This is a genomic window from Paenochrobactrum glaciei (genome assembly GCF_039522165.1).
GTDB classification, from domain to species: Bacteria; Pseudomonadota; Alphaproteobacteria; order Rhizobiales; family Rhizobiaceae; genus Paenochrobactrum; species Paenochrobactrum glaciei.
Map to the genome: position 1 here is coordinate 1 of NZ_BAAADE010000006.1, position 115,343 is coordinate 115,343.

A 115,343-nucleotide genomic window follows, 5' to 3' on the forward strand; every position below is an offset into this window, starting at 1 on the left:
TTAAGGACGAAGCTTCCTGCCGCTAGCAGCGCCGCCGCCCTCGTTGTTCGCCTTATAGGGCAACCAATCTAAAACTGTCAACGACAATCTAACAAAAAATGCAAAATTCTTTTCAACAGGGAAAACATAAGAAATTAACTGAATTGTAACCCTGCGCCAGATGTGCAACCTGAATCAGGCATATTCATCCGCTAAATTCTGCTCTCTATATATAAAGTGTGAAAACACCACTTCAAGCCTATCTTATAGCAATATGTTTGCACTGAAACCGCAAATAAAAACCGCCCGTAAATGGTTTACGGGCGGCTTAGCTATCTGATCACTTTTGAAAAAGACTATTTCGTAACGGCGACTCGCTTAGCAAAGGGGCCATGTGGAATCGTTGGCGGGGCAAAACTTTCGGCCGAAGCGCGCTCCCAACGGCTATACCAGTCGGATAATTCTTCGATTTCGTCTTCCAGCAGCAAGAATCCGTCCGGCAAATATGGATAAACTTCATTGCCATCGAGGAATTTATTGTCGTTTTGACGGAACATGAAGTGATAAGGCATGAAATCGCGCGGATCGGTCAGGCCAGCGGCACCGGCAATCTCACCCAAAGCATGCATTGTGTTGCGATGGAAACGCGCGACTCGGTCACTTTTATCACCAACATCAATGGCACGCTGACGCAAAGGATCTTGTGTCGCGATTCCCACCGGACATTTATTGGTGTGACAGGCTTGTGCCTGAATACAGCCAATAGCAAACATGAAGCCACGCGCCGAGTTACACCAATCAGCTCCCAGAGCAAAAGCACGCGCAATATCAAAAGCAGTGATAATCTTACCAGCCGCACCAATTTTGACCTGGTCGCGAATCCCTGCACCGCGCAAAGTATTATGCACGAAGGTCAAACCTTCCAGCATCGGCATACCAACGCGATTGGCAAATTCGACAGGCGCTGCACCGGTTCCGCCCTCTTTACCGTCAACGACGATAAAATCAGGGATAATACCGGTTTTCAGCATAGCCTTAACAATCGACATGAATTCGCGGCGATGACCGATACAAAGCTTAAAGCCCACCGGCTTGCCGTTTGATAATTGACGCAACTGGCCGATGAACTCCATCAGACCGAGAGGTGTTGAGAATGTGCTATGTGCTGGCGGCGAAATACAATCGATACCAATCGGAATACCGCGCGCCTCGGCAATTTCTTCTGTTACCTTAGGCCCTGGCAACATACCGCCATGACCAGGCTTTGCACCCTGACTGAGTTTCAGCTCAATCATTTTGATTTGCGGGTCAGCGGCGGTCTTGGCAAATTTTTCAGGTGAAAAACTTCCATCATCATTGCGGCAGCCAAAATAACCGGATGCAATTTGATAAATCAGATCACCGCCCCCTTGGCGATGATAACGACTGATACCACCCTCGCCGGTGTCATGAGCAAATTTCCCCTTACGCGCACCAATATTAAGTGCGGAAATGGCATTGGCAGACAAAGCGCCAAAACTCATCGCCGAGATATTATAAAGACTGGCATCATAAGGTTGCGTACATTGTGAGCCGCCAATATGCACACGGAAGTCTGTATCGACGTTTTTGACCGGTGCTGTTGAATGTGTCAGCCATGCATAGCCGGAGCTATAAACATTCTCGATTGTACCGAAAGGACGCTTATCTTCTTCACCCTTGGAACGCTGATAAACAAGACCGCGATCCTGACGGCTGAAAGGAACCTCATCCTTATCACTTTCAATCATATATTGACGGATTTCAGGACGAATACTCTCCAGAATATAACGCATATGTCCAAGAATTGGATAATTGCGCAAAACCGCATGTTTTATCTGGATGACGTCATAAATTCCAACGAGTGTTAGACCACCAAAGACAGGAAGTCCGATCCACCACCAATAACTGTGAAACACGCCGGCTATCAACAGCAGGAAAGTGAGTAACGCGACAGCAGCAAATACCGTGTAGCGCAGGTTCAAATACATAGGTTCCACCTTAGTCATTGCCCGTTTGACGGCCATCTATGAGACTGCTCTCATATTGTCAAATAGCATTTTGTTGTGTCCGCAGGTTAACGGTGATGCCATTAATGTGCAAATAGGACAAGGATTGGACAAACAAACCGATTTAAATCGTTTAATGAAAACAATCGGATGCAATTTTGCGCGGTTAAGGCTCTCTCATTAAATAATTGTCACTATAATATTTTTGCTGATGTCTGGTAAATTTTTGCATTTTATGTGATGAAGTCCCTAAAATTCCTGACCAATTATAAAAAGTCGTACCATGTCCAAGAATATTCACCCGCCTTTTCGTTTTCGTGATTTAAGAGCAGCACTTTGCCTGATGGCCGTTGGCGTCATCGCTCTTTTAGGCGCGATGCTCACTCCCACCGGTGTGAATTATCAGTATGGCGTAGTGTTGCCGATGTGGTCTGATCTAGGCGAAACGCTTGCCATGGTTGGGCAGGCAAATGGCGAAATCATCTCTATCAATGATAAAACAGGCATTGCGCTTGTCTATTCTGATGAAGACGATTTTGTCAGCAAGATTTACGAAGCGGGCGCATGGCTTGTTTTCGAGCCATTAGAACTTGGTGGCTGCATTAGTTTTGGCGAAACTTACGGTGCTTAAATGAACGGTGAACTTGATAGATTACGCACAAAGTTCAGCAGATTTCTGGTCTTTTTATTATGGCTGCATCTGCCGGTTATATTGCTCACCGCTTATGCGCTGGATAAAGCCCCCTATGGTGCGCTGATTGCCGCCGCAGTGCTGGCCGCAGTTTATCACATTTCATGGTATAAAAACGGCATCGCCGAGAGCACCCGCTATATTTCGGCAGTTGCCCTTATGGGTGAACCGATCATCTTTCTTTATTTGTTGCGTGGTCATGACTGGCAAATGGATGTACATATGTACTTCTTTGCCATGCTGGCGCTTACTATTGCTTGGTGCGACCGCCGCGTGATTATTCTGGCAGCTGTAACTGTTGTCATTCACCATCTTATGCTCAACTTCATGCTGCCTTATCTGGTGTTTCCAAATGGCGGTAACTTCAATCGCGTTATTTTGCATGGTGTTATTGTTGCATTCCAGTCCACAGTGTTGATCTGGTTCTGCAATATGCTGGTGGAGAGCTTCCATCGAAATGAAGTGATGCGCAATGAAATTGAAGCGCAAAACGATGTATTGGAAGAACGCTCAAAAGCAGCTGAAGCCGCCTATGAAGCCAAAGGCATTTTCCTTGCCAATATGAGCCATGAAATCCGCACGCCGATGAATGCTATTCTCGGCTTTTGTCATCTGATCATGCGCACAGATCTGACCGACAAACAGCGCGATTATATGTCAAAAATCAGTGGCGCGGGCTCATCGCTCTTGCGCCTGATTAACGATATTCTTGATTTTTCCAAAAACGAAGCCGGAAAGTTGACACTTGAGCGCCGCTCTTTCAACATCCGCAATGCTGTCGACAATCAGATTTTTCTGGTTACCAATGAGGCAGATGCAAAGAATGTGCGCTTAAAAACGCTGTTTGCGCCGGATATCCCGCACAAAGTAATCGGCGATGAACTGCGCTTCAATCAGGTTTTGATGAATATTCTCAGCAATGCCATCAAATTCAGCGAAAATGGCAGTGTGACGGTTGAAGTAAAACTCACCCAACCAGCAAATGAAAAAGTAAACATCGCTGTTTCCGTCACCGACACCGGCATCGGCCTTACCGAAGAACAGCAGAAAAACCTCTTCACCTCGTTTACGCAAGCCGATAGTTCAACCACACGCCGTTTTGGCGGCACCGGCCTTGGCCTCATCATCAGCAAGCAGATTGTTGAGCAGATGTCCGGCAAAATTGAAGTGAAAAGTGTAGCCAATGAAGGCAGCACATTTACTTTCAATGTGGTTTTCGACTCAGCCGAAAATGATAAACGCGACGTGACCGATGTGCCGGAACATATTCAGGCCTTGCGTGTGCTTGTGGCAGATGACAATCCGGCTTCGCGTGAAATTCTGCAAAGCATCTTTGCTTCATGGTCGATGAAAATTGATCTGGTTGCCTCCGGTGAAGAAGTCATCGGTGCATTAGTTAACCACCAAAACAGTCACACGCCTTATGATCTTTTGCTGCTCGACTGGAAAATGCCGGGCATGGATGGTCTGAATACGCTGAAAGTCATGCATTCCGATGCGCAAATCAATCAGTTCCCGCATGTCATTTTGATCAGTGCTTACGGACGCGAACAATTTGAGCAAGAAGCAGAGCAATCCGGCGTTACCAATTTCCTGACCAAGCCGATTGAGGAAACTGTACTACTCAGCACAATCATCGATCTGTTCCGTGAACAAAAAACCGATGATGACGACCAGTTGCCGGACACGCCAAGAGTTTCCAATCATGCCCAAGGCAAGCAGGTGCTGTTGGTGGAAGATAATGCCATCAATCAGGAAATTGCCGCGGAATTGCTCATGGATGCCGGTTTAAGTGTTGATACGGCAGATAATGGTCTTATTGCCGTTGAAATGGTTAAAGCCAATCCGGATAAATATCATGCCATTTTGATGGATGTGCAGATGCCGGTGATGGACGGCATTGAAGCCACCAAAACAATCCGCCGCACCATCAGCGCTGACCGCTTGCCGATTATCGCACTGACCGCGCATGCTTATGAAGAAGAGCGCAATAAATGCTTTAAGGCTGGCATGAACGATCATGTATCCAAGCCGATTGACCCGCAATTGCTGGTGCAAACGCTGGATAAGTGGCTGCACGCAGACACAACTCAAGCAACGCCGGCACAAACAGCAACATCAACTCCCGCACAAGTCGATGAAACCTTGCCGGATCATCTTCACCCGTTCGACATTGCAACAGCGCTTGTGCGGGTCAACGGTAAACGTAAATTATTACGCAAGCTCATTATCAACTTTGCTGATAGCTTTGAACATGTCGTCAAAGAACTGAAAGACAAACAACAGGTCAACGACATGGAAGGCGCACGCCGTCAGGCACATACATTAAAAGGTGTTGCCGCCTCATTGGAACTGGCGGATGTTTCCCGCGCTGCGCATCAGCTGGAATTGGCTTATGCTGCGCAGGATCTGAGCAATACTGAAAACCTGCTTGACCAGCTTGCGACATCTATTAAACCCGCCCTTGAGGCAGCAGCAAGTTTGCAACCGGCACAGCCAAAAAATGCAACCTTTAAATCTGCTGGTCTGAATTTCGACGATGTCATCAATGAAACTGCTATTTTACGTGAATTGCTGGTCAAACGCAGTTTGCGGGCTCGCAGCAGTTTTGAAGAACTGGCAGGAAAACTGAACACAACGACCAATGTTATGCCGCTCCTCCCTGTAAAACAGGCGATCGACAAACTAGATTATGAACAGGCCCTTGTGGCGCTGGATCAGTTGTTATCAACGGAGACGGACAAGTCATTATGAACAATCGCGCTGTCATCCTCATCGTTGATGACGAAATCACCAATATCGAAATCATGAATGCAGTGTTGGAAGACACTTACGAGATTTGTTTTGCCACCTCTGGCGAGCAAGCGATTGAGGTTGCGCGTACTGTTCTGCCTGACCTCATTCTCCTTGATGTCATGATGCCGGGTATTGATGGTTATGATGTGTGCGAGCGTATCAAATCCGAACGTCTTTTGGCTGATGTGCCGGTGATTTTTACCACCGGCCTCACTGATCAGGATGCCGAAGTGCGTGGGCTTTCACTGGGCGCGATTGATTATATCACCAAACCTATTCAGCCGGTGGTACTGCGCGCACGCGTTGCCAATCACATTGAATTAAAACGCCTACGCGATCAGCTTGCACAAATGGCTGTCACCGACGCGCTCACAGGCCTGAGCAACCGCCGCCACCTAGAAGAAACGATCAAAACCGAAGTCACCGCTTTGGCAGAAACCAAAGATTGGTTATCAGTCATTTTGCTCGACATTGATTTCTTCAAATCCTTCAATGACACTTATGGCCATCCCGAAGGTGATCGCTGCCTGATTATGGTGGCCTCCGCCCTCACCCGCGCCATGCACCGTTCTGATAATACGGTTGCGCGTTATGGCGGTGAAGAATTTGCTTGTATTTTACCAGGAACCAATTTTGAAGCAGCCATGAAAATGGCGCAGAATATTAAAAACCAAGTGCAGGCACTCAATATCCCGCATTCCGGTTCATCGATCAGCCCGTTCCTTACCATCAGCATGGGGGTTGCCTCGGCCATGGCTGCGCATGGCATGACCTCTTCCGACTGGATCAACCATGCCGATCAACAGCTCTATTTAAGTAAAGCCGGTGGCCGTGATATGATTTCCGGCGCGGTTTTTACACCTGAAAACTAATTATTTTAAACTTTACTCATATATTTCGAAGAAAATAACCGCATCTGATTCATGCGGTTTTTTCTTTTTATCCATGTGTTTTTGCAAAAAAACAGAACAAAAAAGAACTACATCTTTACGCGAGAAAAAGATTTTTTCTTCGCCTAAATTCAACTAAAACTAGAAACGACTCATTCTCCCGCAACAAAATACATTTTTTATAAGAAATTTATGCATTTTGTTACCTGTTTTTCTCGCAAACAATTGCATTTTCGGCAGCATGGCGCTATTCCCACTGTCTGATTAAATAACAAACTGCAATCATGGCGAACGTCTCGGCAGGCCGATGGGAAGTCTTCCAAAACGTATAAGAACAATTGTGCGCAAATGTTCGCCTCATGCTCGACAGGATTAACCACTAAAAGATACGCATTCGTTTGCGTTCTATTGCTGACATACGATTGAAACGGATACCAGAATGGCTCAAGACCTGAATTCCCCTGCGCTAGAAATGAGAACAGAGCACGATATGCTCGGTGAAATGGATATTCCGTTACACTTACGCTATGGGATTCAGACGGTTCGAGCGTTGGAGAATTTTCCGATTTCCGGTGTGAGCATTGGCCAGTTTCCAAGCCTCGTTAAAGCTTTTGGTATTGTCAAAAAAGCAGCCGCGGCCGGTAACTATGCCGAGGGCAGCCTCACCAAGCAGCAATATGATGCAATTTGCCTTGCCTGTGATGATGTAATCAGCGGTGCATTGAACGATGATTTTGTCGTTGATGTTTTTCAGGGCGGTGCCGGCACATCCACCAATATGAACGCCAATGAAGTGATCGCCAACCGCGCACTTGAACATCTTGGCCTGCCGCACGGTTCTTATGACGTCATTCATCCGAATGAAGACATCAACCGTTCGCAATCCACCAATGACATGTATCCGACATCGGTGAAGCTTTCGATGATCCTGAGCAGTCAGGACTTGCTCAATGCGCTTGATATTCTGATTGCCTCTTTTGAGAAAAAAGCGGCCGAATTCAAAAACCACGTCAAGCTTGGCAGAACCCAATTGCAGGATGCTGTTCCAATGACCTTGGGGCAGGAATTCAACGCATTCGCCACAATTTTCAAAGATGACATCCTTCGTCTGAAAGATGCCATGAAACAGCTCACCGAAGTTAATCTCGGCGGCACGGCCATCGGCACCTGCATTAACGCCTCACAAGCCTATATTGATGTGTCCTTTGAACATTTGCGTCAATTCAGCGGCGTTGAAATGACACCGGCCAAAGACATGATTGCAGCCAGCTGGGATATGGGCGCATTCATCAGCTATTCCAGCGTTTTGAAGCGCATTGCATCAAAACTTTCTAAAGTCAGCAATGATCTGCGCCTGATGTCGAGCGGCCCACGCGGCGGCATTGGCGAAATCAAGCTGCCTGCACAGCAGCCTGGCTCATCCATTATGCCAGGTAAAGTTAATCCGGTTATTCCGGAATCCGTCAATCAGGTTTGCTTTCAGGTTATCGGCCTTGATGTGGCGGTTACCATGGCTGCCGAAGCTGGCCAGTATCAGCTGAACGCTTTTGAGCCTTTGATTGCTTACAATATTCTGACGTCGATTCAGCTGCTTTCCAATGCGTCGCGCAATCTGGTTGAAAAATGCGTTGACGGTATCGAAGCCAATGTTGAGGCTTGCCGCACCATGGCTGAAACCTGCACCACCTTGGCCACCGCTCTGGTGCCGGTAATGGGCTATGATGCAGCGATCCGCATTGCAAAATCAGCACTCAATGACGGTGTCAGCGTTAAAGAAGCAGCAATTGCGGAAGGCCTGGATCCGGCATTGGCAGCAGAATTGCTTGAACCAATGCGCATGACCAACGCGCAGTAAGACATAAAAGCTGTTATATGACCATTATTTGCCATTGTCTGTTTAAACCAACAGACAATGGCATTTTTATAAAATTATTACATTTAAAGATAGGATCAAAGCGACAGCTCCATAAATAAGGGCGAAGCGCGGTGCTTTGGGATAATCTTGTTGGAAATAAAAATTATTCGTTTAAGGAATAGAAATCAAATAATTGTGATAGATAGAGCTGTCATACAGCCCATTTTCTGAAGATTGCGACGGAATATGTCAGATAATTATAACATTACGCTCAATTTCCTTGAGACAACTCAAAAGAATAGCAGCAATTTATTCTATTCTGACCGGTCAACACATCTGACTTACGGCGAAATGCACAAGCTTGTTGTCGACTTGGCAAGCTTTATGACAGAGCACAAAAAGCCAAAGAAAGTGGGCATTCTCGGCACCAAAAGCCCTGAAGCCTATATCGGAATTCTGGCAGCCGGTTACGCCGGAGCCACCTATGTTCCACTTAATTTAAAATGGCCGGAACAGCGTATCATCCAATTGCTCGAAGCATTGGATCTGGATGTTCTGATTGTCGACAAGCAAGGTTTAAGCCTGTTAACGCCAGATGTTTTAAAGGCCGCTCCCGATCTAATTGTTTCCGTCAGCACTCAAAATTTAAATGCAGCGCGCGACAGCCAGTTGCTCGTTGCATTTGCCGATGTAAAGGCTGAAAATCTCATCGCGCCTGCGCAAGTTGGCTCAAAAGATTTAGCTTATATTCTCTTCACCTCCGGCACCACAGGCATGCCAAAAGGTGTAATGATTTCAGCCGGTTCGCTCAAAAGCTATTTAGATCAAAGCCGATCATGGACAGCACTCACGCCAGAAGACCACATGGCTGAAACATGTGATGTTACTTTTGATCTCAGTGTGCATAATTTGTTTTTATGTGTCGATGCAGGCGCATCGTTGCATATCTTCTCAGCACTTGAAATGCTGGCACCAAGCCGCTTTATCCGCGAGCGTTCCATTACCGTTTGGATGTCAGTGCCTACCCTTGCAGCCATGATGCGCAAAAGCGGCGCATTGAAGGTAGATAGCCTGCCAACCCTGCGGCTCTCAATCTTCTGCGGTGAACCATTGCCGCTCGCCACGGTTGAAGCTTGGGCGCAAGCCGCTCCCAATGGCATTATTGACAATATTTATGGCCCGACAGAAGGTACGGTTATTTGCCTGCGTCAGCGCGTAGAAGCCACGCCGGTTGTGACTGAGGGGCGTGATATTATCGCCATTGGCACGCCATACAGCACGATGCAGGTTGAGATTTTTGACGAAAACCAGCAAATATTGGGTTCCGGCCAAGCAGGTGAAATTGCACTAAGTGGCCCCCAGCTAGCTGAGGGCTACTTCAACTACGCCAATAGCAGTCAAACCGATCGCTTCCGTGATATTGACGGTCAACGCTGGTATCTGACCGGCGACTTAGGCATGCGTGATGAAAATGGTGTTTTTCATCATCTTGGTCGCACCGACAATCAGATCAAGCTCAAAGGCAATCGCGTCGAACTGGAAGAAGTTGAGGCGCATTTAAGAAAAGCAGCCCAAAGCGAAATGGTCGCCGTGGTTGCATGGCCGATCATTGAAAATTCTGCACAGGGGCTGGTGGCCTTCTGCACAAGCGGCTTGACAGAAGAGACTATCAAAACAGCTCTACTTGACAGTTTACCCCGCTATATGGTGCCGGAAACTGTTCATCTCCGGGACACACTGCCGGTCAATATCAACGGTAAAATTGACCGCAAACAACTGCTTGAACAACTATAATTCACTAATCAATCTTCTAAAAAAATGAGTAAAATATCTATGTCTGCATCAGAATTTCAACAAATCAAAACATACATTCTCGGCGTTCTGGCAACTTATAACATCCATAATGTTACTGATGATCAGGCGCTCTTTTCATCCGGCATGCTCGATTCACTGGCAGCAGTGCAAATTCTGACCCAGTTAGAAACAGATTTTAATATTGATCTGGCTGATGAAGATTTCGACATCAATCATATCGACAGCCTGCAAGCGCTGGAAAATTTTCTGGCCTCCCGCAAGAACTAACACCTGCTTTTTCTATCGTCATAGGTCTGAAATATGAAAATACGCGCAATTGAAATGGACGAGCTGGATCAGGCGACAGAGTTACTACAAGAAGGCTTTGGCAGCATCTCGAAAGAGCATATGAAAAAGCGTTTATTGAAAATGTTCCATTATGCGAACCAATTTGGACATTCCCAAATTGGTTATATCGCCTCCAACAATGATGGCGATATCGGTATTACCTTGGCCCTGCCCTTCACGCGCTCCATTTATGAGCAAGAACCCATTAATACAGTCAATTTTGCTGCTTTTTATATTAAGCCCAAGTTTACATGGATGGCTTCATTATTTTTGCGCAAAGTTATGACGGAAAAAGATATCGACTATGTCGATGTCACTGCGTCCGCCTCAATGCGCAAAATCAATCAGCATTTAGGCTTTGTAAACTCAGCAATCGGTTTACTGGTCATACCATTGGTAGCCAGTGCTATCCGACCATTTAGAATGGCGAAAATTCGTAAGTTCAACCCGAAAAAAACAAGTTCATTTTCTGCTGAGACCACAAAAATACTGGAAGATCATATTGATCTGGGGTGCCATGTTTTAACGATTGAACGCGATGGTGAGATTTTTCCGGTTGTTTTAAGGCCTAAAAAACGCGGACATATGCCGACGGCTCGCGTCATCTTGGCCAAAGACAGAGACTTAATACTTAATTCGCTTGGTTCACTGTCACGCTATTTATTGGCGCACGGTTTCTTTTTTCTTGAAATGGATGTGTTTGAAAAACCGGAATTATGGGAAACTTCATTACGTAAACGCTCAGCACCAATTCAATCTACTAAACCAAAAAACACTATCGCAATAGATCATACATATACCGAACTCGTATATTAAGTTTGATAGTCCAATAAAAAAAGCCCTTGGCAGAGACTGCCAAGGGCTTTTTCATGCTTCAATGAACGACAATCAGAATTTAGATGTCATTCCAACCCAAAGACGACGACCATCAACAGATGTATTGAAATCATCAACACCAACCTTCTTGTCAAACATATTATAAACAGCTGCATTGAGCGTCACATGTTCGCTAAAGTCGTAAGTCGCGCCAATATCAAAAGTCATATAAGCATTATACTTATAAGCATTTGGCTTACCATTTTTCCCATTTGAATATGGCTTACCATTCGTACCTACACGTGCGCCTGCATTAATTTCAGAACCGTGATAATTAGCTGCAGTCCATGCAGAGAGACCTTCTACAGGTGTTGTCCAGTCCGCACGAATATTAGCCATATGCTCTGGTGTACGTGTCAAAGGCAGCCCATCAAAATCGCCACCTTTCTGACGTGAATGGGTATAGGTATAGCTCGCACGCATACGAATATCATCGGTAACTTCCCAGTTTGCAGTCAGTTCAACACCCTGCATAACGGCATTGTCGATATTATAATTTTTCCACAAACGATAATTAGGGTCTTTATCCCAAAAAAGTGGATTACCATTACTGTCAGTTTCCATTCTATTACTGATTTTGTCCTTAAAATCAGTATAGAAATAAGTTGCACCAAGCTGCAGTCCATCCTGATTGTCCCAAAGAGCGCTAAATTCATAGCTCGTGCTCTTTTCAGCCTTCAGGCTTTCATCGCCAATGATGACACCACAAGTTTTGCCCTCATAGCTACAGCCACCGCCACCAGTCGTATAAGCATAGCCTGGTGCAATTGTGCGAATATCAGGAGCTTTAAAACCTGTAGAAATACCGCCTTTCAGGGTTACTTGTTCGGTCGCGTGCCAAACAGCATAGGCTCGTGGAGATAAATGAGAACCGTAGACTTCATGATCATCCATACGCAAACCACCAGTCAGCGAGAAATCAGGAGTGATCCACCATTCATCTTCCGCAAATAATGCCCACTGACGAATGTTAAAAGTCTCATTCACCTCTTTGCCAAGAATATTTTTATACCCTGGATTTTGATCCGTCAGGTGAGCATCAAAATATTGACCACCTGTAACAAGTGTGTGCTGACCATAAAATTCAAAGGGGGTTGTAAACTTTCCGTCTAAAACAGAGTTACGGATTTCTGGAATTCTTGTACTCTCAGTTATGGCTAGCTTCTTATCATCCCAGCCCCAACTTGTACGCTTTGCCCACTCTTGCTGGAAAGAGAACTCAGAGGTTGTTGGCCCCCAACGACCGACATGAGTTACAGACCAATGTTTACGATCATTGTAGTTATAGCTCTTATGTGTGCCTGCTGCTTGGGTATAATCCGGATTGGCTTCACGACGCGCACGCGTTACACCACCTTCAAAAATAATATCATGATCTTCATTTGGTGTAAGGGTCAGTTTACCACTCAAGTCACCGTCACGCTGTTCATGAACCCCGTCAATAAACTTGTCTTCATTACGCTTCATACCACGTCCCCACAATTGAAGACCGGCAACTTCCTTTACCAAAGGACCACTCGCGTAAAATGAAACCTGACCACTATTACCATAGTCTGATTTTTGTAAAGTACCATCAACAGTCACTTCACCATGCCATTCATCGGCAACTTTCTTCGTGATGATATTAATAACACCACCCATCGCATCAGAACCATAAAGCGACGACATTGGTCCACGCACAACTTCAATACGTTCAATCGCTGAAGCTGGCGGAACAAAGCTCTGTTCAAGACCAGAAATATTACTATTCGTGCGAGCATCTCTTGTGCTCTGACGCTTACCGTCCACCAAAATTAGTGTATATGCGCCCGGCAAACCGCGCATCATAATATCTTGGCTATTCGCACCACCAGTAACACTCACCCCCTGCACACTCGCCAGAGCATCGGTCAGGTTACGGAATGAACCTTTTTTAATTTCGTCCTGCGGCACAACCGTGATGCTGGCAGGAGCATCTTTCACATTCTGCTCAAAGCCGGTTGCAGTCACAACGATCTGATCCAGCAGGATACCGCTACCGCTTGACAACGACTGAGCAATTTCTTCTTCCGTCAGTGCAGGCTTCTTTTTAGCTGTCTGCGCTTGTGCGGTAACAGATAGAGACAACAAAGTACCGGCCAAAATTGTCCCGCAGGCAAGCCACGAAAAATGGCGCAACTTCATCGGATTCAATAATTGCGAAGCAGGCGTCGTTGCAGTTTTATGTCCCACTCTGGTCATTTCAATTGCTCTCTGTCATAAATATGAGTTATTAACTCCTCTTAATTGGGAGCGCATGCAGAGGTCAATTGCCATGATTCAAACTTATTTCAACATCAGCTTTTTGCAATTGACTATTCAGTATCCGCGTACATACCTCAAGAATTTGAAAACTGTTTCACTTGCAAAGGATTAGCACTGTGGGTGAAGACAATAACAACAGCACTTTGCCCTCCTCACACCTCGGGCAGCTGAGATTACTGGTTGCACTGGACACATTACTCGTGGAAGGGAGTGTCCAAAAAGCAGCAGCTCAAATGGGTTTAAGCGCACCTGCAATGAGCCGTATGCTTACGCAAATCCGTGAAGCTTTTGATGATCCGATCTTCATTCGTTCAGGCCGCCGCATGCTGCCGACACCGAAAGCCGAAGCTCTGCGCCTGCGTTTACGCGCGCTTTCCGCGGAAGCCGAAAACCTCCTAAAACCGGAGCACAAACAAGACAACACTATTGCTTGTGATGCATGGCGCTCTCAGGCGCTTTTAACAGCGCCGCCATTATCACTCAGGAAACCCCTGCTGGATGGTCAACCATCCCCTCAACAGCTGGCACAGCAACTGGTTGACCTTACACATCATAATGATCCCGTCATCCGGTTTTCACGTTTTCTTGGCATTATCGGCCGTGGCAGCGGCAATAGCCGCCCCTTATCCATTGAAGAGGCGGAGGAGGCATTTTCTCTTATTTTAGAAGAGAAAATTGACCCAATTCAGCTCGGCAGCTTCTTAAGTCTGATCCATTATCGTGGCACGTCTGCACAAGAACTTGCAGGTATGATTTATGCCATCCGTCATCATTACGGTTTAAATGATCCCAATATTCAGCGTGCCGATCTTGATTGGCCAGCCTATCTCTCACCCAATTCACAACGTGCACCATGGTTTATGCAAGCAGCCAAATTGCTTGCACAAGCAGGCTATAAAATCGCTCTGCATGGTAATAACGGAACCGGAGATACAAGTGGTAAAATTGAAAAAGCGGCACGCGCATTGCATATACCAATCGCACTCAATATTCGCCAAGCAAGTGAGCATCTGAGCAGCAGCAACATTGTTTATTTACCGCTTCCCGCCTTTGCGCCGCATTTGGCGGCGCTGAATGCTCTCTATCCGCTTTTTGCCACACGTTCACCGGTTGGTGACTGTGTACATCTGATCAACCCGCTGCAAGCGCATTCCAGCCTGTTGGGTGTCTCTCGCCCCGCCTATCGCGAACTCCATCGTGATACGATCAACCTGATGCTCAACAGACAAAAAAAATCCGCTCTTCATAAAAATCCACTACGTAAATTGAATATTCTAAGCGGCAACAGAGATGTGGCTGAATTTTTCCCGTTTAGAGACACCGTTATATTAAATCTAACAGAAGCAGAAAGTGCGGATATTCACATTCCAGCACTGGAAGAGCCCACCATTCATCCACGCATAGCGATGGACTCTTTTGAATATTGGTATGCTATCTGGCAAGGTACTGCGATCGATGACAGGTTGGAGACAGTCATCACCGCCACTGCGGCATTGGGATTGATGACCTTAAAACCAAGCGAGTCTTTCAACACCTGTCACACAATTGCGAAAAAGCTCTGGCAGAACAGACATAAACAAGCATAAGAAAAGCTACAGGCTTCGTAACTAGAGTTTTGTCACGAAGCCTGAGCCACTATAAACAATCAGCGCGGGAAGCGCTGATTTTCTTCCAGCACGTTTAAGTCCATATGATTGCGCATATAGCGCTCGGATGCTTTTTGCAGCGGCTGATAATCCCAAGGATAATAAGCCCCATTACGCAATGCCGGATAAACTACATGACGGCGTGCCTGACTGGCACGCACTTGTGCGTCATAAAGCTCGAGATTCCAGCGCTCTTCTGCAAGTTTCATCAGACTTGCCAAATCCTCCTGATAATCGGCTTGGCCTGCCAGATTATCCAACTCATCCGGATCATTGTGCAAATTAAACAATTGTGGTGGATCAGCACGGCAAAGGTTCAGTTTCCAATCCCCCTCACGCAATGAAACCATAGGCGCGATTGTACCTTCAGCCGCATATTCCATCGGCACCACGCCACGTTGAGCCTCACCCTTGGCAACAGGCACAAGCGACATGCCATCTGTCCAAGGCATAATGCCGTGAAGATCAATACCCGCCAGATCCGACAGTGTCGGCAGCACGTCCAAGGTAGAGACGGCCTCCTCAACCAATACTGCTTTGAGCTGCGGAGCCGCGATCATCAGTGGCACACGCGCAGAACCTTCAAAAAAGTTCATTTTGAACCACAAACCGCGTTCACCCAGCATATCGCCATGATCTGATGTAAATACAATCAATGTATTTTCGCTCATGTCACAGCGCTCAAGCACATCAAGCAGATTGCCGATTTTCTCATCCACATAGGAAATATTGGCAAAATAAGCCTGTCGAGCTGCTCTGATCTGCTCTGCGCTCAAAGCATAATCTTCGGCCTTGCAAGCGCGATGCAAACGCTCGCTATGCGGATCAATATCTTCCGGTTTTAATGGTTCAATTTTCGGATCAAGCTGCGGAATATCCGTATAAAGATCATAAAACCGTTTGCGCGCCACATAAGGGTCATGCGGATGGGTAAAGCTCACCGTCAAGCACCACGGGCGCTCATCATGTCCGCGTGCCAGATCATAAAGCTTGGCTTCTGCCTGATATGCCACTTCATCATCATATTCGAGCTGGTTGGTAATTTCAGCCGTTCCTGCGCCGGTAATTGAGCCCAGATTATGATACCACCAATCAATGCGCTCACCAGGCTTTCGATAATCCGGTGTCCAGCCAAAATCTGCCGGATAAATATCGGTGGTCAAGCGCTGCTCAAAACCGTGCAGCTGATCAGGACCGACAAAATGCATCTTGCCCGACAAAGCGGTCTGATAACCAGCATTACGCAAATGATGTGCATAGGTCGGAATTTCTGACGAGAACTCCGCGGCATTATCATAAACGCCTGTGCGTGATGGCAATTGCCCCGACATAAATGAAGCGCGTGCCGGCGCACAAAGCGGGCTTGCCGTATAACAATTGGCAAAACGCACAGAGCGTTCAGCAAGCTTGCGCAAATGCGGCGCATACAAGAAATCCGCAGGACCATCCGGAAAGAATGTGCCGTTGAGCTGATCCACCATCAAAACAAGAATATTCGGCTTTTTCATCGAGCTAAAACCATCAGTAACGAGTAAGTATAATGTAAAACGGCGGACATCAGAAATGCCCGCCTGTTACAAAGTTCTATAGCACAGTTTAAAGGCCGAGTTTAGCCTTTACCGCTGCCGCACCTGGCTCACCTTTAAAAGTGGTAACGCCATCAAGCCATTTATCGAGAACATCCGGATGTGCTTTCAGCCATGTTTTAGCGGCCGCTTTGCCTTCCGTGCCGTCATTGAGGATTTTATCCATCAACTCATTTTCCATATCAACTGTGAAAGTCAGCTGTTTGAAAAAATTGGCCGCATTAGGGCATTGTTCTGCCCAACCGGTACGCGACAGCGTATAAACTTCTGCTCCACCATAATTAGGGCCGAAATAATCATCGCCACCGGTAAGATATTCAATATTCAGCTTGTTGTTCATCGGGTGCGGTGCCCACGCCAGAAAAACAACCCACTGCTTGTTTTTATTCTTGCGTTCAACCTGAGCCAGCATCGCCTGTTCACTTGATTCAACAAGCTTCCAGCCGTCCAGCTTCAAATCTTTATTGGCAAGAATTTTTTCGATGTTTTGATTAGCCGGTGCGCCCGGTTCAATGCCGTAAATTTCTTTACTGAATTTATCCGCATGGGCATTTAAGTCAGCAAAATCTTTGATGCCTTCCTGCGCGACATAATCAGGAACGGCTAGCGTAAATTTAGCGCCTTCCAGATTTTTAACCAGAATTTCGGCAGCTTTTGAACTGTCGAGATCATCACGGAATTTCTGCTGTGCAGGCATCCAATTGCCCAAAAATACGTCAATATTGCCGGTTTTCAGGGCTTCATAGCCGATCGGCACAGACATGGTTTTAACATCAGCTTTATAGCCAAGCCCGTCAAGCAAGACACTCGCAACCGAGTTTGTTGAGGTGATGTCTGTCCAGCCCGGATCCGATAAACGGATTGTTTCACATGCCGCAGGTTCTGCTGCAGCGGCCACACCGGTCAAGCCTGTGAACCCTGCCAATGCTAGTGCTGTCAGTTTGAGATAGCGCATTCATATTCCCCTGTCTGGCTTACACTCAAAAGATTACGCAAAATCAAATTTGGTTATGACTTGCTTTCTGCCTTTAAAGAAAACATCTTTAAGGATAAGGGAAAAGACATTGATTTTTTATGATAGAAATAAAGGTTATTTATGGCTTCTCCATCTTGGGATCTTGGCAGTCTGAGTGTTTTTGAAGCTGTCGGACGGTTAGAAAATCTGACCCTTGCTGCGCGCGAACTTGGCATGACGCAGCCTGCTGTCAGCTATCAAATAAAACGGCTTGAAGAGCGTTTAGGCGTTGCACTCTTTGCCAGACGAGCGCGCGGCGTGGAAATTTTGCCGGAAGGCAACATACTTTATAGCGCTGTTCGTCAAGGACTGGACGGCATTGACGAAGCACTTCAGCAGATCAAACGACGGCAGCGCACACCGGGTTTACGTATTGCAACAGATTATGGATTTGCAGCCTTTTGGCTGATGCCGCGCGTGGCAAAATTCCGCCCTCAACATCCAAGCGTGGATGTCCGCATTACGGCCTCCTCCATGTTGCAGGTAAACAATTACAAAGAAGCCGATATTGCAATTTTATTTGGTGGGCGTGAAGATTTCCCGGCCAATGCGGTTCCCTTTATTACCGAGGCTGTCACGCCCGTATGTTCACGCGAATTTCTGCGCCAGCATGGCCCTTTTCCGCATGGCAAAGGCTTAAGCCGCGCACCTCTTCTGCATCTGGATACATTACAGGGGAACCGTTGGTATACATGGGAAAGCTGGCTCGACGAGATCCATCAAGAGATTGACGATGACCATGCCGGTCTGGTCTTCAATACTTATAACCTTGTGCTGGAGGCAGCCGTTGCCAATCAAGGTGTAGCACTTGGTTGGGCAGGCCTGATAGATGGTGCCCTCAAACGTGGGCAGCTTGTGCCAGCTTGCGAAATTACCTTGACCAGCAATAAAGGCTACTGGCTGCTCACTAACCCCGATATTTCAGATATTGCACATCAATTATGCACCGAATTGCTGGCAACAGAACCGGATACGTAAAAAGCGGGGCTTTTGATAAAGCCCCGCTTTCAACTCTGTCTAAATTCGGGTTTTAAAACCTACCACTTCACTCTCACACCAAGTGTACCCTGGTAGTTATAACTGTCGCCGAAGTTCTTGAAGCTGGTATTGACCGATCCTTCGCCATAGATCGAATATTTGTCATCATCCCAATTGTAAGAACCACCAAAGCCAATGCCACCCCAGAAGCGTTCGCTCTTATTGATGAAGTCTTCTGTCGAAACACGAACCTTCGTGCCACTCAGGAATTCATTATAGAGATTAACAATCCCATAGACAGAGCTGCGATCGGTCATACCTTGCGCATTCTGCCACGAGTTTTGATAATCAACACTCAAGCCCAAACGAGCACGCAAACTATCGCCTTTTTTACGCGAAACATCAGCACCAAAAACATCGGTAAAGTCGCTGAAATCAACATTCGAATATTGCAACTGTGCCTGTGGCGTTAATGACCAATGTTGATCGAGTGTAAAGCGTTTGCCAACTTCCGACGACAGAGCATAGCCAAAGCCATTATTTTTGCCGTCTTTTAGCTCTGACTTGCCACCTGCATAGCTCAAATCACTGCGATACCATGTCAATTGTGCCTGATTATCGACATAGAAGCCGTCATCGCCAGCCCATGTCAGCGTAGCACCAAAGCCATAGCCATCGGTTTTAATACGGCCACGACCAAGATCGGCGTCATAAGGTGACCAGATACTGGCAAGGCCATGGGTATAATGAACAGTACCACCAGCAATCAGCTTGCCCTGTTCATTTTCATAAACCATGCCATCAAGGCCAGCCTGCATTTTGTAGGCATTAAAGTCATAATCGGCATCAGTCGTTGAGGTATTCGGTTCCATCTTGGTGTGAGCGCCTTCAATGCGACCCCAGACACCATTGGTCTGCGTCAAGCTTCCCGCCTCTCGGGCTGGCGCATAAGCTTCAACCGCATCCGCGCCCTGTGCAATCACCATATTACCGGCATTTTTCCAGTAGCGATTACCCACACGTTGCTGCATGGTTGGCAGATTATTCAAACCAAGCAAGAATTGCGGATAGGCTTCATAAACCGGAATACCAGCCTGATAACCTTCATCCTCTGTTTCTGAACGCAGATACCAATGACCATTGGTCGGCTCTGAAACACTGCCTTGATGTAATTTATATGTATGGGCACCAGCAACAACAACGCCCACTGATCGACGGGTATAATTGCCGATCAGTTTAAACTCACCATCAGACTGACCATCCACTTGGATGATTTTGATACCTTCTACTGTATCAGCACCTTTTCCGCCAATGTTGCGAACGGCAACAGTAGAGTTGCCTGATGTATTGCCAGTGATAATTAATCGATCAGCTTTGGAAGTGTCATCACCCAACACGGCATCGATCAAAACTCCGCCACCATTGCCGGTATAATTGCCTTTAACAGTCAGCGTACCGATTGAAGCTTCACTATTACCAAATGCTTTACCAGGTGCAATGATGCCCCTATTTTCAACATTCCCAACAGTTCCAACGCCTTCAAGCATACCACCGGTAAGTTTTACATCAGCCCCTGATATATCCTTATTGATCTGTAAAATACCAACATTCTTGATATTTATATTACCGGTAAATTCCAGTTGATCTTCTTCAAAAATCGTACGGCCGCTTATCGCCTCAATCGTACCTTTGCCCTTCAATTGCAAGGTTTGAGCACGTGACGGACCATCCATAAATTTGGCGTCAAATTTATCGAAAACATAGTCTGTATTGGTGTGATTAAAACGTACCAACCCGGTACCTTCGCCAAAGACAATATCTTTGGCCATCAATCGGCCGGCCGTAGTAGCAGCTGCGCCTTCTTTACCGCCGATGTTTAAGGTGCCGGCACCGCCAGCCTCTTTTGCTAATACCAACGAACCATCAGCTTTGTGGTCTTGTAAGGCGTAAGCAAAAACATACTCATCATTCACCCGCGGTTCAGAATAACGGAACGTTGCGGTACCAATTCTGACGACACCATCGTCAGCAATATTGAGTGCACCATGACCGCTTTCGCCAACGTAAAGGTTAGCTGAAAGGGTATCAATATCCTCATAATCATCACTAAGATTACCAGGTTTCCAATCCGGAATTTCCTGACCATTCTCATCAATGTTACGAAACAAATCCTGAAGAGTAATACCTGACTGATACCAAACAGAGCCTTTACCAGAAACGTTTATCTCACCTGTCCCGCCATTTATTCCAAGTTTGGTATAATAATCGCTCCAGTCAGTCGCCGGATCAGTAGGATCCTCCCCCCAAGACAAGACCCTACTATTCACATAGCTGTGAACTTTACCGCCGCCCAACACGTTTACAATGCCTGTTCCCGCATCATTACCTAGTGTTAAACCATTAGCCAGAGTTGCCAATGGTGCATCACCTCTGTTCGCAGAGCCGCTGCCAACGACATTAAAGACACCAGTACCACCACCGGTTCCAACTATCAGCTTCGTACTATCTTCATCTGTCCACACAGTACCATCGGTAAACTTACCACCTGACAGCACATTCACCGTACCATGACTGCCGGCACCCTGGCCGATTGTAATATTGTCGCGATTTTCAAAGCCCAGTATACTGCCCTGCACATTGACAACGCCGGTGCCGCCATTTTTACCAATGGCCATATCATAGATACTCAGTAAAAATGCTGGCTCAACATGGGCACCTTCAGAAATATATACCGGCCCTTCCGGTGGTAATTGGCCTGCATCCTTGCCAGTGCCAATAATATTAAACTCACCATTACTGCCTTGGCCATCACCAACGGTTAATGTTTCAACATCCACACGAGAAAGAGCGATTTCATCAAAAACAATATTTAGCTTACCCTTACCGCCCGCTTTGCCAATAACAGTATTATCGCCAATTCCGACACCAACCTCCCGCCAATTGTCATGCTCGGGTATAAAATGGATTGTAACATCCGCATCTGCACCAGCGACTACGCCAACCTGATCAATCAGCTCGAGATCGTGACCTCCATTATTAGCATCAGACACGCCAACAGGCTTGCCAAAATTAACGACAGAGTTGTTTCCTTGCGGCCCTTGGCCATCACTCCAATTTCTCGGATCAAAAAAATCATTACTAACCGCACCCGTCCACTCATTTGCCTGAACCGATGAAACATGACTGAGTGAAATCAAAGCAAGTCCAGCTGATGCCAGCAAATACCTTCTTCCGCGCCTTATGACGGACAGACCCTTAGTATTAAAAAACTGTTCCCCATTATGCATCGCTAAAGGCTCCCCGCTCCATAGACAAATCAGTGGAAATATAGAATCAAATTACATCTAACTTTTAAAAAAGGAATCCCTCACACCTCATATTTTTTGCCTTCACGATTGTTTACTATCAAAATAAACGCTCATAACTTGATTTCTTCTATTGATTTATTTCAAAAAAATTGAATGATATAAAATGCTTAACAAAAAGAAGTCGATCTAATCTTTCGCCGGAAAATTAACCATATTATTCTTACAATAATAGAATTAAATGAAGGAATAAGAGACGAATGGACCATCATCCTGACCAGTCAATACTGAATTCGTCCATTCCTCTCTGTGCAGAAGCGCATAAACATTATGGTCTTCTGCAAGTAAAAAAACCTGCCGAAATACCTAGTTCTTCCTTTGCGCCAATCGCTTTATTTGAACTCGCTGAGGCTGTCCGCAGTCACCCTGTTTTCTTTCTTGGCAATGAGACAATAACCCCTGTAGTCATTACCGGTATCAGCCCTGCAAATCAGTTGATGTATCAACCGGTTCTTCATCGGCTATATCCATTTTCATTGCAAAAACTATCTGATCAGAATGCAGCTGCACTTGTGTTCGACCCCAATTGTCAACGCATGGTGCCATGCACCACACATACAGATGCGATTGCGCTTTTTAGCGCTGACGGTCAGCCAACAGAGATGTTGCAGCTTATCATCAACACCGCCGTGCAACATTATACCAGCCAGAAACAAGCAGAAATCTTTGCCAATGCTTTGAAGGAAGCCGGCGTTTTGAGTGTCAGCCAGCTTGAATATACGCATTCAGAAAACGGTCAGGACAAGACTCTACGCTTCTATATGTTAAATGAAAAAGCTTACCGCGATTTACCAGCGAACACTGTCCATGCATGGTTTAAAAAAGGTTGGCTCGATGCCGCAAGCCTCATTTTAATGTCGCATGCGCATTGGTATCAACACCTCAACAAATCACAAAATCAAAGGCAGGCATAAAGATGACTGTCGTTAAAACCGCCATCAAACCGATCATTGTTCCGCTACCAAACCTTGATGAGGGGCAAGCTAAACTCAAACCTTCGCACAGCCCCGTTTACATTGAAAGCGGCGATTATATTGTGCGAAGTCTCAAAGACACTGATGCCAGCGAAGAGCTTCTCGGCTGGCTTAACCGTGCAGACATGCTGCGCGGGCTTAATCTTAGCAAAGTTGATTTTAATCTTTCGCAGCTTCGCGCCTTCATTGCCGGCTTTGATAATTACCTGCATTTCATTCTCGGCATCTTCAACCGCAGCGATGACCGTTTAATCGGCTTCTATACGATTGACGTCAACAGAACCCATAAAACCGGAAGCCTTACAACCGGCATCGGCGACACGTCAGAGCGCGGTAAACGCACCTTATGGGCAACCATTGATGCTATTCTTGATTATTTTTACGCCGAGCGTGACATTGAAAAATTCACCGCCCGTATTCTGGCACGCAATTATGCAATGTTGTTCAACTTTAAAAACAATACACGATTTGTGCTGGAAGCCCATTTGAAAGATGAATGCCTCGCCCCCAACGGCAAACGGGTAGACCTGTTGATTTTCGCCTCATTTAAAAATCCGCGCACCCAAGTCCATGCTCTTCCAACCCGTGAGACAAAAACAGATGACTGATAAAACCACCGATTATCTGCAAGCCACCAAAGACATCTTGGCAGGCTGTCTGTTTATTCCGGCAGAAAGCATTGCTGATGATGCCAGCATCAGTTCTTTAAGTGATGTTGATAGTCTGGCTTTTGAATTGATCGTTCTTGAAACTGAAAAATTCATTGGCCATGAGGCAGATCCGATTGCCTTGCTTGATATGCAAACCGTGCAGGATATGGCTGCACTTTTGCAAAAAGAATGTCAATGAGCCTGTCCTCCACCATATGTGAGCAGCTGTATCAGCTTGCACATGATAAAAACGGCGAGAATGTTGTCACCAATTTCAACGGTGTGGATGTGCTTATCATTCAGCGCCACGAAGAAGCTGACCATATTCTGCGTCTCAATGCTGCCAATTATCGTAAAAACATGGCTTGGTTCCGGCTTGTTTTTGGCCCCTCCCGTTTTTCGGAAGACGGCCATCCATGGGCGATCAGGCGTGAACTGACGCAAAGCTATTTCAGCCGTTTTGACCGCGAGCGCACCTTTCAACTTGCGCAGTCCTACGCGCTTGAAGCCGTTGAAACCCTCATTAAACAAAGTGAAAAAAGCACATATATTGACGACGGCACCATGCGCGCCATGACTGCCAAAGTGCTGGTCGAAAATTTCTTCGACATCAAGCTCGATGATACAGATATTGATTTGGGCGTACTCGCCGAATTTATGGAAGCTGGTTCAGATTATTCCTTTGTGCCACAGGGAAAAACCACTGATCTCTACCGTGAGCGGCTCATGCAACTGCCGGAGTTGCGCCGTAAAATTTTGCACCAACTCGGTTTTTTCCGCCGTCCGGACGTGATCCGGTCACCACTCCTAAAAGACCTGCTTGCAGCCGATCAACGTCAAACCGACCGTGTCGTTCTCGAGCATGAAATGATGACTTTTATGGCAGCAGGCGCCGAGACATCTGCCGCCACCATGAGCTGGGCTTGTTATTTACTCGCACTTTATCCGGCCATGCAGGAAGAACTACGAGAAATTGCGCAACAGTTTTGGAAAGCGAACGAACAAAGCTGGAAGGCACTTTCTTCACTTACCCCTTTAGCGCGCTTTATCTCGGAAACATTGCGGCTCTATCCACCCACACCAATTGTTGCCCGTTATGCGATTGCAGATGATCATATCAATGCAACGCCCATTCCGGCCGGACAAAATGTGATGGTTTCCTTCATCGGTATTCAGCATGACAAACGCTTACGCACGGATCCGTGGAAAATTGATTTAACCGGTGATCGCGCACATATTTCTGACGGCAACACCATGGCTTTCAGTATTGGCCCACGCGTTTGCGGTGGCAAGCATTTTGCCCTTCTCGAACTGATTACCTTCTTAAGTGTATTTCTCACCAAAGCACGGTTTGAGCTTACCTCAGATGAGCCACCCGCCTATCTTTGGAAGTCGCAAATGCTGCGCCTTGGTGGCCAGCCGGTTCGGGTGAGTGCGCTTTAACATGACAGCAACAATTGCAAAAACATGGGCAATCACAGGTGCAAGCAGCGGCATAGGCCTCGCCGTTACACAGCAATTGCTGAAGCAAGGCAGCAAAGTTGTGGCGCTTGTCCGAAGCCCGCAAAAGCTTCAATCGCTTAAAAACCAATATGCCGATCAGCTCATTATCATTGAGCTTGATCTGAACCAGACAGAGAAAATTGCGTCTACCATTCAGGCGGCCTTTAACGCAGCGGGCAGAATTGATGTGATTTTAAGCGCTGCGGGCTACGCATTGGTGGGTGCTGCCGAAGAATTGAGCGAGGCAGATATTACCGCTCATATTGAAGCTAATCTGCTCGCACCCATTTTTATTGCCAAAGCAGCATTGCCGTTTTTACGCCACCAAAAACATGGCCACATCATGCATATTTCCAGTGAGGGCGGCCATATTACCTATCCTTCTGCCAGTATTTATCACGCCAGCAAATGGGGCGCAGAAGGCTTTTTTGATGCTTTGGCTAAAGAGGTACAGGCACTTAATATTGCAGTCACCCTGATTGAACCCGGGCGCATCAAAACCGGCTTTGACGAACATGCACATGTCACCGATATTGCGATTGAAGATTATCGTAAGAGTGCAGTCGGCGCTTATTTCCGTCTGCTGGCTATGGGACGTTTTCCAATGATCGGCGACGCAGAAAAAGTTGCCACTCGCATTATTGAAACAAGCACAATGCCCAAGCCCGTTTTACGTTTGGTGCTGGGCAGTGACAGCTATAAAAACATCACACGCGAAACCCAAAAACGACTGGATAGCTTCATCGCGCAAGCAGAAACTGCCGCACAAACAGATGCTGAAGATTGAAATAGACCATGGCCGCGACACCTGAAATTCCATTTTCCAGCACACAACTTGCACAGCGTGTCGGTGATTTCGATACCATTGTGCAAGCCCTAGATTATGCAGCTCAAGGCACAACCGGCCTTTGTTTTTATGATTCAAAAGGCATATTGCAACAGACTGCTTCATATCAGAACTTGCGTGAAAGGGCACGATGTGCAGGCCGAAAACTCAACGGACTTGGCTTAAAACGCGGTGACCGTGTCGCGATCATCGCCGATACATGTGCGGAATTTTTTACCCTTTTTTATGGCTGCCAATATGCAGGGCTGATTGCCTGCCCGCTCCCCCTTACGATCTATTTAGGCGGAAAATCAGCCTATATCACCCGCATTGCAGGCTTGCTCAAAGCAGCCGATGCCAGACTTTTATGCCTGCCTGATGCTTTGGACGCATTAAAAGCAGAATTTGCTACAGTTTCACCTGTGCAAAGCCTATGTTTTTCAGAAATAGAGAGCCTGAAAGAGCACCAAGACGCTGAACCATTAGGCGCTAATGAGCAAGCCTATATCCAGTTTTCATCCGGCTCCACCAGTGAGCCAAAAGGCATCATGATTTCGCAACACGCGATCTCGCATAATGCCCGCGCTATTTTGCGTGAATGTATCCGCATTTCGCCGGAAGATCGCGCCTTTTCATGGTTGCCGCTTTATCATGATATGGGGCTTGTCGGTTTTTCCATCGCGCCGCTTTTTGCGCAAACAACGGTTGATTATATCTCACCGACAAGCTTTGCCCGCAGGCCGCTTTTATGGCTGCAATTAATAGCACAAAACCAATGCAGCATCACTTATGCGCCGGTATTTGGCTACAAGCTTGCCGCATCCCGCTTCAAACAACAAGAAAACCAGTTTGATCTCTCAAAAATTAAAGTCGCCGGTATTGGCGGCGATATGATCCATGCTGATCAATTGGAATTATTCAGCCAGACATTCGCACCAACAGGTTTCAACAGCCAGAGTTTTACGCCCAGTTATGGCATGGCTGAATCCACCCTGCTCGTTGCCTATCGCCATGGCATTAAAACCGACCAGATCAACAAAGATGCCTTGGAAAAAGATCAGATTGCTGTGCCGGATCAAAATCCCGTCACCAGCCTTACTTTGACGATCTGCGGTCATGCCTTACAAAATCACAAGCTCTTTGTTGGTGATGCAAATGGCACACCAAAAGCAGAGCGACATATCGGCCATATTTACATTGCGGGGCCAAGCCTGTTGTCAGGCTATTGTAATAGTGAGGCGGATTCAGGCGATTATCTCGATACTGGCGACATGGGTTATCTGTGCGCGGGAGAGATTGTTATTACCGGTCGATATAAGGATATGATTGCCATTAATGGTCGTAATATCTGGCCGCAAGATATTGAAAATACTGTCAACCGCCTCGAAGGCTTAAGCAATGCCCGTGTTGCATGTTTTTCGGCCAATGAAAATGGTCAGGAAACCGTTATCATTCTGGTTGAAAGTGTCCTTACCGACCAAAACGCAAGCGATGAGTTGATTGCTCGTATTAAAGCAGCGATTAATGCCAGTGAAGGGATTTCAACCAAAATTCAGCTGATACCGCTCAAGACATTGGAATATACATCATCGGGCAAGCTTTCGCGCGCTCGTGCGCGTCAGTTTTATCTCTCGCAAGGGCGGTAAGTGCTTAAAAGTATGGTGCGCCATTTATATGGATTGCTTCCTTAGAGATATTTGTGCTGTATCAGCTTAAATTTATTCTAAGCACTTATATTGGATGACGTTCATGTCCACTAAACTTTCAGCTCTTGAAGCTGCCTCCAAATATCTCTCGCCGGACGACAAGGCAGAATATTTAAAAATCAAACGGACAATGGAAGCCTCCGGTGCCTCACGCTCAAAAATTGAAGAGCGCCTGCACAACTTCATCTGGGAAATCATTGAATCCGATGATGACGACTATGAAGATGATGAAAACATCGACGACGACAAGTAAACACCTTGTTAAGCAAAAGGTTTTACACATAAACGCCATGATCAAAACACTTGTGACCACTTCTGTTTTTTCTGCTCTTATCAGCCTCGCTTCTGCGGCATATGCTGATGAGCAGATCGATTACGGCAAAAAAATCGTTGAAACAAACTGTTCCGGTTGTCACGCAATCGGCACAGATGACAAGAGCACCCATAAGGATGCACCTCCTTTCCGCACGCTTTCCAAGCGTTATCCGATTGACGCCTTGGCAGAAGCATTTGCCGAAGGCATTTATGCCGGCCATCCGGACATGCCGGAATTTGAAGCATCACCAGAACAAATCGATGCTATTCTGGCTTATATGAGCAGCATTCAGCAAAAATAATCAAAACGGGCGCGGCATTAGCTGGCGCCCGTTTTAATTAACTCTGAACGACGGTTTCCGGCTGGATGTAAATCCGACCGCCTTTATGGCTGATATCAGCCTCAATTTTATAAACATTGCGCAAATTCTCCGCTGTCAGCACCACTTGCGGTGTGCCGTCAGCAATAATGCGTCCTTTTTCCAGCATGATCAGCCGCGTGCAGCGATGCGCAGATAATGACAGATCGTGCAAAGAAGCAATGACCGTTTTGCCCGTCTGAGCCAGATCAGCAAAACATTGCATCAGGCTCAACTGATGCGCCGGATCAAGGCCGGAAACCGGTTCATCCGCCAAGATCAGTGGTGATCCTTGCGCCAATAAACGTGCAATCAAGACACGGGCTTTTTCACCGCCAGACAATTCCTGCACCGATTTCTTGGCAAATTTAGCCACATCCATCTGCACCATGGCTTTAGCGATCACATCATGATCAATCTCGCTTAACGAAGCAAAAGCCGAACGCTGCATCTGACGGCCAAGACCAACAATTGTTTCCACCGAAACAGGCCATGCTACATCACGTTCTTGCGGCAGATAAGAAAGCCATTTTGCCCGCTCATGATGTGTCATTTTAACGGTCGGCACATCGTCGATCATCACCTCACCACGATAAGCGATGAAGTTCATGATCGCCCGTAAAAGCGTGGTTTTCCCTGCACCGTTGGGGCCAATCAGACCGATAAATTCACCTGACTGCGCTTCAAAACTGATCTGGTTTAAAATGTTTTCGCCACGCAGAGAAACGGATAAGTCGCGTACGTTCAGGGTCACAGCATTTTCCTTCTGTAGCGCAGAACCAGCCAGAGGAAAAACGGCGCACCCACCAAAGCCGTTAAAACCCCTAATTTCAAATCACGCGATGGCGCAATGATCCGCACCGCAATATCAGCCATTAAAAGCACTGCCGCACCACCCAGCGCACTGACTGGCAACAAGCGAGATGGTTGCGCCCCAACAAGCGGGCGCAAAATATGCGGCACGATCAAACCAACAAAACCAATAGCGCCGGAGATAGCTGTTGCGGCACCAACCGCCGCCGCAGTGCCGGTAATGGCAAAAATTTGCACGCGTTTTAAATTAACGCCCATACTAACGGCTGTTTCTGTGCCAAGGGTCAGGGCATCCAGTGCCCGCCCGAGCGAGAACAACATCACCGCGCCAACCAGAATAAAGGGTGCGGCCAGCATCACATGTAACATAGAACGATCAGCCAACGAACCCAGCAACCAGAAAACAATTTCCATCGCCGCATAAGGATTGGGTGACAGATTAAGTGCCAGCGATGTCATGGCTGCCGCGAGCGAAGACAAAGCAACCCCTGCCAAAATAACGGTTAATGTGCCACCATGGCGGCCAGCCAAAGTTTGCACAATCAATACGGAAGCAAAGGCGCCAGTCAAAGCAAGCAATGGCAGCGCCAGCGGAAAGAGTGTCGAAAGACCGGTATAAATAGCAATCACCGCGCCAAGCGATGCAGACGCACTGACACCAAGTAAGCCCGGCTCTGCCAGTGGATTGCGTAAATAACCTTGCAATACGGCACCCGATAACCCCAGAGCACCACCAACCAGAAGCCCTAAAATAGCACGCGGCAAACGGATTTCCCGCATCACCAGCACAACGGCATCGCCTTGTCCGGTTACCAGCGCATGAAGACTATCATAAGCACCGAGAGCTGCGGGGCCGATCAGCAAAGACAGCATAAAAAGCAAAGCCACCAAGATGGCCAGCCCTGCACATAACCAGTGGTAGCGCCGTGTTTCACTCATGTGCAATATCCGATAAAATTTTCACTGCTTCCACCGTAAATGGCCCGCCGCACACGGTCAGACTATCAGGCAAAGTTACAGAAACTGCCTGTTTTTTAATGGCCTGCAAAGCAGGATGTTCATAATTTTGATAAGCTAAAGCTGCACCCTCATAACGCTCGCCCATCAATAAATAATCAGGCTGATGCATCACCAATAATTCAAGCGGCATCTGACCATATCCGCTTAACGATAACTTGTCGGCCAGATTGGTAAATCCTGCATGACGCACCACCGTATCCATCAAACTGCCACGTCCTGACGTATAATTATTGGCATAGTAAAGCGCGATTGTACGTGCACGCTTTTTCACATCAACCTCAGCCAAGCCTTGATCAATCTCTGCAATCAGAGCCTCAGCTCTTTGTGGCTGTTCCAGCAGATCACCAATGCGCTTAATATTGGCGCGAATATCATCGAAAGTGGATGCAGGGCGAAACTCTTCGACCTGAAAACCCAGTCGGCGCAACAAATCAACCGTCGCACGCGCTGTAAAACTGCCCGCTAAAACCAGATCGGGCTTTTGCAGAAATATTTCTTCCGCACGCCCGTGATTAAGTGGATAAGTGGCAGCTTTTTCAAAAAGATATGAGGTTTTATGATCCAATGACAAATATGAGATCGAGGTTAGCTGTTCTTTATCTGCCAGCAACATTGCCAGCTGATCCGTACACACATTAATGGATGCAACTTTTGGCGCGCTTTGTGCAGGGGCAGTGCTACCAAACAAAGCCAATAAAAACGCACCGACCAGCGATGCGCTTTTGCAAAATTCATGACCGGCACGGGATGCACCGGTCAGTTTGCCAATATATGAAAGTACAGTGCGCAAATTACGATGTCTTTCTGCACTCTTTGATGAAGGTCTGCGATCAATTAAAACGAACGGGTAAAGCCCAGGCTCATGGTTCGGCCTGGCATACGATAGCCTTTTGCTGTTTCATATTGTTTGTCAAAGATATTCTCTACAGAGAACTTGATCTGTGACTGCTGATCAAAAGCATAGAGCGCAACAAAATCCGCCGTAATATAACTATCAAGTTTATTTTTATTCGCTTCATCTGAATAACGTGACGAGCCGTAAAGAACGCGCGCAGTCAGATCAAGTTTCTCATCTGGGCGATAGCTAATCTCACCTGTAGCTTTAAACCGGTCACGGTTGGGCAGATAATTACCGTAATTTGCATCACTTCTGTTGATCGGATCCCGCAGATCTATACTGGCTTTCACAGCCCATTCATCATTAAACTGATGCGCGACAGTTGCTTCTACACCACGAATGCGCGCCTTTTGAATATTAAACGGATGCCATACATTCGTAACCGGATCTGGAGCCCATGCAATCTGATCTTTAACATCATTTTGATAAAGTGCTAAATCAAAGCTTGTTTGCTGACTGGCCTGCCAGTTCAAACCAATTTCAAACGAACCGGATTTTTCTGCCTTGAGATCAGGATTACCGGAATATGGGTAATAGAGATCATTAAAGGTAGGAGCGCGGAAACCCGTCGCATAAGAGCTGCGCAAGATAAGATCCTGCACGACTTCATAACTCGCACCAATATTATAAGTAACCTTATCACCAAATTGCTGATTGTGGTCATAACGCAGACCTGCATCAATCAACAATCCAGCATAATCAATCGAATATTGAGCGAAAAGAGCGCTCAAATTGCGGTGCGCTTCATCATAGGCATCACCACTAACCGAGCTGCCATTAATTTTTTCACGATAGAACTCACCACCAGCAACAATAATTTGCTGGGTTTTATCGGTATTGAATGCCTTTTGCGTGGAAGCAAAAATACCATAACGTTGTGTTTTAAACGTATCGCCATCGACTGAAGCGCGGAATTGTTTTGCTTTATCCAATGAGCTCGTCAGCTCAATGGTCGAGAACCAATCATCGCTATGATCGATACGTGTCCCAAAGCGGCCAGAGAAATTATGCGTGTCGGCAGAGTCGGGCGCTGTTGTATTGTAGCCATCATAATGATTGCGACCACGGGTATAAAGCCCGTCAAGATAAACCCGTCCCCACTCGACATCTTTGGCCAAAGACAGATTGACGCTTCCTTGTAGAAAACCGTCACGATCGTTTTCTGTTGGCGCTGTAGTAAAATCATAGCCTTGCGTACCAAGAATACTGGCACCCAAACCATATTCAATGCCGTTTTCCGCTTTGCCGGAAATATTTCCGGAAGCAAAGCCGCCCCAAGGATGAGTCACGCCCGTTGTCCATGACCCGCAATAGGATTTGCCATTTTCACATGCACCACCCTGTTTGGTGATGATATTAATAATACCGCCCATCGCATCCGCACCATATTGTGCCGAATGCCCGCCTTTGGCGATTTCAATCCGCTCAATTGATGCCAATGGAATACTGGAAAGATTTGGTGTACCGGATGTGGCCGAACTCATACGCACACCATTGACCAGCACAAGGGTCTGGCTGGATGAAAACCCGCGCAAAGACACACCCGAAGTTGCCCCTTGCCCGCCATTGGCGGTCATGGTCACACCAGTATAGGTTTTCAGCAATGATTGCAGATCGGGCGCTGCCGATTGTTCAATGTCTTTTTCGCCAATGACCGTTACGGAGGAAGTAGAGCGCTCCAAAGCACTGGCACGACGCAAAGGCGTTGTCACCGTAATGGTTTTTAAAACAATCTCGCCATTTTCATTCAGTGTCCCTTGTGCCTGAGCGCTCACAGAAAACACAGCCAATGCGCTCACAGCAACACCACTGAGCAAAACAACTTTTCTAAACATGTACGTTCCCCAACAACGCTTGTGAAAAGCCGAACCGACCTTTCGAAATAACCAACCGGTTGTCAGGAAAATTTCATCCGGACGCACGGCAACATTTGTTCAATGTCACCGCCACGGACGACCGCGCATGGACACACCCCGTATCCGTGCATGGGTGACCGGAAAAGGCAGGTCTCCTGACTTCCGGGTCTTCGCGCCTCTTTCACCTTCCCAATGGCTCAACGTCATCAGTGGTTTGAAATGCCAAAATTCTAGCATTTCAGGAAAGATCACTCGCCGGTTACAGTTGCGGGGGCAGCCACGGAATAAGATTCTTCAAATCACAAGATTGAGAATCCGCACCGTGTTCCCTTTTCATCTGCTTTTTATAAGCAGAACCTGTTCCATCTTCGGACGTAGCAAGCATAGCGCATAAATACAACACCCATAATTAACTAAAAATAAACCATGTTGCGTGCCTTTTAAAACAGTCTTCGCACATATTGTCTTAAGCGCCTTGCCGCCTGTGGCAAACTCACCTATTCCTAGTAAAAACGCGCATGAAAGAGGAGGCACCAGCCGTGCCGCAAAGAGCTTCGCCCCTTGCTCCGTTCCAGCACAAAACCTTCCGGGCCCTTTGGTCTGCGACGCTGGTTTCCAATCTTGGCGGGCTTATTCAGGCGGTGGGTGCCGGTTGGATGATGACAACCATCGCAACCTCCCAAGATATGGTTGCTTTGGTTCAAGCTTCCACCACTTTGCCTGTTATGGTGTTTTCTCTTGCAGCTGGTGCGCTGGCCGATAATTACGACCGCCGCCGCATTATGCTTACCGCGCAATCTTTGATGCTAATGGTGTCTTTAGCACTCGCGGTTTTTGCTTATTTTAATCTTCTGACCCCATGGCTGTTGTTAAGCTTTACCTTTCTGATCGGTTGTGGCGGCGCACTGCATAACCCTTCATGGCAGGCATCCATGGGCGATATTGTTCCGCGCGAAGATTTGCCCGCCGCCGTTGCGCTTAACAGTATGGGTTTCAACCTGATGCGTAGTGTTGGCCCGGCCATTGGCGGTTTAATTGTTGCTGCTGCCGGTGCGGCGATGGCCTTCATCATCAATGCTTTCAGCTATATTGCTTTGCTGCTTGCTCTATGGCGTTGGCAGCCGCCAAAATCGCAAAACACCTTGCCGCGAGAATCCTTTGGCCGTGCCATTGCCGCGGGTCTTCGTTATGTTTCAATGTCGCCAAATCTTTTAAAGGTTATGTTTCGCGGCTTTTTATTCGGTCTTTCCGGCATTGCCATTCTGGCGCTTTTGCCGATTGTCGCGCGTGACTTAGTTGCCGGTAACGCATTTACCTATGGCATGATGCTTGGTGCTTTCGGCCTTGGTGCAATTGGTGGAGCGATGCTCAGCGCACGCCTGCGCGAAGTGATGAGCAATGAATGGATCGTGCGTCTAGCATTTTTAATGTTTGCCGGAAGCTGCATTTGCTTAGGCCTCAGCACCCAATTTTGGCTGAGCTGGTTACTGCTTTTGCCTGCCGGTGTTTCATGGGTTCTTGCCCTGTCGCTGTTCAATGTCACTGTGCAGCTTTCAACCCCGCGCTGGGTGGTTGGCCGTGCCTTGGCACTTTATCAAACCGCAACATTCGGCGGCATGGCAACAGGCAGCTGGATATGGGGTTCTATCGCTGAATCTCACGGTGTTGACCTGTCGCTCATTATCGCAGGCATTGTGCTTATTGGTGGTGCTGCGGTTGGCCTGATGTTCAAACTGCCGGAATTTGATGCTCTCAATCTTGATCCGCTCAACCGTTTCAACGAGCCGGAACTCAAACTCGACATCCGTTCCCGTAGCGGCCCGATTATGATTATGATCGACTATAAAATCGATCAGGACGACGTCACCCAGTTTTTAAGTCTGATGGCCGACAGACGCCGTGTGCGTATTCGCGATGGTGCCCAGCAATGGGCCTTGTTACGCGATTTGGAACACCCGGAAACATGGACTGAAAGCTACCATGTGCCGACATGGGTGGAATATGTGCGCCATAACCAACGCCGCACACAAGCGGATGCTGAAATTTGGGAACGTTTGAAAGCCCTGCATCGCGGAGAAAAGCCTCCGGTTGTGCATCGTATGATCGAGCGCCAAACAGTCACGCCCCATGATGATATGCCGCTAAAGCCGCATACGGATGATCACGCGATTGTTTAGCCATGAAAGATATGAAAAGCGCTTCCGACAAAACAGCAGCAATCTTGCACAGGCTTGCACAAAGACGCGATAGCGAACGCGTCTTTAGCCGCATCTATGGAGACAGCGCATTAGAAGCCGCACATGCAGCGGATGCCCGCCACCATAAAGGTGAGCGTTTAAGCCCATTGGACGGGCGTATCATCTCCATCAAAGACCTGTTTGATGTGCATGGTGAGCCAACCCTTGCAGGTTCTGTTATTCGCAAAACCAGCCCTGCGGCTGCAAAAGATGCTGTCATTGTTGAGCGCTTGCGACAAGCCGGTGCCATCATCATCGGCAAAACCCACATGACTGAATTTGCCTTCACTGCTGTTGGCTTCAATCCGCATTATGGTGTGCCGGAAAATGCCGTTGTCAAAGGAGGCATTCCTGGTGGCTCATCCTCAGGTGCTGCTGTATCAGTCGCAGAAGGCACCAGTGAAATTGCCATCGGCTCCGATACCGGCGGCAGCATCCGCATACCAGCCGCATTAAACGGCCTCGTCGGCTTCAAGCCAACGGCTGAACGTATGTCACATGAAGGCGTTTTTCCACTGGCGCCAAGCTTGGATTCCATCGGCCCTTTAGCAACATCCGTTGCCGATTGCATTCTCACTGATGCTATTATGGCTGGCAATGCGCCATTGTTGCCTGAGGCACAGCCTTTACAAAATTTAACTATCGGCGTGCCGGAAGGCCACTTATTTGCGCTTACAGATGCGCATATTCTGAACCGCTTCCAAAAAGTTCTGGCGCTTTTGGAAGACAAAGGTGCGAAGATCATCGCGCTGACAATTGATGACCTTCTTGATGATATGGCACGCATCACCCGCATCGGTTCAATTGCCGGCATTGAAGCCAGTCATGTCCATCATGATTGGTTGCAGGATGATAATGCGCCCGTAGGGTCAGATTTAGCGCGTACATTGCGCAAACGAAGCCTGATTTCTGAGGAAGCCTACCAACAACTATTGTTTGAGCGGCAACAACTTGTGCGCCGGATGGATGAGCGTTTAAGTAGTTATGACCTGATGGCCACACCAACATGCCCGATCTTTACATCATCTATTGCCGATCTCATTGATGATAATGACGCATATAATCATGTGGAAGCTTTATTATTGCGCAACAACCAGATTGCCAATCAATTTGACCTTTGCGCCATTACACTACCGATGATCCGCACACCAAAACCAGCAGGTTTCATGGCTTTTGCTCGCCATAATCACGATCATAAATTACTCGCTATCAGCCTGACACTCGAACAGATTTTTGAAGAACTTTAAAACATCTGCCCACTTGCCAGATTTGCGTGTTAGCGTTACGCCCTAATGGCACGCGCAGACGCTAAGAAGGAAACAAGATGTTAGAAAAAATTATCGATCAGGGCACCGGTCGCGAACAGGCTGATCTGGTGCTGAAGGGCGGCAAATTCTTCAATCTTGTGACCGGCGAAATTGTCGAAAGTGATATTGCCATCTGCGGTGATCGCATCGTTGGCACTTATGGCACTTATAGCGGCAAGCGCGAAATTGATATTAGTGGTCGCATTGTTGTACCCGGCTTTATCGATACGCATCTGCATATTGAATCCTCCCTCATCACACCGCATGAATTTGACCGTTGCGTGCTGCCGCGCGGTGTGACCACCGCCATTTGTGATCCGCATGAAATCGCCAATGTGCTGGGGCTTGAAGGTATTCATTATTTCCTCGACAGCGTTGCCGAAACCTTGATGGATATCCGCGTGCAGCTTTCAAGTTGCGTACCTTCCACCCATATGGAAACGGCAGGTGCCGAGCTTCTCGTTGACGACCTGCTGCCATTGGCCGACCATGAAAAGGTCATTGGCCTTGCAGAATTTATGAATTTTCCCGGTGTCTTGCACAAAGACCCTGAATGTATGGCAAAACTGACCGCTTTTCAGGGACGTCATATTGACGGCCATGCGCCGCTTCTCCTTGGCAAAGATTTAAACGGCTACATCGCCGCCGGTATCCGCACGGAGCATGAAGCCACTTCTTATGAAGAAGCGCTGGAAAAACTGCGCAAAGGCATGCATGTGCTGGTGCGTGAAGGCTCGGTTTCGCGCGATCTGCAAGCTTTAATGCCGCTGATTACCGAACGCAATTCGCCTTTCATCGCTATTTGTACCGATGACCGCAATCCGCTTGATATTGCCGATCATGGTCATCTCGACCATATCATTCGCACCGCCATTGAAGGTGGCGTGGAACCTTTAGCTATTTATCGCGCCGCCAGTATTTCTGCCGCGCGCGCCTTCCGTCTGCATGACCGCGGCCTTGTCGCGCCGGGTTTGCGTGCTGATCTGGTTGTGCTCGATTCATTAGAAGGTTGTCACGCCGATATGGTGCTGGCAGGTGGTGAACTGGTCAGCGAAGACGGTTTTGCCAAACGCAAAAAGATCGAGCCGGTCGGGCGCAACAGTGTTCGTGCGCCTTTGGTAAAACCTGCTGATTTCCGTTCTTCCTCCAATAGCGGCAAAACCCGCGCTATCGGCATTATACCGGGCAAAATCATCACCAAAAGCATCGAATATGACCTAACTGTCGGCCCTCATGGCGTTGAGCCGGACTTGACACGCGATGTTTTAAAAATCGCCGTGGTCGAACGTCACGGCAAAAACGGTAATATCGCTACTGGCTTCATCAATGGCTTCGGCCTTAAAACCGGTGCGATTGCATCAACTGTCAGCCATGACAGCCACAATATTTGTGTGGTGGGCACCAATGATGAAGATATTGCTGCCGCGGTTAATCGTCTTGGCGAAATTGAAGGCGGTTTTGTTGTCATCCGCGATGGCCGTGTGCTGGCAGAAATTCCATTGCCGGTGGCAGGCTTGATGAGCATGGAGCCGCATGAGGTGGTGCGTGAGGATCTGCGCAAACTTCGTCAGGCCGCTTTTGACATCGGCTCCACACTGGACGAACCATTCCTGCAACTGGCCTTCATCGCCCTTCCGGTCATTCCGCATCTGAAAATCACCGATATGGGCTTGGTGGATGTCGATAAATTTGAATTTGTCGGCAATTAATGAAATCGGATCAGCCGGATTAAAATAAATCCGGCTGATCAAAATCCTTCTTCATTGCTTGTTTGAAGGCGGCTTGTGTGGCTTTCAAATTGACCATAGCCAGCGGATAGGTTTGCCCTAACACCACACCTGCCTCAGCCAAAACTGCTTGCGGTGCATCTGATGGCTGATGGATCCAGCGATCAGGCATAGAAGCCAGTTCCGGCACCCATTGGCGCACATAGTGCCCTTGCGCATCAAAACGCTGGCCTTGCAAAACCGGATTGAACACCCGAAAATAAGGCGCTGCATCAAAACCACAGCCTGCCACCCACTGCCAGTTGCCCGGATTGCTGGCAGCGTCAGCATCAAGCAATGTGTCCCAAAACCATGCCTCGCCAATGCGCCAATCCACCATCAGGTTTTTGGTCAGGAATGATGCCACCAGCATACGCACACGATTATGCATATAACCGGTTGCCCATAATTCACGCATCCCTGCATCAATGATAGGGAAACCTGTTTGCCCCTTTTGCCAGCGCTTGATAAGCGCATCGTCATTTTGCCATTGCAGATTTTGCAATGTATCGCGCATATCGAAACGGGCAATATCAGGCAAATAAAACGCCTGATAATAATGGAAATCACGCCATAATAATTCCGACATCAGCTTTTGTGCGCCTTCCGCCAAGGCATCATTCATATCGCTGATAAAAGCGGCTTTTTGCCAAATCTGCCTTGGGCTGATTTCGCCAAAACGCAAATGCGGTGATAAAAGCGATGTGCCTTGCTTGTCCGGCCGGTCACGATCCTGCTTATAGGTTTGCAAATTGTCGTTTAAAAAATCATCCAGTTTTTGCTGTGCAGCCCCTTCGCCAATGTCCCATAAAAGTTCAAATTTCTGCGCCCAGAAATCTTCACTTCTGCTTTGGTTGGGCAATGATGAGAGCGAAAGTTCAATTTCACGCCCCGTTTCAGCAAAACCGGTCGTACCGAGTATTTTGCGCACCGCACGTTCATAAGCGCCAAAAACTTTATAAGGATTTTCGCCCGCAGGTCTGACCTGCCAAGGTTCTAGCAATAGATTGCCGTGAAAAGATATGGCCTCAATGCCCGCTTTTTGAAAATCGGCTTTAATCCGCGCGTCATAGTCGCGCTCATAAGGCAGATAACGCCGGTTCCAATATATTTTGTCAAAACCTTGCTGCTTGGCATAGTGATTTAAAATATCAGCCGCATTGCCCTCTTCAATCATTAGAGGAATCTTATGGGCGGCCAAGGTAGTTTGAAGGTTTTTTAAACTGTTTTCACACCACCAGCGCGAAGCAGAACCCATTTTTCGTGCACCTTCACCCACTTCATGGATAAAAATTGCACACACATCTGTGCCGGATTTCATCGCAGCCAAAAGCGCGGGATTATCATTGAGGCGCAAATCATTGCGCAACCAAATCAATATCTTATCGCTCATCGCCTCACCCTGAATACATCTGTTTCACTTACCGTTCTAACATTATTTTTTCTGTTTTTTGCCAGTAAAATTTAAATATTTTTGCCATTCACAGTCACCGTTATCTGCTTGTCATAAATATACGCGATTAAGGCGCTGTCGCACACGAGTGCAGACTTGATGTTTTGATGCAGGTGAAATGACAAGCTGAATGTCCGAGATCGTAATCCAGAACCTACACAAGTCCTATGGCGGTGCTCCGGTACTTTCCAATATTTGTCTGGCCATTGGTGATGGCGAATTTGTTGCCGTGCTTGGCCCGTCCGGCTGCGGTAAAACAACTTTGCTGCGGATGATTGCCGGTTTTGAACAACCTGATAGCGGCACTATTCATATTGATGGCAATGTTGTCACCTCGGATAAAAAATTCGTTGCCCCTGAAGATCGTAATCTTGGCATTGTCTTTCAAAATTACGCGCTCTGGCCCCATATGAATGTGGCTGAAAATGTCGGCTACAGCCTGAAAGTGCGAAAAGTTCCGACAACTGAACGCACACAACGCGTTGATGCCGCGCTCAAAACGGTTGAGATGCTCTCTTATGCCCATCGCAAACCTGCCGATCTTTCCGGCGGTCAGCGTCAGCGTGTAGCGCTTGCCCGTTGTCTGGCGCAGGGCAACAATCTTGTTTTGCTGGATGAGCCGCTGGCTAATCTGGACGTTAATTTACGCTCCGCAATGGAAGACGAGTTTTCCAAATTCCATCGCTCCACCGGTGCTTCGCTTTTTTATATCACCCATGATCAGGCTGAAGCCATGGCGCTCGCTGATCGTGTCGCGGTGATGGATAAAGGCACCATCATGCAGTTTTCGACACCGCATGAGCTTTATAACGAGCCGCGCAACACCATGGTTGCCGAATTTATCGGCGATGGTTTTACACTCAATACCGGCCATGTCAGTGCGGTTCATAATGGCAAAGCAACCGTCAAAATCGAAGGCTTTGACGTGGAAGTGCGCTGCCACAAAGATGAACAAGCACGCTCATCCGGCGTGATTGCCATGCATCCGGAAAATCTCAAACCAGCACCGGAAAACCAAGGCCATATCCGCGTAAAAATCACCCGCAAAGTGTTTCGCGGCAGCCATTACCGCATGGAAGCGGAAGCCATCCGCTTTCCCGGTGTCAAGCTTGCCTTTTATGCCGATCAACTAACCGATCTTCAAACCGGTCAGACCATCTCGCTGCTTATTGATGATGCCTGGCTTATCCCTGCCTCCCAAGCATAAACCCTATAGTCAAAAAGGCTGATCTCATGCGTCTTATAACTGCTCTTACTGCCGCGCTTCTCATCTCAACCGCTGCCAATGCAACCACATTGCAGCTTTACACATCGCAGTCTCCTGAAATTGCTCAGCAGACCGTTGATGCGTTTCAGGCACAATATCCTGACATCAAAGTGGAATGGATGCGCAACGGCACCAGCCAGCTGATGAATATTTTGCAGGCTGAAATCGAAGCCGGTGCTATCAAGCCGGATCTGCTGCTTGTCGCTGACACCATCAATCTTGGTGCCCTGAAAAAAGATGATCGTTTGCTTGCTTACCCGGAAGCACCTGTCGGTGATTTCGACAAAGCAACTTACGACAAAGACATGACCTTCTTTGGTACCAAAGTGATCACCACTGCGATTGCTTACAACACCAAAAATGCCGAAGCCGTGACCTCTTGGAACCAGCTTTTGGACGAAAAAAATACCGGTCAGATTGCCGTGCCAAGCCCGCTTTATTCAGGTGCTGCACTCAACCATCTGCATGCGGTTAAAAATGTCGATACGATCGGCTGGGATTTCTACAAAGGCCTCGCCAAGCTCGACATTCACCCTGAAGGCGGCAATGGTCCGGCCTTGAAGGCCGTTGCCAACGGCATGGCAAAATACGGCATCATCGCTGATGCTGATGTTATCCGCGCCAAGGCAAGCGGCTCGCCACTCGACATCATTTTCCCGACAGAAGGTGTGAGCTTCATCACCGAGCCTGTAGCGATCATGAAGAACACTAAAAACGCCGATGCTGCCAAGAAGTTTGTTGACTTCGTGCTTTCCAAGCAGGGTCAGGAACTGGTGATCAAGCAGGGCAATATGTCGATCGACAAATCGCTGCCATCACCGGAAGGCTTCCCGCGTTTGGAAGACATTAAACTTCTGCCAATGGACAGCGATGAAGCCGTTGCTTCCGACAAACAGACCCGTGAAACTTTCACTGAAATCTTCGGCGGATAAGCAGTTTACGTGAAATATTTGTCTTTAAATCTGGAGCGTCGCTTAGCGACGCTCTCTTTCAGAACCGAGTGGGTTATTCTCGCTCTGTTGACCCTGCTGATTGCGAGCCTTTCCATCGCACCGGTTGCTCGTCTTGCCATGACAGCACTGATGCCGGAAGGCAAACTCAGTCTGAGCTGGGTTTATAGTGTATTGGCGAAAAAACAAATTTTCACCGCCACACTCAATACGCTTTATATTTCAATTTTCTCGACCCTGTTGGCCTTGATCATTGGTTCTGCTGCGGGTTTCCTAACGATTTTCACTAAGATGCGTTGGAAGCAGGCGTGGATTTTTGCCTTTGTGCTGCCATTGATGATCCCGCCACAAGTGACAGCATTGGCTTGGGTGCAGGCACTCTCCCCTACCAGCCCGCTTTTATCTTATCTGCCTTTTACCTTTAGCGGTGGCACCAAACATCCGCTTTATTCATCAACCGGCATTATCATTCTGCTTGGTCTTTATAATGCACCATTGGTTTATTTGACATTGCGCGCCACCTTGCGCCGTATTCCGGCAGATTTGCTGGAGGCTGCACGTGCATCAGGTGCAAAACCTTGGGCGACTATGCTCAGTGTCGTGCTGCCATTATCACGCACCGGTTTGCTGGCAGGTGCAGCTCTGGCCTTTGTTTCGGCCATCGGCAATTTCGGTATTCAGGCAATGCTTGGTATTCCGGCCAGATTTCCAACGCTGATTACCATTATCTATCAAAGATTAAACTCCTATGGCCCGACAGCCTTATCGGAAATGGCTGTGCTTGCACTCTTTCTCACCATTATTGCCAGCCTATGCCTGATTTTAAACAGCTGGCTTGCCAATCGCAGTGATGTGCGTGTGTCCGGCCTTGGGCAAAACATGGTTTGGGATCTGGGCAAATGGAAATATCCGGTTGAAATCAGTGCCTGGGCTTTTCATCTCATCACTTTGGTGCTGCCGATTTCTGCGCTTATCGCATCATCCCTGGTGCGCGGTGTCGGACAGGAATTAAATTTCACCAACCTTACCTTTGAAAATTACCGTCAGGCGCTCTTTGCACAAGAAGCCATCCGTAATGCTTTCATTACCAGTTTCAATCTGACCCTCGCCTCTTCTGTCATCATTATGGCCTTGTCCCTGTTTTTGGCCTATTTCCTCAGCTGGCAAAAAGGCTTGCTGTCACGGCTTTTGCAAGTCGCAAGCGAACTGACCTATGCCTTGCCCGGCATCATTCTGGGTGTCGCGATGATCCTGTTTTTCCTCAAACCCATCCCAATCCTCAATGTCAGCATTTATGGTTCGGTCTGGATTATTTTCGCCGCCTATATTTCCAACTTTCTGGCGCTTTGCCTGCGCCCTGCATTAAGCGGATTTGCACAGGTTGACCGCTCAATGGATGAAGCCGCGCGGGTGGCTGGCGCTGGTTTTCTTACCCGTATGCGCACCATTATCGCGCCCTTAGTGGCACCGGCATTGATGGCAGGCGGCATTCTGGTTTTCATGAGTGCGCTCAATGAAATTCAGGTTTCTATCCTGCTGGTTTCTTCTTCAACCCGCACCATCGGCCCGATGATTGTATTCCTGGAAGAAGGCGGCTCATCAGCTTTGGCCGCAGCGGTTGGTTGCCTGATCGTCATGATCATCTTCCTGCTGATGGCGTTCATTTCTCTCTTCTCGCATAAACTGCCAAAAGGTGCGCTTCCATGGCAAAACTAATCAATGTCAGCGGCCTTAGCGGCAAAATGCCTGCCTGTTTCGTGCTTGAAATGGATGGCAAACGCATCATGCTGGATTTAGGTGAAGGACCCGAACCGGGCATCTACCCAGATTTAGCCCATGTTGGTGATGTAGATTGTATCGTACTATCCCATGCCCATATGGATCACGCCGCTGCTTTACATTTACGTCCGCAAATCGGCAATCCGCCGGTCTATGCAACCCGCACCACATGGAGCTTTTTAGGCGATGCACCGGTAGCAGAAGCGGATCGTCGCTTTCTACCCGATCAAGGCGCGTGTCTGATTGAAGGTCTGACAGCACAAACCGGACGCTGCGGCCATTCCCCCGGTGGCATCTGGGTGCATTTTAGCGATCATGGTGGCGTCACCTATACAGGGGATTGGAGTGTTGAATCCAATCTTCTTCCCTTTGACATGCCACCTGTTGCCGACACATTGCTGACCGATGCATCTTATGGTGATCGTGATGAGGCTTTAGAAGATCAGTTCAGCAAAATTTATGATGCTTGCGAAGACGGTGCCGTCCTTTGTGTGCCATCCCATGGACGCGGGCCTGAAATGGCGCTGGCCTTTTTAGCCCGTGGTCATATCCCGCGTCTTGGCAAAAGCATTTACGCCGAAATCGAACAATTGCTGGAAAATGAAACGCTTTATGACGTGACACAAAAACCGGTACTCAAAGCGCTTTTGCAGCAGCAGGATTATAACAGCGCTTTCAGCACCACTGATATTATCATCACCACTGAAGCCAATGCCGAAAGCGGCCATTCGGCGGAGCTGTTGGCGGAGTTTGGCGCGAACGGCAATTTCATTTTCACCGGCCATGTGCCGGATAATACACCAGCCAAAACCATGCTGACAAACGGCACAGCACAATGGTTTGCTTGGAATGTTCATCCGCGCCAGCGTGATGTGATTGCCATTGCCGATCAAACCCGCGCACGGTTTGTTTTGCCTGCTTTTGTAGATCCTAAAAAAGCAGAAAACCTGTTCACAATTTTAGGCGAGCGTCTATGCTGTGAGCAAGAATTGACGCTGCCTGAATGATACTTGATGTCCACAGACGAAATGAGTTGAAAATGCCTGTTACTTTATTGCCGCCCGCCGGAATGAGCGAAAAAGAAGAAGATAATTTCTCCATGATCGTGCCGGTTTTTGAAAAAACAGGTGCGCAGAATGCAACGCTTTATATCGGCAATCAGGTGACTGCCAATGATGCTGCGCTGCTTTTACAAGAAAATATCACCTCGACTATGAATGTGGCGGTCAATGTTTATCTGACACCATTACAGCTGGCCGACGGCACCCATATCCGCCGCACACAAGTGGGCTTGATTGATGGTCACGGTAATTCGCTCACCCATCTGCTGGCCGCTGTTTTTGCCCTTGATGGTATTTTAAATCAGGAAAGCCCCGGCAAACCGCATTATCCGACGCATAAATATGGCAATGTGCTGGTGCATTGTCGCGGCGGTCGCTCTCGCTCACTCACCGTATTGGCGATATATCTTTTCTGGCGCCATCGCGATCAATTTCAAGATGTTGCAACAGCCATCCAGCATATTCGCGATTTGCGCCAAATGGATAACCAGTATCCCCTAGCCGGCATGATTAAACTTGCTGAAGAAGCAGGCCAGTTTTTGGCAACACAATTTCCAGCTTAAACAAAAAGCCCCCGCACCAAACGGGGGCTTTTTAATTTCGGCTTCTTACAATGTAATATTGCCAACCACTTTAACGCGTACGCGACGGGCATCACCCGGCAAATAAGCAATCGGAATGTCTTCCGTATCCAGCAGATCGATGCTGTCGGGTGCAGCCCCTGCTTCAATCGCACGATCACGCGCCATTTTTTCTGCGGCAGCCAGCGCTTCCTCACGGCTAAGGCCAGAGAAAACCTGATCCACTTCGCCGGAAACCTGCGCCATCGCCGCGCCAAGCGCATTGGCAATGCCTGCATGCTCAACATTCAGCACTTCACTCACACCCTTGATCTTTTCAGGGATCAGGAATGCACCACCACCAACGGCAATCACATTGACATTTTCAGCAGAGGTTTTCATGCGGTCGACATTGTCTTCAACCATCGTGTTGATACGCTTCAATGTCGTTTGAACAAAACTCTGATCAAGATGCTTGACGCGGTCACGATCACCAATTTCCACCAGACCCGCAGCAACAGCGATATCGGTAGCAGTCAGCACATCACCACCAAAGACCAAGGCTTTTTCAGTGATACGATAACCAACACTGCGCGGGCCCACCTGTCCGGTTTCCGTATTAATGATAGTGCCGCCGCCCAAAGCAAACGGCAGCAAATCCGGCATACGGAAAAGTGTGCGCACACCGCCAACTTCCACCACATTATTGGCTTCACGCGGGAAACCGTTAATCAGGCAGCCAACATCGGACGTCGTACCGCCCACATCAATCACCATGGCTTCTTTCAAGCCGGTGAGGAATGCCGCGCCACGCATGGAGTTGGTCGGGCCGGACGCAAAGCTATAAACCGGATTGGCCGCGGCCACTTCCGCCAAAACAACGGTGCCGTCATTCTGGGTCAGATAAAATGGTGCCGAAATACCGGCTTCGACCAACGCTTTGCCAAATGAGTCAACCGTGCGCTGGCCAAGGCCTTGCAAAGCTGCATTCAGCAATGTCACGTTTTCACGTTCCAGAAGGCCGATGCGGCCAAGCGTGTTGGAGCAGGTAACGCGCACATCAGGAATGATAGAGCGGACGATTTCCGCAGCTTCATCTTCACATTCTGTGGTTAAAGGTGAGAAAAGTGCCGTAATACCAACCGATGTAATACCCGCATCGCGGATTTTTTTCGCAGCCTCGCGAATGGCATTTTTATCCAACGGCACGAGCGGACGGCCATCATATTCATGACCACCTTCAACCATGAAGGATAAAGGATTAACTTCATCGCGCAGTTCTTCTGGCCAGTCGACCATCGGCGGCAAAGAAGCACCGGCAGGCATGGCGATACGAATGGCAGCAACGCGCTCCAAACGGCTGCGTTCAACAACCGCATTGGTAAAATGCGTGGTGCCGATCATCACGGCATCAACAGGTTTTGCATCTGTCGGCTGGTCTGCCATCACTTTATTGATCGCATTGACCACACCATGCATCACATCTGCAGTGGTTGGAAATTTGATGGTGGAGATAACTTTATCACCATCGATGAGAACAGCATCCGTATTGGTGCCGCCAACGTCAATACCTATACGCTTCATGATCCAAATACCGATTTAAAGTCAATGTCATAGCCAAATGCACGCGGGCCTACATGTTCCAAGCCCTTAGGCGTGCATAAAACATCAGGTGCAGGCAGCGCAATGGCTGTAACGCGCTGGCCATAACGCACTGTTTCTGTGCCGATTGCTTCACCCGAAACAGTGTCGAGCAGGCAAATCAAATCCGGTGTCATTGCGATTGGCTGATTGTCACGGAAGGCAACCGCCCATTCATTCTGGAAGCTCAATTCAAAGATGGAGTCTTTGTCATTATCCAGACCTTCGATTTTGGCTGAACCGCGCAAGAAACCACCGGTGGTGGTGCGATCCACATCGCAAACCTTGCCCTTAAACAGCATCTTGCCGCCTTCATGCGCAAGCACTGCCGCCACCGGATCTTCGTGTTTTGCACGAGCGTCTGCCACAACACGTCCCAAAGCCACAGCCTTGGTCACAGTGTTAAGCACACCCCAGTCTTTCACTTCACCGCCTGTGCGCGGAGCCTTACAGGTTGCGGATGTCGAGCCAACTTCGGTGCAGATTTTACGCGAAATACGTTCCATCCACTTCCATGATGCCGCTTTGGCAACAATGGCTTCATTATCACGGCAATCAACCAATGTCAGCGGATACATCGACAAATCACCGATAGCAAAACTGGTCATCTGTGCTTCCGGATAGGCGCGTCCCATCGCATCGGCATCCACCACAGGAATATCAAGATGGGCTGCCGCCAAGAAAGGCGACAAGGCGTTACCGCCACCAATTTCAACGCTCATCACAGCGCGGAATTTGCGACCGGTATAATCTTCCATCAAACGCATGGCGCGTGCCAGATGTGCCGGATCAACCAGACGTTCCTGACCAACCAGAGGCGCACCCATTTTGGAAACAACCGCCACGGCATCATTATCATCAAGGGCCGCCGGATCAATCAGCTTGCAGCGCTTACCCTCTTTATAAAGTTTTTTGAGGTTAAGCTGTGCCAAATAAGGGCTGCCGCCGCCACCAGTTCCCAAGATCCACGCGCCGGTTGCCAGCGGATCAATTTCTGTTTCGTCAAAATCACGGATCATGCTTCCCTCCGAAAAATATATTTAACACTAGCCTTCGAAGATAATGCGTGCCTATAGGGAACCGCCCCTATAAGGGTGTAGAATTGATCAAGAATCGAGGATGATCCGTAAAGGAATCGGGAGTTTGAGGAGAATATCTGGTGCCATCCGTTAAAAACGGCTCCGATAAACCGGCTGAGAAAATGCTGCGCCGTATTATGTTTGTCAGCGTTGGCCAATCGCCACGTGAAGACCTGATAGAAGAGATGATGCAGAACCTTGATGTTCCGGTGGAAACACTGGAAATCGGTGCATTGGACAATCTGTCAGACGCAGAAATTGCCGCATTTGCCGTTAAGGATGATGAAGCCAGCATAGTCACACGACTTGCTGACGGCTCCAATATTGTGCTTTCCAAATCAGCAATCAGTGAAAGAATGGCAAAGATCGTCGCCGAATTCCGCCCCGGTGAATATGATCTGGTTGCGATTTTATCAACCGGCCTTTTCCGCGATTTTGACAGCAATTGCCCGACCGTTAATTCCCAGCGCGCCATAGAATCCGCGATTATTTCGCTGGCGGCACAAGGTTCAACCGTCGGCATTATCATGCCATTGGAGCGCCAGCTGCAGGAGTTCGATATTCCGGCTCTGGTTGATTATAAAATTGTAGCAAGCCATGCCCGCGACAATGATCGCAGCCAATTGGCAGCAGCGCTTATTGATCTGGCAGAAACAGATATTATTGTTTTAAATTCAGTGGCTTATACAGAGGCTGATCGTGCAGTTGTAGCGCGTGCCAGCGGTAAGCCAGTAATTTTGGCGCGCCGCATTGTCTCCAGTGCCATCAGGCTTTTGCTTTATCAAGCACAGACAATTGTGCTGCCCGGTGTCACGCCAGAATTTTCCGAAAAACTTGCCCGCCTTACCCCTCGTGAACGACAGGTTATGTCACTTGTGGCCGAAGGGCTTTCCAATAAAGCAATTGCACGCCAATTGGATATCAGCCCGAAGACCGTGGAAATCCACCGTTCCAATGTTTTAAGCAAAATGGAAGTCTCCTCTTCCAATGCGCTTATCCGCTTGGTGATCACATCCGGCCACACTTAAAACCCACCTCTTTTACTGTCGCTCCTGCTGATTTTGCCGTGCCGCTGATTCTTTTTCAAAAACTGCGCTGCGCAATTTTCTGCATAAAAAACTCCATATAGGGGAATAACCCTATAGAGAAATGATCTCCCCACGCATTACTCTTGCTTATTCAGGGATGGGCAGTGAATGGGTGAGGATATTATGGCGAAAGCTTTTCGTATTGCTTTTGTAACAATCGGGCAAACGCCACGCATTGATATTGTGCCGGAAATGATGGCCGATATTACTGCCGGATTAAAAGACACAGAAGTTACTTGTCAGGAATTTGGCGTGCTGGACGGTTTGAATGATGCGGAACTAACCGCTCTTCATGCTCAGGACGGCGAACATTCTTTTGCCACCCGCCTTAAAAGCGGCAATGAAATTGTCACATCCAAAAAACTAACCGAAGAGCGCCTTAACCTGATCCTGCAAACAATCGACAATCAGGGTTTCAACCTGATTGTGCTGCTTTGCACCGGCACGCATATCACGCCTTTGAAAAACACCCTCGTTGTTGAAGCGCAGCGCATTGTGGATGCAACTGTTAACGCACTCACCGATGACGGCACGTTGGGCGTTATTCTGCCGCTTGAGCGCCAGATTGATGATTTCCACGAGCGCCATATTTTCTCCGGCAAAACCAAGCTGGTTGCCGCCTCGCCCTATGCCGGTGGCGACATCGAAAAGAAAGCCGCCGAGCTCAGCGATTGCAGTTTCGTCATCATGCATTGCATGGGCTATTCCGGCGAAATGCTGGAACGCGCCCGCACAACGTGCAAAGCGCCTGTTTTATTATCCCGCCGCATTGTCTCCGGTGTCATCCGCCAGATGATCTGAGCATTGCCTGTTTCGTTGCTTTTAAAATCATGAATAAAAGGGGAGTTCTGATGTTAGGAAAACTGATCCGATCTACGGTTTTTGCGGGGCTTTTAGCCTCTACTGCTATGCTGACACCGGCAGGCGCTTTTGAACGTACCGAAGATGGCAACATCATCGTTTTTGCCGGCCGACAGGCTATTCCGGTGCTTGATCCGCATGTGCGTTATGACTGGTCAACCCGCATGGTGCAGCAGGGTTTCTACGACGCGCTTTTGAAATATGAAGGCGACCCGGCGGAGATTAAACCATGGCTTGCCAAAAGCTGGGATGTCAGTGAAGACGGCAAAACATGGACATTCCACCTCGCCGATAATGCAAAATTCCATAATGGTGATCCGGTTGACGCGGAAGCTGTGCGCTATTCATTCGAGCGCGGCTTAAAACTCAACAAGGGCATCGCATGGATGCTGAAAGATTTTCTGAAACCGGAAGGCATCACTGTCGTTGATGCCCATACAGTGAAATTTGAACTTGATGCGCCTTATGCGCCATTCATTTCCTTCCTGCCATGGTGGTATATTGTCAATCCAAATCAGGTGAAAGCCAATGAAGTGGATGGCGATTACGGCCAGAAATGGCTGACCGATAATGAAGCCGGTTCCGGCCCCTTCACGATGGATCGCTGGGAGCCGAATGTTCTTTATTCACTGAAGGCAAACGCTGATTACTGGCGTGGCTGGCCGCAGGGTGAAAACCGTCCTGCTGGTGTAATCTACAAGATCATCCGTGAACCTGCCGCACAAAAAGCAGCATTGCAGCGCGGTGAAGTGGATATTGCCGAAGGTCTGACCTCCGACGATTATGTTCAGGTGGCGCGTATTCCGAATATTACTATTCAGAACCACAAAGGCATGACCACTTTCGGCATTAAGTTCAACACGCAGAAAGGCCCAACCGCCGATATTAACCTGCGTAAGGCCATTGCTTATGCGATGGATTATGATGCACTGGTGCAGATTTATAATGGCGATGCCTCGCTTGAAACTAGCCCGCTGCCGGATGCTATGAAAGGCCATATCACCGTTGAAGGCATGCCGCGCCATGACATGGCAAAGGCCAAAGAATATCTGGCAAAATCTGCCTATCCGGATGGTGGCATCACCCTGCCTTATGTGCATGTGGCCGGTCTTGAAGAAGCCCGCCGCATTGGTTTGGTCTTGATGGAGAACCTCAAAGAGCTCAACATCAATGTCGAGATCCAGCCGGAACAATGGCCGAATATGGTGGCCAATGGTGCAAAGGTAGAAACAGCGCCGGCAATGACCTCTGTTTACACGACACCAATTTCCACCGATCCGGATGCCGTCGCCTATCAATATCACCCAAATAGCTGGGGTCAGTATTACGCGATGTCATTCTATGACAATCCGGATGTGGCAAAGAAGATTGATCAGGCACGCGCCAGCACCAGCTGGGATGAACGCGCCAAGCTTTATGCTGAAGTGCAAACCCAGATCGTAGCAGACCAGCCGGAAGTGTTTGGTATGCTGCAAAATCGTCGCTGGGCACATCAGAGCTATTTGCAGGACTTCAAGTTTAGCCCTGTGCATTTTACCGGTGAAGTTGACCTTTATCCTTTGTGGATCAAAGAACAATAAAACCGGTCAAAGCTGATGCATAAAGGCTGTGACCGTCCCCATCGGCTGCAGCCGCATCGGTCTTATTTTCATGGTGAGGCAGGCTGAATGCTTCACCATGAAAATAAATAAAAACAATATGTTAAGTTAAAGATCGTGTGTAATTTTACTACACGCGCGCGACGGTATCGACAGTTTACTGTTTGTTGCCGGTCAACCGGGAAATGCCATGTTATCATTTACCTTACGAAAAATAATGACACTGATATTCACGATGATAGGTGTGGCAGCGCTCACTTTTGTCATCACGAATATTGCCCCCGGTGATCCTGCACGTCTTGTTGCCGGCCCCAATGCCACGGAAGATATGGTGGAAACCATCCGTGTGGAATACGGCCTTGATAAACCGGTGACCGAGCAATTTGTCGTCTATATGGGCGGTTTGATGAAAGGTGATCTCGGTCAGTCTATCGTCACCACACGTCCCGTTATGGATGAACTGCTGCGCTATGCACCGGCAACTCTAGAACTTGTTCTTGTAGCGATGATGTTTGGTGTGCTGATTGGCGTGCCATTTGGGATTTTATCCGCCGTCTATAAAGACGGGCCGCTTGATCATATCACCCGTATTTTTTCCATTTCCGGCGTGGCCTTGCCTGCCTTCTGGTTTGGTATTTTGTTGCAGCTTCTCTTTGCCGTTGATTTAGGCTGGTTGCCGGTCTCAGGGCAATTGCCGCTTGTCACCCGCCCGCCTGAAGCAATTACCGGCATGTTGCTGGTCGATAGTTTGTTGGCCGGTCAGTTTGCAACATTTGGTGTGGCGCTCAAACATATTTTGCTGCCTGCCTTTGTGCTGTCCTTCCCATGTCTTGCCTCGATCCTGCGTGTCAATCGTGCAGAAATGGTGGAAGTGCTGCAATCTGATTATATCGTTGCTGCGCGCGCACATGGCATTTCATCAAAGCGTATCATCGCTATCTACGCGCTTAAAAACGCACTCCTGCCAACCCTTGCCATGATCGGTTTGCGCTTTGGCTGGATGCTTGGTTCAACCGTTCTGGTTGAAACCGTTTTCGACTGGCCGGGCATTGGTCTTTATGCGGTTTCTTCCGCTCTCGCATCCGATTTCAAGCCGGTTGTCGGTGTCACCCTGATTATCGCTTTCTTCTTCGTAGTAGCGAACACCCTTGTTGATCTGGCTTACGCATGGATCGATCCACGTTTGAGGAAAGCATGATGAATACGCCTTCTGTAAACACCTCACCGCAGGCGGAAGACAAACTGAGTTTTCGTGAGAAACACGCAAGCCAGATCCGCCAATGGCGCCTCTATGCGCATATGTTCCGCTCAAGCTTTTCCTCCATGCTTGGCTTGGCACTTGTTCTTATTTTCCTGTTTCTGGCAGCTTTTGGCCAGTGGCTGGTGCCTTATCCTGAAGATGCAGCTGGTGCAGTGCATATGAGCCAGCGCCTGCTGCCGCCAAGTGCTGAACACTGGTTTGGCACCGATGAAATGGGCGCAGATATTTTCTCGCGCGTCATCATCGGCGCACGCACAAGCCTTTGGATCGGTATTGTTATCACCGGTCTTGGCGCACTGATAGGCATCCCTCTTGGTATTATTGCTGGTTACAAAGGCGGTTTGGTTCGCGCAGTTATCATGCGCGTCACAGAGCTTTTTCTTGCAGTGCCGGGTCTCGCACTCGCCTTGGCCATTGTTGCAGCCCTTGGTGCCAACCTCACCAATTGTCTGATTGCTTTGGCGATTGTCTGGTGGCCTGGTTATGTGCGTCTGGTGGAAGCCAAAACACTTTCCGTCAAAGAAGAATTATTTGTGGAATCCGCTCGCTCAATCGGTGCGAAAACTCCATGGATTTTGTGGCACCATATTCTGCCCAACTGCCTTTCACCCATCATTGTCAAAATGAGTATGGATATGGGCATGGCGATTTTATCTGCTGCTGGCTTAGGCTTTATCGGCCTTGGCGCACGCCCGCCGTCACCAGAATGGGGCGCAATGATTTCCATCGCCCGCAGCTATATGCCGGACTGGTGGTGGTATTCTTTCTTCCCGGGTGCAGCCATTTTCCTGACCGTGCTGGGCTTTAATCTTCTGGGCGATGGCCTGCGTGATATTCTCGACCCGCGGAGCCGCGAAAGATGAGTGAATTATTGTTAAAAATTCAGGATTTCAGCCTGAACATCGGAACATTTGACGGCTCACTGCCAATTCTTAAAAACATCAATCTGGATGTTTATCGTGGCGACACGCTTGGTATTGTAGGCGAAAGCGGCTCAGGTAAAACCGTGCTGATGCGAACAGTTTTAGGTATCGGACCAAAGCGCTCCGAAGTCAAAAACGGCTCTTTGTATTTCGATAATATTGATCTGATTGGTCTGGATAATAAGGGCTGGCGCAAAATTCGCGGCACCCGCATTTCCATGATCTTTCAGGATCCGATGACCTATCTTAATCCGCTTTTCACCGTTGGCCAGCAAATCGGCGATGTGATAAAGGCGCATGAAAAAGCGGCTGGCGGCGTACAATCCGGCAAGCAGCAACGTAAAGACACAACACTGGAACTGCTCGGACAGGTTGGCATTCCTGAACCTGAACGCGTCTTTAACAGCTATCCGCACCAGCTCTCCGGCGGTATGCGTCAACGCATTCTGATTGCGATGGCACTTTGCGGCAAGCCGGATTTGCTGATTGCCGATGAACCAACCACAGCACTTGATGTGACCGTTCAGGCGCAAGTGCTGGATCTCATCAATGAGCTGGTTAAAAAGCTTAATCTCACCGTTATTATGATCAGCCATGATATGGGGGCCATTGCCACTGTCGCAAAACGCTGCGCTGTCATGTATAAGGGCGAAATTGTTGAGCAGGGTTTGACGAATGACATCCTGACCAACCCGCAAAATGACTATACCAAGCGTTTGCTGGCAGCGATGCCGGATATCAACAATCCGGTTGCGGCGACTGAAACCGCGACCGTAACTGACGAAAAACCGCTCCTGCAAGTCAGTGATCTCAAGAAGATTTATAAGCTCAAAGATGGCGGTGAGTTTGCAGCTGTCGGCGGCGTGAGTATTCACGCCAATAAAGGTGAAATCGTTGGCATTGTCGGCGAATCCGGCTCTGGTAAATCAACCCTCGCCCGCCTTATCTTGCGCCTTGTTGAGCCAACATCAGGTGACGTGCTTTTTGATGATAAAAACATCTGTCAGCTCGGCCAGGAAGATATGCGGCTGATGCGTCGCCATATGCAACTGGTGTTTCAAAACCCGCATTCAGCGCTGAATGGCCGTCACAATATCGCCGATGCGATTGGTGAGCCATTGCGTCTGCAATCAAAACTGAAACGCCACGAAATTGAAGCGCAAATCGATAAATTACTCGATATTGTGCAACTGCCGCGCAATTTCAAATATCGCTATCCGCATGAATTATCCGGCGGTCAAAAGCAGCGTATTTGCATTGCCCGTGCAGTGGCGCTTAATCCGAAACTGCTGATCCTTGATGAGCCGACATCAGCACTTGATGTGTCGGTGCAAGCGCAAGTGCTGGAGTTTTTGCAAGAGCTGCGCCGTGATCTTGATCTGACTTATCTCTTCATTTCACATGATTTGGCGGTGATTAAAGAGATTTGCAATCGCGTGATTGTCATGCGTCGCGGCCTTATTGTGGAACAAGGAACGGTTGAAGATATCTTCAGCAATCCGCAGCAACAATATACCCGTGATCTGATTGAAAGCGGGCGTAAAACATCCCGCGCGGCTTTGGGTCTATAAATATCCGGGGCATTTAAAAGTGCCCCAGATTAATCAGCCAATCAATGCGCGGCAGATACCGGCCGAAGCAATGCCAATCACAACGGTCGGCAACATCGAAAAACGGGTAGCGGCAAAAATCGTAATAGCCAATGCTAAGAGATCAGCCGGATTATTAGAGACAAAATCCGGCGCGATCACTGAAATCAGCACGCAACCGGGTGCTGCTTCCATTACCGCAGTCGCACGTTTGCTCAAAACGCGGTTACGCAGCAACACATAGCCACCAATACGGGTAAGATAGGTTACACCTGCCATCAGAAGAATGGTAACGGCAACAATCGGATCAATCATTCTTTTTCTGCCAGAAAATAAGCTGCCACCAAGCCGGAAACCGCACCAGCTGCCACATACCATGCGCCCGGCACAGTCAGATAAAATGTTGCTGCAACAACAAGGCTGACAAGCCATGGACGCGCAGCCGCAAAGCCTTTCCACATACCGGCAAGCAGCACCAGAAAGACTGCCGGAAACGCCATATCAAGCCCATAGACACGCAAGTCACCCATCATCGGGCCAAAGCCTGCGCCAAGCAATGTAAACAGAACCCACATCACATAAAGAGGCAGCGCCACACCCATATAAAATGGCAGGCTAAAAGGTGTCATAAAACCTTGCGCTTTACGCTTGCGTGCATCATCCAGACCCAGCGCCCAGCTTTCGTCACACATCAAAAACAACGCACCAAAGGCGGTACGTTTCGGCAAATGTTTAATGAAAGGCGCCAAAGCAGCGCCCATCAATAAATGACGGCTATTGACCAGAAAAGTGATCGCAACAATCAGCAAAATATGTGGTGGTGATGTCCAGAGCTGAATGGCAGCAAATTCCGAACCACCGGCAAAATTAAGCCCTGTCATCAACGGCACTTCTGCAAGGGTTAAACCCTTTTGTGCCGCTTGAGCGCCCAATACCACAGCATATGGCACGATACCAAGCAGTACCGGCGCACCAGTTGTCATACCGCGCCAAAATTCTGAACGCCAAGCCGCTTTGGTTTTTGACGGCACATAGGTCTGCGAAATATCCATGATACACTATCTGAATGAATGAACTTTTGTAGCAAGATAATTCATTATCAGAGCAATTTCATGGCTATTATTGACTTAAAATATATCATTATGGCATATAATAGCAATTAAGATTTTATAATTGGAATTAATAGCCAATGCGTTTGGATGAGACTGATAAAAAGATTCTCCGTGTGCTGCAAAGAGACGGCCGGATCGCAAATAATGATCTGGCGCGCGAGGTGGGATTGTCACCTTCGCCTTGTTTGCGCCGTGTCAAATTATTAGAAGAAGCAGGTGTTATTGATCGTTATGTAGCGGTTCTCAATCCGGCTAAGGTCAATAAAGGATTGACCTTTTTCACCCGTATCAAACTCGACAAACAAGACGAAAAAAGCCTCAAACACTTTGCCGAAGAAATTAAAAAACTGCCGCAAGTGCAGGAATGCTATTTTATGCTTGGTGATTATGACGTGATCATTCGGGTGGTTGCTGCTGATCTGGAAGATTACAGGCGCTTCCAGTCTGAATCTTTAAGCCAGATTGAAGGTGTGCAAAATCTTAAAACGGACGTATTGAGCCAGACAGTTAAACAGAGCTTTGTCGTACCCGTATAAGAAACGATACCGGATAAGTTTTTGCACTTAATTTGTACTATTTCAAAACCTTGATTTGCCATGCTATAGCTAGCACTAAATTTGAAAATGCAGGCTATGGCTGGCAAACTATTTTAAAAATTCAGGTGAATTTACGTGAATATTCTCAATGAGCTGACTGTGCATCAGTTTGTCACCCGCCTTCTCATGATGCTTGTCGTCACCGCTTTTTATGGCGCCTGGATTTCCGTACTTTCCAAATGGCTTGATGATAAACGTCCGCAGCGTGAAGGGCATCTGTCACTCAATCCGGCTGCTAATATTTCCTATGGCGGGCTGGCTATGGCGGTTTTATTCAGTCACGGCTGGATCAGACCAACCCGTCTTTCGGTTGCTGGCAAAGCATCACAAATGCTGCGTATTGTGCTTATAATTTTAATCGGCAGTGTCGTGGCGCTAATTACAATTCCGCTGCTGGATATTTTACGCCCCTATATTCATCAGGCACTGTCGCGCACAAGCGGCTATTATGTGCTTTACAGCGTGCAGGTTATTCAGGAGCAGATGTTAGGACTGGTACTATTGAGCCTCATTCCGCTTCCGGGCTTTTTAGCCGGCAATCTATGGCGGATTATCCTGCCCAAAAGTGATACGAAACTGATCAAATTCGAACCACTGTGCTTAAGTTTGATGATTATCATCCTAATTCTTGGGTGGCTCCCGGATACGAGCCATTTATTGAAAATGCTTCGTTTGATATAAATAAAAACAGCTCCCGCAAGGGAGCTGTTTTTTTGTAAGCGATTAATCAAGTGTTGCTTAGTGGCTGTCGCCAGCAACGCCTTCATAACCGTATTTTTCCATGATCTTGCCAATCGTGCCATCTGCGGCCAGCGCCTCAATCGCCTGATCAACTTCTGTTCTGAGGAAGCTGTCACGGGCATCAACCAAAGCACCAACCTTGGTGTAAACATTCGGCACAGGCTTTAAATCCACCAAACGTAAATCTTTAGCTTCCGGATTATTTTTCTTTAGCTGCGAATAAGTTGGCTGCCACAACATGATGCCGCCCAAGCGGCCATCGTTCAGGCGCTTGACCATCAAATCCATATCCGCATAAGGCAGACGAACCCAACGTTTTGCTTCTGGCTGCTGTTGTGACCAAGTAATATAAACCATCTCACCCATGCTCTGCATGGATGTACCGAGCATGCGATCAAATGGAATATCGCCAAGACTTTTCCAGTCCGGCTCAATCACAGCCATAACATAAGGCAGAGATACATAAGGGCGTGTCATAGCTGCCCAATCAGGAAAAGCAGATTCTTCCTGAACTGACATACCCATCATCACATCGCAATCATTGGTCATCGCAATTTGCAATTCCTGCAAAAAGCCGTCACCACTCAGCGGAAATCCGCCGAAACCTTCTTTGAAATCAACTTTGAGAAACAGAGCGTCACCGATAGCTTTTGCAATATCGCGATCAAAATCGCGCAAACGACTGTTTGCATCATTGCAAAAAATCAGGCTATCGCCTTTCTGGCGGCGGCTGTTATTCAACAACTCTTCAGGAATGCCAGAGGTTTGAGCTAAAACCGGTATCGTCATCGTGGTTACGAGCATAAGGCTGCTAATGCCGCTACGTAATGATTTGATCAACTGGCGCATATTTTCAATCCTGATTTGAAATCATCCAAATAAGAAAAGGGCCGAAGCCCTTTTCCATTTTTATGTGATCGTTTTACGATTACTTAGCTGCTGGCAGCTTGTAAACGAAGATCGAGTTACCAGCACCTGATGGCAGTGGAACTTCTGGGAATGCTGAAGAAATCGAGCTTGCAGCGTTCGAGTAACCGGTTGGAACAACCAGATACTGTTCACCGTCGATTTCGTAGGTTACAGGCGAACCACCGATTGGCGCGTTCAAACGCTGTTCCCAAACAACTTCACCAGTTACCTGATCCCAAGCTTTGATGTAACGAGCTGCGTCACCACCAAATACCAGACCGCCACCGGTTGCGAGAACCGAAGAAGTCATCGAAGGACGGCTACGTGCCTGCCACTTGGATTCACCCTGCTTAGGGTTGATGTCCAGAGCCTGCATCAGACCAGCTTCCTTGATGCCTTCCGGCAGAACGCGTGGGCCGAACTTAACAGAACCAACAGCGTTACCAGCTGAGAACTCGGACTGGGTCGGAGTTACAGTGTTACAAGCTTCGGTCATTGGAACGAAGAAGGATTTGGTCAGCGGGCTGTATGCGCCTGCCTGCCACAATTTACCACCGGAAACGGAAGCACAGATCATTGCGCCTTCGCCAACAGCACTTGGGATCAGGCTTTCGTCCAGATGAACTTTACCGTCTTTGTCGATTGACTTAACGACGTTCTGAACGATGGTTTCTTTTGACCAGAGGTACTTACCGGTGTCGCGATCGAGAGCGAAAGCAATACCGTTCTTACCTGGGATCGAAACCAGCATGTGGTGCATTTTGCCGTCGATTTCCTGGTCAACCAGAACGCGTTCGAACGGGCTATCCAAGTCCCAGTTGTCGCGTGGCAGATGCTGGAAGTACCACTTCAGCTCACCAGTATCGACATCAAGAGCAACAGTGGAGTTAGTGTAAAGCACATCGCCATCACCCGAACCACGGATCAGCTCAGCATAAGGACCAGGCATACCAACACCCCAGAAGGTCATGTTGGTGCGCGGGTCATAAGAACCGGTTGCCCAAGGTGTACCACCCCAGCGGTTTTCTGGTGGAACAACGCCCCAGCTCTTCTGCTGTTCTGGGTTGTTTGGATCATCAATGGTGTTGAAGCGCCACAGTTCTTCACCTGTGTTCAGGTCATGAGCCATGATGTAGCAACCGCCAGCAGTACCGGCAATCGAGCAACCGGAGATCGCGCTGATGATTTTGTCTTTAACGATCAATGGTCCGACGGTGTAGGAGTAACCCTTCATCACGTCCAGAACTTCTTTTTCCCAGACGACTTTACCGTCTGCTGCGTTCAGCACAACGATTTTCGCATCAGGAGTGGTCAAAACGACCTTGTCGCCGGTCAGAGCAATAGAGTTTTTCTGACGACGAGCCTGGTTAGCCTGATAGCTCCATGCCTGTGGAATTTCGGTCGCAACGTGACGGTACTGCCAGATCAGATCACCTGTTTTAGCATCGAGTGCTTCAACGACAGCGTTGCTGGTCTGCAGGAACATGATGCCATCATGGATAAGCGGAACAGTTTCCTGAATACCAGCTTCAGCCATTGGCCAAGCCCAAGCAAGCTGCATGTCCTTGACTGTATCTTTGTTGATTTTGTCAAGCGGGCTGTAGCCGTGGTTGTCGTATGTACCGCGCCACTGCAGCCACTCACCAGCTGGTGGGTTGAGCAGCATTTCGTCTGTTACTGGCTTATAAGGACGTGCGTCCTGTGCAATCGCTGCACCGGTGATTGCCATCAAGATGGTACCGGCAGCAAGAAGCGAGGTTCTCAGGTTGATTTTCAAAGGAATTCTCCTGTCAGGATAAATAACGGTAGAGGAAACTTTTAACCGAAAACTTAGTTAGCGGTTGGAAGTTCCTTGCCCCATGTAAATGCTTGCGGCACGGAAGAACCGGCAGGTGCAGTTTTTGCAACTGGTTCTGGACCACCTGGAAGCTGTGTGCCCCATGTGAATGCCTGCGGAACATTTGTGTCACCGCTTGGTGCTGCATCAGCAACGGCACCGCCTGCAGGACCTGCAGCAGTTTCGTCAACGAGGCTGATAGCGGCCAGCTTATCTTCATCATACACCATTGGCTCATCGCCTGGCTGTGCGCCATTATACGACATGATGTAAGAAACGATGTTCAGATATGCTTCTTCACCCAGCTTGCCTGGCGCCACTGGCGGCATCGCAACAGAGATGAAATCATAAAGACCGCCAGCAGTGTCCCAGTTGGCCATAATATCTTTACCAACGAGACCTGGAGCATCCGGACCTTCAAGCTTGAAACCGTGGCACTGCGCACAGTTTGAATCATAGGCCTTTTTACCAGCAATTGCTTGCTCTTCCGTAAAACCAGCTGCGGAAGCCGGTGCTATGGCGGCAAGGCCAAAACCAACAGCCATTGCTGCGGTCATGCCGACTATTTTTTGTCTTATCAAAATACCCTCCCGCACCAAGGTGCATTCAGCGATATATCTCTTGAACAACAGGTGTTATCCGCCACTCAACTTGAATATCGAATTGTCCGGCAATACTGCCTTCTCATCCGATATGTTTCTTCCATTTGAGAAAACATCATCCACCAAGGCATTCGCGCCTGCCGGACATCAGTTTTCCTAAAATCTCGATAAAGTCAGAAATTTCCTGAGAGAAATCTCCGGTTTTACCGAGCAAGCTTATTTTATAACGACAACAATATTTTTACAAATATTGCCTTCGCCTGTTATTAGCTTTTGCGGCGTCACAGAATACATTGCTCAACGCTTTGCGTTTTGCTCCGCCACTTGCTTACTGAAGTCCCCCGACTGATCTTTTTATCAAACTAAAGTTCTATACAATACACTTAATTATCGCAAATAATACTACCACCCATATAAAATTCACGCAATTCTGCTATTTTTCCGTCCTTATCCAATTGCTGCAAAGCTTTTTCAACAGCTCTTTTCAAAGTCACGTCACCTTTCCACAAACTCAGCGCCATAGAATAAGTTTCACCGGCGCTTGAGCCTTTCATTTGTCCGTCAGTTTTCTCAGTTTCCGTTGAGAAAACCCAAGACGCTTTAACATTTGTTTCAGTGCCCTTAGCCTTCAACAATGAACAAGCGGTAAAGTTTTCCGCCACAAGCCCCTGCATATCTCCATTAGCAATAGCTGTAAAAACTTGTTGCGCAACCTGTTTTTCGCCTGCCCTCATCGAAATTGACCGAGCGTTCAGCCCTTGATTACGCAACCAACCCGACAATTCAAGTCGATTCAGCCCTGTATTCCCAGGAATAACAAAAATTTGATCGCCCTTTACAGGGATATGACCATCCGGTGACAAAAGCATCCAACCCAATTGAATATCCGTTGGAATCGTCTGCATAAAATTACGCATCCGCACAGTATCGGCCACGCCGCCTGCCAGCATGTCGCATTGGCCGCGTGAAAGCATCCAGTTGCGCGGGTTAAAATCGCGGCCTATCGATTCCATTTTGTTGATCGCTAACCGCACACCGAGTTTATCAGCTATCGCTTGCACCAGTTCAATATCATAGCCCGGATGCTCAGGATCACCGGTGACAAAAGGCGGATAACTTGCCGGCACACATAATTTTAAAGCACCACGATCTTTGATCTGCGACAGCGATGTGTCTGCCGGCAAAAAGCTCACCGCCAAAAGCAACACAAAAATGATGCCCAAATTGATGACTGTACTGCGCCAGTGTTTCCAGCGGCTTGGTTTCTTTGCCATTTTACGCCCGCCGGAAATCTAATAATGCGAGGGTAAAGAAGACAATTGCCATACCAGCAATAATCACCGGCCCGAGCCAAGGAGTGAACTGGTTGAAATCAATCAGCACACCACGCAGTGCATCCACCACATAAGTAATCGGATTAGCGCGCACTACCATCACCAGCCATTCCGGATACATGCTCACGGCTTGCGTGCGGCTTAACGATGGATCAAGCGGAAAGATTGACGATGACGTGAAATAAAGCGGCAAAATGATTGTATTGGAAAAGACGCCAAAACCTTCAAAGCTGCGCACACGCGCTGCCAACAGCACACCAAAACAGGTCAGCGCAAAAGAAGTAAAGAACATCAACACGATGGCGATGAAAACCTGATCATATGAGAGGTTCACATCAGCAAAACGGGCTAAAATCAGTACCAGAATGCCGTGTCCCGTTGCAACTGTGCTGCCACCCAGCACTTTACCGAGCAGGATCAGCCAACGTGGCATCGGCGAAACCAGCACTTCACGTAAAAAACCAAACTCACGATCCCAAATAACCGAAACCGCGAACTGGATCGAGGTGTACATAATATTGAGAACAATGACCGCCGGAAACAGAAACTGCAAATAGGTGTAAGGCACAACATAGCGCACCTCCCCATAAATTTCGCCGCGGAAATAAGGGTTTAGCCCGATACCTAGCACCAGAAGCCATATGATCGGGCGTGAAACACCACCCACCATCTGGCCGCGATCGCGTGTTGCGCGCATCACTTCGCGCAGCCAAATGCCGTAAACGCCGCGCATCAAAGGCAGTATCTGTTTCATCTTAAACCCGTTCCATGCCTGACAAAACGCTGCTGATTACCAAGAGCGCTGCCTGATATTTTAAAATTTCTACCATGATGCAATGCCTTCATTGCCACGGCCATAAAAGTCTGATTGCGGATCAGACAGTACCATCTCACGTAAACTTGCCCATAAATGCTGTCGCAATCGGGTAAATTCCGGCACATCGCGCGGGTCATTCATAAAACGCGGGCGCTCAAACGGCACATCGATAATTTCATGAATACGGCCCGGACGCGGTGCCATAAGCACAATTCTGTCACCCATAATCAGCGCTTCATCCACGCTATGCGTAACGAAAATCAAAGTCGCTTTTGCCTGATGCACGTCATCACTGCCGGTTGCTAGCTGCTTTTCCGTCAGACGCAATGTTTCCGCCTGCATCAGCTCGCGTGATTGCGCGTCAAGGCTTGCAAAGGGTTCATCCATCAGCAACAAATCAGGCTCCATCACCAGCGCGCGCGCCAAGGCTACACGCTGGCACATGCCACCCGATAATTGCGCCGGATAATAATTGGCAAACCGTGTCAGCCCCACCTGATGCAATGCCTTATCCACCGGTGCGACGCGCTCAGCGGCAGATAGATGCGGCAATGCAAAAGCAATATTCTCGCGCACACTCTTCCACGGCAGCAAGCGGAAAGACTGAAACATCATCGCACTGCCGATACCCGCTTGGGGGGCTGCACCATTAACCAGCACCGACCCCTGATCCGATTTGATCAAGCCGGCAATCAGCCGCAAAAGCGTTGTCTTTCCGCAGCCTGACGGCCCCAGAAAAACAATCGTCTCGCCCCGCCGCACACTCAAATTGATATTTTGCAATACCGGCATAACACTGCCTTCATGCGTTTTCTTCTTATCAGAAAACGCATGCGACAGAGCATCTATGACGATATGGGGCGGGGTTAACAACATGCTTTAGCCTGTGATCCGAACCGTCTTAACGGGAAACCGTATCAAGGTTTTCCGCCGTACCGATTTTTTTCAGCACTGCGTCAACAGGAGCAAAATCAACCCATTCTGTCAGCTCAACCTGACGCAGGCCTTCAAATTCCTTGGTCTGGTAAAGCCAGTTTTGGGTAAATTCCAATTCGGATTTCTGAATACCGCCATTCACTGTCCAGCTTTTAGCAAACGCTTTTGAAAGCTCGTCCAGGCTCTCAGGCTTCACATCAGGGCGGGCTTCTTTCATCACAGTTGCCCAGTTTACCGGCTTTTCAGCAAAATCACGTGCTGCAAGTGTCAAAGCTTCGATGACTTTTTCAACATCACTTTTCCGCTTTTCCAAAGTCTCAACCGTCACCGCATTAACCTTGCTGGTGACAGGTGCTGCTGCAAAATAATCATCAACATTGACAAGAACTGGCAGAGTTTCATGCCCCGGCAATGCCAACAGCGCACCGATCGACATGGTGGTGGCATCAATCTGACCAGCCTTCAGTGCCTGCGCACGGATATTCGGCTGACCAAGCGCTACCCAGCTTAATTTTTCCGTATCAACGCCTTTACCGCTCAAAACTTTGGTGCTGAGCGAATGATCAAGACTGCCGATGCGGCCGATACCAAAGCTTTTGCCATTGATATCCTCAATGGATTTTACACCTTCTTTGGCTGCGATCAGATAAGGCAGTGCTTTGTTGGGTGATGTCACCGCACGCAAATTGGTCGTGCCGCGTGCTACCAGTTGCACCAAGGCTTCAGTGGCAATATTGGCCATTTCCCCTTCATTGGATTGCAATGCGGCCAATGCCATCGGGGTTTGCTGTACGCGGATCAATTCCACATCCACACCGGCACGCTCGAAATAGCCCCCTTTAAGCGCCAGATCGACAACCGAATTAGGCACCAGCGGTGTTTCCATATCGGTGATAATCATACGAAACGGTTCAGCCAATGCCTGCATATGCGAGCCAGCCACAGCAATTGCGGCCAAAGCCGTCATACCAACAAATTTACCAAAGCGCATGTAAATGCTCCATCTACCTGATTGAACTGTCTGCCTGTTTTCAAATGAAAACAAAGGCTCCATTGTCAAAATTATTGATCATCGTGACACCTGCCAGCGCGTCATACGCTGCTCCAGCAGGCGCAAACCTTCATTGACCACCACCCCTAACAAAGCGAGGATGATCACCACCACAAAATATTCAGCCATACGGAAGCTGCTGCCATAAATATTCAGCAAACCGCCAAGGCCGGAAACAGCCGTATAAAGCTCGGCAACAATCGTATTAATCAGCCCCAGCGTGGCACTGAGACGAAGCCCCGCCAGAATAAACGGCATAGCACCCGGAATAATAATATGGCGCACAATTCGTGCCTGTCCTGCACCGGTTGAGCGCGCCATTTCAATCAGATTTTCATCGGCCTGCTGCACACCTTTATAGGTATTGATAATCACCGGCATCACCGCGCCTAAAAAGACAATGAACACTTTTGCCGAGACACCCAAACCCAACAACACAATAATCATCGGCACGAAAGCGACACGCGGTGTTGCGGCCAGCGCATAAACATAGACATCCACCGCACGCCCGAAGGTGCGGATGCTGCCCATTAAGCCACCGATGAAAATGCCTACAAAAGCTGCGATTAAAGTGCCACTGAAATAAACCCGCATGCTTTCCAGCAAAGCTGTCCATAAGCGCTTTTCCGCCAGCATTTGTTGGCCGGCCAGCAATGTTTCATAAGGCGAGGCAAACAAGCCTTGCGGCACTTTGAGGGAAATCACCCACCAAACTGCTAAAAACAAAACAAAGAAGCCAAGGCGTAAGCTTAAAATCATCTGCGCCCTGCTCGTCTGCCAGCCTGCTGCTCGGAGATGCGTACACCTGAAGCTTTGTCACGCAACTCGCGCCCCGTTAATGACAGGAAAACACTTTCCAATGACGGCGCGTCAAGACGTGCTTCTTCAATCTGATCGCTGCACTCTTCCAAAAAAGCGTTCAGTTCTGCTGTATCCGGAATTTCGATGGCATAACGATTATGAGTCAGTGCCTGTACATTGGCAAAACGCGATTTGATCTCCGCAACCACATCACTATTGAGCGGCGTCACATGCAGCCAGCTTTTACCATATTGATTTTTCAGGCTTTCCGGTGTGCCTTCTGCCAAAATGCGTCCATGATCAATGATGCAAATCTGGTCGGCACTTTCCACTTCTTCAATATAGTGGGTAGTGGTCAAAACAGTCAGACCTTCATTGATCTGCATATCCTGCAAATAACGCCAGATGCGCTGGCGTGTCTGTGCATCAAGCCCCACAGTCGGCTCATCCAGCAGCAAAATGGCAGGCTTGTGCATCAAAGCGCGGGCAATTTCCAGACGGCGGCGCATACCACCGGAAAATTCGCGCACAATCTTTTCACGAAACTCGCTCAGTTCCACCAGTTCCAGCACCGCATCCATAGCTTCGCGGCGCTCTTTTTTGCTCATACCATAGACAAGGCCGTGAAATTCAAGATTTTCATCCGCGCTCAAACGGTCATCAAGGCTGGACGTTTGAAATACTACCCCGATAGAACGACGCGCTTTAACCGATTGCCTGACCACATCCGCGCCATCCATCAGCGCTGCACCCTGATCAAACTTCATCAGCGTGCAAAGAATGTTCAAAAGCGTGGTTTTACCGGCACCATTAGGCCCCAAAAGCGCAAAACTTGAGCCCTTTTTGACTTGCAAATTGATATTATCGAGAACTTTCTTTTCGCCATAACTATGCGAGAGATTACGGATCTCAATCGCCAGTTCCGTTGCGGCTTGTTGTGTCTCTTGAATATCAGCTATTTTTGAAGCCACAACAGCTCTCCTTATTCTTATATGCGGTGACCTGACAGATAAACCAGCCAGTCGGGGTTTGCTACGCTTTCTGCCAGCGCTAATCAAGGGGATGATAAAAACGTGACAACTATCAACACTTAAAAACGCATAAAAACGCGTGGCGTATAGCCAGTCATCTTTTTAAAAAATGCAATAAAGGCACTGTCACTGGCAAATTCCAGCTCAAATGCAACAGCAGTAATTGTTTCACCCGATGCCAATAATTCAATAGCTTTCAGTAAACGCCATTGCTGGCGCCACTGCTGATAAGTCATACCTGTTTCTTTACGAAAAATCCGCAAAATTGTTTTTTCACTCGCACCTGCTTTTTGTGCCAGTTCATGTAAAGGCGGCGGCAGCTCATCCATATCCAGCCCGCTCAAGCGCCGGTCCGACGGCAAAGGCAAAAGCATCGGCTCACGTTGCGCAACCGCTACTTCATCAAGACAAACCGCCAAGATATTGGCTTTAGCCCCCTTGCTCCAATCCGTATTGAAATCTGCAACCGCAATTCGCTCTAATACAGCGCGTAAAAGTGGTGTCACCGTCATCACTTCCACTTGCTCCGGCAGGTTCGAATGCAGTGCCAAATCAATATAAACCGAGCGATAATCAACCGTTTCCGTCATAATCGCACGATGAGGGGTACAGGGAGGTATCCACGCCAGTCGTGTTGGTGGCAAAAGGCATAAGCGATCATTCAACCGGATAGTGATGCAGCCTCCTTGTGTGAATAAAAACTGCCCCATTTGATGCTGATGCCAGCCGGAATCGTGCATGCCCATATCAGCGGCAATACCGATAAGCTGATTACCGATACTATCAGCATCAAACACATCCTGCTGTTTCAGCCACGCCATAATAGTCTCATTTTTGATATTATTAGTCTTTATATATGTAACACGACTTAATTGCATTTGCCATATCCATGCCAACAGTTAAAAACAAACAGGCATGATTGATATGAAACGTAATCTTACCATTCCGCTTGCAACAGGTTTGATGATGTTCCCGCAAATTGCAGAAACCATCTATAGCCCCGCATTGCCGCAAATCGCACAAAGCTTTGCTGTCTCGCCAGAACAGGCAGGCCAAACGCTTTCTTTTTACTTTTTAGCCTTTGCCATCGGCGTGGTGGTATGGGGACGCTTATGCGACAGCCTTGGCCGCAGACCAACCATGCTAATCGGACTTTTCCTCTATATGGTAGCTTCTCTGATGGCATTGATAAGTCCAAATTTTGAAATGCTGATGCTTGCACGCATGGTGGCAGCCTTTGGTGCTGCCGTTGGCTCGGTGGGCACACAAACCATGATGCGCGATATGTTTGACGGCAAAAAGCTGGCACAGGTCTTTTCCATTATGGGCATAGCACTGGCGGTCAGCCCCGCTATCGGCATGATGGCCGGCTCGCTGCTGACAAGCCATTTTGGATATCAAGGCATGTTTGCAGGACTTGCCGCTCTGGCTGTGCTTTTGCTGTTGTGGTCTGTCATCCAATTACCGGAAACACAAACAACCCGCAGCACACCGGCACCTTTTGTCGAGACACTGCTGATCATGCTGCGAGACAGCTCCATCTGGCGCACCGCTTGCCTCGTGGCACTGTTTAATCTGGCTTTGTTTGGCTATTATCAGCTAGCACCATTTGATTTTGAACGTCTCAATCTGACAGCAGAAATGTTCGGTTATAGCGGCTTATTACTAGCATTCGGCGTGTTGCTTGGCTCACTCCTCAATCAGCGTTTGTTAAAGCGCAATTGGTCATGTGAGAAATTAGTAATACTGGCAGCAAGCCTGATGCTTGTTGGCGGTGCGCTAACTGTACTTCTGCAAGCAAGCTGGCTGTTTGTCTTGCCCGTGATGTTGGTGGTGCTCGCCTATGGAATTGCTATTCCCAACATTCTGGCCAAAGCGCTCATTTCTTATGCTGATCGGCGCGGCACTGCGGGTGCGATCTTAGGTCTCTTTTATTATCTGCTGCTGGGCGCCGGACTTGTGCTCGCCGGATGGTGGCAGCAATTGGGAGGCCTGCTTCTCACTTGTGGTATCCTTGCGCTACCACTTGCTCTTACATCGCAAAAGGTTGAGGCCAACAAAAAATAAATCGCACTATAGTTTTAATAACAAACACCCCGCCATGAGGCGGGGTGTTTCTCATTAAAAATCAAACATTTCGGATATTAATAAATCATATGCACAGCCCATAATCTTTTCATCAAGAAGGCTTGCAATAGCGTAACTTTAATAATATTGACTATTTAACTCAAGTTTTAGCCAGCGAGCCAAAAAAGCCAGCCAGCGATATTTCCCAACTCATATAGAGGGTATCATGCTGGCAAATTTATTGTCCGACAGTTCTTTCCATCGCCATTGTTTGCGCGCGCTTTCTGCCTCAGTTGCACTTTTTGCCTACACGGCAGCTCAGGCCCAATCTCAAACCCAAACTCGGATCCAATCTCAGGCCCAATCCACACAAGCGCAATCATCTGAGCAGTCAGACAAACAAGCCGCTGAAGCCGAAAACGTACAAGCGCTCAAACTAAAAATGATCACCGTTTCCTCTGAGCGCGCTACCAAAAACGTGCTGGACGTGCCGATGTCGATCAGCGTGATTGATCGTGATGCCCTTGAGCGCCATCAGGTGCGTGATATTCAGGATTTGGTGCGCTATGAGCCTGGTGTTAATGTGGATCGCCAAACGTCCATGACAAATCCGTTTGCACAGCTAACCGGCTTTAATATTCGCGGTGTCGGCGGCAACCGTGTGCAGATGCTAGTCGATGGTGCCCGCGTTCAAGAACGTATCACCGATGGCAGCCGCGATTTTGTCGATCCGTTCAACATGAAATCCGTTGAAATCACCCGTGGCCCCAATTCCGTGCTTTGGGGTGCGGATGCACTTGGCGGTGTTGTCTTCTTCAGAACACTTGATCCGGATGATTTGCTGGATGGCACCAAGCCATGGGCTGTTGAAAGCAAGCTTGCCTATGACAGTTTTGACAAATCCTTTCGTAAGCAGATTACAGGCGCTGCTGAGGCAGGTGATTTTAAAATACTCGGGAGTTTCGGACATATCAGCGCCTCAGAACCAAGAATGACAAAAGCGCGTGCTGATGGCGGGATATGGGGCTGCCCTCGCGGTTCCATCTGGCCTTGTAACAAAACCATGCCGATGGATGTCAGTTCTTATAATGGCTTAATGAAACTGCAATGGGATCCGAGTGCCGATCACCAAATTAAATTTACCGCCGAATGGTTTGATCGCACGACTGATATTGAACAGATCTACGATTCCAGTGCGACAAAATATGAAAATGAGAGCTATGACCGCTCGCTGAAAATGCAGCGCTCCCGCTTTGCATTGGAGCATCGCTGGTCAACACCAGCCGAATGGCTCGAAGAGGTCAAATGGAGCATTTCTTATTCACCGCAAAAGCGTGACACGTTCGGCAATCAGATCCGTAAATTTAGCACGCAAACACCTGTGAAGCGTGAGCGCTATGAAACTATCCGTAATTACAGCGAAAAATTTCTCCAAGGGGATGTGCAGCTTACTTCATCATTTGACCTTGGTGAAACACAACATAAGCTCATTTATGGTTTTGCCGGTGACTTTGCCAAAACCGATTATGACGGCACCAATATCACCACTAACTTAAACGATGGCACTGTCAAAACCGAGCATGGCAAAGGCTTCAGTTTCCCGCGGGTGGATACGGTACGCGCCGATATTTACATACAAGATGAAATCAAACTGCTGAATGATCGCCTGACCATTACGCCGGGTTTACGTCTTGCGACCTATTCGATTGACCCGACCAAAGATAATGCCCATGTGCCGGTCACTGGTTTTAGTCCAGAGAAAATCAACAAGACACGGCTGATCAAACGCTTAGGCGCAACATATAAGCTCGACGATAATTACTCTGTCTTCGGCTCCTATGGTGAAGGCTTCAAAATGCCGACATCCTCACAGATGTTTTCGGCATCTGAAAGTGCATTCTTCAAGATTATCCCTAACCCTGATTTGAAGCCGGAATCTGTACAAAGTTATGAAGCGGGTATCCGCGGCGAATTTGATCGCGGCTATTTCAGCCTGTCAGGTTTCTATTCAGACTATGATGATTTTATCCAGATCTGGCAGGACGTTCCGGGCATGCCTGACACAATGACATCTTATAACTATTCCAGTGTTAAAGTCTGGGGTATCGAGTTTGGCGGAGAATATGAGATTTACAACAATCTCTACGCCCATGGCTCCCTCTCCTATATGCGTGGCGACCAGCGCTCGACACCAGGCGCCGATAAAACACCTTTTGATGGTGCGACACCGCTTACCACTGTCTTGGGCTTGCGTTATCTCATTCCGGACTGGAACATGGAAACCGAATTTGTCGGCACCTTTGCCAAAGGCCCGAGCCGTCGCGCTGACCCCAATGCTTACAAGCCTTCCGGCTATGCAGTGTTTGACACTTATGCACGCTGGAAACCAACGAAAAATATCGACATTAATTTTGGTGTCGAGAACATTTTCGACAAGCGCTACTTCCCGAACACTCTGACCAATTATGCCATGAACCCTGCGGATAATGTTAAGGGCACCAATCCGTTGGAATTACAGACTGCACCGGGGCGTACGTTCAAACTTGGCGCAACCATGCGTTTTTAAACAGACCTGAAACCTGATACCGGAGCAGCTTTATTCAAGCTGTTCCGGTTTATTCATTTTGGCAACGGCAATGCGATTACTTACACAATTCTGGACATTACTGACCTATTGCAACCAAGGCTCCGGCAAAGTGCTAAACTGGGCATTGCTGGCCGTTATTTTCACGCTGGAAATGCTCAGCATTTACTTAAGCATTCAGCTTATTAAATGGACAGCAGGTTTCTACAATGCAGTCGAACAACGTAATCTGGATGAAACACTGCATCAATTAACCATTTTTGGCATGATCGTTGCCGGTAATGTCGGTATTTATCTCATCGAATTTTATGCCAAAGGCTGGCTGGAAATCCGCTGGCGCGAACGCCTGACAAATGCTGCCCTCACTGCCTGGCTCAGCAATAAAGCCTATTGGTTTTTATCGCTTAAATCCGAGAGCGAAAAACCGGATAATCCCGACCAGCGTATCGCCGAAGATTGCGCCATGTTTGTCACACATACACTCAGTGAAGGTATTGAACTTATCACACGTATTATCGGGTTATTTTCTTATGTGATCGTTTTATGGGGGCTTGCAACATTTGCGCTCGAATTCAAGCTCTTTGGTTATGACATCAGCATCCCGCGCTATATGGTTTGGGCGCCTTTTGCTTATGTTTTCCTCTCCTCACTCATTACCCATTTATTCGGCCGGCGCTTAAAAGAAACCTTTGTTGAACAACAGAAAAGGGAAGCAGATTTTCGTTTTGGTATGGCGCATATGCGCCAGAATGCTGCCGAAATTGCCATCATGAGTGGCGAACAAAGCGAACGGGAACAACTTGACCAAAAGTTTCTGGCCGTCTGCAACAACAGGTTTCGTTTGTTGCGTCGACAAGTTCAATTAGGGCTTTTCACCCGCCCTTATTATTCCACTATCCTGCGCATCCCTATGTTTTTGGCATTGCCTGGATATTTTGCTGGTGCGGTCAATTTTGGCGGTCTCATGCAATTAGGCAGTGCATCTCAGCAGGTTGCCACCACATTGTCATGGTTTATCTTCAGCTATCGAAAACTTGCCGAGCTGGTTTCAGCCATCTCCCGCCTTTCCAATTTCATCGAAAAAGCAAAGGCCGCAGGGGCTGAAAATAATATCAGCACAGAAATGTCGGCAACCACTGCATTGTCGTTGAGCGATGTGACCTTACACACCCCCGATGCACAGCAACTCTTGCAAATCCCTGAGCTTTCCATTGAAGCAGGAACAGTTGTGTGGTTGCGCGGGGCTTCCGGTCTTGGCAAAACAACCTTGCTGCGCTTGATTGCCGGTGCCTGGAAAAGTGCCACCGGTAAAATTTTTCGCCCCGCTGCATCGTCACTTTTTCTGTCACAAAAGCCTTATCTGCCTAATAGCAGTCTCAAAGCATCCATCTGTTATCCGGCGTCCCCCGCAGGCGTTTATGATAGTCAAATCACGGATGCGCTTACAAAAACCGGCCTGTCGAAACTCATTCCGGCTAATCTTGAAATCCTGGATAGCACGCCGATGCCAAGGGGGCTTTCGGGCGGTGAAATGCAGCGCTTTGCCCTTGCGCGTGCCTTGATCAACAAACCGGAATGGTTGTTTTTGGATGAGGCAACCAGTGCGCTTGATTGTGCTTCGGAAGTACAGCTTCTGGATATGTTGCGTCAAGAATTGCCAGCGACAACCCTTGTCATGCTGAGCCATCGCGAACCCGGCAATCTCAAACCGGACGCCATTATCAATCTGGAAATTTTTCACAGTCATCAACAAGCAATGACTGCCCCAACCGTTCAACCTGTATGAGGATATAATGACTGAGCAAGTAATCCGCGCTAAATTAACAGCTGATCCGGCTGAGGTTTTAAAAACATTGCCGGCAATCGGCAAACTGATGATTAATTCTAAAAATGGCGGCGCTACCCATGAACGCATCGGTACGGTGCAAGATGTTCATGTCGACAATGGCTGGATTTTCTTTTCAGCAGATGAACATCATTCAAAAATCGAGCTAAAAGCCATCCATTCCATGATTGTTGATCGCAGCTCTGTCATGCAGGAAAAAGTCTATCCGCGCATTGACCTGTTGGGGATAGCTGGCGACACTATCGGCAGTGTCATCGGTTTTGAAGGTGCTGAACCTTTTGATGCCGCATTGAGCCCTTTTGCCTATGAGGCTTTGGAGCCCAATAACGAACCGCGCAGCATGAGCGAACAAGTGGACGTGCAGGAAGATGATCCGGCACTAAAACCTTTTGCAGCGGCGCAGCGCAATAAAGCGACCGTGCGCATTGCCTTGGAGCGTCCGTCATTTTCGCAGGAATGGACAGGCGAAATGCCGGATATCCGCAATTCCCGCGGCTTTATCAATGTGATGAAACCGGATTTTCATCTGCATTTGAAGGTCGGCCATGTGATGGATTGGCGCGGTGAAGAAAAAGGCAATCAGCTCTATTTTTATGCTCTTGATGCTGACGGGCAGCCAACAGGTCTGGTGATCTCCGGTGAGAAAGAAGCCTTCGCATGAGTAAGACCGACAATTTGACTGCGCAATGGCGCAATTCTGACGGCCATACCATCAGCCACCATCAGCTTATGCAGGAAATGGCTAACAAGCAGGTGATTTTATTGGGCGAGCGCCACGATCGCTATGACATTCACCGCTGGCAATTGCATATCTGTGCATCGCTTCTTGCTTTGCGTGATAATCTCGCCGTCGGTTTTGAAATGTTCCCGCGCCGCTTGCAGCCAGTTCTTGATGAATGGGTTGCAGGCCAGCTTGACGAGGAAACATTTTTGCAACGGGCAGAATGGGGAACGGTCTGGGGTTTTGCATCCGATCTCTATATGCCGATTTTTGATTTCTGCCGTGAGTTCAAAGTCAAAATGCTGGCACTGAATTGCCGCCGTGATCTCGTCACCCGTGTTGGCAAAGAAGGTTGGGAAGCCATTGCCGAAGAAGACCGTGACGGCCTGACACCGGCGCGTCCGGCAAGTCTGGCGCATCGTGAGCATCTTTTGCGCCTCACCAATGGCGGTCCGCCATTCGTGCAAGGAAAGTCAGCAGATTCTCCTGAATTTGATCGCTTTGTTCGCGCGCAGCAGACATGGGATCGCGCTTTTGCCTGCAATATTGCCAATTATTGCACTGAGAACCCGCAAGCGCTTGTCATCGGCATTATCGGGCGCGGACATATGGAATATGGCCACGGCACACCTGATCAGTTGGATGATTTGGGAATTACCGACTGTGCTATTCTTTTGACCGAAGATGTGGGTGATGAACATGCCTGCCCGTTAACGGTTGAAGGCAAAGCCGTTGCCGATGCGGTTTTCGGATTACAGTCACAAGCTTAAAAACCAACACCCGTGTATGTTTTGTCTGCATTCACGGGTGTTCATCACTTGTCAGCGCCGCCAAATAGCGGGTTGGCGTCTGCCCCAATGCTTTTTTAAACATAGTGATAAAAGCAGTTGGCGATTCATAGCCCAGCATTTCAGCAATTGCCTGCACCGATGTACCACCCGAAATCTCCCGCAGCGCAATAATAAGATGCAATTGCTGGCGCCAACGGCCAAAGGTCAACCCGGTTTCCTGCACCATCAAACGCGCAAGCGAGCGCTCGCTCATCGCAACCCTTTTCGCCCATTGTGCCAAAGTGGCGCGGTCTGCCGGATCTTCGCGTAAAAAATCCGCTATCAACCGGATTTTAGGATGATCGGGCACTGGCAGATGAAAATCTTCCTTCGGCATCAGCACCAGCTCATCCAGCAGCACCCGCACCAATCTTGCCGTATGACTATCATCGGTATAATCGGGCGACAGCGTGGATAAATGCCGGATCATCTCCCGCACCATCGGGGATATAGAAAGCGTGCAGCATTGCTGCGGCATGGCAGCCGCAAGCGGATCAACGAATAAAAACGTCAAACGCGCATTGTCGGTCGCGTGATTGCAATGCGCGACACCACTTGGAATCCACACTCCACAATTTGGCGGCACCATCCACATGCCCTTACCAGATTGCCCACCACTCTTTTGCGACAGTTCATCTGTTATTTGGCAAGTCACAGCACCATGCAAAGCCAGAACAAGCTGGCCTTTACGATGGCGATGCACCGGTATTTCAGTGGAGTAATCTTTGAAATCCAATTGCAGCGCCAATGCCGGACGATCCGTCATATCCGGATCAAATTCCACTGCCTGTCGTTTTATTTGCATGTGCCTAACCGTAATTGGCATAATTTAGAGATTAATAGGCATTATATCTAAATTCTTTAAATAAGCAATTTGCTAGCAAGGGCCAAACAAAAACGGAAATAAGAAAATGGATACAAATAAAAATTCTGTGGCGCAGCCCCTCATTTTGCTGATCGGCATTTTGCTGATCGCAACCACTTTGCGTGCGCCTATCACCGGTATTGCACCGGTTTTGGAAATGATCCGCGATGATTTTTCCTTTAGCACCACCACTGCGGGCGCACTGACAACATTGCCGCTCTTAGCCTTTGCCATCGTCTCGCCATTTGCAGTGGTTTTGTCCCGCAAACTTGGTTTGGAGCTCAGCCTTCTTATCGCACTGATCCTCATCACCGGTGGTATTGCGCTTCGTATGGTGGAAACCGTTTGGTGCTTGTTTTTAGGCACAGCCATTATCGGCACCGGCATTGCCATCGCCAATGTGCTTTTGCCAAGCTTGCTGAAGCGTGATTTTCCAACCAAAATTGCGTCCATTACCGGCGCTTATTCAGTCACAGCCGGTGTGGCAGCAGCCCTTGCCTCTGCCGCGGCCATTCCAATTGCCAATTATTTTAACGGCGGTTGGAACTGGGCTTTGGGTGCATTTATCATTTTTCCAATTGCAACGCTTGCCATCTGGCTGACACAGCTTTCCGGCAAAAATGAAGAAACCCAAAAGGCCGCTGCAACTGAAAATTCCGGCACACCTATCTGGAAATCCGCCCTTGCATGGCAGGTCACTTTCTTCTTCGGCCTTAATTCGCTGGTTTATTACGTCATCGTCACATGGCTACCAGCCATTTTGCTCGAAGCCGGTTTTTCACCAGCCGTTGCCGGTTCTTTCCACGGCATCTCCCAGCTTGCAACCGCCATTCCGGGTTTGGTTTTTGGCCTCGTGCTGGCACGTTTCAGAGATCAAAAAGCCATTGCCATTGCTCTGCCGCTGATGACCGCCATCTCGCTGGCCGGTATTCTCGTTTTGCCACAATGGGCATCGATCTGGGCAGCTCTTTTCGGCTTTGGCTGTGGTGCCACATTCATTCTGGCACTGGCTTTCATCAGCCTGCGTTCAAGCAATCCGGCACAAGCCGCAGCTCTTTCCGGTATGGCACAATGTATCGGTTACACCGTTGCAGCCGGTGCACCACCAGCTGCAGGTTTCATCTTTGAATATTCGCATGGCTGGACAATGCCACTCATCATCTGCACCATTTTATGCATTGTGATGGCCGTGCTTGGCTATCGTGCCGGACGTGCAGTTCACATCGACTAATTCCACACATCAATGATGAAGAAAAGCCTTGAGACAGAAAATCGTGTCAAGGCTTTTTTCTTTATTGCTCAGGCGTGCGCAGTGTTTCTTTTTGCGTAATCAGACGCGCACTTTGCAAACCACTGAGATAAATCCACAGCCAGCTCCATGCAACAGCCAGACGGGAGCGGGTGCCGATCAGGAAGTAAATATGGGCAAGCCCCCATATCCACCAAGCCAGCAAACCTTTTAAGCGGAAATTGCCAAATTCAATCACCGCAACCTTCTTGCCGACTGTCGCCAGATTGCCCTGATGGCGATATTTAAATGTCTCGTTAAATGGCTTTCCATCAAGATCAGCACGAATGGCTCGTGCCACAAAACTACCCTGCTGTTTGGCAGCAGGTGCAACACCCGGCACCAGATTATCCTCACCCCACTTCACTGAAGCCGTATCGCCAATAACAAAGATTGAAGGATCACCTTCAACGCGCAAATCCTTGGTAACAATCACCCGTCCGGCACGATCCCCTTGCACGCCAAGCCATTTGGATGCAGGTGATGCCTGCACGCCAGCTGCCCAGATCACCGTGCGGCAGGCAATAGCTTCCTCACCAATTTTAATGCCGTCTTCGTCACATGCTGTGACCGGCACACCAGTGCGCACGGTCACCCCCAGTTTCAGCAAAGCAGAGCGTGCATAGTCCGAGAGCTTTTCACTGAAAGCAGGCAATACGCGCGGCCCTGCTTCCACCAATAGGACAACAGCTTTTTTCGTATCAATCCTGCGAAATTCTCGCGGCAAGGTACTGTGCGCCAGTTCGGCAATAATACCTGCCATTTCCACGCCCGTCGGCCCTGCACCAATAACTGTGAAGGTTAAAAGTGCGGCCTGTTTGACAGGATCTGTTTCCAGCTCTGCCTGCTCGAAAGCCAGCAGCACACGGCGGCGAATGGTGGTTGCATCTTCCAGCGTTTTCAAACCCGGAGCGACCGCTTCCCATTCATCCTTACCAAAATACGCATGACGGGCACCGGTTGCCAAAATCAGCTTGTCGTAAGGAACGCTGGCACTATTGCGTAGCATCACCTGTTTAGTATCACGATCAATACCGACAACCTCGTCAAGCAGCGTAGTGACTTCCTTGCGATCACGAAACAAATGGCGGATTGGCCAGGCGATTTCTGATGTCGCCAGCACAGTGGTGGCAACTTGATAAAGCAGAGGCTGGAACAGATGATGATTGCGGCGATCAATCAAAGTGATTTCCACATTTGCACCTTTGAGGCCATGAACAGCCTGCAAACCTGCAAAACCCGCGCCGACGACGACAACCTTCTGTTTCTCTGCCATAACGCATTCCATTTCTGAGGAGGAGCTCAATATATAGTCACGATATTAATCGATTAGAACATGCTTATGCAAAAATATAGAAGCAGAAGCATCACAATAAGATAATTTATCGAAAAATATTTGAGCTTTAGATGGAAAGCCATAACCTCAACAGTCAGACCTTCATCCAAAGCTTACAATAGGCTTAAACTCAAAAAACAGCAGTTGCTGCCTGACTTCTTAAAAACAGAAGCCAGCCAGCATAAGATCAAAGTTTTTCACGTCCCTGATAGGCAGAATAAGCCAGCACCAGTGCTGCCATAAAGCCTAGAATACCGGCAACCGTTGCAGCAAGTGTAAAACCTTGCGCAAAGGCATCTATCAGCATTGTTTGAAAATTTTCAGGGCTGACCGCGAGATTTGCAGGTTTCTCATTCATACGAATGGCAAGGGCAGCGCTTTCGCGCATGTTGCCCGTGCCGGACTGGCCAAGTGTGGTCTCCAATACCGTCACTGCACGCGCACTCATAAGCGTGCCAAGCAGCGCAATACCGATGGTCATGCCGCCCTGTCGCAAAGCATTCATCGTGGCCGATGCTGTGCCAGTACGCTCACGCGGCGCACTGCCCATCGCCGCAGCACCGGTTGAAGGAACAGCCAACCCCAAACCAACCCCAAGCAGTGCAAAAAGCAAAGCAATTGCACCATAAGATGTCGTTGATGAAAAGGTGAGCATTCCGGTCATCGAACCGCCGATCAGCAGATAGCCACCTACCATCAAACGATTAACACCAAAGCGTTTGGCCAAAGTACCAAAGCAAGAAGCGACCACCAACATCGCGGCAAAAACCGGTGCCATGCGCCAGCCCGCTTCTGTCGCGCTCCAACCCTGCCCGCGCTGTAAAAAGAGCGAGAATAAAAACAGGCTGGTATAACCGGAAAAACCCAACACAAAAGAAGCAAAATTAGCCGATGCAAAAGCCCGCTGGCGTAATAAATCCACTGGCAAAACAGGGCGCGCTACACGCATTTCCACCAGAATAAACGCAACCAAAGCAATCAGCGCAACAATAAGCGGTACAACGGTTTCAAAAGCGCCCCATCCAGCCTGCCCTGCTTTAATCAAGCTCCAGGTTAAACTGCCAAGAAAAACAATGCTTAATATTTGTCCTGCCGGATCAAGTGCTGCATGATCGGGATTGGAGCTTTCCTCAATACTGAGAAAGCCCAAACCAAAAGCAATGGCACCGATCGGCAAGTTCAGCAGAAAAATACTCGGCCAACCGGCTTGATCAACCAAAAAACCGCCGAGCATCGGCCCTAAAATCAGTGAAACCGCACTGAATGACGACCAGCCCCCGATGATATGAGCACGCTCTGCCGGATCGGGAAAGGCTTGCGTTAAAATAGAAAGCGCACCCGGAATAACCAATGCGCCTGCAACTCCTTGCAGCGAACAGCCGATAATCAACACGGTGAGCGAACCAGCAAAGGCACAAACCGCCGAACCAAGAGTGAAAAGCACCACACCGCCAAGCCAGACGCGCTTGCGACCATAACGATCAGCCAGCGGACCCGCCGACAACATAAAAGCGGAAAGACACAAAGTGTAAGCACCTACAACCCATTGCAAACCAGCCATACTGGTTTGCAATCCTGCCTGAATAGCAGGCAATGCGACACTCACAATACTGATGGCGAGCGTTGCCATGAATGTCCCCAGATAGACGGCTGCAACAGCAACGCTTCGTCTTTGTCGTGACATAATAAAAATGACCTTCTATATGCTCTTCCATTATCGACCGACCGTCGGTCGATAATGGATCAAAAACTTAATCCTTCGGTATTCCACGCGATACCACATCATCTCATGAACACTTTGAGGAAGTTAATATTGAACCGAAACGGATAAACCAGCTAAGGAATTTAGCATAAATTTAAAACATGACAATAAAAATCATAATTTATTGCACACATCCGCGTGATGCGCAAAACTGACCCTAATTTTCTGCTCTTGCAGGCAGCATTTTCAAACAGGCATCGGCAAGGTTTTGTGCAAACAACGCATGACTCTCAAGCTGTGCCGCGATAATATCATCGGTTGCACCATGAACGCCTGCATAGATTAGTAATGTTACCACGCGCGGTTCTGCGGGTGCCCATATGCCTGCCGCAACGCCACCATCAATGATCTCGGACAGTTGATTTAAAATGTCTTTTTTCGCCTGATTGGAGCGGTCATGATGGTGGTGGTGATTATAAACAATGTCATGCGTGCGATAGGTTTTAACGTAAGTTTCCACATTGGCATGGATCCATGCACGTAATTTTCCTGCCCAATCACCGGCATCACAAGCATCAATCGCTTGCTGCACGGCTTCGACAAACTGCTCAGTATAACGCTTGGCCAATGCGGTTAGCATGTCATTTTTAGAGGCGAAATAATGATAAAAAGTCCCTTTACCGACACCGGCTTTATCGGTGATGTCGGTAATCGTCGTCGCCTCAACGCCTCTTTCTAAAAATAATGCCTCGGCAGCATTCATCAATTCATCAAGCCTGACTTCGGCAGGCTTGGTTCTTGATGATTTTGATGCAGTTTGTTTTTTATAGATTGTTTGTTTGTCCATGCAGTCAGACTAACGCCAACATGAAAACAAATAAACAATCAAAATATGGGTGCAGACCTATTACCTAAAAACATTTACATCACCACTTCACTCGCACACCGAGTGTACCCTGGTAGTTATAACTGTCGCCGAAGTTCTTGAAGCTGGTATTGACCGATCCTTCGCCATAGATCGAATATTTGTCATTATCCCAGTTGTATGATCCACCAAAGCCGATACCACCCCAGAAGCGTTCGCTCTTATTGATGAAGTCTTCTGTCGAAACACGTACCTTCGTGCCACTCAGGAATTCATTATAGAGATTAACAATCCCATAGACAGAGCTACGATCGGTCATACCTTGCGCATTCTGCCACGAGTTTTGATAATCAACACTCAAGCCCAAACGAGCACGCAAACTATCGCCTTTTTTACGCGAAACATCAGCACCAAAAACATCGGTAAAATCGCTGAAATCTACATTTGAATATTGCAGCTGTGCCTGCGGGGTTAGTGACCAATGCTGATCAAGGGTAAAGCGCTTACCCACTTCTGACGACAGCGCATAGCCAAAGCCATTATTCTTGCCGTCTTTCAGCTCTGACTTGCCACCTGCATAGCTTAACTCACTGCGATACCATGTCAGTTGTGCCTGATTATCGACATAGAAGCCATCATCGCTAGCCCATGTCAGCGTAGCGCCAAAGCCATAGCCATCGGTTTTAATACGGCCACGCCCAAGATCGACATCATAAGGCGACCAGATACTGGCAAGACCATGGGTATAATGGACAGTACCACCAGCAATCAGCTTGCCCTGTTCATTTTCATAAACCATACCATCAAGGCCAGCCTGCATTTTATAGGCATTAAAGTCATAATTGGCATCAGTTGTTGAAGTATTCGGCTCCATCTTGGTGTGAGCGCCTTCAATGCGCCCCCAAACGCCATTGGTCTGCGTCAGGCTTCCAGCTTCTTGGGCGGGTGCATAAGCTTCAACCGCATCCGCCCCCTGCGCAATCACCATATTACCAGCATTGTTCCAGTAAAGATTACCTACACGTTGCTGCATGGTTGGCAGATTACTCAAACCAAGCAGGAACTGCGGATAGACTTCATAAACAGGAGCACCTGCCTGATATTGCCGTTTGGTCTCGTTTAACTCCGAGCGCAAATACCAATTTTTTTCATTCTGATCGGTTTTACCGCCTTTGAAAAGCTTATACGCAAAAGCACCGGCAACAACAGCCGCTTCTTGATTATGCTTATAGTCACTGTTTAGCTTGAAATCACCATTGGATTCGCCATCCACTTGAATGATTTTGATGCCATTATTGGTTTGCGCACCATTGCCATTAATATTCGTGACCTGCACCAGTGAATTGCCGGATGTATCACCTTCAATCACCAGCAGATCAGTTTCGGAATTATCGCCACCCAAAACGGTATCAATATAGATGAAACCGTTTTTGCCTGTATAATCACCCTTAATGGTAAACGTACCGATTGATGCATAATCTCCGCCGTGCAAATCATTCAAGGCTTTTCCAGGCGCTAGAATACCGGCATTGACCACATTGCCGATGCTTCCAATTCCTTCCAATGCGCCGCCCTTGTCAATTTTACCGGTTGCAGCCGATAAATCACCATTGACCTGCATTATACCGGTGGTCGTCTTGACAAGACCGGTGAAATTCAAATGATCTTCATTAAGGATTGTACGCCCTGCAGCGGCATCCAGCTTTCCGCCACCCCTCAGGTCGAGCTTGTCGTCGCCTGTACTGTCATCCTCAAATTTAAGGAAAGTACTGTCAAACTGGTCAAAAACGTAATCATTTTCGGTGTGATTAAAGCGGACAGTACCTTCGCCTTCACCAAATTCAAGTGTTTGAGCCATCAGACGGCCGGCAGCTTTAGCACTCTGCCCCACACCACCGCCAATGCTTAAAACACCTGTACCAGATGTCTCTGTGCCTAAAATTAATTTCCCATCAGAAACATGATCCACGAGCTGATGAGAATCGTCATCGTTTTCATCTTCCTCAACAATAAAACCTGTACCAATCCGGACTTGCCCTTGATCAGCAATAATCAGTTCGCCATCGCCACTATAACCAACATGAAGATTACCCGCATCGTAGTCCTCATTATCAAGCTCGCCTTCATCAAAAACGCCGAGATTTCCTGAAACGTACCAAACCGCGCCTTCCCCGCTAACGGTTGCAGTGCCTTTTCCATCATTGACACCAAGGCGCGCCTCTACTATTGAACGATCATAATCTCCGTCTTGAACGTCACCCCAAAGATGTTCATCAATAAAATTATGAATTTTTCCTTTTGACAGAAGATTAAGTTCACCTTCACCTTTATTATTACCAACTGTAAATCCGCTGCCAGAAACAAAAGCAGGGGCACCTGAACGATCAAGTTGATTACCATCACCAATTATATTGAAGCGCCCTGTCCCTTCATTATCACCGACGATAAAAGGTTGAGCGTCGCCTACACCAATAGCAAGCTTACCATTAGAAAGAAGGTTTAACTCGCCTTTACTGCCTTTACCTGTGCCAATCACAATGGGGCTATCGGCAGCTTCGTCCAAATAAAAACCGGCATTTTTAATATTAAGCGTGCCAGTCCCACCATCATTACCAATGGTCAGGGAGTCACCATACGCAGAAAACACCGTTCCTAAAAAGTCACCCTCATCAATAGATAGATGTGGCCCTTCAGGGATATTTTCTAAGTTCTTACCTTCACCAAAGAGATTAAGCGTTCCTGTTGCGCCTTCTCCATCACCAATCACAAAAGAATCGGCCTTTAGCTCTAATCTCAAAGGGCCTTTAGCATCAACTGTCAGAACGCCTGTGCCTTGATGTGTACCAAGCTTGAATTCCTCTCCCAGATAAAATCGTAGTTCGTCCTGATCATCAAGATCAGAATTGCTAATAGAGATTGTTACATCTGCAACATTTTCAGAACCTGAGCCAATGATTTCTGGAAGACCTAACCTCCAAGAAGGCAAATCATTTAGATCATCGATATTGCCATGAGCGGTTCCATTATAAAAATACGTATCATACCCGTCTGGAACTATACCAAGCGTCCAGTTGTACGGATTGAAAAAATTATCATCAACGGCATCAGCCTCTCTCCAATAATTACCGGAAGCTGCTTGCACTGCACCATGACTGAAACCAACGCCTAAGGCGATGACAGCGACAGAAGCGAGTAAATGGTATTTTTTATAATACATCATACAAACTTTCAAATCATGGCGAATAATTTTATATATACCTTATACAAAAACTTGATATTATCAATATAACCATAGATATATAACGATTAACCATATTTTACGCATGGCATTACAAAATGACCGATTATAAAAATAGTAAAATCAAAGCTTTATGCTCTAAAGAGCACAAAAACTATTGCATTAACGATATTCTCGATCACAATTATATTAGAAATAAATATTATTCTTTTATTGGGCTTAATGAACTATCTGCGGCCACAACTAACCATCCCGTATTCGTTGCAGTCATGCCACATCCGGCTTTAATCACCCTGACTTCCATCTCAGTACAGCCAAAACCATCATTCACTCCGCTACAATCTCAACTCTATCCGTTCACGCTAGAGGTTCTTGAAAATGAACAGCGCGGCATTTTGCTTTTTAATGCAAGCAGTCCTCGCTTAACAAAAGACAGCTCCACCCCAAACAGCTACCCGCTCTTTGACAACCAAGGCCAGGCAGCACCTGCTCTAATTAAAATCGGTCAACTTGCCAAAATGCATCATGAGGAAATTAGCAAAGCGGAAGCTTTTTGCCAGTCACTCATTGATTATAATCTGCTTAGTGAAAGCTCTGTCAGCATTACTTCACCCCATGACAAACTTTACATCATCAATGAAGATGTTTTTGCTGATTTGAATGTTGATCAGTTGCAAAGCTTACAACAAAAAAATTACCTACAAATCATTGGATTTATGCTGCTTTCTCAGCAATATTGGGCACGCCGACTGAAAGACCACTCTCAAAAAAATACGAGGGCTTAAACACCGTGCAGATCAAAATACCAGAAAGCCCTGTATTCATAATGCTGGACAAGCAAGATAAGCCATCCAAGGGGCAAAATCAGCAATATCGCCCTGTTCTCTTGCAGGCAGAACATTATACGATCCGCACATTCACGTCCGCAGATGTGAACCAGCCATTTGTTGAATGGTTTAATACAGTTGAAATGTTGTCAGGCCTCAACATTGCGACGCCCAATTTAACCATTGAAAAACTGCAAAAACTCATTCAGCGCTTCAACAATTCCGACAATTATTTTCTCGGTATTTTTGATGGTGAAACATTGTTTGGATTTTATACCATCGATGTGGTCAAGAAACATAAAGTTGCCAGTATTACAGTCGGCATCGGTCATAAAAATTACTTAGGAAAAAATGCGCTTAAGGCAACAATCGGCGTTATACTCGACCATTTTTATCAATATCGCGATATCGATAAATTTATTGCACGCATTCTGGCCAGAAACTTTGCCATGGTCTTTAATTTCAAAAACAGTAAACGCTTTTCGCTAGAAGCTGAATTAAAGAAAGAATGTCTGAGCCCCAACGGTGAACGCGTTGATATTCTGGTTTTTGCCTCCTTTAAACCGGAAGAAGATAACACTTTAAAGGCGATACAATGAACGGTTTAGAAATGGCAAAAGATATCCTCTCGGCATGTCTTTTTATCGAGCCCGAAAACGTCACGGATGAAGCCAATCTCAATGATCTTGGTATCAATGATAGCCTTACCTTTGAACTTCTAATTGGTGAAATTGAAGAGAAAACAGGAAAGCCGGTAGATCCGGTCAAACTGCTTGAGATTAATTCCGTCAGTGATCTGGTACAGTTTTTAGAAAAAACAATGCATGTCTGAAGCATCCGGCATTTGTCAGCGCATGTATGATCTGGCCAAAGAGCATAATGGCCAGAATAAATATCTGACACTCAATGGCGTTGATATTCTTATTATTCAACGCGCCGAAGATGCTGATCATATTTTACGTCTCAATGCTGCCAATTATGTGAAAAACCTTTCATGGCTACGCCAAATAATTGGTGCTTCCCGCTTTTCTGAAGATGGCGAGAAATGGCGTAGACGTCAGCAAATCAGCCAACCTTTTTTCAACAAAATTGACCGCGATCAACTAGTTAGCGTGACGCACAAATATGCACTCTCCGCACTCGACACCCTTATAGCGAAAAACGATCAACCCACATTACGAGATAATGTTTTTCGCACTTTAACCAGCAATATTCTGCTTGATAGTTTCTTTGGCTGCACCCTCGATGATATCGGCCTTGATCTGGATATTTTGGCTGATCTGATGGAACTTGGCTCTGCTTTTTCGTTTTCAACCGAAAACACGGTTGATGATTTTTACCAGAAAACCAAATCTTTGCCCCGCCTGCGCCGGCAAATGCTGGAAAGCTTCAGCAATTTTCGTCAATCACCTATTTGTAATACACCCTTGATGCAAAAGCTGCTGGAAGCAGAAAAAGGGGCCGACAAAATCAACCTGACACAAGAGCTTACGGCCTTCATTGCCGCGGGCTCAGAAACCTCAGCAGCAACGGCCTCATGGCTTTGCTATCTGCTTGCGAAAAACCCTGACTTGCAACAAAAGTTGCGAGACGATGCAGACACCTTCTGGCGATCCGGCGAGATTAACTGGAAGCATCTATCTGCGTTTCAATCACTTACACAATTTGTCTCAGAAACTTTAAGGCTTTTTCCGCCAACACCGCTCATCACCAGAACCGCATTGTCAGACGATGTTTTAGGCGACCAAGAAATCATCAAAGACCAAAAAATCATTCTGTCACTGATCGGCATTCAACATGATCGCAGATTTCGCGATAATCCGTGGCAAATGACAATTGATGCGCCGAAAAGCCATAAAACTTCCGGCGATATCATGGCTTTTAGCATGGGGCCGCGGGTATGTGGCGGCAAGCAATTTGCCTTGATCGAACTTGTCACATTGCTTGCCACTTTTGTGCAGCATGCACGCTTTGAACTGACAAGCGATAGTGATCCGGCCTTTCATTGGAAATCGCAGATGCTGCATAAGAATGGAGTGCCGGTCAGAGTTTTACCGCTCTGCTAGCCCTTCTGTCGCCTTTGCCAGCGACGTTCCGTCGAGGAGCCAATTTTCATCAGGTCACGATATTTAGCGATAGTACGCCGTGCGATTTCTATACCTTCAGCTCGTAATTTTTCGACGATACTATCGTCTGACAAAATGCTGTCCGCAGTTTCACCATCAATCAACTGCTTGATTTTCTGCTGAATGGTTTTTGCAGATAAATCTTCTTCTCCTGTCGCGCCTGCAATAGCCTTGGAAAAGAAGTATTTCATTTCAAATAAACCACGATTGGTCATGATATATTTATGCGCAACAGCACGCGAAATCGTGGATTCATGCATGCCTAATGCTTCTGCCACTTCACGCATGGTCAGTGGTCGCAAATGCCCGTTTTCCGCAATCAGAAAAGCACGCTGATAACTGGCAATATATGTTGCAACTTTCAAAATTGTTTGCGCACGCTGATCCAGACTTTTCACCAGCCAATGTGCCGACTGCAAACAATCCACTATAAATTGCTTTTCGTCATCCCCAAGTTTGGCAACCGATATTTTGCTCGCATAAGCACGATCGACCAATACACGCGGCAATGCCTGCGCGTTCAATTCAACCTTAATATTATGCGCATCATCCACTGAGATCAAAACATCCGGCACCACACGAATAGATGGTTCCGCATCAAAACAATCGCCGGGCTTTGGCACCAGCGCCCGAATTTCGCGCAGCATGCCCATTATTTCATCAGGAGAAACACCACAAAGCTTAGCTAATTTTGGCAAATGATTACCAGCCAGCAATGGCAGGTGATCCAACAGCACCTTCATCGGCTGGCTCAGCCGATCTTTCGCTAGCAACTGAATTTTCAAACATTCAGCCAAATCACGCGCACCAACGCCGGCAGGCTCGAAACATTGAATACGGCTCAAGATACGCTCAAAATCTTGCGATGTTATTTGGCATTGCTTCATGATTTCATCAGCAGGTTGGCGCAGATAACCATCTGGTTCAAGCGCATAAACAATCTGCGTAGCAATAGCCTGATCACGCGGTTCTTTAAAACTCGCCATCACCTGCTGATGCAAATAATCATAGAGGCTAACCGAAGCGCAATGAGTTTCTTCAATTGTCCGAAGATCGCCAGAGCCGGACAAAGTACCTTTTCGCATAAAAGGCGCATGGGTATTTTGTGATGACAGAAGCTTTGGCGTCGCCAAATCCAAAACCGGATTTTGCTCCACCTGATCGAGAATATAAGACTGAAGCTCATCATAGCCGCACTGCAAAACCTGCACCGATTGGATCATCTGCGGTGCAAGAATTTGCGTTTGTTGCGGGCTGGTATAAAGCCCTGCACCTGCCTTCATAAAGCCTCCCGACAACATCACAGCAACAAAATAGGATAAAAAACTATCCAGCATTTATAAATGGCACGATTCTTGCTGTGTTTTTATTTATTCCCCTCAATTAAACTAAAATCAACCCATGTCAGCACAGTTTTAACCGCACATGAAAAAACCCATGCGCCCCCTGCTTCAATCTGGCGTTAAAAAAACGCAAAGCGCGTGTATTTCACTCGACGCAACTCCGCGACAGAGCAGAACAAAAACCTCCAAAAGCTAACACGTTGAAAAAACTATATTAATTATTTAATCTTTATAAGAAATAGTTTGGCATGATTATTGCTCAATCAGTCATAAGGGGAAAAAGACAAATAATGTCACCCTGATCGAAAAAAGGGAGATGGAATGATGCGCTTAAAAACAATCGCATTTGCTTCAGCATTTGCAGTCACCTGCTCGCTAAACATCGCGGCAGCCAGTGAGATCCGCATCGGCTTTGCTAATGATCCGCTAACCTTAGACCCGGCCAACCACCGAAACCGCGACACCGAAACGATCATCCGCAATATGTATGACGGTTTGGTAACACGTGATGGTGATATGAAGGTCGTACCGGAACTTATCGAGTCTTACAGTCAGGTTTCTCCAACCGTTTATGACTTTGTCATTCGAAGCGGTGTCAAATTTCATGACGGCACCACAATGACCGCCGGAGATATCAAGTTCACGTTAGACAGACTAACAGTTGACGGCGCAATGAACGGCCAAACCAGCCCGCGCAAAAGCTTGCTTGGCCCTGTCGAAAAAGTCGAAGAACTCGAGAATAATGTTATTCGTATCCATTTAAGTGAACCGTGGCCGATTTTGCCGGCTATGCTGCCTAACCAACAAATTGTGTCGGAAGCCTTCGTCAAGGCACACGGCGATGAAGCTCTTGCCACTCAAGTGAATGGCACCGGCCCATTCAAGCTCGTCGAATGGCGCAAAGGTGACTCTGTCATTATGGAGCGGTTTGAAGATTATTACGGCGGCTCTCCAGAAGTCCCACCAGTCGGCAAGGCTTGCGTCGAGCGCGCAATATTCAAAGTCATCCCTGAAAATGCTTCCCGCGTTGCAGCGCTCTTGGCTGGTGACGTGGATATTATTACCGAACTGCCAGCATTCTCTGTCTCACAAATTAAAAATAACCCTAATACCGATGTCATGACGGTCAATGGTACACGAAGTTTCTTCATCGCAATGAATAATGAAGGTTCCGTGTTAAAAGATGTCAAAGTGCGTCAGGCACTGGCTCATGCGGTCAATAAAAAGCTGATCGTTGACAAGTTGTTTAATGGGACTGCCGCTCTGATTAACGGTATCTTGAGCCCGGATGCTTTCGCTTATAATCCCGATCTCATCACCTATGATTATAACCCTGAAAAAGCAAAAGCGCTGTTGGCCGAGGCAGGCTATCCAGACGGTATTGAACTAACTCTTGAAACTGAAGGCGCATATAAAGATACAGCAGAAGCGATAGGCGCAGTCATGAGCAAGGCAGGTGTGCGTATTTCTGTGGTCACCGGTGAAGCCAGCCAATTAGTCAGCAAATGGCGCACACAAGGAAAGCCTAAAAGCGGCGATCTGTGGTTGGCATCATGGGGCAACGGCTCGCTTGATCCTTATGACATTTTCGTCCCCACACACCGCACCAATGATCGCGGCAATTCCGCCGGTTATGCCAATCCGCAGGTCGATAAATTACTCGACGACGCCGGCATCGAAACAGACACTGAAAAACGTGCCAGCCTTTACAGAGAAGCTGAAGCAATCGTCAACAAAGAACTGCCCTATATCTACCTTTGGGTGCCACAAGATATTTACGGTGTATCCAAACGTCTCAGAGGCTGGAAACCAAGTGCCGACAGCCGTATCCATTTGCACGATGCATGCATAAATTGAGGCTATAACTAAAAATAAAAACAATAATAAAAATGGGAGTCGCTTAATGCAATTAAGCAAAGTGTTTGAGCGGTTTTTACAGCTCATCCCCGTTTTACTAGGTGTTAGTGTTATCGTCTTTCTGATGATGGCACTCACGCCAGGTGATCCGGTAACCATTATGATTGGCGATCAGAATGTCACGCCTGAACAAGAAGCTTTACTGAGAAGCGACCTCGGCCTCGACCAGCCGATATACCATCGCTTTGTAACCTTCGTCGGCAATGTTGTGACCGGTGATTTTGGCACCAGCTTTTATCATCGCCGTCCGGTTTTTGATGTGATTGCCGAGCGACTTCCCGCAACCATTGAACTGACACTCATTGCGTTGATTATCGCAATTATTACATCCATCCCTTTGGGTGTACTTGCAGCGGTTAAAAAGAATACATTCTTTGATCGTATTGCCACTGTCGGCTCTTTACTTGGTGTCTCCATGCCGGGGTTCTGGTTCGGTATTTTGCTATTGATGCTATTTGCCGTGCAACTGAACTGGCTGCCAGTTTCGGGCCGCTTAGGCTATAGTAGTGAAGTAGCACCCATCACGCATTTTCTTTTGATCGATACATTACTACGTGGTCGCCCTGATGCATTCTGGGATGCGCTCAAGCACATCATCCTGCCTGCACTCACTTTAGGATTACCCATGAGTGCCATTCTCATGCGGGTGACCCGAACATCCATGCTTGAAGTCATGCGCTCCGACTACATTACCTTTGCTGATGCAAAAGGTTTGAAGCGCCACCGCATTCTTTACCGCCACGCACTCAAAAATGCTCTGATCCCGACAATTTCTGTTGCAGCCATCGAAACTGGCTCATTACTCGGCGGTAATATGATTGTCGAAACAGTCTTCGGCTGGCCAGGTCTGGGAAGACTAGTCGTGGAAAGCATTTTTGTACGCAATTACCCGCTTGTACAGGCGGCTGTGCTTTTTTATGCGACAACCTATGTGCTGCTCAATTTTCTCGCAGACCTTCTCTACACCTTCTTTAACCCGAAGGTGAAGCTATGACAGACATTATCACAGATACAAGCGCCGTCACTTCACGCAAAGAAAGCCGCTTTGCTCAGAATATCAAAATTTTTATGCAAAACAGGCTAGCATTCTCATGCATTATTCTTGTGCTTCTTTTTGTGCTGGCCGCAATCTTTGCACCATGGATTGCACCACATGATCCGAACGAAACAGACTTGTTCCGCCGCCTGCAACCACCCGCTTGGTATCCGGATGGCGACTGGGAATATCTGCTTGGCTGTGACGCACTGGGACGTGATATCCTGTCACGGCTGATTTACGGATCACGGATTTCCATTTTTATCGGTACCGCCGTTATTCTGGTCGCGACTGCCATCGGCTTGATCGCAGGCCTTGCAGCAGGTTATTTACGCGGATGGACAGACGTGGTTATTTCCCGTCTTGTCGATATTTTGCTGGGCTTTCCTTATCTTATTTTTGCAATCGGCTTGATGGCGATGATGGGCCCCGGCCTCATTAACATCATCATGGCACTTGCTTACAAGGAATGGGTTATTCCGTGCCGCATCGTGCGCGGTGAAACACTTGCCGCACGAGAGCAAGAATATGTCGAAGCAGCGCGTGCTTTAGGTGCGTCACCAGCGCACATCATGTTTCGCGAAATTCTGCCCAATATCCTGTCACCAGTCATTGTGGTTTCGACCATCAGAGTGGCGCATGTCATTATTCTGGAAGCAAGCCTGAGCTTTCTCGGCCTTGGCGTGCAACCGCCAACTGCCTCATGGGGCGCTATGGTTGCAGATGGCCGTGCCTTCATTCTTGAATCATGGTGGGTCAGCACCTTTCCGGGGCTCACAATTCTTGTGCTCGTTTTAGCAATCAATGTCGCAAGTCAGGGTTTGCGAGATGCCTTTGATCCGAGGTTCCACGAATGATGCGAGATGAAGCTTTATTAAAAGTGCGTGACTTACGCACTGTTTTCCACACTCGCGCTGGTGCAGTCTGTGCCGTTGATGGTGTTTCTTTTGACGTTAAACCGGGTGAATGTTTAGGGGTTGTTGGCGAGTCTGGCTCCGGTAAAAGTGTAACTTTTAGTTCCGTCATGGGATTGATCCGGTCGCCCGGCACTATCGAAAACGGCAGTATTCATTTTGAAGGCCGAGATCTGAGGCAGCTTTCTTTAAACGAATTACGCAATTTGCGTGGCCGCGATATTGCAATGACTATGCAAGATGCACTCACAGCCCTTAATCCGTCACTAACTGTTGGAGAGCAAATTGCAGAAACCATCATCGCTCATGATGACACCCTGCCCGGCGGTTACTTCCGCCGCAGGCAAGCTGTGCGTGAACGCAGCATTGAAATACTGCAATTGGTGGGTATTGCATCGCCTGAAAAACGCCTAAAACAATATCCGCATGAGTTTTCCGGCGGTATGCGGCAAAGGCTTATGATCGCAATTGCGCTGTCCTGCCGTCCGAAACTGCTGATTGCCGATGAACCAACCACAGCACTTGATGTCACCATTCAGGCTCAGGTTCTGGAACTCATTGCCGATATTCGCGCGCAACTCGGCATGAGTGTTGTTCTCATTACACATGATCTGGGTGTTGTTTCCGAACATTGTGACCGCGTGGTGGTGATGTATGCAGGGCAAATCATCGAAACAGGTCCCACAAGAGAACTTATCCGCAACCCACAACATCCTTATACGCAGGGTTTGCTTGCCTCATTACCCAAGCTTTCCATGCGCGGCCAGTCGATCCAGCCCATTCAGGGGCAAGTCCCTGATCTGATCAATCTGCCGCCGCAATGCAGGTTTTATTCACGCTGTACGCAGCGCGTAGCAGATTGTCAGCAAATTATAGACATTCGAAGCATGTCACCCGGCCGTGAAGTGCGCTGTATTTTAGCTCGGGAGAAGCAGTCATGACCTCAATATCAGCGCCTTTGCTTACTGTTAAAAATCTCGTCAAACATTATGGCGGCCAACCAACATTATTAGATACGCTAACCAAAAGAAAACCGGTTCAAATCCAAGCCCTCAACTCGGTCTCTTTTGACATTCACAAAGGGGAAACTCTAGGGCTGATCGGAGAAAGCGGCTGCGGGAAATCCACGCTTGGGCGCACAATTTTGCGGCTACATGAGCCGACAAGTGGTGAAATCAATTTTCAAGGCACAGATATTACCGCGCTTGATACCACGCAAATGAAGGCCATGCGCCAACATTTGCAAATCGTTTTCCAAGACCCCTATGCCTCGCTTAATCCGCGCCGTACCATTGCAGAAATCGTCGGGCTTTCCCTGCAAATCCATGGCCTTGTAAAAACAAAATCTGAAATGCGCGATAAAGTGGTGGAAATAATCGAAAGCGTAGGACTTAAAGCTGCACATCTTGATCGCTATGCACATCAGTTCTCTGGTGGGCAGCGCCAGCGTATCGGCATAGCGCGCGCGCTGATTTTAAATCCACAATTCGTTGTTTGCGACGAGCCTGTGTCAGCACTTGATGTTTCTATTCAGGCACAAATCATTCAGTTGCTGAATGAAATGAAAAAGCAACGCGATCTGACTTATCTGTTCATTTCGCATGATATTTCGGTCATCGGTTACTTAAGTGACCGAGTGGCCGTGATGTATTTAGGCGAAATCGTGGAAATGGGCGACACCGAAAGTGTCTTATCCAATCCGCGCCATCCTTATACAAAAAGCCTTTTGTCGGCTGTGCCGGATATCGACAATCCTGAGCGCAAGCAACGCATTCGTCTATCCGGAGATTTACCTTCACCGCTCAATCCGCCATCGGGCTGTAAATTTCATACACGCTGCCCTTTTGCCATGCCTGTATGCAGCAAAATTGCACCGCAAACTGTAAAAGTGGCACCCAATCACCAAACCGCTTGTCACTTGGAGGATCAAAACCTTGTTTCAGCAGCGTGACCCAATCAGTCTTTCAGGCTCGCCATTTGAGCGTGGTTTACAACAGCAAAAATGTAATCCCGATACTGTTCAGGCTGTGCGCGATGCAACATTGCAACGTGTGCATCAGGCACGTGCGGAAGGCTTGCTGGATAATGCGGGGGAAGTTTACCTGCAAGCTCAACGGCAATTTGCTGAAATACACGACCCAAAATCTTTAGAAGAATTAAAAGGCATCGCGCAAGGTTTCGGACTGGAAGAAAGTCTACTTTTTGAGCATCTTCATCTGGCCGTCCTCAGGGATCATAAAAGATGCGGAGGCATTGACCCTGACGGTTGCAGCGCATGGGCAGTCAATGACAGTGCTCAAGGCCCTTTGGTTGTCAAAAACCGTGATTTTGCCGGATCACACACCGCAATCCAGCGTGTATTTTCCCATCAAGGCGATGATATCAAAACCGGCTCCGTTCTGTGTGTCGGCAGTCTTGGCAGTCCTGGCGCTTATTCCAGCGGCATGAATGCCTCAGGCCTGGTTTTAGTCGATACACAAGTTGGTAGCCGTGACCACGGTATCGGCTGGTTGCGCTATTTTCTAATGACGCGCCTGCTGGCACAATGCCACACGGTTGACGAAGCCATTACTTTCATACGCACTCGTACTCATGCCGGTGGTGGTACTTTGGTCATGGCCGACGTAACGGGCACTATTGCCGCAGTTGAACTTGGTCACCATCAAATCAGCATTGAAACTGCTCCGCGGGTCTGGCGCAGCAATCATTTCATCAGTGAAGAACTGCATCAGCAAACTTACCCGACTGACGGAGATTCTATCTCCAAAAGCTCGCTTGAGCGCTTTGCAGTTTTAAAAAACCGCATACCGCATGGTGACTGGTCGATAGAACAAGCAATTGCCTTGATGAAGTCTCATAAAGATACCGAAATTTATGGCTCGCTTTGCCAGCACCCCGAGGGGCACGGATCTTTAACCATATCCTCAGCGATATATGATGTGAAACGACGTGAGCTATATTTCAGTGGCCCCAATCCATGTATAAGTCCATGGTATCACTATGCTCTTAATGGTCATCCGCAAAAACATTTGACTGTAAAGGAGCGCTGACACAATGGAAGCAAAGGGCAGAGGCGTGGCCAGTTATCAAGGACAGCTCATTGGTGAACATCACTCAATTGAAGCAACACGTCGCCTGATAACGCGCGTTGCCAAAAGCCCCACACGGACAATTCTCATTTACGGCGAAACCGGAACCGGTAAGGGGCTGGTGGCACGAATGCTTCATCAGCAATCGTCGCGCGCCGCACATGAATTTGTTGACGTTAATTGTGCGGCCATTCCGGATAATTTACTTGAATCAGAGCTTTTTGGTTATGAGCGCGGCGCATTTACCGGTGCCACAGCGAAGAAATCCGGTCTTGTTGAAACAGCCAATCAAGGCTCCATATTCCTCGATGAAATTCGGGAAATGGATCTTGTCCTGCAAGCAAAATTGTTAAGCCTTTTGGACACACAACGCTTTCGTCGTGTGGGAGCCGTTCAGCCCATTGATGTCGATGTGCGCTTCATCACCGCAACCAATAAAATACTACTAGCCGAAGTGGATGGAGGGCGCTTTCGTGAAGATCTCTATTATCGCCTTCAAGTGATAGCGATCAATATTCCGCCCCTGCGGGAACGTGATGACGATGTTTTGATCCTCACACAGCACTTTCTCAAACAATTAAATGAACGCTACAAGCGCAATATTACCGGCATTTCTGAGGAAGTTGCACAAGTTTTTAGAAATTACCCATGGCCGGGCAATGTGCGGGAGCTGGAAAATCTTTTAGAACGTATTTTCATTCTCGAAGATGAAAACGAAATCCTTTTAAAGCATTTACCTGACCGTATTATCCGTGGCGCGCACAATCCGAAGCATGTCAGTATACCTCAACCCAGTGCGGGCAGCACTGAAAATGCAGAAACCAATTTTCACATCGCAACACAACAGTTTCAAAAATCACTGATTGAACGCGCACTATCAAAAGCCCAAGGCAATATTGGTCAGGCTGCGACAGAACTGGATATCAGCCGCCATGCTCTTCGCCATCACATGATGAAATTGAATATTTCAGCCTGAGAGCTGCGTGTTTTTCACGCTGCACACGTAATTCACGCATAGCCCATTCCAATACTCAATTATCCATCACTTATAATTACTCAGGGCATTTGACGCGTCTATACACTCACAATTCAAAATATAAATTTCACTTTAAATATCAATATCTTACATATTAAAAATCGATCCAATCAGTAATTTTTCACAATAAAAAGCAAATTCAAATCATTTGGCACGGAAAGTGCTTGGTTCTCATTAGCCATTCGGCAGATCGTTAATGTTGGAGAACTTGGCATGCAATCAATGAAATTCATATGTCCTAATGGTCACTTGGGTTTTGCGCCACTGAAACCGGACAGTTTTAAACTCGGCGTGGAGATTAATCCGGATGTTATCGCTGCAGATTCAGGCAGTGACGATATTGGCCCGGGTCCCCTTGGCAGTGATACATGTGCAAGCCCGCGGGCATGGCAAGAACATGATCTTGAAATCATGTTACTGGCAGCACGGGATAAAAAAGTACCCATGATCATTGGCTCGGCTGGCGACACCGGCAGCAATAGCCGCGTGGATATGTATGTCAGCATCATTCGTGATTTAGCCAAGAAACACAAACTTGCCGATTTCAAACTTGGCTGGTTCTATTCAGAAGTCGATAAGGAGCTGATCCGCCAAAAAATCCGCAATGGTTCTGCTGTACGCGGGCTGGATGAACGCGCTGATTTGGATGAAAAAACACTCGACGCCACAGAGCGTGTCGTTGCAATGGCTGGCATTCATCCGTTTAAGAAATTACTTGATGAGGGCTGCGACGTCATCATCGGCGGAAGGTCTTCCGACAGTGCTTTGTTTGCCGCAGGCGCCTTAGCCAAAGGCTATCCTGAAGCCCAGTCTTATTATCTTGGCAAAGTGTTAGAATGTGCATCTTTCTGCGCAGAACCTTATGGCGCCAAAGAAACTGTCATGGGTGAAATCACCGATGATTATGTTGAAGTAACTGCCATGAGCCCTGAACAACGCTGTACAATTGCATCGGTTGCAGGCCATGCCATGTATGAACGTGCAAACCCGTTTCATGAGTATGTTGCTGGTGGCCTCCTTGATATGACTGATTGCCGTTACGAGCAGGTTTCAGAAAAAACCACACGCGTAACCGGCATGAAATTCGTGCCCGCTGAAGAGTTTCGTGTCAAACTTGAAGGCTCCGGCAAAATCGGCGAGCGTTATGTCGGCATGGCCGGTATTCGTGACCCTTACACAATTGCCAATGTCGACAAGGTCATCGAATGGGCTCGCAATCAGGTACGTGAACGTTTCGGCGATGAAGGCTGGGAACTCCACTATAATGTCTTTGGTCGCAATGGTATTATGGGAGATATGGAGCCTAACAAAAACAATCCTGCCCACGAGCTGATGATTGTCGTTCAAGGTATCGCACCAACGGCTGAAATGGCCGAAGAAGTAACCATTACCGGCACAAGACAACTATTTTATGCCCGTTTACCCGAAGTCAAAGGAACTGCGGGCGGGGTCTCCTTCATCCTTGATGAAGTGATGCGTGCCAGTGCTGGTTATGTATGGACACTCAATCACACAATGGCCGTTGATGATCCGCTTGAGCTCTTTCCGACCCATAGTGAAATTATTTCTCAAGGTTAGGTGCAGGTAAAATGACAACTACTAAACTATCAGAACTTGCGAAAACCATTCGCAGCAAAAATGCCGGAACTGATAAAATCACTTTTGATATTATCTTCCGTGAACAGGAAACATATGATCGGGTAAAAAAATCAGGAGTGCTTTCGCGTGAACGTGTCTGCGCTATTTTGGGCTTGCCGGAAAAGCGTCTGACAGATTTTGTTGAATATGATCCTGCCTTTGCTATCAAATTCACAATTTCACGCGTGCGTCCAAGCGGCAGCCCTGGTGATCCGGATATCTTTGGAGCTCAGCAATACGCTCCTTTCCTTGATGTAGAAGTACCAGTCTGACAAGACTAGAAAAACGTGGATGCCATTAAGGCATCCACGTCAACCACAATCATGATGCGTCTCATCATGTTTATCTGGCTTCAAACCAAAGCCAATGCTATACACTGCCCAGTCTCCATCAATGAAATTACGAGGCAGCAAAATATATGATGAGCGCAAACCAGAGCACTAATCCGGATCACAACAGAACGCCGGCATTGGAACTCTCTCATCTTCATAAAAAATTTGGTTCCACCCAAGCGCTGAGCGATCTGTCATTGACGATAGAGCGCGGCGAGGTCGTCTGCCTTGTCGGCCATTCCGGCTGCGGAAAAACCACACTTTTAAAGATCATCTCCGGTGTAGATAGCCCCGATGGCGGCAGCGTGTGCATTAATGGCACACAAGTGGCAGGACACAGCGGCTTTGTTGAGCCGGAAAACCGTAAAGTGGGCGTGGTTTTTCAGGACTACGCTCTCTTTCCGCATTTAACTATTGAGCAAAACATTATGTTTGGCTTGCGCAAAATGGTCAGGGCGCAAGCCAGAAACCGCGCACGCGACATGCTGGAACTGGTTAATCTGACACATATGTCAGACAAATATCCGCATATGTTATCCGGAGGCGAACAACAGCGCATTGCTTTGGCACGCGCTCTCGCACCCAAACCAGACATCCTGCTCATGGACGAGCCTTTTTCCAATCTGGATCGCAGCCTTCGCGATCAGTTGCGTCATGATACGATTAGTTTATTGCGCAAACTAGGCACAACCGTTGTTTTCGTCACCCATGATGCAGAAGAAGCCCTTTCAACCGGCGACAAGATTGTGCTGATGCGCTCCGGTCATATTATTCAGACCGGCAGCCCCCGCGAACTCTATGACAAACCATGCTGTCGTTATACCGCTGATTTTTTCTGTGATTATAATATTATTCACGGCACGATACGATCTGGCCAGGTGGACACAGCCATTGGTTGTTTTGTGACAGATTATACTGGCGATGAATGCCCAGCTGTCGTTTACTTACGACCATGCGATATTTGCCCCAGCGCGGCAGAAACAGCATCCGAACATACCATTTCCGCTCACATCCAAAACCGCATATTCCGTGGCGATATGGAAGAGTTAACACTAAAAGTTGGCGCTCTCGCTGAGCCGCTCAAACTGCGCACCCCTATGCGCCTGCCAGCTCACGCACAAACTGCGTATATTGAAGTGAACCGCGATAGAGCCCTAGTCTTTAAACTATAGTACCACTCACAAGCTATCTCACTTGACGCCTGCTGCATTCCATATAATAACTTGACTGCATTACTCTTATTTAACCGGACAGCACAAAACTGTCCCACCTACAGGTTATCGGATAAAAGAAACCATGGTTAAAGCACACTATAAATATGCAAGCCTCGCCTTCGCTTTTTCTGCTCTCTTTGCAACCAGCGCCTCAGCTGACGAAGTCAATATTTATACAACCCGTGAACCAGGTCTCATCCAGCCTTTGCTTGATGCGTTCAAAACCTCAACCGGTATCGCGGTCAACACCGTCTTTCTTAAAGATGGATTGGCCGAACGTGTTGCAACCGAAGGCGAGAGTTCCCCTGCCGATATTTTGATGACCGTCGATGCGGGCAACCTCATTGATCTCGTTGAAAAAGGTCTGACCCAGCCTGTTTCATCTGATGTTCTCACTCAGAATATCCCGGCGCAATTGCGTGATGCAGGCAATCAGTGGTTCTCGCTTTCCATGCGCGCTCGCGTTGTTTATGCAGCAAAAGAGCTCGGCCTGAAAGAAATCACTTATGAAGAACTTGCTGACCCAAAATGGAAAGGCAAAATCTGTATTCGTGGCGGCCAGCACCCATATAATACAGCACTTTTTGCTGATTATATCGTACATCATGGCGCGGAAAAAACCGAAGAATGGCTCACCGGCCTGAAAGGCAATCTGGCGCGCAAAGCTGCCGGCGGCGACCGCGACGGTGCCAAAGATATTGTTGGCGGCATCTGCGATCTGGCGATTGCCAATTCTTACTATGTCGGCCTGATGCGCTCGGGCAAAGGCGGCGAAGAACAAGTAAAATGGGGTGATGGTATTGATGTCGTGCTGCCAACATTTAAAGATGGCGGTACACAAGTTAACATCAGCGGTGCTACTGTTGCAAAACACGCTAAAAACAAAGATGCAGCCGTAAAATTACTGGAATATCTCGTTTCTGACGAAGCGCAGAAAATTTATGCAGAAGCAAACTTCGAATATCCGGTTAAGGCGGGCGCAACTATTGACCCGATCATTGCCTCATTTGGCGAATTGAAAATTGACCCGACACCACTGACCGAAATTGTCTCCAAGCGCAAGCAGGCCAGTGAATTGGTTGATAAAGTTGGCTTTGACAACTAAAATACTTTAACCATTGGCGCCATATCCTTTTGGCGCCAATGTTTACTCATCATTTATGCTTACCACTTCGCACCCGACATCCAAGAAGCCTATGTGCCGGTTCAGATCAGGCAGCCTTTGGCTTATCATCAGCATGATCATTACCGGCTTGATGTTACTGCCGGTTTTGGCTTTGATTTTACAGGCATATGAAGGGTCCGAAGGTCTCTGGTCACATTTACTGGCCACCACTTTACCCGTTGCTTTAAGAGACACGCTGATATTGCTCATGGGCGTTGGGCTCATCGCTGCAACACTTGGCACCACTACGGCGTGGCTTGTAACGGCCTATCAATTTCCCGGCCGTCGCGTGCTTGAATGGGCACTTTTATTGCCGCTTGCTGTTCCCACTTATATCATCGCTTATTCTTATCTGGATATTTTGCACCCCATCGGCCCTGTACAAGGTGCTATCCGCACCTTGCTTGGCTACTCCAGCCCCCGCGAGTTTCGCCTGCCCGATCTCCGCTCTCTGACAGGTTGCATTTTGCTCTTAGGCTTTGTGCTTTACCCCTATGTTTACATTCCAACCCGTGCGATGTTTTTAACCCAATCTGCCAATCTGATCGAAGCTGCTCGCACCTTAGGCGTTTCAAGACGTGGCATTTTCTGGCATGTGGCATTACCAATGGCACGGCCTGCGGTGGCTGTTGGTGTCAGCCTGGCCTTAATGGAAACGTTAAACGACATTGGCGCAGCTGAGTTCCTTGGTGTGCGCAGTTTAACCGTTTCGATTTATACAACATGGATTACCCGCTCCGATTTACCGGGAGCTGCACAAATTGCATTAGCATTATTATTCATTGTCGTTTTACTGGTTTCGCTGGAACGCTGGGCAAGACGCAAGCAGCGTTTCACGCTAAGCACACAGCGCAGCCAAAGCTTTGAACCGAGCAAAATCAAAGGCCTAAAAGGCTGGATACTTTTACTATTTGGCTCCGCTCCTGTTTTGTTCGGCTTTATTGCACCTGCCACATATCTTGTAATTGAAGCATGGAAGCGTGTGCGCTTCGCAGGCATATCGCCCCGTCTTTATGATGAGGCACTCAATACAATTTTGTTGGCAGGAACAGCCACTATTATCACACTTTTATGTGGCTTAGTTGTCGCCTATGCGATGCGTCTTCGCCCCGGCAACGCTTCCCAATGGTTTTTCCGATTATCAACCATGGGCTACGCAGCACCAGGCACAGTAATTGCTATCGGGGTACTCATCATTACGGGTAGCTTTGACCGCTATATCGACCAAAATATGCAATTCTATTTTGGTGCATCAACAGGGCTGTTACTACTTGGTTCTGGTGCTGCGCTTTTATATGCTTATGCCACTCGTTTTATGGCTATTTCAGCCGGTGGCATTGAGGCAGGTCTGAACCGCATCCCCCCCTCTTTTGATCATGCTGCACGAACACTTGGACATGACAGCACCAGCACATTCCGGCGTCTGCATTTGCCATTATCCAAAACAGCTCTAAGTGCTGCGGCGCTGCTGGTTTTTGTCGATTGCGTCAAAGAATTACCAGCAACCTTATTGTTACGGCCACTGAATATGGAAACTTTTGCAACCCATCTTTATGGTGAAGCGGCGCGCGGTACTTATGAAGAAGCGTCATTGGCTGCTTTAGCCATTGTTGCTATCGGTATATTGCCAGTTATTTTACTCGCTAAAATCGGACGTAAAGCTTAAACTTTGATCGGAAACTCTTTTCCGCTTTCCGTAATGCTTGCCCAGAACTTGTTCACCACCGTGCGGTTGCGGCCAAGGCGCTTATAAATGCGCACTTCAATCGGCACTGTCCAGCTTGTCCCACCGGCCAAAACAAGCTTTTTCTCAGCAAGAAGATTTTTAATCCGGTCATAAGGCATCCATGTAATGCCATTCCCCTCAAGCACCAGCCCAAGTAAATTTTCGCCATTGGTGCCCTGACAGGTTTTCAAAACCTGCAAATTATTTTCAGCAATGCGGCTTTCAACCACATTACCAATATAAGAACCTGGCAACCGCGCAACATAAGGCACCACACCGTTTAAATCATCCAAATTGATGCTCGGCGTTATGCCGTCTTTATCCGGCACACAAACAGGCACCACCTGTTCAGGGCCTAAAATCTTATATTCAAACTGTTCCAGATCAAATGAAGACACCTGACCCGACGAATGATAGGTCAGGAAAAAATCAAATTCGCCATTATCCAGCGCCTGCACATCTTCAGGCGTCGTGCGCGATGACAAAACATTGGGCACAATTTCCGGCATCATCGCTTTTTTGCGGGTAATCCATGATGGATAAAAAGACTGCACCAGCGTGGTCGCGCCGGAAAACCTCAACAAATAGCGATCATGACCAAGCAATTGACGTGCGTTTTCTTCGGCACGGCGTACGCTGACAATAATCGGCTTACAATCATTGAGAAATTGCTCACCCAGTTCGGTGAGCTCCAGAGGCTGACGATTACGGACAATCAGCTCGCCACCCAGATGGTTTTCAAGCGAGCGGATGCGTTTGGAAAAAGCCGACTGGGTAATGTTGCGTTGACGTGCCGCCCGCGCAAAACCTTTGCATTCCACCACAGCCAGAAAATCTTCAATCCAACTTAAATCCAAACCCTTACTTTCTTCAGCTCATGCCTGCCGCGACATCCGGCTGAGGCCAGATGTCCAAACCGGACTATAACTATTCCAAAAATCCGTTTGCTCCGTTTCAGCCCGCCAACTTAAACTCAAGCTCAAACTTAGTGAAGCATAACAGGTATAGTATGAAGCCGGAATTAATGACACACAGTGATAAAAATCGCGAGCATTTTTATATAAATCGCATGAGTGCCTATGCCGCCAATGCTTTGAGCGACACATTGCCGGATCACGTCGCGGAAAAAGCCAAATATCATATCTTGGATACATTCTGCGCCATGATCACCGGCGCCCGCCTCACAGTGGGTGAGATGGCTTTATCCTATTCCAAAACCCTGTCGCAATCAGCTGACAGAGCCGCGGGCATTGTTGCCTCTGACCGTTTTTTACATCCGGCTGATGCAGCTCTTGTCAACGGCATCATGGCACATGCCAATGAAACCGATGACAGCCATCCGGCGGCAATCGGCCATCCGGGCTGCGCTATTGTCCCTGCCGCATTGGCTGCGGCTGAAGCTAACGCATCCAGTGGCAGTGATTTTCTAAAAGCGGTTGTTCTTGGCTATGATTACTATGCCCGTATGAATATCGCGCTTGGTTCAAATCATATTTATGCGCGTGGTCATGGCCCCTATAGCATTGGTGGCGCATGGGGTGCAGCCGCCGCCGCCGGTGCGCTTTATAAGATTGACGCAGAGCGTATGGCCTATGTTTTCTCCAATGTCGCACATCAAACCGGCGGCATTGCCGTTTGGATGCGTGATAAAGACCATATGGAAAAAGCTTTCCATTTTGCCGGCCTGCCAGCCCGCAACGGCGTGAGTGCAGCTGCAATGATTGCTCATGGCTTTTCCGGCACGGATGATGTGATTGAAGGCCGCGGCAATTTCATGGATGCCTATTCGGACAATCCGGATCGCGACATTCTGATTGGCGAACTAGGCACCCGTTTTGAGGTTATGCTCACCAATATCAAAAAATGGTGTGTCGGTTCGCCTATTCAATCGGCCCTCGATTCCCTTGAATATTTGATGGAAAACGAAGGGGTTCATTTAGGCAATATCGAGAAACTGACCATCGAACTCCCATCCCATGTGGTCGATGTCGTGGAAGACCGTGGTGTGCCGGATATCAACTGCAAACATTGCCTTGCTTTGATGCTGGTGGATGGCTGTTTTGGTTTCCATGCTTCACATGATTATGCACGCTTGCAAGATCCGGCCATTCTGGCCATGAAGAATAAAATGTTGTTGCTGCCAAGTGCAGAACTCGCTGATGCACTGCCGATCCGTCAGGCAATTGTCACGGCAGTTTTGTCAGACGGGCGCACCGTCAGCCGCCGCACTTACGCGGTAAAGGGAGTGGTGGAGAACCCGATGGATCGCAACGACGTTATTCGTAAAGCGCAGGATTTATTATCACCGCTCCTTAAGCAAGAGACAGATAAATTCATCGAAACAGTGCTGAATATCGAAACTTTATCGGATATTCGCGCATTGCGTACGGTGCTGCAAAAACAAGACTAAACTGGTTGAAATCTAGCGAACGAAAGAAAAATTATGATAAAAAATCACGGAATTCGCCTTCAAACCACAATGGCAACACGCTTTTTGCGCGCTGTCTCATTGGCGGGAGTAGCATGCTGTGCCTTGACGGCATCGGCATGGGCAGCAGATTTGCGGATGGGAATGGGCTCGGCTCCGACCTCCATTGATCCGCATTTTCATGCCAACAGCTCCAACATCTCTATGACAGGTCAGGTTTTTGAGGGGCTGACCTGGAAAGACGAGAATATGCGCCCTGTTCCGGCACTGGCCGAAAGCTGGGAGTATAAGGGAGACAATATCTGGCATTTTAACCTGCGTAAAAACGTGAAATTCCACGACGGCACACCATTTACTGCCGATGATGTGATTTTCACTTTTGAACGTGTGCCAACCATTGTTGACAGCCCGAGCCCGTTCACCGCGCGTCTGGCTGATGTGGTTTCTTATAAAGCGCTTGATGATCATACATTGGAAGTGGTCACCAAAGGTGCTGCACCTAACCTGCCGATCAATCTGGCCGATGTGCAGATTGTTTCGCGTAAAAACGGCGAAAACAAAACCACGTCAGATTATGTCACCGGTAAAGCCATGATCGGCACCGGCCCTTATAAATTTACCAATGCGCGCATCGGCGAAATTTATGAATTTGAAGGCTTTGCTGATTATTGGGGCGGCAAGCCTGCCTGGGATAAAGTAACACAGCGCATTATCAGCTCTGATCCTGCACGTATTGCGGCACTCCTTGCCGGTGACGTAGATCTGATCACCAGCGTGCCGACCAGCGACATCGCCAATCTGGAAAAAGCGCCGAATATCGCGCTTTGGTCAACCGCCACCAATCGTATTGTTTTTGTGGCGCTGGATGTTGAACATGAAAAACCGATCGCAGGTCAGGTAACCGACAATAATGGCAAGCCATTGGATAAAAATCCGATGCTGGATGTGCGCGTACGTAAAGCGCTTTCCATGGCACTCGACCGCAAAAGCCTCGTAGAGCGCGGGCTTTCCGGTGATGCACTGCCTGCAAGCCAGCTCGTACCGGAAGGTCTGTTCGGCTATAATCCGGAAATTCCGGTTGAGCCTTATGATCCGGCTGCGGCCAAGGAGCTTTTGAAAGAAGCTGGCTATCCGGAAGGTTTCCGTGTGGTGCTGACCACTTCGAACGATGATACATCACGCGTGCGCGCTTCGCAGGCAATTGGTCAGATGTGGACACGTATTGGTGTGCGCACCGAAATCGAAACCATGCCACATGCCGTTTTCATTCCGAAAACCAATGACTTCCAGTTTGCGCATATGATCCATTCATGGGGCACTTCAACCGGTGAGGCCGCTTATACATTGCGCGGCATCGCAGGCACCCGTGACCATGAAAAAGGCATCGGCACGTCAAACCGTGGTCGTTATTCCAATCCGGAAATGGATGCGCTGGTCAACAAAGCATCCGAAACCATGGATGATGAGACACGCGAAGCTATGCTGCAAAAAGCAATGGCGATGACCATCAGCGATTACGGCATTCTGCCGCTCTACAGCCCGAAAGCAACATGGGCTTCGTCCAAGAATGTGAAATATATTCCGTCGAAGGCCAATGTGACGTCGGCAATTTTCGCAACACCTGCTGAATAATCCGACTTCAATACTGATCCCTTATACGGTTACAAAGCCGTATAAGGGAATAATACCTGCGACAGTCAGGGGGGAAATATGGCCGAGATGATCGCGCGGCGACTGGTACAGTCGCTCATCACGCTTCTGGCTTTGAGCTTCATAACATTTGCCGGACTATATATGATCGGTAACCCGATGGAAGTTCTGGCTGATGAATCCGCCACAGCGCTGGAAATCCAGCAAATCAGTGAGCGGCTTGGGCTGGATCAGCCACTCTACATTCAATATATGCGTTATATGGGTCGCTTGTTGAGCGGCGATTTCGGCACATCTTTTGTCACCGCTTTGCCGGTTTCAACCATGTTGTTGCAACGCCTGCCCGCAACACTTGAAATGGCGCTCATTTCAATCATTATTTCAGTTGGTATCGGTCTGCCGCTTGGCATTCTTGCCGGTACATTTCCAGATAGCCGCTTTAGCAAATTTGCCTCGATCAGCTCGATTTTCGGTTTCAGCCTGCCAAATTTCTGGCTTGGCCTGATGTTGCTGTTGGTTTTTGCTGTGCAATTGGCTGTCTTTCCGGCCATCGGACGCGGCCAGACCGTCGAGATCAACGGTGTCGCATGGAGTTTTCTGACGTGGGACGGGCTCACCCATCTCATTTTGCCAGCCGTCACGCTTGCAACCGGCAATCTTGCGCTGATGCTACGCTTAGGGCGTGCCGGTATGCAGGAAGTGATGCTGCTCGATTATGTCAAACTTGCGCGCATCAAAGGCCTGTCGCCCTGGCGTGTTGTCACTGTTCATGCCTTGCGCAATGTGATGATCCCGATTGTCACCATTATCGGTCTTGAAATCGGCGGTCTCGTTTCGGGTGCGATTATTACAGAAACTGTTTTTGCCTGGCCCGGCATCGGCAAGCTGCTGATTGACTCAATCAATATGCTCGATCGTCCGGTGGTCATTGCTTATATGATGATTTTTACCTTCATGTTCGTCACCATCAATCTCATCGTTGATATACTTTATATCGTGCTTGATCCGCGCGCGGGAACAGGACGTGCATCATGACGAGTTCCGCTTTGTCACGTTTTCACCAATGGCGCAAAACCACACGCTTTTATAATTTCTTCCGCGAATTCAGCACCAGTAATACGGCACTGCTCGGCTTGGGCGTGACCATTATTTTGCTGTTTATCGCCATTTTCGCCCCGCTGATCTCGCCACAAAATCCTTATGACCTGATGCAGGTTGATTTTATGGATTCCGAACTGCCACCAGGCTCGGTTGGCGGTATGGGGCAATATTATCTGCTTGGCACTGACGCTAACGGCCGCGATATGCTGAGCGCCATGTTCTATGGCCTGCGTTCCAGTTTCATGGTCGCATGGAGCAGCCTTGCCATGGCACTTGTCATCGGCGTAATGCTGGGGCTCATTTCCGCCTATGCAGGCGGAAAAGTGGATGCGATTATCATGCGCATTGTTGATGTGCAGATGAGCTTTCCGACCATTTTGATCGCACTTCTCTTATTGGCTGTGTTTGGCCGTGGTCTGGATAAAACCATTCTCGCACTCACACTCGTGCAATGGGCTTATTTTGCCCGCAATGTGCGCGGCACAGCATTATCAGAGCGCAATCGCGAATATGTTCTGGCGGCACGCCTTGCGCATATCCCGACCTTTCGTATTCTCTGGCGTCATATTTTGCCCAATTGCCTGCCACCCTTGCTGGTTATTGCCTCGGTGCAGCTTGCATCCGCCATCTCCATCGAAGCATCGCTTTCCTTCCTTGGTCTTGGCATGCCGGTTACGCAGCCTTCACTCGGCCTGCTGATTTCCAATGGTTTTGGCTATCTGATGGGTGGCAAATACTGGATCAGTGTTTTCCCCGGCGTACTGCTTCTCATTACAGTTTTTGCAATCAACCTGATTGCAGACCAGTTGCGCGACATGTTCAATCCGAGGCTTAAAAAATGACGACAGCAGTTTCAGCATCCCCTGCTGCATCACCCTTTGTGCTTCAGGTTGAAAATCTTAAAACCCAGTTTGATACCAGCGCCGGTGTCGTGCGCGCTGTCGACGGCATCAGTTTTTCGCTTAAACGCGGCGAAGTGATGGGCTTAGTGGGTGAATCCGGCTCCGGCAAATCCATCACCGGCTACTCCATCATGCGTGCCATCGACAAACCGGGGCGTATTACTGAAGGGCACATAAAATTTTGCGGCCGCGACAACAAAATCGTTGATCTGGTTAGTCTGCCGGAACGGCAGATGCGGGATTTACGCGGCAACCGCGTGGCAATGATTTTGCAAGATCCGATGATGTCGCTCAATCCAAGCTTACGCATCGGAACGCAACTTACCGAAACCTATCTGGCACATAAAAAAGTCAGCAAACAGGAAGCCCGTGAACGTGCCATCAATGTGATGCAGCGTGTCGGCATTCCTGATGCCGAACGCCGTCTGAGTGCTTATCCGCACGAATTTTCCGGTGGTATGCGTCAGCGTATCGCCATCGCCATTGCACTTATCAATGAGCCGGATGTCATCATCGCCGATGAGCCCACCACCGCTCTGGATGTCACCACGCAGGCGCAAATCCTTTTTGAAGTGCAAAAACTATCGCGTGAATTTGGAACGGCATGGATATGGATTACCCATGACCTGACTGTCGTTGCTGCCCTCGCGCAAAATGTAGCTGTGATGTATGCCGGTAAAATCGTCGAATATGGATCCGTTGCCTCCATTCTTGATCGTCCTCTGCATCCCTACACCAAGGGTTTGATTGCCTCGATACCCGGACATAACAGTACTTTGGCCAATAAGCGCCTTTACCAGATACCGGGCAATGCCCCTTCTCTTCTGTCTTTGCCACGCGGCTGTCCGTTCCGCCCGCGCTGCGCATATGCCGACAGCACATGTCTTGAAACGCCGGCCGATACCAAGCTTTCTGAAAACCGCTTTTATCGTTGCTGGCACCCTGTGGAAACAGGAGCTGCATTATGAATGCTATCAATACCTCGCCTGAAGGCGAAACCATTTTGGAAGTTCAATCTCTGCGCCATCAATTTGGACGCAAAGAAGACTGGATCGACAAGATCGGTGCGAAACTACGTAAAAGTGGCCCCCGCCCTGTGGTGCGTGCCATCAATGGCGTTGATCTTAATGTCAAAAAAGGCGAAATTTTCGGCATTGCCGGTGAATCCGGCTGCGGGAAAAGCACACTTGGCCGCATTATGGCGGGCTTGATCAAGCCAACCGAAGGGCAAATTGCCTATCACGGCAAGCCGGTGATGCGCGGCGACAAACCTGCCAATCTGAAACTGCAAATGATCTTTCAGGATTCAGGCGCTGCGCTTAATCCCCGTATGCAGGTCAAAGATTTGATCGGCGAAGGCCCGCTTTTGCATGGCTTGGTAAAAAAACGCGAATTGAAAGACTTTATCGTCAATCAGCTCGAAATTGTCGGCCTTAATGCCGATGCCATGACGCGCTATCCGCATCAGTTTTCCGGCGGTCAGCGCCAACGCATCAACATTGCCCGCGCACTCGCGCTGCAACCGGATATGATCATCTGTGATGAATCCATTGCCGCGCTTGACGTCTCCATTCAGGCACAGATCATCAATCTGTTTCTCGATCTGAAAGACAAGCTTGATCTAACATATGTTTTCATCAGCCATGATTTAGGCGTCTTGAAACATATCGCTGACCGTCTGGCTGTGATGTATCTGGGACGTGTCGTCGAACAGGGGGATGCCGCAGAAATATTTGCCAATCCGCGGCATCCTTACACGCAGGTGCTGCTTGAAAATGTACTGACACTTGATCGCCGCGACCAGCAGTTTGAACCTGTTGAAGGCGAAGTGCCCTCACCACTTAATCTGCCGTCAGGTTGTGCATTTCACACCCGTTGCACCCATGCAATTCCTGCCTGTGCGCAAGCTATACCTGCTCTTGTGGGGCATGAAAAACATCAGTTTGCCTGTCCGGTGATGGCATGAAAATGGAGGCCATATCCATGAACCGTTGGAACGACACCCATGCCGAAGATCTCATCGGCACCATTAAAGACCGCGCTGATCTTTACGATTATCTGGTGGAGACAACGCTGCGTCGTCAGGCGATTTCACCGGCTAAAAACAAGCTGTTTGATATCAATGTAGCGCGCGATATGGCGCATTATCGCAATGATATTCTCAACGCATCCACACCGGCAGAGCTTTGGTATGCCTTGGCCAAATTGTCCAATACCCGCCATGACCGCCATTTATCGGTAGAGCCGGTAGAAGGCGGTCTGCCACTGCCAGCCGAATTGCAAGCAAGAATGCGCTTCAACCATGCAGACAAACGTGCCGATCCGGCACCGCGTGTCGGCATTGAATTAAAAACCGATTTTTCATCGGATCAGCCATTTGTGTTTTTAAGCGGCTATGCGCTTAATTTTGAAGGCAATCAAAATGTAAAAGTCGGTGCCCGTCTCTTGAAAGTCAATGGTCGTTCTTTTGCCGATCATGTGGCGCTGACTGAGCCTTACTTCTGTTATTCAACCCCGCATTTTTACTGGTATCATATGCCAAATGAGATCATCCGGCGCACAGGGCTGATCCCTGAATGGCTGCAACCAGCAACGCTTGCGCTGGAATTTGAAGATGTAAATGGCACAGTTCAAAGTCTTCAACTTGACTATCAACCAGCCGATCATTGGCAATGGGCGGATGTGCCCTCCCCTTATAGCGGTTTTGAGAAGGTGCTCGACACACCTTCTTTTACGCTTCACACCCGTAGAGACAAAAAGACAATCATCATCCAATGGCATGGTTTTGGCAAAAGCCTGACCAGTGATGTCGATGCACTGATGGCCTATGCGCAGACAAATAATCTGCTAAATGCCAATATTATTTATGATGCAACACGCTCGCGTGGTGGTGATTTCGGCGGCTATTTATTGCAGCATTTATCCGCACAGCCTATTCGTATTAATTTGGGCGACTTGCGCCTTTCTGATGCAATGGAAGGGGTGATTGCAACAGTTTTGGGTGAAGATGACGCGGCTATTGCAGAAGGCAATCTCAATCAGGCACAGCTCAATGCTACGCGATGGCGGCGTGACTGGTTGCTTGGCACTGTGCGTGATGACCTAAAAGCGGGCAAAGAAAAAACCGCAGCCATTCCATTTAAATGCGCACACCAACCGGAAAATGGCTCAGGTATTTTACCACCCGCGCCTATACATTTTACCGGCAAGATCGTTATGCTCACTGTGCCTTATGCAGGTTCTCATATTGATCAGGTGGCCGCACAGCTCTGCGACAATAAAATGTGCCATCATATTGGCATGCCGCTTGGCGGTTTTTCCAAAACATGGACCCACGAAGAAATGCTGACATTCCCACGCACAGGGCAGAAAATTGCTTCTTTTGCATGGAGTTGCGGCAATACCATCCGCCCCAATGGTGAAGTGCTGGAAAGCAATCCGGCCATGCCAGACACCTATTTTCCGATCACCCGCAACAATCATTTAACCCATCACGCTGAGATGGTTGCCATGGCACTGGATTATTTTAACCGGCCATAGCCACCAGCCGTTTGTCTGCTTTTATATCTTATTACCGCTTCAGGAGCGTTCCCATGCCTGTGTCTAAAATGTCTGTGTCTAAAATTGAAGCAATCCGCGCTTTATTTCCAGCATTAACCAGCCAGACCTATATGTCGATTTGTGACAAAATGATCTTGGCCGATCCGGTGCGTCAGGCCGTCGACAATTTTCTCGACAAGCTCGCTATGGCCAGCGCCAACCGCACCGACCATGAAGATTTTGTCGAAAGCAGCCGGGTAAAATTTGCACAAATGATGTCAGTTAAACCTGACGAAGTGGCCGTTACCCGCAATGTTTCCGATGGCGTTAATGCGATTGCCTGGTCATTTCCGTTCAAGACCGGCGATAATATTGTGATTTGTACGAATGCAGAGCACCCAAACAATATTTATCCGTGGTTACGTTTGCGCGAGCGTGACATTGATGTGCGCATTGTACCGGCCATTAATGGGCGCATTGACATTGATGCCATGACTGCGGCGATGGACAGCCGCACCCGCCTTGCAACGGTCGCTTCTGTCAGCTTTGCCCCCGGTTATCGCACCGATACCACTAAACTTGGCGAATATTGCCAAAAGAAAAATATTTTTCTGCTGATCGACGGTGTGCAATCCGCCGGTATTTTGCATCATGATTTAGCGCAGGAGCCGGTAGATGCTTTTGCAACTTCCACCAGCAAAGGATTGCTTGGTCTTTATGGTTCCGGCTTCATGTATATCAACGAAAACTGGCTTGATCGCTTGAACCCTGCCTATCTCTCACGAACCGGCGTTGATCTTGGCAGCGATGATGCCTCAGCCATGGGCGAGCATCACTATCAGCTCTATGCCAGTGGCAAGCGTTTTGAGGTCGGTAGCTATAATCTTGCAGCCTCTTATGCCGCTGATGCCTCGCTCTCCCTTCTCAATGCAATCGGCACCCAAGCAATTGAAACACATGTGCTGCATCTGGCGCGCGCTTTACGTGAAGGCTTGGCCAAATATGGTTTGCGCGTTTCCAAGCCGCAACAGGCACTGGAAGAAAGCCATATTATCACCTGTGGTGAACTTGATGCAGGCGGCCATGGTTTCTCTCATGATGCGCGTATTAACGAAATGCACAAAACCTTACTTGATGCCAATATCACCCATACGCTGCGCCGTGGACAGCTACGCTTCGGCTTACATGTTTATAATAATATGGCTGATGTCGAGCATGTATTATCCATCTTAAACAATATGAAATCATAATCTAATTTTAAACCTCATCTCGAATATAGATTTCTAATTTTATGGGGTAAATTATAAAAATTTACCCCAAATTTTATTATTTTTGACAAAATCATATAAATGGAATTATATCTCTGTCGGTTCACATCAAGTAACCCTGATTTTGGATATACAGAGGCAATAAGAATTGGGACAGATTATTCAGTGCAATCGCCCGCAACCATGCAGTATGGAGTGGCGCAACCGCGCAATCGCAACAATTGAAGCAGATTTCAACAGATCAGCCGACACGCATCTGATCCGCATTGATCTGCCAAAATTCAACGACATTACGCTCTATTTAAAAGACGAATCCAGCCATCCGACCGGCAGCCTCAAGCACCGTTTGGCGCGCTCTCTGTTCCTTTATGCCATTTGCAATGGCAAAATCGGCCCGCAAACCACCATTGTGGAAGCCTCCAGCGGTTCCACAGCTGTATCGGAAGCCTATTTTGCCCGCATGATTAACCTGCCTTTTGTGGCTGTTATGCCCCGCACCACATCCAAGGAAAAAATCGCGGCAATCGAGTTTTATGGTGGGCGCCCGCATCTGGTTGATGACCCTAAAACCGTTTATGACGCAGCTCGTCAGGTCGCAGAAGAAACCGGCGGTTATTACATCGACCAGTTCACCTATGCGGAACGGGCAACTGATTGGCGCGGCAATAATAATATTGCTGAATCCATCTTCAATCAGATGAGCCATGAAGAATATCCAAACCCGCGCTGGATCGTAACGGGTGCCGGTACTGGCGGCACATCAGCAACATTGGGGCGCTATATCCGCTATCGTCAGCTTGATACGCGCCTGTGCGTGGCAGATCCTGAAGCCTCGATTTTCCATCAGCATTTTACGGATCGTTCCATCATGGAAATCGACCGTTGCTCGTCCATTATCGAAGGTATCGGTCGTCCGCGCGTCGAGCCGTCTTTTGTGCCCGATGTTGTCGATTGCATGGTCACAGTGCCTGATGCCGCCAGTTTGGCGGCACAACGCACAATCAGCAAAATTATCGGTCGCGCCTGTGGCGGCTCCACCGGCACCAATATCTGGGCTTGTGCTTTACTCATTTCCGAAATGGTCAAAAAAGGCGAAAAGGGCTCGGTGGTTACCCTGCTTTGTGACCATGGCGACCGCTACCGTTCCACATATTTCAATGATGAATGGGTAGAGAAAAACGGTTTCGACATTGCACCCTATCTTGAGCAAATGAATGCATTTTTCTCGGAAGGTCGTTTGATCACCGTTTAAAATTTTGCCTTAATGCCTATAAAATCGTGCTGAGCCCTGCTTTTATCCACTAAAAGCAGGGCTTATTCTTTGGCAAAATTTGCATCACAAATGCCTGCAAATAAAGCTTTTTGCGCCTGCCCGCTTATTTACAGCTCTCAAAATCATAATCACTTGCCATGCAACCATGCTTGACAAGTTTTTCCGCTATCGTATTATTCCACTATAAAAGTAATTATTCTTTAATAATGGAATAAATGGAGGGGAGCATGCGAAATTTCA

At 48.1% G+C, this 115,343-nt stretch carries 95 protein-coding genes and 1 riboswitch; of the genes, 64 read left to right on the forward strand and 31 right to left on the reverse strand.

Features of this window, described 5'->3' with window-relative positions; translation table 11 throughout:
- Positions 1–335 precede the first annotated feature (335 nt).
- The gene (locus ABDZ76_RS13260; protein WP_343806293.1) at positions 336–1,988 is read right to left on the reverse strand and encodes an FMN-binding glutamate synthase family protein; all 1,653 of its coding nucleotides are present in this window, start codon (positions 1,986–1,988) and stop codon (positions 336–338) included.
- Positions 1,989–2,289: 301 nt separating this feature from the next.
- Here ABDZ76_RS13260 and ABDZ76_RS13265 point away from each other — a divergent pair, with 301 nt between their 5' ends.
- From ABDZ76_RS13265 to ABDZ76_RS13295, 7 genes are all read left to right on the forward strand, one after another.
- Positions 2,290–2,637, forward strand: a complete 348-nt coding sequence (locus tag ABDZ76_RS13265) for a hypothetical protein (RefSeq protein WP_343806295.1) — start codon at positions 2,290–2,292, stop codon at positions 2,635–2,637.
- Positions 2,638–5,451 (forward strand): hybrid sensor histidine kinase/response regulator, encoded by a 2,814-nt coding sequence (locus ABDZ76_RS13270; RefSeq protein ID WP_343806297.1) that lies wholly within the window; start codon positions 2,638–2,640, stop codon positions 5,449–5,451.
- Positions 5,448–6,365 (forward strand): GGDEF domain-containing response regulator, encoded by a 918-nt coding sequence (locus tag ABDZ76_RS13275; protein WP_343806299.1) that lies wholly within the window; start codon positions 5,448–5,450, stop codon positions 6,363–6,365. Before ABDZ76_RS13270 ends, ABDZ76_RS13275 begins: the two co-directional genes overlap by 4 nt.
- A 457-nt stretch (positions 6,366–6,822) precedes the next feature.
- On the forward strand, positions 6,823–8,238 hold the full coding sequence (locus tag ABDZ76_RS13280) for an aspartate ammonia-lyase (protein WP_343806301.1): 1,416 nt from the start codon (positions 6,823–6,825) through the stop codon (positions 8,236–8,238).
- Between the two features lie 246 nt (positions 8,239–8,484).
- A complete protein-coding gene (locus tag ABDZ76_RS13285) occupies positions 8,485–10,032 on the forward strand; it encodes an AMP-binding protein (RefSeq protein ID WP_343806303.1) in 1,548 nt (515 codons plus the stop codon).
- A 39-nt stretch (positions 10,033–10,071) separates the two neighbouring features.
- Entirely contained in the window at positions 10,072–10,320 is a 249-nt protein-coding gene (locus ABDZ76_RS13290; protein ID WP_343806305.1) for an acyl carrier protein, read from the forward strand.
- A gap of 33 nt (positions 10,321–10,353) precedes the next feature.
- The gene (locus tag ABDZ76_RS13295) at positions 10,354–11,196 is read left to right on the forward strand and encodes a hypothetical protein (RefSeq protein ID WP_343806307.1); all 843 of its coding nucleotides are present in this window, start codon (positions 10,354–10,356) and stop codon (positions 11,194–11,196) included.
- A 72-nt stretch (positions 11,197–11,268) separates the two neighbouring features.
- Here the strand turns inward: ABDZ76_RS13295 and ABDZ76_RS13300 are convergent, their stop codons facing one another.
- Positions 11,269–13,419: a TonB-dependent receptor domain-containing protein gene (locus ABDZ76_RS13300; protein WP_343806505.1), complete on the reverse strand. Its 2,151-nt coding sequence runs from the start codon at positions 13,417–13,419 to the stop codon at positions 11,269–11,271.
- 236 nt (positions 13,420–13,655) lie between these two features.
- Between ABDZ76_RS13300 and ABDZ76_RS13305 the strand changes: the two genes are divergently transcribed.
- A complete protein-coding gene (locus tag ABDZ76_RS13305) occupies positions 13,656–15,125 on the forward strand; it encodes a glycosyl transferase family protein (protein ID WP_343806309.1) in 1,470 nt (489 codons plus the stop codon).
- A gap of 59 nt (positions 15,126–15,184) precedes the next feature.
- Here ABDZ76_RS13305 and betC read toward each other — a convergent pair whose 3' ends face one another.
- Positions 15,185–16,693 carry a choline-sulfatase gene (gene betC, locus ABDZ76_RS13310; protein WP_343806311.1) on the reverse strand — a complete coding sequence of 503 codons (1,509 nt, stop codon included), beginning with the start codon at positions 16,691–16,693 and terminating at the stop codon, positions 15,185–15,187.
- An 88-nt stretch (positions 16,694–16,781) separates the two neighbouring features.
- Positions 16,782–17,726 carry a choline ABC transporter substrate-binding protein gene (gene choX, locus ABDZ76_RS13315; RefSeq protein WP_343806313.1) on the reverse strand — a complete coding sequence of 315 codons (945 nt, stop codon included), beginning with the start codon at positions 17,724–17,726 and terminating at the stop codon, positions 16,782–16,784.
- Between the two features lie 141 nt (positions 17,727–17,867).
- On the opposite strand from choX, the gene ABDZ76_RS13320 reads away from it, so the two are divergent.
- Complete coding sequence (locus ABDZ76_RS13320; RefSeq protein WP_343806315.1) at positions 17,868–18,764, forward strand: LysR substrate-binding domain-containing protein; 897 nt, start codon at positions 17,868–17,870, stop codon at positions 18,762–18,764.
- 59 nt (positions 18,765–18,823) lie between these two features.
- Here the strand turns inward: ABDZ76_RS13320 and ABDZ76_RS13325 are convergent, their stop codons facing one another.
- The gene (locus ABDZ76_RS13325) at positions 18,824–21,985 is read right to left on the reverse strand and encodes an autotransporter family protein (protein ID WP_343806317.1); all 3,162 of its coding nucleotides are present in this window, start codon (positions 21,983–21,985) and stop codon (positions 18,824–18,826) included.
- Positions 21,986–22,329: 344 nt separating this feature from the next.
- On the opposite strand from ABDZ76_RS13325, the gene ABDZ76_RS13330 reads away from it, so the two are divergent.
- From ABDZ76_RS13330 to ABDZ76_RS13365, 8 genes are all read left to right on the forward strand, one after another.
- Complete coding sequence (locus tag ABDZ76_RS13330; RefSeq protein WP_343806319.1) at positions 22,330–23,043, forward strand: SapC family protein; 714 nt, start codon at positions 22,330–22,332, stop codon at positions 23,041–23,043.
- Between the two features lie 2 nt (positions 23,044–23,045).
- Complete coding sequence (locus tag ABDZ76_RS13335) at positions 23,046–23,711, forward strand: GNAT family N-acetyltransferase (RefSeq protein ID WP_343806321.1); 666 nt, start codon at positions 23,046–23,048, stop codon at positions 23,709–23,711.
- Positions 23,704–23,952 carry a phosphopantetheine-binding protein gene (locus tag ABDZ76_RS13340; protein ID WP_343806323.1) on the forward strand — a complete coding sequence of 83 codons (249 nt, stop codon included), beginning with the start codon at positions 23,704–23,706 and terminating at the stop codon, positions 23,950–23,952. The genes ABDZ76_RS13335 and ABDZ76_RS13340 overlap by 8 nt, the downstream gene beginning before the upstream one ends.
- The gene (locus tag ABDZ76_RS13345; RefSeq protein WP_343806325.1) at positions 23,949–25,196 is read left to right on the forward strand and encodes a cytochrome P450; all 1,248 of its coding nucleotides are present in this window, start codon (positions 23,949–23,951) and stop codon (positions 25,194–25,196) included. The genes ABDZ76_RS13340 and ABDZ76_RS13345 overlap by 4 nt, the downstream gene beginning before the upstream one ends.
- 1 nt (position 25,197) lies before the next feature.
- Complete coding sequence (locus ABDZ76_RS13350) at positions 25,198–26,043, forward strand: SDR family oxidoreductase (RefSeq protein ID WP_343806327.1); 846 nt, start codon at positions 25,198–25,200, stop codon at positions 26,041–26,043.
- Positions 26,044–26,051: 8 nt separating this feature from the next.
- Entirely contained in the window at positions 26,052–27,728 is a 1,677-nt protein-coding gene (locus ABDZ76_RS13355) for a fatty acyl-AMP ligase (protein ID WP_343806329.1), read from the forward strand.
- Positions 27,729–27,831: 103 nt separating this feature from the next.
- Positions 27,832–28,041 (forward strand): hypothetical protein, encoded by a 210-nt coding sequence (locus tag ABDZ76_RS13360; RefSeq protein WP_343806331.1) that lies wholly within the window; start codon positions 27,832–27,834, stop codon positions 28,039–28,041.
- A 37-nt stretch (positions 28,042–28,078) separates the two neighbouring features.
- Positions 28,079–28,405 (forward strand): c-type cytochrome, encoded by a 327-nt coding sequence (locus ABDZ76_RS13365; protein ID WP_343806333.1) that lies wholly within the window; start codon positions 28,079–28,081, stop codon positions 28,403–28,405.
- Positions 28,406–28,442: 37 nt separating this feature from the next.
- Here the strand turns inward: ABDZ76_RS13365 and ABDZ76_RS13370 are convergent, their stop codons facing one another.
- The 4 genes from ABDZ76_RS13370 to ABDZ76_RS13385 all read right to left on the reverse strand — a co-directional run bounded on the left by ABDZ76_RS13370 (position 28,443) and on the right by ABDZ76_RS13385 (position 33,028).
- A complete protein-coding gene (locus ABDZ76_RS13370) occupies positions 28,443–29,216 on the reverse strand; it encodes an ABC transporter ATP-binding protein (protein WP_343806335.1) in 774 nt (257 codons plus the stop codon).
- The gene (locus ABDZ76_RS13375; protein WP_343806337.1) at positions 29,213–30,214 is read right to left on the reverse strand and encodes a FecCD family ABC transporter permease; all 1,002 of its coding nucleotides are present in this window, start codon (positions 30,212–30,214) and stop codon (positions 29,213–29,215) included. The genes ABDZ76_RS13370 and ABDZ76_RS13375 overlap by 4 nt, the downstream gene beginning before the upstream one ends.
- A complete protein-coding gene (locus tag ABDZ76_RS13380) occupies positions 30,207–31,007 on the reverse strand; it encodes an ABC transporter substrate-binding protein (RefSeq protein WP_374844663.1) in 801 nt (266 codons plus the stop codon). Before ABDZ76_RS13380 ends, ABDZ76_RS13375 begins: the two co-directional genes overlap by 8 nt.
- 122 nt (positions 31,008–31,129) lie before the next feature.
- Entirely contained in the window at positions 31,130–33,028 is a 1,899-nt protein-coding gene (locus ABDZ76_RS13385) for a TonB-dependent receptor plug domain-containing protein (protein WP_343806341.1), read from the reverse strand.
- A 149-nt stretch (positions 33,029–33,177) separates the two neighbouring features.
- A riboswitch (cobalamin riboswitch) is annotated at positions 33,178–33,425 on the reverse strand.
- Between the two features lie 163 nt (positions 33,426–33,588).
- Here ABDZ76_RS13385 and ABDZ76_RS13390 point away from each other — a divergent pair.
- The 3 genes from ABDZ76_RS13390 to ade all read left to right on the forward strand — a co-directional run bounded on the left by ABDZ76_RS13390 (position 33,589) and on the right by ade (position 38,302).
- Complete coding sequence (locus ABDZ76_RS13390; protein WP_343806343.1) at positions 33,589–35,226, forward strand: MFS transporter; 1,638 nt, start codon at positions 33,589–33,591, stop codon at positions 35,224–35,226.
- Between the two features lie 11 nt (positions 35,227–35,237).
- Complete coding sequence (locus ABDZ76_RS13395; RefSeq protein ID WP_343806507.1) at positions 35,238–36,533, forward strand: amidase; 1,296 nt, start codon at positions 35,238–35,240, stop codon at positions 36,531–36,533.
- 77 nt (positions 36,534–36,610) lie between these two features.
- Entirely contained in the window at positions 36,611–38,302 is a 1,692-nt protein-coding gene (gene ade / locus ABDZ76_RS13400) for an adenine deaminase (RefSeq protein WP_343806345.1), read from the forward strand.
- Between the two features lie 19 nt (positions 38,303–38,321).
- Here the strand turns inward: ade and ABDZ76_RS13405 are convergent, their stop codons facing one another.
- On the reverse strand, positions 38,322–39,752 hold the full coding sequence (locus tag ABDZ76_RS13405) for a cryptochrome/photolyase family protein (RefSeq protein WP_343806347.1): 1,431 nt from the start codon (positions 39,750–39,752) through the stop codon (positions 38,322–38,324).
- A gap of 190 nt (positions 39,753–39,942) precedes the next feature.
- Between ABDZ76_RS13405 and ABDZ76_RS13410 the strand changes: the two genes are divergently transcribed.
- The 5 genes from ABDZ76_RS13410 to ABDZ76_RS13430 are packed head-to-tail and all read left to right on the forward strand — an operon-like array spanning position 39,943 to position 45,432.
- Positions 39,943–41,019 carry an ABC transporter ATP-binding protein gene (locus ABDZ76_RS13410; RefSeq protein ID WP_343806349.1) on the forward strand — a complete coding sequence of 359 codons (1,077 nt, stop codon included), beginning with the start codon at positions 39,943–39,945 and terminating at the stop codon, positions 41,017–41,019.
- A 26-nt stretch (positions 41,020–41,045) separates the two neighbouring features.
- A complete protein-coding gene (locus tag ABDZ76_RS13415; RefSeq protein ID WP_343806351.1) occupies positions 41,046–42,011 on the forward strand; it encodes an ABC transporter substrate-binding protein in 966 nt (321 codons plus the stop codon).
- Positions 42,012–42,020: 9 nt separating this feature from the next.
- Positions 42,021–43,745 (forward strand): ABC transporter permease, encoded by a 1,725-nt coding sequence (locus ABDZ76_RS13420; RefSeq protein ID WP_343806353.1) that lies wholly within the window; start codon positions 42,021–42,023, stop codon positions 43,743–43,745.
- Positions 43,733–44,815 carry an MBL fold metallo-hydrolase gene (locus tag ABDZ76_RS13425; protein ID WP_343806355.1) on the forward strand — a complete coding sequence of 361 codons (1,083 nt, stop codon included), beginning with the start codon at positions 43,733–43,735 and terminating at the stop codon, positions 44,813–44,815. The genes ABDZ76_RS13420 and ABDZ76_RS13425 overlap by 13 nt, the downstream gene beginning before the upstream one ends.
- A gap of 32 nt (positions 44,816–44,847) precedes the next feature.
- Positions 44,848–45,432: a dual specificity protein phosphatase family protein gene (locus ABDZ76_RS13430; protein WP_343806357.1), complete on the forward strand. Its 585-nt coding sequence runs from the start codon at positions 44,848–44,850 to the stop codon at positions 45,430–45,432.
- 45 nt (positions 45,433–45,477) lie between these two features.
- Here the strand turns inward: ABDZ76_RS13430 and ABDZ76_RS13435 are convergent, their stop codons facing one another.
- Together ABDZ76_RS13435 and ABDZ76_RS13440 are read right to left on the reverse strand one after the other, a co-directional pair.
- Complete coding sequence (locus ABDZ76_RS13435) at positions 45,478–47,013, reverse strand: hydantoinase/oxoprolinase N-terminal domain-containing protein (protein ID WP_343806360.1); 1,536 nt, start codon at positions 47,011–47,013, stop codon at positions 45,478–45,480.
- Positions 47,010–48,089, reverse strand: coding sequence for an S-methyl thiohydantoin desulfurase family protein (locus ABDZ76_RS13440; protein ID WP_343806362.1), 1,080 nt, complete (start codon positions 48,087–48,089; stop codon positions 47,010–47,012). Before ABDZ76_RS13440 ends, ABDZ76_RS13435 begins: the two co-directional genes overlap by 4 nt.
- Before the next feature lie 140 nt (positions 48,090–48,229).
- Here ABDZ76_RS13440 and ABDZ76_RS13445 point away from each other — a divergent pair, with 140 nt between their 5' ends.
- The 6 genes from ABDZ76_RS13445 (at position 48,230) to ABDZ76_RS13470 (ending at position 55,451) form a co-directional block, all read left to right on the forward strand.
- A complete protein-coding gene (locus ABDZ76_RS13445; RefSeq protein ID WP_343806364.1) occupies positions 48,230–49,177 on the forward strand; it encodes an AroM family protein in 948 nt (315 codons plus the stop codon).
- A gap of 168 nt (positions 49,178–49,345) precedes the next feature.
- A complete protein-coding gene (locus tag ABDZ76_RS13450; RefSeq protein ID WP_343806366.1) occupies positions 49,346–50,038 on the forward strand; it encodes an AroM family protein in 693 nt (230 codons plus the stop codon).
- 50 nt (positions 50,039–50,088) lie between these two features.
- Complete coding sequence (locus ABDZ76_RS13455; RefSeq protein ID WP_343806368.1) at positions 50,089–51,678, forward strand: ABC transporter substrate-binding protein; 1,590 nt, start codon at positions 50,089–50,091, stop codon at positions 51,676–51,678.
- Positions 51,679–51,886: 208 nt separating this feature from the next.
- Entirely contained in the window at positions 51,887–52,894 is a 1,008-nt protein-coding gene (locus ABDZ76_RS13460; RefSeq protein WP_343806370.1) for an ABC transporter permease, read from the forward strand.
- On the forward strand, positions 52,891–53,820 hold the full coding sequence (locus ABDZ76_RS13465; protein WP_343806372.1) for an ABC transporter permease: 930 nt from the start codon (positions 52,891–52,893) through the stop codon (positions 53,818–53,820). Before ABDZ76_RS13460 ends, ABDZ76_RS13465 begins: the two co-directional genes overlap by 4 nt.
- Complete coding sequence (locus ABDZ76_RS13470; protein WP_343806374.1) at positions 53,817–55,451, forward strand: dipeptide ABC transporter ATP-binding protein; 1,635 nt, start codon at positions 53,817–53,819, stop codon at positions 55,449–55,451. The genes ABDZ76_RS13465 and ABDZ76_RS13470 overlap by 4 nt, the downstream gene beginning before the upstream one ends.
- Positions 55,452–55,484: 33 nt before the next feature.
- On the opposite strand, the gene ABDZ76_RS13475 is transcribed toward ABDZ76_RS13470, so the two are convergent.
- Both ABDZ76_RS13475 and ABDZ76_RS13480 read right to left on the reverse strand, forming a co-directional pair.
- The gene (locus tag ABDZ76_RS13475) at positions 55,485–55,784 is read right to left on the reverse strand and encodes an AzlD family protein (protein WP_343806376.1); all 300 of its coding nucleotides are present in this window, start codon (positions 55,782–55,784) and stop codon (positions 55,485–55,487) included.
- On the reverse strand, positions 55,781–56,521 hold the full coding sequence (locus tag ABDZ76_RS13480) for an AzlC family ABC transporter permease (RefSeq protein ID WP_343806378.1): 741 nt from the start codon (positions 56,519–56,521) through the stop codon (positions 55,781–55,783). The genes ABDZ76_RS13475 and ABDZ76_RS13480 overlap by 4 nt, the downstream gene beginning before the upstream one ends.
- Positions 56,522–56,658: 137 nt before the next feature.
- Here ABDZ76_RS13480 and ABDZ76_RS13485 point away from each other — a divergent pair, with 137 nt between their 5' ends.
- Together ABDZ76_RS13485 and ABDZ76_RS13490 are read left to right on the forward strand one after the other, a co-directional pair.
- Entirely contained in the window at positions 56,659–57,117 is a 459-nt protein-coding gene (locus ABDZ76_RS13485; RefSeq protein ID WP_184223918.1) for an Lrp/AsnC family transcriptional regulator, read from the forward strand.
- A gap of 135 nt (positions 57,118–57,252) precedes the next feature.
- Positions 57,253–57,858 carry a hypothetical protein gene (locus ABDZ76_RS13490; RefSeq protein WP_343806382.1) on the forward strand — a complete coding sequence of 202 codons (606 nt, stop codon included), beginning with the start codon at positions 57,253–57,255 and terminating at the stop codon, positions 57,856–57,858.
- Between the two features lie 57 nt (positions 57,859–57,915).
- On the opposite strand, the gene ABDZ76_RS13495 is transcribed toward ABDZ76_RS13490, so the two are convergent.
- The 10 genes from ABDZ76_RS13495 to ABDZ76_RS13540 all read right to left on the reverse strand — a co-directional run bounded on the left by ABDZ76_RS13495 (position 57,916) and on the right by ABDZ76_RS13540 (position 68,057).
- Positions 57,916–58,767 (reverse strand): substrate-binding periplasmic protein, encoded by an 852-nt coding sequence (locus tag ABDZ76_RS13495; protein WP_343806384.1) that lies wholly within the window; start codon positions 58,765–58,767, stop codon positions 57,916–57,918.
- Positions 58,768–58,846: 79 nt separating this feature from the next.
- Positions 58,847–60,604, reverse strand: coding sequence for a pyrroloquinoline quinone-dependent dehydrogenase (locus ABDZ76_RS13500; protein ID WP_343806386.1), 1,758 nt, complete (start codon positions 60,602–60,604; stop codon positions 58,847–58,849).
- Between the two features lie 53 nt (positions 60,605–60,657).
- A complete protein-coding gene (locus ABDZ76_RS13505; RefSeq protein ID WP_343806388.1) occupies positions 60,658–61,245 on the reverse strand; it encodes a c-type cytochrome in 588 nt (195 codons plus the stop codon).
- Between the two features lie 404 nt (positions 61,246–61,649).
- Entirely contained in the window at positions 61,650–62,540 is an 891-nt protein-coding gene (locus tag ABDZ76_RS13510; protein WP_343806390.1) for a substrate-binding periplasmic protein, read from the reverse strand.
- Position 62,541: 1 nt separating this feature from the next.
- The gene (locus ABDZ76_RS13515) at positions 62,542–63,354 is read right to left on the reverse strand and encodes an ABC transporter permease (protein WP_343806392.1); all 813 of its coding nucleotides are present in this window, start codon (positions 63,352–63,354) and stop codon (positions 62,542–62,544) included.
- 69 nt (positions 63,355–63,423) lie between these two features.
- A complete protein-coding gene (locus ABDZ76_RS13520; protein WP_343806394.1) occupies positions 63,424–64,293 on the reverse strand; it encodes an ABC transporter ATP-binding protein in 870 nt (289 codons plus the stop codon).
- A 25-nt stretch (positions 64,294–64,318) separates the two neighbouring features.
- Complete coding sequence (locus ABDZ76_RS13525; RefSeq protein ID WP_343806396.1) at positions 64,319–65,344, reverse strand: ABC transporter substrate-binding protein; 1,026 nt, start codon at positions 65,342–65,344, stop codon at positions 64,319–64,321.
- A gap of 78 nt (positions 65,345–65,422) precedes the next feature.
- Positions 65,423–66,163 carry an ABC transporter permease gene (locus tag ABDZ76_RS13530; RefSeq protein ID WP_343806399.1) on the reverse strand — a complete coding sequence of 247 codons (741 nt, stop codon included), beginning with the start codon at positions 66,161–66,163 and terminating at the stop codon, positions 65,423–65,425.
- Complete coding sequence (locus tag ABDZ76_RS13535) at positions 66,160–67,176, reverse strand: ABC transporter ATP-binding protein (RefSeq protein ID WP_343806401.1); 1,017 nt, start codon at positions 67,174–67,176, stop codon at positions 66,160–66,162. Before ABDZ76_RS13535 ends, ABDZ76_RS13530 begins: the two co-directional genes overlap by 4 nt.
- Before the next feature lie 119 nt (positions 67,177–67,295).
- Positions 67,296–68,057: an AraC family transcriptional regulator gene (locus tag ABDZ76_RS13540; RefSeq protein ID WP_343806403.1), complete on the reverse strand. Its 762-nt coding sequence runs from the start codon at positions 68,055–68,057 to the stop codon at positions 67,296–67,298.
- Between the two features lie 103 nt (positions 68,058–68,160).
- On the opposite strand from ABDZ76_RS13540, the gene ABDZ76_RS13545 reads away from it, so the two are divergent.
- From ABDZ76_RS13545 to ABDZ76_RS13565, 5 genes are all read left to right on the forward strand, one after another.
- Complete coding sequence (locus ABDZ76_RS13545; RefSeq protein WP_343806405.1) at positions 68,161–69,303, forward strand: multidrug effflux MFS transporter; 1,143 nt, start codon at positions 68,161–68,163, stop codon at positions 69,301–69,303.
- Positions 69,304–69,529: 226 nt separating this feature from the next.
- Positions 69,530–71,869 (forward strand): TonB-dependent hemoglobin/transferrin/lactoferrin family receptor, encoded by a 2,340-nt coding sequence (locus tag ABDZ76_RS13550; protein ID WP_343806407.1) that lies wholly within the window; start codon positions 69,530–69,532, stop codon positions 71,867–71,869.
- A 70-nt stretch (positions 71,870–71,939) separates the two neighbouring features.
- Entirely contained in the window at positions 71,940–73,673 is a 1,734-nt protein-coding gene (locus tag ABDZ76_RS13555; RefSeq protein WP_343806409.1) for an ABC transporter ATP-binding protein/permease, read from the forward strand.
- Between the two features lie 7 nt (positions 73,674–73,680).
- Positions 73,681–74,394: a hypothetical protein gene (locus ABDZ76_RS13560; RefSeq protein WP_343806411.1), complete on the forward strand. Its 714-nt coding sequence runs from the start codon at positions 73,681–73,683 to the stop codon at positions 74,392–74,394.
- Positions 74,391–75,224 carry a ChaN family lipoprotein gene (locus ABDZ76_RS13565; protein ID WP_343806413.1) on the forward strand — a complete coding sequence of 278 codons (834 nt, stop codon included), beginning with the start codon at positions 74,391–74,393 and terminating at the stop codon, positions 75,222–75,224. The genes ABDZ76_RS13560 and ABDZ76_RS13565 overlap by 4 nt, the downstream gene beginning before the upstream one ends.
- A gap of 31 nt (positions 75,225–75,255) precedes the next feature.
- Here ABDZ76_RS13565 and ABDZ76_RS13570 read toward each other — a convergent pair whose 3' ends face one another.
- The gene (locus ABDZ76_RS13570) at positions 75,256–76,089 is read right to left on the reverse strand and encodes an AraC family transcriptional regulator (protein ID WP_343806415.1); all 834 of its coding nucleotides are present in this window, start codon (positions 76,087–76,089) and stop codon (positions 75,256–75,258) included.
- 106 nt (positions 76,090–76,195) lie between these two features.
- Here ABDZ76_RS13570 and ABDZ76_RS13575 point away from each other — a divergent pair, with 106 nt between their 5' ends.
- Positions 76,196–77,380: an MFS transporter gene (locus tag ABDZ76_RS13575; RefSeq protein ID WP_343806417.1), complete on the forward strand. Its 1,185-nt coding sequence runs from the start codon at positions 76,196–76,198 to the stop codon at positions 77,378–77,380.
- A 61-nt stretch (positions 77,381–77,441) separates the two neighbouring features.
- Here ABDZ76_RS13575 and ABDZ76_RS13580 read toward each other — a convergent pair whose 3' ends face one another.
- The 4 genes from ABDZ76_RS13580 to ABDZ76_RS13595 all read right to left on the reverse strand — a co-directional run bounded on the left by ABDZ76_RS13580 (position 77,442) and on the right by ABDZ76_RS13595 (position 84,560).
- On the reverse strand, positions 77,442–78,713 hold the full coding sequence (locus ABDZ76_RS13580; protein ID WP_343806419.1) for an NAD(P)/FAD-dependent oxidoreductase: 1,272 nt from the start codon (positions 78,711–78,713) through the stop codon (positions 77,442–77,444).
- A gap of 247 nt (positions 78,714–78,960) precedes the next feature.
- Positions 78,961–80,457, reverse strand: coding sequence for a DHA2 family efflux MFS transporter permease subunit (locus tag ABDZ76_RS13585; protein ID WP_343806421.1), 1,497 nt, complete (start codon positions 80,455–80,457; stop codon positions 78,961–78,963).
- Between the two features lie 235 nt (positions 80,458–80,692).
- Positions 80,693–81,322, reverse strand: a complete 630-nt coding sequence (locus ABDZ76_RS13590) for a TetR/AcrR family transcriptional regulator (RefSeq protein WP_343806423.1) — start codon at positions 81,320–81,322, stop codon at positions 80,693–80,695.
- A gap of 79 nt (positions 81,323–81,401) precedes the next feature.
- Complete coding sequence (locus ABDZ76_RS13595) at positions 81,402–84,560, reverse strand: autotransporter family protein (protein WP_343806425.1); 3,159 nt, start codon at positions 84,558–84,560, stop codon at positions 81,402–81,404.
- Positions 84,561–84,676: 116 nt separating this feature from the next.
- Here ABDZ76_RS13595 and ABDZ76_RS13600 point away from each other — a divergent pair, with 116 nt between their 5' ends.
- Genes ABDZ76_RS13600 through ABDZ76_RS13615 form a run of 4 tightly spaced genes read left to right on the forward strand, consistent with a single transcriptional unit; the run spans position 84,677 to position 87,471 of the window.
- Positions 84,677–85,363 (forward strand): SapC family protein, encoded by a 687-nt coding sequence (locus tag ABDZ76_RS13600; RefSeq protein WP_343806427.1) that lies wholly within the window; start codon positions 84,677–84,679, stop codon positions 85,361–85,363.
- Between the two features lie 41 nt (positions 85,364–85,404).
- Entirely contained in the window at positions 85,405–86,004 is a 600-nt protein-coding gene (locus tag ABDZ76_RS13605; protein WP_343806429.1) for a GNAT family N-acetyltransferase, read from the forward strand.
- The gene (locus ABDZ76_RS13610; protein ID WP_343806431.1) at positions 86,001–86,237 is read left to right on the forward strand and encodes an acyl carrier protein; all 237 of its coding nucleotides are present in this window, start codon (positions 86,001–86,003) and stop codon (positions 86,235–86,237) included. Before ABDZ76_RS13605 ends, ABDZ76_RS13610 begins: the two co-directional genes overlap by 4 nt.
- Entirely contained in the window at positions 86,230–87,471 is a 1,242-nt protein-coding gene (locus ABDZ76_RS13615; RefSeq protein ID WP_343806433.1) for a cytochrome P450, read from the forward strand. The genes ABDZ76_RS13610 and ABDZ76_RS13615 overlap by 8 nt, the downstream gene beginning before the upstream one ends.
- Here ABDZ76_RS13615 and rpoN read toward each other — a convergent pair.
- Positions 87,468–88,814: an RNA polymerase factor sigma-54 gene (gene rpoN / locus ABDZ76_RS13620; RefSeq protein ID WP_343806435.1), complete on the reverse strand. Its 1,347-nt coding sequence runs from the start codon at positions 88,812–88,814 to the stop codon at positions 87,468–87,470. The two genes, ABDZ76_RS13615 and rpoN, sit on opposite strands and share 4 nt — an antisense overlap.
- 381 nt (positions 88,815–89,195) lie before the next feature.
- On the opposite strand from rpoN, the gene ABDZ76_RS13625 reads away from it, so the two are divergent.
- From ABDZ76_RS13625 to ABDZ76_RS13680, 12 genes are all read left to right on the forward strand, one after another.
- Positions 89,196–90,731 (forward strand): ABC transporter substrate-binding protein, encoded by a 1,536-nt coding sequence (locus ABDZ76_RS13625; RefSeq protein WP_343806437.1) that lies wholly within the window; start codon positions 89,196–89,198, stop codon positions 90,729–90,731.
- A gap of 46 nt (positions 90,732–90,777) precedes the next feature.
- Positions 90,778–91,785: an ABC transporter permease gene (locus ABDZ76_RS13630; protein ID WP_343806439.1), complete on the forward strand. Its 1,008-nt coding sequence runs from the start codon at positions 90,778–90,780 to the stop codon at positions 91,783–91,785.
- Positions 91,782–92,684, forward strand: coding sequence for an ABC transporter permease (locus ABDZ76_RS13635; protein WP_343806442.1), 903 nt, complete (start codon positions 91,782–91,784; stop codon positions 92,682–92,684). Before ABDZ76_RS13630 ends, ABDZ76_RS13635 begins: the two co-directional genes overlap by 4 nt.
- Positions 92,681–93,682, forward strand: coding sequence for an ABC transporter ATP-binding protein (locus tag ABDZ76_RS13640; protein WP_343806444.1), 1,002 nt, complete (start codon positions 92,681–92,683; stop codon positions 93,680–93,682). The genes ABDZ76_RS13635 and ABDZ76_RS13640 overlap by 4 nt, the downstream gene beginning before the upstream one ends.
- A gap of 5 nt (positions 93,683–93,687) precedes the next feature.
- A complete protein-coding gene (locus tag ABDZ76_RS13645; RefSeq protein WP_343806509.1) occupies positions 93,688–94,692 on the forward strand; it encodes an ABC transporter ATP-binding protein in 1,005 nt (334 codons plus the stop codon).
- Positions 94,676–95,791: a C45 family autoproteolytic acyltransferase/hydrolase gene (locus ABDZ76_RS13650; protein ID WP_343806446.1), complete on the forward strand. Its 1,116-nt coding sequence runs from the start codon at positions 94,676–94,678 to the stop codon at positions 95,789–95,791. Before ABDZ76_RS13645 ends, ABDZ76_RS13650 begins: the two co-directional genes overlap by 17 nt.
- A 4-nt stretch (positions 95,792–95,795) precedes the next feature.
- On the forward strand, positions 95,796–96,806 hold the full coding sequence (locus tag ABDZ76_RS13655) for a sigma-54 interaction domain-containing protein (protein WP_343806448.1): 1,011 nt from the start codon (positions 95,796–95,798) through the stop codon (positions 96,804–96,806).
- 273 nt (positions 96,807–97,079) lie between these two features.
- Positions 97,080–98,444: an acyclic terpene utilization AtuA family protein gene (locus ABDZ76_RS13660; RefSeq protein WP_343806450.1), complete on the forward strand. Its 1,365-nt coding sequence runs from the start codon at positions 97,080–97,082 to the stop codon at positions 98,442–98,444.
- A gap of 11 nt (positions 98,445–98,455) precedes the next feature.
- Complete coding sequence (locus tag ABDZ76_RS13665; protein ID WP_343806452.1) at positions 98,456–98,776, forward strand: DUF4387 domain-containing protein; 321 nt, start codon at positions 98,456–98,458, stop codon at positions 98,774–98,776.
- Positions 98,777–98,925: 149 nt separating this feature from the next.
- Positions 98,926–100,008 (forward strand): ABC transporter ATP-binding protein, encoded by a 1,083-nt coding sequence (locus tag ABDZ76_RS13670; RefSeq protein ID WP_425541765.1) that lies wholly within the window; start codon positions 98,926–98,928, stop codon positions 100,006–100,008.
- Between the two features lie 124 nt (positions 100,009–100,132).
- Positions 100,133–101,155, forward strand: coding sequence for a Fe(3+) ABC transporter substrate-binding protein (locus ABDZ76_RS13675; protein ID WP_343806456.1), 1,023 nt, complete (start codon positions 100,133–100,135; stop codon positions 101,153–101,155).
- 133 nt (positions 101,156–101,288) lie between these two features.
- On the forward strand, positions 101,289–102,881 hold the full coding sequence (locus ABDZ76_RS13680) for an ABC transporter permease (protein ID WP_343806458.1): 1,593 nt from the start codon (positions 101,289–101,291) through the stop codon (positions 102,879–102,881).
- Here the strand turns inward: ABDZ76_RS13680 and ABDZ76_RS13685 are convergent.
- Positions 102,878–103,798, reverse strand: coding sequence for a LysR family transcriptional regulator (locus tag ABDZ76_RS13685; RefSeq protein ID WP_343806460.1), 921 nt, complete (start codon positions 103,796–103,798; stop codon positions 102,878–102,880). The genes ABDZ76_RS13680 and ABDZ76_RS13685 overlap by 4 nt on opposite strands.
- A gap of 167 nt (positions 103,799–103,965) precedes the next feature.
- On the opposite strand from ABDZ76_RS13685, the gene ABDZ76_RS13690 reads away from it, so the two are divergent.
- From ABDZ76_RS13690 to ABDZ76_RS13730, 9 genes are all read left to right on the forward strand, one after another.
- Complete coding sequence (locus tag ABDZ76_RS13690) at positions 103,966–105,351, forward strand: MmgE/PrpD family protein (RefSeq protein WP_343806462.1); 1,386 nt, start codon at positions 103,966–103,968, stop codon at positions 105,349–105,351.
- A gap of 33 nt (positions 105,352–105,384) precedes the next feature.
- Positions 105,385–107,001 carry an ABC transporter substrate-binding protein gene (locus tag ABDZ76_RS13695; RefSeq protein ID WP_343806464.1) on the forward strand — a complete coding sequence of 539 codons (1,617 nt, stop codon included), beginning with the start codon at positions 105,385–105,387 and terminating at the stop codon, positions 106,999–107,001.
- A 78-nt stretch (positions 107,002–107,079) separates the two neighbouring features.
- A complete protein-coding gene (locus ABDZ76_RS13700) occupies positions 107,080–108,054 on the forward strand; it encodes an ABC transporter permease (protein WP_343806466.1) in 975 nt (324 codons plus the stop codon).
- Complete coding sequence (locus ABDZ76_RS13705) at positions 108,051–108,962, forward strand: ABC transporter permease (protein WP_343806468.1); 912 nt, start codon at positions 108,051–108,053, stop codon at positions 108,960–108,962. Before ABDZ76_RS13700 ends, ABDZ76_RS13705 begins: the two co-directional genes overlap by 4 nt.
- Positions 108,959–109,990: an ABC transporter ATP-binding protein gene (locus tag ABDZ76_RS13710; protein ID WP_343806470.1), complete on the forward strand. Its 1,032-nt coding sequence runs from the start codon at positions 108,959–108,961 to the stop codon at positions 109,988–109,990. The genes ABDZ76_RS13705 and ABDZ76_RS13710 overlap by 4 nt, the downstream gene beginning before the upstream one ends.
- Positions 109,987–110,988, forward strand: a complete 1,002-nt coding sequence (locus tag ABDZ76_RS13715; protein WP_343806473.1) for an ABC transporter ATP-binding protein — start codon at positions 109,987–109,989, stop codon at positions 110,986–110,988. Before ABDZ76_RS13710 ends, ABDZ76_RS13715 begins: the two co-directional genes overlap by 4 nt.
- 17 nt (positions 110,989–111,005) lie before the next feature.
- Positions 111,006–112,562, forward strand: coding sequence for a hypothetical protein (locus ABDZ76_RS13720; protein WP_343806475.1), 1,557 nt, complete (start codon positions 111,006–111,008; stop codon positions 112,560–112,562).
- A 53-nt stretch (positions 112,563–112,615) separates the two neighbouring features.
- Positions 112,616–113,812 carry an aminotransferase class V-fold PLP-dependent enzyme gene (locus tag ABDZ76_RS13725; RefSeq protein ID WP_343806477.1) on the forward strand — a complete coding sequence of 399 codons (1,197 nt, stop codon included), beginning with the start codon at positions 112,616–112,618 and terminating at the stop codon, positions 113,810–113,812.
- A 208-nt stretch (positions 113,813–114,020) separates the two neighbouring features.
- The gene (locus ABDZ76_RS13730; RefSeq protein ID WP_343806511.1) at positions 114,021–115,082 is read left to right on the forward strand and encodes a PLP-dependent cysteine synthase family protein; all 1,062 of its coding nucleotides are present in this window, start codon (positions 114,021–114,023) and stop codon (positions 115,080–115,082) included.
- The last annotated feature ends 261 nt before the right edge of the window (positions 115,083–115,343 follow it).

Bases quoted from the DNA above. Each gene is read 5' to 3' on its own strand.
- ABDZ76_RS13260 (WP_343806293.1), bottom strand. From the start codon at position 1,988: ATGTATTTGAACCTGCGCTACACGGTATTTGCTGCTGTCGCGTTACTC.
- ABDZ76_RS13265 (WP_343806295.1), top strand. From the start codon at position 2,290: ATGTCCAAGAATATTCACCCGCCTTTTCGTTTTCGTGATTTAAGAGCA.
- ABDZ76_RS13270 (WP_343806297.1), top strand. From the start codon at position 2,638: ATGAACGGTGAACTTGATAGATTACGCACAAAGTTCAGCAGATTTCTG.
- ABDZ76_RS13275 (WP_343806299.1), top strand. From the start codon at position 5,448: ATGAACAATCGCGCTGTCATCCTCATCGTTGATGACGAAATCACCAAT.
- ABDZ76_RS13280 (WP_343806301.1), top strand. From the start codon at position 6,823: ATGGCTCAAGACCTGAATTCCCCTGCGCTAGAAATGAGAACAGAGCAC.
- ABDZ76_RS13285 (WP_343806303.1), top strand. From the start codon at position 8,485: ATGTCAGATAATTATAACATTACGCTCAATTTCCTTGAGACAACTCAA.
- ABDZ76_RS13290 (WP_343806305.1), top strand. From the start codon at position 10,072: ATGTCTGCATCAGAATTTCAACAAATCAAAACATACATTCTCGGCGTT.
- ABDZ76_RS13295 (WP_343806307.1), top strand. From the start codon at position 10,354: ATGAAAATACGCGCAATTGAAATGGACGAGCTGGATCAGGCGACAGAG.
- ABDZ76_RS13300 (WP_343806505.1), bottom strand. From the start codon at position 13,419: ATGAAGTTGCGCCATTTTTCGTGGCTTGCCTGCGGGACAATTTTGGCC.
- betC (WP_343806311.1), bottom strand. From the start codon at position 16,693: ATGAAAAAGCCGAATATTCTTGTTTTGATGGTGGATCAGCTCAACGGC.
- choX (WP_343806313.1), bottom strand. From the start codon at position 17,726: ATGCGCTATCTCAAACTGACAGCACTAGCATTGGCAGGGTTCACAGGC.
- ABDZ76_RS13320 (WP_343806315.1), top strand. From the start codon at position 17,868: ATGGCTTCTCCATCTTGGGATCTTGGCAGTCTGAGTGTTTTTGAAGCT.
- ABDZ76_RS13330 (WP_343806319.1), top strand. From the start codon at position 22,330: ATGGACCATCATCCTGACCAGTCAATACTGAATTCGTCCATTCCTCTC.
- ABDZ76_RS13335 (WP_343806321.1), top strand. From the start codon at position 23,046: ATGACTGTCGTTAAAACCGCCATCAAACCGATCATTGTTCCGCTACCA.
- ABDZ76_RS13340 (WP_343806323.1), top strand. From the start codon at position 23,704: ATGACTGATAAAACCACCGATTATCTGCAAGCCACCAAAGACATCTTG.
- ABDZ76_RS13345 (WP_343806325.1), top strand. From the start codon at position 23,949: ATGAGCCTGTCCTCCACCATATGTGAGCAGCTGTATCAGCTTGCACAT.
- ABDZ76_RS13350 (WP_343806327.1), top strand. From the start codon at position 25,198: ATGACAGCAACAATTGCAAAAACATGGGCAATCACAGGTGCAAGCAGC.
- ABDZ76_RS13355 (WP_343806329.1), top strand. From the start codon at position 26,052: ATGGCCGCGACACCTGAAATTCCATTTTCCAGCACACAACTTGCACAG.
- ABDZ76_RS13360 (WP_343806331.1), top strand. From the start codon at position 27,832: ATGTCCACTAAACTTTCAGCTCTTGAAGCTGCCTCCAAATATCTCTCG.
- ABDZ76_RS13365 (WP_343806333.1), top strand. From the start codon at position 28,079: ATGATCAAAACACTTGTGACCACTTCTGTTTTTTCTGCTCTTATCAGC.
- ABDZ76_RS13375 (WP_343806337.1), bottom strand. From the start codon at position 30,214: ATGAGTGAAACACGGCGCTACCACTGGTTATGTGCAGGGCTGGCCATC.
- ABDZ76_RS13385 (WP_343806341.1), bottom strand. From the start codon at position 33,028: ATGTTTAGAAAAGTTGTTTTGCTCAGTGGTGTTGCTGTGAGCGCATTG.
- ABDZ76_RS13395 (WP_343806507.1), top strand. From the start codon at position 35,238: ATGAAAAGCGCTTCCGACAAAACAGCAGCAATCTTGCACAGGCTTGCA.
- ade (WP_343806345.1), top strand. From the start codon at position 36,611: ATGTTAGAAAAAATTATCGATCAGGGCACCGGTCGCGAACAGGCTGAT.
- ABDZ76_RS13405 (WP_343806347.1), bottom strand. From the start codon at position 39,752: ATGAGCGATAAGATATTGATTTGGTTGCGCAATGATTTGCGCCTCAAT.
- ABDZ76_RS13410 (WP_343806349.1), top strand. From the start codon at position 39,943: ATGTCCGAGATCGTAATCCAGAACCTACACAAGTCCTATGGCGGTGCT.
- ABDZ76_RS13415 (WP_343806351.1), top strand. From the start codon at position 41,046: ATGCGTCTTATAACTGCTCTTACTGCCGCGCTTCTCATCTCAACCGCT.
- ABDZ76_RS13425 (WP_343806355.1), top strand. From the start codon at position 43,733: ATGGCAAAACTAATCAATGTCAGCGGCCTTAGCGGCAAAATGCCTGCC.
- ABDZ76_RS13430 (WP_343806357.1), top strand. From the start codon at position 44,848: ATGCCTGTTACTTTATTGCCGCCCGCCGGAATGAGCGAAAAAGAAGAA.
- ABDZ76_RS13435 (WP_343806360.1), bottom strand. From the start codon at position 47,013: ATGAAGCGTATAGGTATTGACGTTGGCGGCACCAATACGGATGCTGTT.
- ABDZ76_RS13440 (WP_343806362.1), bottom strand. From the start codon at position 48,089: ATGATCCGTGATTTTGACGAAACAGAAATTGATCCGCTGGCAACCGGC.
- ABDZ76_RS13450 (WP_343806366.1), top strand. From the start codon at position 49,346: ATGGGTGAGGATATTATGGCGAAAGCTTTTCGTATTGCTTTTGTAACA.
- ABDZ76_RS13455 (WP_343806368.1), top strand. From the start codon at position 50,089: ATGTTAGGAAAACTGATCCGATCTACGGTTTTTGCGGGGCTTTTAGCC.
- ABDZ76_RS13460 (WP_343806370.1), top strand. From the start codon at position 51,887: ATGTTATCATTTACCTTACGAAAAATAATGACACTGATATTCACGATG.
- ABDZ76_RS13465 (WP_343806372.1), top strand. From the start codon at position 52,891: ATGATGAATACGCCTTCTGTAAACACCTCACCGCAGGCGGAAGACAAA.
- ABDZ76_RS13470 (WP_343806374.1), top strand. From the start codon at position 53,817: ATGAGTGAATTATTGTTAAAAATTCAGGATTTCAGCCTGAACATCGGA.
- ABDZ76_RS13475 (WP_343806376.1), bottom strand. From the start codon at position 55,784: ATGATTGATCCGATTGTTGCCGTTACCATTCTTCTGATGGCAGGTGTA.
- ABDZ76_RS13480 (WP_343806378.1), bottom strand. From the start codon at position 56,521: ATGGATATTTCGCAGACCTATGTGCCGTCAAAAACCAAAGCGGCTTGG.
- ABDZ76_RS13485 (WP_184223918.1), top strand. From the start codon at position 56,659: ATGCGTTTGGATGAGACTGATAAAAAGATTCTCCGTGTGCTGCAAAGA.
- ABDZ76_RS13495 (WP_343806384.1), bottom strand. From the start codon at position 58,767: ATGCGCCAGTTGATCAAATCATTACGTAGCGGCATTAGCAGCCTTATG.
- ABDZ76_RS13510 (WP_343806390.1), bottom strand. From the start codon at position 62,540: ATGGCAAAGAAACCAAGCCGCTGGAAACACTGGCGCAGTACAGTCATC.
- ABDZ76_RS13515 (WP_343806392.1), bottom strand. From the start codon at position 63,354: ATGAAACAGATACTGCCTTTGATGCGCGGCGTTTACGGCATTTGGCTG.
- ABDZ76_RS13520 (WP_343806394.1), bottom strand. From the start codon at position 64,293: ATGTTGTTAACCCCGCCCCATATCGTCATAGATGCTCTGTCGCATGCG.
- ABDZ76_RS13525 (WP_343806396.1), bottom strand. From the start codon at position 65,344: ATGCGCTTTGGTAAATTTGTTGGTATGACGGCTTTGGCCGCAATTGCT.
- ABDZ76_RS13530 (WP_343806399.1), bottom strand. From the start codon at position 66,163: ATGATTTTAAGCTTACGCCTTGGCTTCTTTGTTTTGTTTTTAGCAGTT.
- ABDZ76_RS13540 (WP_343806403.1), bottom strand. From the start codon at position 68,057: ATGGCGTGGCTGAAACAGCAGGATGTGTTTGATGCTGATAGTATCGGT.
- ABDZ76_RS13545 (WP_343806405.1), top strand. From the start codon at position 68,161: ATGAAACGTAATCTTACCATTCCGCTTGCAACAGGTTTGATGATGTTC.
- ABDZ76_RS13550 (WP_343806407.1), top strand. From the start codon at position 69,530: ATGCTGGCAAATTTATTGTCCGACAGTTCTTTCCATCGCCATTGTTTG.
- ABDZ76_RS13555 (WP_343806409.1), top strand. From the start codon at position 71,940: ATGCGATTACTTACACAATTCTGGACATTACTGACCTATTGCAACCAA.
- ABDZ76_RS13560 (WP_343806411.1), top strand. From the start codon at position 73,681: ATGACTGAGCAAGTAATCCGCGCTAAATTAACAGCTGATCCGGCTGAG.
- ABDZ76_RS13565 (WP_343806413.1), top strand. From the start codon at position 74,391: ATGAGTAAGACCGACAATTTGACTGCGCAATGGCGCAATTCTGACGGC.
- ABDZ76_RS13570 (WP_343806415.1), bottom strand. From the start codon at position 76,089: ATGCAAATAAAACGACAGGCAGTGGAATTTGATCCGGATATGACGGAT.
- ABDZ76_RS13575 (WP_343806417.1), top strand. From the start codon at position 76,196: ATGGATACAAATAAAAATTCTGTGGCGCAGCCCCTCATTTTGCTGATC.
- ABDZ76_RS13580 (WP_343806419.1), bottom strand. From the start codon at position 78,713: ATGGCAGAGAAACAGAAGGTTGTCGTCGTCGGCGCGGGTTTTGCAGGT.
- ABDZ76_RS13585 (WP_343806421.1), bottom strand. From the start codon at position 80,457: ATGTCACGACAAAGACGAAGCGTTGCTGTTGCAGCCGTCTATCTGGGG.
- ABDZ76_RS13590 (WP_343806423.1), bottom strand. From the start codon at position 81,322: ATGGACAAACAAACAATCTATAAAAAACAAACTGCATCAAAATCATCA.
- ABDZ76_RS13595 (WP_343806425.1), bottom strand. From the start codon at position 84,560: ATGATGTATTATAAAAAATACCATTTACTCGCTTCTGTCGCTGTCATC.
- ABDZ76_RS13600 (WP_343806427.1), top strand. From the start codon at position 84,677: ATGACCGATTATAAAAATAGTAAAATCAAAGCTTTATGCTCTAAAGAG.
- ABDZ76_RS13605 (WP_343806429.1), top strand. From the start codon at position 85,405: ATGCTGGACAAGCAAGATAAGCCATCCAAGGGGCAAAATCAGCAATAT.
- ABDZ76_RS13610 (WP_343806431.1), top strand. From the start codon at position 86,001: ATGAACGGTTTAGAAATGGCAAAAGATATCCTCTCGGCATGTCTTTTT.
- ABDZ76_RS13615 (WP_343806433.1), top strand. From the start codon at position 86,230: ATGTCTGAAGCATCCGGCATTTGTCAGCGCATGTATGATCTGGCCAAA.
- rpoN (WP_343806435.1), bottom strand. From the start codon at position 88,814: ATGAAGGCAGGTGCAGGGCTTTATACCAGCCCGCAACAAACGCAAATT.
- ABDZ76_RS13625 (WP_343806437.1), top strand. From the start codon at position 89,196: ATGATGCGCTTAAAAACAATCGCATTTGCTTCAGCATTTGCAGTCACC.
- ABDZ76_RS13630 (WP_343806439.1), top strand. From the start codon at position 90,778: ATGCAATTAAGCAAAGTGTTTGAGCGGTTTTTACAGCTCATCCCCGTT.
- ABDZ76_RS13635 (WP_343806442.1), top strand. From the start codon at position 91,782: ATGACAGACATTATCACAGATACAAGCGCCGTCACTTCACGCAAAGAA.
- ABDZ76_RS13640 (WP_343806444.1), top strand. From the start codon at position 92,681: ATGATGCGAGATGAAGCTTTATTAAAAGTGCGTGACTTACGCACTGTT.
- ABDZ76_RS13655 (WP_343806448.1), top strand. From the start codon at position 95,796: ATGGAAGCAAAGGGCAGAGGCGTGGCCAGTTATCAAGGACAGCTCATT.
- ABDZ76_RS13660 (WP_343806450.1), top strand. From the start codon at position 97,080: ATGCAATCAATGAAATTCATATGTCCTAATGGTCACTTGGGTTTTGCG.
- ABDZ76_RS13665 (WP_343806452.1), top strand. From the start codon at position 98,456: ATGACAACTACTAAACTATCAGAACTTGCGAAAACCATTCGCAGCAAA.
- ABDZ76_RS13670 (WP_425541765.1), top strand. From the start codon at position 98,926: ATGAGCGCAAACCAGAGCACTAATCCGGATCACAACAGAACGCCGGCA.
- ABDZ76_RS13675 (WP_343806456.1), top strand. From the start codon at position 100,133: ATGGTTAAAGCACACTATAAATATGCAAGCCTCGCCTTCGCTTTTTCT.
- ABDZ76_RS13680 (WP_343806458.1), top strand. From the start codon at position 101,289: ATGATCATTACCGGCTTGATGTTACTGCCGGTTTTGGCTTTGATTTTA.
- ABDZ76_RS13690 (WP_343806462.1), top strand. From the start codon at position 103,966: ATGACACACAGTGATAAAAATCGCGAGCATTTTTATATAAATCGCATG.
- ABDZ76_RS13695 (WP_343806464.1), top strand. From the start codon at position 105,385: ATGATAAAAAATCACGGAATTCGCCTTCAAACCACAATGGCAACACGC.
- ABDZ76_RS13700 (WP_343806466.1), top strand. From the start codon at position 107,080: ATGGCCGAGATGATCGCGCGGCGACTGGTACAGTCGCTCATCACGCTT.
- ABDZ76_RS13705 (WP_343806468.1), top strand. From the start codon at position 108,051: ATGACGAGTTCCGCTTTGTCACGTTTTCACCAATGGCGCAAAACCACA.
- ABDZ76_RS13710 (WP_343806470.1), top strand. From the start codon at position 108,959: ATGACGACAGCAGTTTCAGCATCCCCTGCTGCATCACCCTTTGTGCTT.
- ABDZ76_RS13715 (WP_343806473.1), top strand. From the start codon at position 109,987: ATGAATGCTATCAATACCTCGCCTGAAGGCGAAACCATTTTGGAAGTT.
- ABDZ76_RS13720 (WP_343806475.1), top strand. From the start codon at position 111,006: ATGAACCGTTGGAACGACACCCATGCCGAAGATCTCATCGGCACCATT.
- ABDZ76_RS13725 (WP_343806477.1), top strand. From the start codon at position 112,616: ATGCCTGTGTCTAAAATGTCTGTGTCTAAAATTGAAGCAATCCGCGCT.
- ABDZ76_RS13730 (WP_343806511.1), top strand. From the start codon at position 114,021: ATGGAGTGGCGCAACCGCGCAATCGCAACAATTGAAGCAGATTTCAAC.